Here is a 115,343-nt window from a genome sequence, read left to right as displayed (position 1 = left end):
CACCTGGGTCAATCCCGGTTTCGACGCCACCACGAACAGCGGTGACGTCGCCGTGCTCACTCTCGCCGAGGCGCTGCCCGAACAGAGCGTGATCCCCATGGCGCCGGCCGGTGACTCCGCGTACGACTCCGGGACCGCGGCGGTCGTCTACGGCTGGGGTGACACGACCGGCAACGGTGACTACGCGACGTCACTCAGGTCCGCGAAGGTGACCGTGCTGCCGGACAGCTCGTGCGAGCAGGCCTACCCGGGGGGCGGGAACGGCACGTACGAGGCCTCAGCGATGCTCTGCGCGGGCGAACCCGAGGGAGGGTACGACGCCTGCCAGGGAGACAGTGGAGGGCCCCTGGTGGCCCAGGGGAGGCTCGTCGGCCTCGTGTCCTGGGGGAGCGGGTGCGGCCGCGCGGGCAGCCCTGGCGTCTACACGCGGATCTCCGCGGCCATCGAGTGGATGAAGGACGCTGACTGACCGGACGCTTCCGCGGGTACGAGAACGGGCGGCTCCCCTTGTGGGGAGCCGCCCGTCGGCCGGTCGGGACCGGCCCCTGGCTCGTCGTGGATGCGAGGTGTCAGTGTTGTTCCTCTTCGGCGGCTTGGGCCTGCACGGCTGTCAGCCGGTCCGTCTCATCCTGTATTTCCGCGGCGATCTTCTTGAGTTCCGGCTCGAACTTGCGACCGTGGTGGGCGCAGAAGAGCAGTTCACCGCCGCTGATCAGGACGACGCGCAGGTATGCCTGGGCGCCGCAACGGTCACAGCGGTCTGCTGCGGTCAGCGGGCTCGCGGGGGTCAGAACAGTAGTCACGTCGCCTCTTCTCTAGCTCGACGAGCTGTCGTACCAGGGTCAACATCCAACCAGGCCGAAAACGTTCCCGCTCGTGGCATTTCTTCGAAACTTCTTCTCAGGATGGCTGTCTGTTGCCGGTTCGCGGCGAATGTGCCGTATTGCGTGGCGCTACGGTTTCGCGTTGCTCTCGGTCGGTCCCGCCGGCTGGCTTGCCGGTTGTTCATGAGGACGTGCCCGGAGCCTAAATGGTTCATGCCTGGAAGGGAACGTGATGTGCGCGTCACTCCAAGGAGGGATCGAACGTGTATGCGAGGCTGGACTAGTGTGAGCGTTCTCCGAGGGTGGCGTTACACCCGCTCTACCAGGCCTCGGTACCCTCTCAGCGGCGACCGAAGCCGAGCCCGTTACCCACTGGGCCCCAAATGAAATTCAGCGAGGAGCGAACCGCGTGACCGCCGATACGTCCGTGCCGTCCACTGCGCTGCTGACCGGAGCAGACCGAGACGGTTCCAACTACACCGCGCGGCACCTGCTCGTACTCGAGGGGCTCGAAGCGGTTCGCAAGCGCCCCGGCATGTACATCGGGTCCACCGACAGCCGCGGCCTCATGCACTGCCTCTGGGAGATCATCGACAACTCCGTCGACGAGGCCCTCGGCGGGTACTGCGATCACATCGAGGTCATCCTCCACGACGACAACTCCGTCGAGGTCCGTGACAACGGCCGCGGCATCCCCGTCGACGTGGAGCCCAAGACCGGCCTGTCCGGCATCGAGGTCGTGATGACCAAGCTGCACGCCGGAGGCAAGTTCGGCGGCGGCTCCTACGCCGCGTCCGGCGGCCTGCACGGCGTCGGCGCCTCCGTGGTGAACGCCCTGTCCGCCCGGCTGGACGTCGAGGTCGACCGCAACAGCGCGACCCACATGATCAGCTTCCGGCGCGGTGTTCCGGGCATGTTCACCGAGCAGGGCCCGGACAGCCCCTTCGACCCGGCCAACGGGCTGCTCAAGGGCAAGCGGGTCCCGAAGGCGCGCACCGGGACGAGGGTGCGTTACTGGGCCGACCGGCAGATCTTCCTCAAAGACGCCAAGCTCAATCTGGAGACGCTCTACCAGCGGGCCCGCCAGACCGCCTTCCTCGTCCCCGGCCTCACCATCGTCGTCCGCGACGAGCGCGGCCTGGACGGCGAGGGCAAGACGGAGGAGACGTTCCGCTTCGACGGCGGCATCAGCGAGTTCTGCGAGTACCTCGCCCAGGACAAGGCCGTCTGCGACGTCCTGCGCCTGACGGGGCAGGGTACGTTCAAGGAGACCGTGCCCGTACTCGACGACCGCGGCCACATGACGGCGACCGAGGTCACCCGGGAGCTGGTCGTCGACATCGCGATGCGCTGGGGCACCGGCTACGACACCAATCTCAAGTCCTTCGTCAACATCATCGCCACCCCCAAGGGTGGTACGCATGTGTCCGGATTCGAACGCTCCGTGACCAAGACGGTCAACGAGGTCCTCCGCTCCGCGAAGATCCTGCGCGTCGCCGAGGACGACATCGTCAAGGACGATGCGCTGGAGGGTCTCACCGCGGTGGTGACCGTACGGCTGGCGGAGCCGCAGTTCGAGGGGCAGACCAAGGAGGTGCTCGGCACCTCGGCGGCCAACCGGATCGTCGCCAACGTCGTGGCCAAGGAGCTCAAGGCGTTCCTGACCTCGACCAAGCGGGACGCCAAGGCGCAGGCCAGGGCGGTCCTGGAGAAGGCGGTGGCAGCCGCCAGGACCCGGATCGCCGCCCGCCAGCACAAGGACGCGCAGCGCCGCAAGACGGCTCTGGAGTCCTCCTCCCTGCCCGCGAAGCTCGCCGACTGCCGCAGCGACGACGTCGAGCGCAGCGAGCTGTTCATCGTGGAGGGCGACTCCGCGCTCGGCACCGCCAAGCTGGCCCGGAACAGCGAGTTCCAGGCACTGCTGCCGATCCGGGGCAAGATCCTCAACGTTCAGAAGGCATCCGTCTCCGACATGCTGAAGAACGCCGAGTGCGGTGCGATCATCCAGGTCATAGGAGCCGGGTCCGGGCGGACCTTCGACATCGACGCCGCCCGCTACGGCAAGATCGTGCTCCTGGTCGACGCCGATGTGGACGGCGCCCACATCCGCATCCTGCTGCTGACGCTGTTCCAGCGCTACATGCGGCCCATGGTCGAGGCGGGACGGGTCTTCGCCGCGGTGCCCCCGCTGCACCGGATCGAGCTGGTCCAGCCGAAGAAGGGCCAGGACAAGTACATCTACACGTACTCGGACAACGAGCTGCGCCAGCGGCTGCTGGAGCTCCAGCGGAAGAACGTCCGGTACAAGGACTCGATCCAGCGCTACAAGGGTCTGGGCGAGATGGACGCCGACCAGCTCGCGGAGACGACGATGGATCCGCGTCACCGCACGCTGCGGCGGATCAACATCGGCGACCTGGAGTCGTCCGAGAAGGTCTTCGACCTGCTGATGGGCAACGAGGTGGCCCCCCGCAAGGAGTTCATCACCAGCTCCGCGGCCACGCTGGACCGCTCGCGCATCGACGTCTGAGTCCGAGGCGCAGGGGCCGGGATCCGGACCCCGCTGTCCCACCGAGCCGTTGTCTCCACCCACGGGTGGAGACAACGGCTCCACCCGTGATCCACCCCTGAGCCGATCCCCTGACCTGGCCCTTTCCGTAGCGTCGAAGTGACAGAACTTCCCGCAACCCGGAGGCGCCCATGTCCGGTCTCGTCAACCTGCTCGTGATCGTCGCGGTCATCGGCTTCGTCGTGGTCCGTCAGTGCTCGGCGCAGCAGATCTCGGGAGACCGGCGCTGGTGGGTCCTGCCGGGTGTCCTGCTCGTGATGGCCCTGCGTGAGCCCGGACTGGTGGATCCGCGTCACGAGGCGCTGTCCGTCATCGTCCTGGGTGCGGAGCTGGCCGTGGGCCTGGTCACCGGGGCCGGCTGGGGGTGGACCGCCCGGCTCTGGCGCGCGGAGGACGGGACGCTCTGGAGCAAGGGCACCAAGGCGACCGTGTACGTCTGGACCGGAGGCCTGATCCTGCGAGCGGCTCTGTACGGGCTCGCCGCGGCGCTGGGCATACATCAGGGCGGCCCCGCCCTGATGATGGCTCTCGCGGTCACCCTGCTGGTCCGCAGCGGTGTGCTGGCCCGGCGGGCCGGGGAGATACCGCGGTCGTACCGTGGCCCGGGCGACGGTGGACCGGCCGGCCGCCGTTCCGCCGGCCGTGTGCCGTTCCGGCCGGCCGGAAAGGACCGCGTGTGACACCCGCTGCCTGGACCAGCTGGCCGTCGAGGGAGGCCCTCGCACGGGAGAGGCGCACCCGCGCACGCGCCGTGATCGGCTGGTCCGTGCGGGCCGGGCTGCTCACCGTGATGCTCTGGGGGACCTTCAGCGGCGGGCTGTTCGGCCCGTGGGAGACCGTGGTCGGTCTGGCCGGGGTGGCGGGATGCGCGGCGGCCGCCGTGGCCTTCTTCCGGACCAGCCTGGAGAACCGGCTGTGGCCCTCGCTCGGGCTGCTCGCCCTGCTGATGCTCGCGGCCTTCGGAGCGCAGCAGGCAGGAGCCGGCGTGCCCGCCGCGGTGATCTGGTGCGGCTGCGCCGTCACCGCGCTGGAGCGGCTCCCGCTCTCGGCGGGCGTTCCGGCCACGGCGGCGGCGCTCGGGGCATACGCCGCCGTGAACACCGACGGCTGGCTGAACACGGCCCTGACCACGGCCGGGCTCTGTCTCGGGGGGTACGTGCTGCGGCTGGACGCCGAGGCCCGTGGAAGCGCACAGCGGCTGCTCGCCCAGGAGCGGGCGGCCAGGGTGGCGGAGGCCGAGACGGCGGCGCTGGACGAGCGCTCCAGGATCGCCAGGGAGATCCATGACGTGCTCGCGCACAGCCTCTCCGCACAGCTGGTGCACCTGGAGGCGGCGCGGCTGCTGATCGAGAGGGAGCCCGAGGGGGAGTTCCGGGACCAGGTGCTGCAGCGGGTGGTCGCCGCCCGCTCCATGGCCCGTGAGGGCCTCGCGGAGACCCGTCAGGCGCTGTCGGCCCTGCGCGGCGAGGTGTCGCCGGTGGAGGAGTTCCTGCGGCAGCTGGTGGCGGCGGAGCCGGCCGAGGTCCGGGTGGAGGGGGAGCAGCGGACGCTGACCGCCGAGGCGTCGCAGGCGGTGCGGCGGGTGGCGCAGGAGGCGCTGACCAACGTGCGCAAGCACGCACCGGGGGCCAGGGTGCTGATCAGGCTGGAGTACCTGCCGGACGTGATCGCCCTGGAGGTCAGCGATTCGGGTGGAACCGGTGCCGGCGGCGAGCTGGCTGTCAGTGGCTCCGGCTACGGTCTGCTGGGGATGCGGGAGCGCGCCGAACTGCTGGGCGGAACGCTGGAGGCCGGTCCCGGCGAGGAGGGGTTCGTGGTGAGTCTGCGGGTGCCCGCGTGAGCGCGCGGGTGATCGTCGCCGACGATCAGTCGGTGGTGCGCGAGGGAATCGTCATGCTGCTGGGCCTGCTGCCCGGGATCGAGGTGGTCGGCGCGGCCAGGGACGGGGAGGAGGCCGTCGCCCTGGTGGCCGAACTCGCCCCGGACGTCGTCCTGATGGACCTGAGAATGCCCCGCTGCGACGGCGTGGAGGCGACGCGCCGTATCCGCAGGGACCATCCCGGCACCCAGGTCGTGGTGCTGACGACGTTCGCCGACGACGATTCGCTCTTCCCCGCGCTCCGGGCGGGGGCCCGGGGCTACCTCACCAAGGACGCCGGGGGCGACGAGATCGTGCGGGCCATCGAGGCGGTGCTCTCGGGCGAGGCGGGTCTGTCGCCCGCCATCCAGCGCCGTCTGCTGGAGCAGGTCACCACCGGGCCGCTGCCGTCCGCGGGAGGCGCCGAGGCCGAGCTCCCCGACGGGATGACGCCACGTGAGGCCGAGGTGCTGGTGCTGATCGCCGAAGGGATGTCCAACACGGAGATCGCCCGGCGTCTGCACATCTCGCAGGCCACCGTGAAGAGCCACATCAACAACCTCTTCGCCAAGGCGGGACTGCGCGACCGGGCCCAGGCGGTCCGTTACGCGTACGTTCGAGGACTCGCACAGCCGCCCGGCACATCCTTCACCTGAAGAGGTGAAGTCCGGGGAATGAAGTGCCCGGGATCTTCCCGATCTGCCCATTCTTGGGTACGCGGCCGAAGTGGTCCGTGGACAAGGGGAGTTGTTCGGTGGAGAAGGAAGCAGGGCGCGAGGCCGCGGCGACGCGACTCGAAGACCCGTGGTACGACGCGCTGGCCTCCGGATGGGGGGAACTCGACGGCACGGGCAGCTTCGCGCCCGCCGCCGCGCCCGGCCCCGCGGAGTCCCGGCGCGGCCCCAGCGCGGCCGAGATCTATCTGGAGGTGCAGCGCAGCGAGGCCTTCCAGGAGGTGCGCCGCCGCTACCGGCGGTTCGTCGTCCCCGCCTCCCTCGCCTTCCTCGTCTGGTATCTCGCCTACGTCGTCACGGCGGTCACCGCGCCCGGTCTGATGGCCCGTCCGGTGGCGGGGGCGGTCAACGTCGCCATGGTCGCGGGACTCGGGCAGTTCCTCACCACGTTCCTGCTCACCGGGGCCTACGCGCGGCACGCGCGGCTGCGCAGGGACCGGGCCGCGCTCGATCTGCGCTGGGACACGCAGGAGATGACGCGGGGGATCGTGCGTTGAGCGGGAACCACCAGACCCTGGCGCTGCTGCTGTTCAGTGCCTTCATCGCCGTGACGCTCGGCATCACCACCTGGGTGAGCCGCAACCGGCACGGTTCGGCGGAGGAGTTCTACGCCGGCGGCCGGCTGTTCTCCCCCATGGAGAACGGTTTCGCCATCGCCGGCGACTACATGTCGGCCGCCTCGTTCCTCGGCATCTCCGGACTCATCGCCCTCTTCGGCTACGACGGCATGCTCTACTCGGTCGGCTTCCTCGTCGCGTGGCTCGTCGTGCTGCTGCTGGTCGCGGAACTCGTGCGCAACTGCGGCCGGTTCACCCTCGCCGACGTGGTCGCGGCGCGGATGGCGGAGCGCCCGGTCCGGATCGCGGCGGGGACCTCGTCCGTCACCGTCTCCGTGCTCTACCTGGTGGCGCAGATGGTGGGGGCGGGCAGCCTCGTCGCCCTGCTCCTCGGCGGGACGAGCGGCGCCGCACGCTCCTGGACGGTCATCGGGGTCGGCGCCCTCATGGTGGTCTACGTGTCGCTCGGCGGCATGCGCGCCACCACCTGGATCCAGATCGTCAAGGCCGTCCTGCTGATGGTGGGCACCGTGGTGCTCACCGTGCTGGTCCTCGTCCACTTCCACGGCAACGTGAACGAGTTGCTCAACTCGGCCGCCGACCGGAGCGGTTACGGCAAGGAGTTCCTCTCACCCGGCCTCCGCTACGGCGGGAGCTGGACGGCGCGCTTCGACTTCATCAGTCTGGGACTGGCCCTGGTGCTCGGCACGGCGGGCCTTCCGCACATCCTGTCGCGCTTCTACACCGTGCCCACCGCCCGCGCCGCCCGCCGGTCGGTCGTCTGGTCCATCGGCCTCATCGGCAGCTTCTACCTGATGACGATCGTCCTCGGCTTCGGAGCGGCCGCGCTGGTCGGCTCGGCCGACGTACGGGAGTCGAACCCCGCCGGGAACACGGCGGTTCCGCTGCTCGCCCTGGTCCTGGGCGGCGGCGAGGGATCGACCGGCGGGACGATTCTGTTCGCCGTGGTCGCCGCCGTGGCCTTCGCGACCATCCTCGCGGTCGTCGCCGGCATCACCCTCGCCTCGTCCGCGTCCGTCGCCCACGATCTCTACGCCTCGCTCAGGCGACCCGGCTCCCGGGAGCACAGCGAGGTCGCCGTGGCCAGGGTCGCCGCGGCGGGCATCGGGGTGGTCGCCATCGGGCTGGGCCTGCTCGCCCAGGACCTCAACGTGGCGTTCCTGGTGGGCCTGGCGTTCGCGGTCGCCGCCTCCGCGAACCTGCCGGTGCTGCTCTTCTCGCTGTTCTGGCGGAAGTTCACCACGCGCGGCGCGGTCTGGTCGGTCTACGGCGGTCTCATCCCCGCCGTCCTGCTCGTCCTGCTCTCCCCGGTCGTCTCGGGCAGCCCCACCTCGCTCTTCCCGGGCGTGGACTTCCAGCTCTTCCCCCTGGAGAACCCCGGCCTGGTCTCCATCCCGCTGGGCTTCCTGGCCGGCTGGATCGGCACGGTCACCTCGGCCGAGCCGCCCGACGAGGCCAAGTACGCGGAGACCGAGGTACGTGCGTTCACCGGAGCCGGCGCGGTGTGACGGGTGCGGGGTGACAGGCGACGCGTGACGGCAGGGGGCCGGCCCCCTGCCCCGCCTCACCAGGCCGTGGCAAGCCAGGCGGCCGCCGCGGCGAGCACGATGAGCGCGGCGTTGAGCCCGGTCTCCCTGACCTCGCTGCGGGACAGGTGCAGGGCGGTCGCCAGCACCTGGAGCACGAGCAGGCCCAGCGCCGCCGCCACCGCGAGGGCGGGCGCGATCCCCGTGAGCGGCGGCAGCACCAGACCGGCGGCACCGAGGATCTCGACGGCGCCGATGACCCGGACCAGCCACATCGGGACCGTGTCCACCCAGCCCATCATCGGCGCCAGCCGTTCCTGGCTCTGCACGGCCTTCTTGCCACCCGCGTACAGGTAGAAGGCCGCCAGGAGCCCGGCGACGATCCAGTAGGCGATCTCCATGTTCGTGTCCTCCGTCATGGTGACGACTTGTAAGCAGGCACATAGTCGGTGACTATCGGAACGCTTACAAAAGGCACACAGGTGTGCCTTGCGAACAGAGGACGCCCATGTCGAAGTACCGCCACAGCTGCCTCATCCGCGGCGACGGAGGCCGGGCGGTCCGCGGCATCCTGGACCGCATCGGCGACAAGTGGACCCTGCTCGTCGTGGCCACGCTCGACGGCGAACGCATGCGCTTCACCGAACTCCAGCAGCGCATCCCCGGCATCTCGCAGCGCATGCTCACCCGCACCGTCCGGAACCTGGAGCGCGACGGACTGGTGTCGCGCACGGTGTTCCCCGAGGTCCCGCCGCGGGTCGAGTACGAACTCACCGCGAGGGGACGCACCCTGATCGAGCCGGCCGTGAAGCTGGCCGAGTGGGCCGTCGACCACAACGCCGGCATCGAGCTGAGCCAGTCGTCCTACGACTCGGAGCACCCCCGCCCGTAAGGCGGGAGGAGCACGGTCACGTCCCGCCGGTGACCCACGCGTAGCGGTGCTCGGGGCGGCCCGTCTCGCCGTAGCGCAGGGTCAGCCGGACGCGGCCGGAGCGTTCCAGCAGCTTCAGATAGCGCTGGGCGGTCTGGCGGCTCATCCCGGCGCTCTCCGCGACCTCCTGGGCGGAGAGCGGGCCGTCGGAGCCGCGGAGCGCCGTGCGGACGAGTTCCGCCGTCGTGGCCGAGTGCCCCTTGGGCAGATCGGGCTCGCCCGCCGTCCACAGAGCGCCGAAGAGCCGGTCCACGTCCCCCTGCTCGGCCTCGCCGCCGCCCTCCAGGGTGTGCCGCAGCGCCGCGTACGCCTCCAGCTTGGTCCGCAGCCCCGCGTACGTGAACGGCTTCACCAGGTACTGCAGGGCCCCCTGGCGCATGGCCTCCTGGACCGTGGCGACGTCGCGCGCCGCAGTCACCATGATCACGTCCGTGCGGTGGCCGAGGCCGCGCAGCTCCCGCACCACCGCCAGCCCGCTGCGGTCCGGCATGTAGTGGTCCAGCAGGATCAGGTCCACCGGCCCGTTCTCGACCGCGAGGAGCGCGTCGGCGGCGCAATGCGCCTGGGCGGCCACCCGGAATCCGGGCACCTTGGAGACGTAGGCCGCGTTGATCCGCGCGACCCGGACGTCGTCGTCCACGACCAGGACCTCGATCACCGTGCCGCTCCCGCCCTGTCGGATTCCGCCTCGGTCATGGCCTCGGGGAGCACGACGGTGAATTCGGCCCCGCCCTCGTCCGCCGTGTCCACCGCCACGCTGCCGCCCTGGCGCTCGGCCAGCCGTCGTACCAGCGCGAGCCCGAGGCCGCGCCTGCCGTGCGCCGGGAGCTCCTTGGTCGACCAGCCCTCCGTGAAGATCGATCCACGCTGTGCGGGCGGGACACCGGGACCGCTGTCGCGGACCCGCAGCACCACCGTACGGCCCTCGGTCCGCAGCCCGACCTCGACCAGGGCGCCGTCCGATCCGGCGGCCGCGTCCAGCGCGTTGTCGACCAGGTTGCCGACGACCGTCACCAGCCCGCGGGGGTCGACGAGCCGGTCGGGGAGAAGCGTGCCGGGGGCGATGCGCAGGGCGACGCCGCGCTCCGCCGCGACCGTCGCCTTGCCCACCAGCAGCGCGGCGAGCAGCGGATCGCGGACCCTCTCGGCGACCTGTTCCGCGGTGGCCCGGTGGACGCCGACGACCTCGGTGACGAACTCCCTCGCGTCCTCGTGCAGCTCCAGCTCCAGCAGCCCCAGAAGCGTGTGGAGCCGGTTGGCGTGCTCGTGGTCCTGGGCGCGCAGGGCGTCGATCAGCCCACGGGTGGAGTCGAGTTCGCGGCCGAGGTGTTCGAGCTCGGTGCGGTCGCGGAGGGTGACGACGGCACCCCCGTCGGCGGTCGGCATGCGGTTGGCCAGCAGCACCCGGCTGCCGCGTACCGTCAGCAGGTCCTCGCCCGCCACCTCGCCGGCCAGCACGTCGGCGGTCCGCCCGGTGCCGAGTGCCTCGGTCAGCGGACGCCCCGACGCCTCGGGACCGACCCCGAGGAGCCGCTGCGCCTCGTCGTTCAGGAGGCGGATCCGGCCGGTCCGGTCGAGCGCCACGACGCCCTCCCGGATGCTGTGCAGCATCGCCTCGCGCTCCGTCAGCAGCGCCGCGATGTCGGAGAAGGCCAGATCGTGGGTCTGCCGTTGCAGCCGCCGGGAGATCAGGAGGGCGGCGAGCGCGCCCACGGCCAGCGCCCCGCCCGCGTAGGCGAGCAGTCCGGGGATCGCCGCGAGGAGCCGGGCTCGGACGCTGTCGTACGCGATGCCCACGGAGACCGCGCCCGCGATGTCCCCGGACGCGTCGCGCAGCGGCACCTTGCCGCGGGCGGAGCGCCCGAGCGTGCCGTCGTCGATCTCCCTGACCTCCAGGCCCGCGAGCGCCTCACCCGGGTCGGTGGAGACCACCCGCCCGATCCGGGCCGGGTCCGGGTGCGACCAGCGCACCCCGCGGCGGTCCATCACGACGACGTACTCCGCGCCCGTGGCACGCCTGATCCGCTCCGCGGCGGACTGGACGGGGCCCCGGGGCTCCGGTTCCGTCGCCAGGAGCGACTCGGCGATCTGCGGCTGGGCGGCGGTGCTCTGCGCGATCGACAGGGCGCGGCGCATCGCCTGGTCGTCCAGTTGTGCGCTGAGGGGTGCCAGAAAGAGGCCGGTGGCGAGTACGGTGACGCCGGTGGCTACGGCCAGCTGCATCAGCAGGACCTGCGAGAAGACCCGCCGGGGCCAGCCGAGCCGACGGGGCCTCCTGACCGTGGGCGGTGGGGCGCTCATCGTGAAGACGGTAAGCGCCTTCCGGCGCTTTCCGAAAATCGTCTCGTTTCCAGGTCAACGCAATCGGCTTGCGCTTCTTGCGCTAATCTTGCGCACATGACGCGACGACTTGCTCAGGTGGCACAGAAGGTTGGAGTCAGCGAGGCCACGGTCAGCCGGGTGCTCAACGGCAAGCCAGGAGTCTCCGACGCCACGCGGCAGGCCGTCCTGTCCGCGCTGGACGTCCTCGGATACGAGCGGCCGACCCAGCTGCGCGGCGAGCGGGCCCGGCTCGTCGGCCTGGTCCTGCCCGAGCTGCAGAACCCGATCTTCCCCGCCTTCGCGGAGGTGGTCGGGAGCGCACTCGCGCAGCAGGGCCTCACCCCCGTCCTGTGCACCCAGACCAAGGGCGGCGTCTCGGAGGCGGAGTACGTCGAGCTGCTCCTGCAGCAGCAGGTCTCGGGCGTCGTCTTCGCCGGTGGCCTCTACGCCCAGACCGACGCCCCGCACGACCACTACAAGGTGCTGGCCGACCGGAAGATCCCCGTCGTCCTCATCAACGCGGCCATCGACCACCTCGACTTCCCGGGCATCTCCTGCGACGACTCGGTGGCCGTCGAGCAGGCCTGGCGCCACCTAGTGTCGCTCGGCCACGAACGCATCGGGCTGGTGCTCGGCCCCTCGGACCACGTGCCCTCGCAGCGCAAGCTCGCCGCGGCCCGGGCGCTCGCCGAGGAAGCCGGCACGACCATGCCGGACAAGTGGGTGGCCCGGGCGATGTACTCGCTGGAGGGCGGACAGGCGGCCGCCATGCGGCTGCTGGACGAGGGCATCACCGGGATCATCTGCGCCAGTGACGTGCTCGCCCTGGGGGCGGTGCGCGCCGCGCGCCGCCGGGGTCTCTCGGTCCCGGCCGACGTCTCCGTCGTCGGCTACGACGACTCGGCGTTCATGAACTGCACCGAGCCGCCGCTGACCACGGTGCGCCAGCCGATCGAGGCCATGGGGCGGGCGGCGGTCGAGCTGCTCTCCGTGCAGATCGGGGGCCGTACGGTGCCCTCCGAGGAGCTGCTCTACGAGCCCGAGCTGGTGGTACGCGGATCCACCGCCCAGCCCCCGCGCACCGTTTCCCGCTGACCGTCGCTTATTTGCGTCACGCGAACCGTCTATTGCGAAGGTTCCCCTGTGGCGACGGGCAACGGCTGAGGCGGCTGCGGTCCGGTGTACTGCCCGCTGGGGCGCATCCGCAGCGGGCGCTCCCCGTACTCCTCCAGGGCATGGGCGATCCAGCCCGCGGTGCGGGAGACCGCGAACACGGTCTCGCCCGCCTCCACGGCCATGCCCGAGGAGACGGAGAGCACGGCGAGCGCCAGATCGACGTTGGCGTGCAGGGGGGCGTGACGGGCGGTCGTGGCGACGACGTCACGGGCCGCGGCCAGGGCCGGCGCCGCCTCCGGGATCCGCGCGAGCAGGGCGAACAGGGTCGTCGCCCGGGGGTCCTCGCCGGTGTAGAGCCGGTGACCGAGGCCCGGCACCCGGCGCCCGGTTCGCAGATGGTCCGCGACCACGGGAGCCGCCCCGCCCCGCTCCAGGACCTCGGTCAGCATGCGGTGCGCCAGCCCGCTCGCGGCGCCGTGCAGAGGACCCTCCAGCACTCCGAGTCCCGCTGAGACCACCGCGTACGGATGGGCGCGCGCCGATGCGGCGACCCGCGCCGCCAGGGTGGAGGCGGCCAGGTCGTGGTCGATCAGCAGCCCCAGAGCGGTGTCCAGCACGGCGAGCGACGCCTCGTCGGCAGGGCGGCCGGTCAGTTTCGGCCACAGTTGCGGGGCCAGTCGAGATGCCTCGTCCCCGACCGCCGCGGCTTGCGTGACGGCCTCGTCGGCGACCGTCGGCAGCGCGGCGACCAGCGTCGGGATCAGGCTCCGGGCCCCGCCCAGCACCGCCTCGCGCGACAGGTCGAAGCGCAGCGGATCGGTCGCGGCGGCCGCGATGACCGCGACCCGCAGCCGGTCCGTCGACCCGGCGTGCGGCGGCAGCGCACCGACCGCCCGCCGGGCCGCGGCGAGAGCCTCGGCAGGCGCCGTGAAGCGGACACCGGGCCGCAGCTCCCCGGTCCAGAGCCACTCGGCGACCTCCTCGTACGCATGCCGCCGTGCCAGCTCCGTCGCATCGACGCCCCGGAAGTAGTACCGGTCGCTCCCGATGAGCGTGATGCCGGTGGGGAAGGCGAGGCCGCCGACCGGGGCGGCCGGCTCCCTGCGCCCGGTACGGCGCGCCAGGGCGTCGACCTCCGCCGCGTCGAACGTGCTTCCGCGACCGCCCGGGGCGCGGTTGCTGCTGAGCTGGCCCCGGCTCACGTACGCGTACACCGTTTCGGGCTTCACGCCCAGGCGCTCGGCCGTCTCCCGTGTGGTGAGCCGCTGCGCGGAGGGCTCGGCGAATCCGCCCGCACCTGCTTGATCCGTCATGGTGTCCACCGTATCCATATTGATTCAATCAACATTGACAGATCTTAAGTCAAGCATGGACAGTCGAATCAATGTCAACGGTCACCGGAATCTTCAGTCACCGCACTGTTCGGTCCCAGGAATGTCCATGGAGGAAGCAATGACGACCACCACCGCCGGCACACCGCTCGACGTCCCCCGGGGACTCGCGGGTGTCGTCGTCACCGAAACCGCCCTGGGTGACGTCCGGGGCCGCGAAGGCTTCTACCACTACCGGCAGTACTCGGCGATCGAACTGGCGCAGAACCGCAGCTTCGAGGACGTGTGGTACCTGATGACGGAGGGCGAGCTGCCGACCCGGGCAGCGCGGGCGGACTTCGCGGCCCGGACCGCCGCGCTGCGCACGCTGCCCGCCGCGGTCCGCGACGCCCTGCCCGCCATAGCCCGTGCGGGTGCCGTATCGGGTCCGCTCGCCGGGCTCCGCACCGCTCTCTCCCTGCTGGGCGCCTCGGCCGGCTTCCGCCCGGTGTACGACATCGACGCGGAGCGGCGCCGCAGCGACGCCCTGACCGTGTGCGCCGCCGTTCCCACCGTGCTGACCGCCCTGCACCGGCTCGGCCAGGGACTCGAACCGGTGGAGCCGCGCGACGACCTGCCCTACGCGGCGAACTACCTCTACATGCTCACCGGGTCCGTACCGGACGCCGCCCGGGTCAGGGCTGTCGAGCAGTACCTCATCTCCACGGTCGACCACGGCTTCAACGCCTCGACCTTCACCGGCCGCGTCGTCGCCTCCACCGGCGCCGACGTCGCCGCCTGCCTGGTGGCGGCCGTCGGCGCGCTCTCCGGACCGCTGCACGGCGGTGCGCCCAGCCGCGCCCTCGACACCCTGGACGCCATCGGCACCCCCGACCGCATCGACGGCTGGATCCGCGAGCGCGTGCTCGCCGGCGACCGGATCATGGGCTTCGGACACCCGGTCTACCGCACCGAGGACCCCCGCTCGCGCATGCTCCGCGGCATCGCCCAGAGCTTCGGCGGACCGCTCGTCGACTTCGCCGTCGAGGTGGAACGGCAGGTCGAGGCGATCCTCGCCGAACTCAAGCCGGGGCGTGAGCTGCACACCAACGTGGAGTTCTACGCCGGAGTGGTCATGGAGCTGTGCGGGCTGCCCCGCGAGATGTTCACCCCGACCTTCTGCGCGGCGCGGGTCGTCGGCTGGAGCGCCAATATCCTGGAGCAGGCGGAGGACTCGAAGATCATCCGCCCGGCGGCCCGCTACATCGGTCCGCCCCCGCCCCAGCCGGTCCCGGCCGTCTGACCCCGCAGGAAGGCCCCCGTTGAGCCCGTCGTCGCCGCCCCGCAGCCAGCAGATCCCGGTCATCGTCCTCGCGGGATTCCTGGGATCCGGCAAGACGACGCTGCTCAACCACCTCCTGCGCCACCGCGCCGGAAACCGGATCGGCGTGATCGTCAACGATTTCGGGTCCATCGAGATCGACGCCATGACCGTCTCCGGACAGGTCGGCTCGACCGTCTCGCTGGGCGGCGGCTGCCTGTGCTGCGCGGTCGACGCGAGCGAACTGGACGCCTACCTGGAGACCCTGACCCGGCCCGCCGCCCGCCTCGACGTGATCGTCATCGAGGCGAGCGGGCTCGCCGAACCGCAGGAACTCGTGCGCATGCTCCTCGCCAGCGACAACCCGCACATCCTGTACGGGGGACTGGTCGAGGTCGTCGACGCCGCCGAGTTCGGGGCCACCCGGGAGCGCCATCCGGAGATCGACCGCCACCTCGCCGTTGCCGACCTCGTGGTGCTGAACAAGACGGACCGGGCCGGGGAGGCGGAGCGGACCCGGGTCCGGGAGGCCGTCGCGGCGACCGGCAGCACGGCGGCCGTCATCCCCGCCACGTACGGACGCATCGATCCCGAGCTGCTCTTCGACCCGGCGCTGCGGCCCGACGGCGAGGAGAAGGCCCGTCAGCTCACCTTCGAGGACCTGTACCTGGAGGAGCGCGCGCGGGAGACCGGCGAGGAGCACGGGGACCATCTGCACACGGTGTACGAGAGCGTCGACTTCACCTCCGACGTGCCGATGGACCCCCGCCGGCTGATGGAGTTCCTCGACTCCCGGCCCGAGGGCCTCTACCGGATCAAGGGGTACGTCGACTTCGGCGCGGGCGACGCGGACCACGCGTACGGGGTGCACGCCGTCGGCCGGTTCCTGAGGTTCGCCCCGCGCCCCTGGACGCGCGGCGAGCCGCGGCTGACCCGGCTCGTCCTCATCGGCTCCGGCGTCGACGCCCCGGCCCTGCGCAAGGAACTCGAAAGCTGCCGGGAGCCGGGGGATGCGGGGCCGGAAACACCGCAGGACGCCGCACACGAGCGAGCCATGTGGGGCGTCCTGCGGTACGTGCAACAGCCCGGCGACGACGACGCGTAGGGCGCGCCGCCACCGGGCCGGCGGCCTACACGGGGCCGGCGATCACGGCGACCGGGTTCTCCAGCGGAGTGCCGGAACCGTCGCGCCGCGGATCGGGCTCGGGCAGTGCCGCCGGCGTGCCGTTCTTCTGCGCGGCCCGGGCCGGCGTCGCACCCGCCCAGCCGAACACCAGCACGTCCTCGCCCTTGAGGAACCGGTGGCAGCGCACCCCGCCGGTCGCCCGGCCCTTGCGCGGATACTGGTCGAACGGGGTGAGCTTGCACGTCAGCACCGAATCGTCCAGCGTGCCGTGCGAACCCGCGACCGTGAACACCATCGCGTCCACCGCCGGATCCACCGCCGAGAACGAGAGCACCTCCGCCCCCGCCGCGAGCTTCACGCCCGCCATACCGCCGGCCGGACGGCCCTGCGGACGTACCTGCGCCGCCGGATAGCGCAGCAGCTGCGCGTCCGAGGTGACGAAGACCAGGTCCTCCTCACCGGTGCGCAGTTCGGCCGCGCCGACGATGCGGTCACCGTCCTTGAGGGTGATGACCTCCAGCTCGTCCTTGTTCGCGGGGTAGTCGGGCACCACGCGCTTCACGACGCCCTGCAGGGTGCCGATCGCCAGCCCCGGTGACGCCTCGTCCAGCGTGGTGAGGCAGACGACCTCCTCGTCCGCGTCCAGCGTGAGGAACTCCGCGACCATCGCCCCGCCCGAGAGGTTGGGCGCCGCATGGGTGTCCGGCAGCTGCGGCAGATCGATCACCGGCAGCCGCATCAGCCGCCCGGTGGACGTCACCACGCCGATGTCGCCGCGCGCGGTGGCCGCGACCGCCGACACGATCACATCGTGCTTGGCCCGCTTGGCGTCCTCGGCGAACTCGATCGGCTCGTCGTTGGCGGTGCGCGCCAGCAGCCCGGTCGAGGACAGCAGCACCCGGCAGGGGTCGTCCGCGACCTCCAGCGGCACCGAGGCCACCTGCGATCCGGCCGACTCCAGCAGCACCGTGCGCCGGTCGGTGCCGAACTTCTTCGCGACAGCGGCCAGTTCCGTGGAGACGAGCTTGCGCAGCTCGGTGTCCGACTCCAGGATCGCGGTCAGCTCGTCGATCTCGGCGTTGAGCCGGTCCCGCTCGCTCTCCAGCTCGATCCGGTCGAACCGGGTCAGCCGGCGCAGCGGGGTGTCCAGGATGTACTGGGTCTGGATCTCGCTCAGCGAGAAGTGCTCGATGAGCCGCTCCTTCGCCTGCGCCGAGTTGTCGCTGGAGCGGATGAGGCGGATGACCTCGTCGATGTCGATCAGCGCGACGAGGAGACCCTCGACCAGGTGCAGCCGGTTGCGGCGCTTGGTCCGGCGGAACTCGCTGCGCCGGCGGACCACGTCGAAGCGGTGGTCGAGGTAGACCTCCAGGAGCTCCTTGAGCCCCAGCGTGAGCGGCTGGCCGTCGACCAGCGCCACGTTGTTGATGCCGAAGGACTCCTCCATCGGCGTCAGCTTGTAGAGCTGCTCCAGGACGGCCTCCGGCACGAAACCGTTCTTGATCTCGATGACCAGACGCAGTCCGTGCGAGCGGTCGGTGAGGTCCTTGACGTCCGCGATGCCCTGGAGCTTCTTCGACGAGACCAGGTCCTTGATCTTGGCGATCACCTTCTCCGGGCCGACGGTGAAGGGCAGTTCGGTGACGACCAGGCCCTTGCGGCGCGGGGTGACGTTCTCCACGGCGACCGTGGCGCGGATCTTGAACGAGCCGCGGCCGGCCGCGTAGGCGTCCTTGATGCCGCCCAGACCCACGATCCGGCCGCCGGTCGGCAGGTCCGGACCGGGGACGAACCGCATCAGGGTCTCCAGGTCCGCGCCCGGATGCTTGATCAGGTGGCGGGCGGCGGCGATGACCTCGCCCAGGTTGTGCGGCGGCATGTTGGTCGCCATGCCGACCGCGATCCCGGTCGTGCCGTTGACCAGGAGGTTCGGGTAGGCGGCCGGGAGGACGACAGGCTCCTGCTCCTGGCCGTCGTAGTTCGACTGGAAGGCGACGGTGTCCTCGTCGATCGACTCCGTCATCAACGACGTCGCGTCGGCCATCCGGCACTCGGTGTACCGCATGGCGGCCGGCGGGTCGTCGTTGCCGAGCGAGCCGAAGTTCCCGTGTCCGTCGACGAGGGGGAGCCGCATGGAGAACGGCTGTGCCATCCGCACCAGCGCGTCGTAGATCGACGCGTCGCCGTGCGGGTGCAACTTACCCATGACCTCGCCGACCACGCGGGCGCACTTCACGAAGCCGCGTTCCGGGCGCAGGCCCATCTCGTTCATCTGGTAGACGATGCGGCGGTGCACCGGCTTCAGGCCGTCACGGGCGTCCGGCAGGGCCCGTGAGTAGATCACGGAGTACGCGTACTCGAGGAAGGAGCCCTGCATTTCGTCGACGACGTCGATGTCGAGGATCTTCTCCTCGAAGTCGTCCGGCGGCGGGGTCTTCGTGCTGCGGCGGGCCATCGCTGCTGCGACTCCTTCACGGATTCGGTTCGGGCAACCTCAGGTTCTGACGCGCACCATTGTGGACCGCTCCACTGACAACCCCGACCTCGACCCGTCCCAAAGGGCGTTCTCCACCCGTCCCGGAGCGGCCGGAACGCTCGTTCTCGCGAACTTTCGCGGTACGGGAACTTCGCCAGGTGTCGGTGCGCTTGCTTACAGTGGCAGGTCTCGCATCACATCCAGTATCGCGATCGAAGGGACGTACATGCCCATGGGTCACACGGCCACAGCCCAGGCCGGCTCCGGCGGCTTGACAGCGACCGAGCACCGTCTGGCCAACGGCCTGCGCGTGGTGCTCTCCGAGGACCATCTGACCCCGGTCGCCGCGGTGTGCCTCTGGTACGACGTCGGCTCGCGCCACGAGGTCAAGGGACGCACCGGTCTGGCTCACCTCTTCGAGCACCTGATGTTCCAGGGCTCCGGCCAGGTCAAGGGGAACGGACACTTCGAGCTGGTCCAGGGCGCCGGCGGCTCCCTCAACGGGACCACCAGCTTCGAGCGGACCAACTACTTCGAGACGATGCCCACGCATCAGCTGGAGCTGGCCCTGTGGCTGGAGGCCGACCGGATGGGCTCCCTGCTCGCCGCGCTCGACGAGGAGTCCATGGAGAACCAGCGTGACGTCGTCAAGAACGAGCGCCGCCAGCGCTACGACAACGTCCCGTACGGCACCGCGTTCGAGAAGCTGACGGCGCTCGCCTACCCGGAGGGCCACCCGTACCACCACACCCCGATCGGTTCGATGGCCGACCTGGACGCCGCGACCCTCGAGGACGCGCAGACCTTCTTCCGTACGTACTACGCGCCCAACAACGCGGTGCTCTCGGTCGTCGGCGACATCGACCCCGAGCAGACCCTCGCCTGGATCGAGAAGTACTTCGGCTCCATCCCCTCGCACGACGGCAAGCAGCCGCCGCGTGACGGCGCGCTGCCCGGCACCATCGGCGGCCAGCTGCGCGAGGAGGTCCGCGAGGAGGTCCCGGCGCGTGCGCTGATGGCCGCCTACCGGCTCCCGCACGACGGCACCCGGGAGTGCGACGCCGCCGACCTCGCGCTGACCGTACTGGGCGGCGGCGAGTCGTCCCGGCTGCACAACCGCCTGGTCCGCCGCGACCGCACGGCCGTCGCGGCCGGATTCGGACTGCTGCGCCTGGCCGGTGCGCCCTCGCTCGGCTGGCTGGACGTCAAGACGTCCGGCGGCGTCGAGGTGGCGCAGATCGAGTCCGCGGTGGACGAGGAGCTCGCCCGGTTCGCCGAGGAGGGGCCCACGCCCGAGGAAATGGAGCGCGCGCAGGCCCAGTTGGAGCGCGAGTGGCTGGACCGTCTCGGTACGGTCGCGGGCCGCGCCGACGAACTGTGCCGGTACGCGGTGCTGTTCGGCGACCCCCAGCTCGCCCTGACCGCCGTGCACCGGGTCCTCGACGTCACGGCCGACGAGGTCAAGGCGGCGGCCAGGGCCCAGCTGCGCCCCGACAACCGGGCGGTGCTGGTCTACGAGCCGGTCGAGTCGGCCGAATCCGCCGAAGAGGCGGAAGACGGCGCCGCCACCGACACCGACGCGCACGAAGGAGCGGACAAGTGACCGACGCTGCCGCGACTGGAGTTTCGATGGAGTACCACCCGCAGCCCGCACCCGGCGTCGCCAGGCCCTGGGCCTTCCCCGCACCCGAGCGCGGCGCCCTGCCCAACGGCCTCACGGTGCTGCGCTGCCACCGCCCCGGCCAGCAGGTCGTGGCCGTCGAGATCTTCCTCGACGCCCCTCTGGACGCCGAGCCCGAGGGTCTGGACGGGGTGGCCACGATCATGTCGCGCGCCCTGTCCGAGGGCACCGACAAGCAGAGCGCCGAGGAGTTCGCCGCCGAGCTGGAGCGGTGCGGTGCCACGCTCGACGCGCACGCGGACCACCCCGGTGTCCGGGTCTCCCTGGAGGTGCCGGCCTCCCGGCTCGCGAAGGCGCTCGGCCTGGTCGCCGAGGCACTGCGGGCCCCCGCCTTCGCCGACAGCGAGATCGAGCGGCTGGTGAACAACCGGCTCGACGAGATCCCGCACGAGCAGGCCAATCCCGCCCGGCGCGCCGCCAAGCAGCTCTCCAAGGAGCTCTTCCCGGCCACGGCCCGCATGTCGCGCCCGCGCCTGGGCACCGAGGAGACCGTGGAGCGGATCGACTCGGCGGCCGTGCGCGCCTTCTACGACGCACACGTCCGGCCGTCCACCGCGACCGCCGTGGTCGTCGGCGACCTCACCGGGATCGACCTGGACGCGCTGCTCGCCGACACCCTCGGCGACTGGTCGGGCAACACCGCCGCGCCGCGCCCCGTCCCGCCGATCACCGCCGACGACACCGGCCGCGTGGTCATCGTGGACCGCCCGGGTGCGGTGCAGACGCAGCTGCTGATCGGCCGGATCGGCGCCGACCGGCACGACAGCGTGTGGCCGGCCCAGGTGCTCGGCACGTACTGCCTGGGCGGCACGCTCACCTCCCGGCTCGACCGGGTGCTGCGCGAGGAGAAGGGCTACACCTACGGCGTGCGGGCCTTCGCCCAGGTGCTGCGCTCCTCGGCGCCCGGCTCCGCCGCCGGTGCGACGGGGGCCGCGATGCTCGCCATCAGCGGTTCCGTGGACACGGAGTCCACCGGCCCGGCGCTGGAGGACCTGTGGAAGGTCCTGCGGACCCTGGCGGCCGAGGGCCTGACGGACGCCGAGCGCGAGACGGCCGTGCAGAACCTCGTCGGTGTCGCACCGCTGAAGTTCGAGACGGCCGCGTCCGTCGCGGGCACCCTCGCCGACCAGGTCGAGCAGCACCTCCCGGACGACTACCAGGCGCAGCTGTACGCGCGCCTGGCCGACACCGGCACGGTGGAGGCGACGGCCGCCGTGGTCAACGCCTTCCCCGGGGACCGGCTGGTCACGGTCCTGGTCGGGGACGCCTCGCAGATCGAGGAGCCCGTCCGGGCACTCGGCATCGGCGAGGTGTCGGTCGTCGCCGGCTGACCGCTTGTTTCGCCCGATACCCGGGCAAAGGGAAGCACCTGACGGAGCACGCCTCGTCAGGTGCTTCCCTTTTGTCTGTTTTGTGGGGGAGGTTGCCTGTCTGCCCTGTGGGATGCGCTACAAAACGGCCTGTCCGTTTGGTGGCGGGAAGTGCCCCCGTTTAGCGTCGGCTCCGCTGTCTGTCACTCGTATGCCGCATCCGCGACGTACCGGGCAGCCATCGCCGAGTCCCCGTCAGGCGCGAGCCTGGGGAGCCGGGGACCCACGCAGTCCCTGGGGTGAATCGGATGCCTGAGCCTCGCACGAGGCCGGGGGATCCGTAGGAGACCTTCCTGCTCCGAACCCGTCAGCTAACCCGGTAGGCGAGAAGGAAGGAAAGGACCAGCCACTTCATGGCGTTCACCCGTGCCACCGGGAAGCACCGTGCCCCGAGCCGTCTGACGCGCACCGGCGCGAAGGCCGTCGGCATCGCGACTCTCGCCACCACCGGCGTCATCGGCGGACTGGCCTCCCCGGCCCTCGCCTCGGACGCCGAGACCCCCGCCGTCAGCGAGACCGGTCTGACCCAGGTCATCGCCATCGAGGGTGACCTCGCCGACCGGATCGCCGCACAGGCGGACGCGCAGCAGCACCAGGCCGACGCCGCGAAGAAGAAGGCCCAGGCCAAGGCGGACGCCAAGAAGAAGGCGGAGGCCAAGAAGAAGGCCGAGGCCGCCGCGAAGGCCAAGGCGAAGGCTGCCGCGAAGGTGAAGGCCGCCGCCCGTGCCGAGGCGGCCCGCGAGGGCGCCTCGCGCGCCGCCCGCTCCACCGAGCGCGCCCGGCTCGGCTCCTTCCAGCTCCCCGTCGCCGGTTCGTACGTGAGTACCGGCTACAAGTCCAGCGGCTCCCTCTGGTCCTCCGGCAGCCACTCGGGCATCGACTTCCACGCCGCGTCCGGCAGCTCCGTCGTCGCCGTCGGCGCCGGCACGGTCGTCGAGGCCGGCTGGGGCGGCGCGTACGGCAACAACATCGTGCTGCGGATGACGGACGGCACGTACACCCAGTACGGCCACCTCTCCTCGATCGGTGTCTCCGTCGGCCAGAGCGTCGGCCAGGGGCAGCAGATCGGGCTCTCCGGCTCGACCGGCAACTCCACAGGGCCGCACCTCCACTTCGAGGCCCGCACCACGCCGTCGTACGGCTCCGACATGGACCCGGTCGCCTACCTGCGCGCCCACGGCGTCACCGTCTGACCGTCCGAAGACTCCCCGAAGGCCCCGCGACCACGCCGGGGCCTTCGGCGTTCCCCGCCGCCGCGTCGCCATGCGCGCCGCACCCGTCCGGACCGGTCGGTGACCAAAAGATATTCATGAATTTCCACCCGGCATCGGAAATGCGACCGCATTGCAATAGAGTCACAGGACAGGCGTCGATCGGCCGCGTTTCGCGGGGATTAAGGCGGAGGTTCGGACATGCGCATTCCGGCGCATTCGGTATGCACGGCAATCCGTGAAGACATCGTCTCGGGTGTCTTCGAGCGCGGCAGCCGACTCACCGAGGAGGTGCTCGCGCGGCGTTACGGGGTCTCCCGCGTCCCGGTACGGGAAGCGCTGCGCACCCTGGAGTCCGAGGGATTCGTGGTCACCCGCCGGCACGCCGGAGCCTGCGTCGCCGAGCCCACCGAGCAGGAGGCCGCCGACCTCCTGGAGGTGCGGATGCTGCTGGAGCCGCTCGGCGCGGCCAGGGCCGCCCAGCGGCGCACCGACGCGCACCTCAAAGTCCTCCGCGGCCTGGTCAGGCTGGGTCAGGAGCGGGCCCGCCGCGGCGAGGGCGAGGACCTGCGGTCCCTGGGCGGCTGGTTCCACGAGACGCTCGCGCAGGCCTCCGGCAGCCCCGGCCTGATCGCTCTGCTCACCCAGCTCCGGCACAAGATCGCCTGGATGTACGCGGTCGAGCAGCCCGCCCGCCCCGCCGAGTCCTGGGCCGAGCACGGAGCCATCGTGGACGCCGTGGCGCGCGGTGACGCGGAACGGGCGAGGGCCCTGGCCGCCCAGCACGCCGAGCGGGCCACCGCCGCGCACCGGCTGCGCCGCCCCGGCCGGCCGGACGCCGCGGCGGCCCACGCCGGCCGGGTGAGGACTTCGCAACATGCCGTAAACACCGCGAGCGGCCGGCATTAACAATTGCGCCGTATACAAAGAATAGGCATTCCGCAGGGCTTTCTTTAAGCTGCCCGAATTCGCCGCTGTGCGGTCATTCGGCTGCCCGTGCCTTTTGCGTAAACCAAAGAGCCGCGGCTCCCGGTCGGGGGTGCCGCGGCTCTTTCGCGGAAGGCCCGCGTGGTGACCGGTCGGGGTCAGACGGTCTCCGGGAGCTCGTCGAGCCCCTCGGCGACCAGCTTGGACAGGCGGTCCAGAGCGGCTTCGGCGTTGTCCGCGTCGGACGCGAGGACGATCTCCTCGCCGCCCTGTGCGCCGAGGCCGAGCACCGCGAGCATGGAGGCCGCGTTCACCGGGTTGCCGTCGGCCTTGGCGATGGTCACGGGGACTCCGGAAGCCGTGGCGGCACGGACGAAGATGGAAGCGGGGCGGGCGTGCAGGCCCTCGGCCCAACCGACGTTGACGCGGCGCTCAGCCATGGTTCTGCCCTTCACGAATCAATGGTTGTCTAGACCAGTCTCTCATGCAGTGCGCGATGCTCGGGCCGACTCCCGGACCGCCCGCAGCGCGCGCCCTGCCGTCGGTCGGCCACCCTCAGACTGCCCCGGCCCCGGCACCCACGCGACCGCTGACGGAGCCGTAGGCTTTGGCCATGCAGCCCTCTCCGGAGCAGAGTCCGCATCACGCCTACCCCGATCACTGGGAGGCGGACGTGGTGCTCCGCGACGGTGGCACCGCCCGTATCAGGCCGATCACCACGGACGATGCCGAACGGCTGGTCAGCTTCTACGAGCAGGTCTCCGACGAGTCGAAGTACTACCGCTTCTTCGCTCCCTACCCCCGGCTCTCCGCCAAGGACGTCCACCGCTTCACCCATCACGACTACGTCGACCGGGTGGGACTGGCCGTCACGGTGGGCGGCGAGTTCATCGCGACCGTCCGCTTCGACCGGATCAACGCCCAGGGCAGGCCCGCGTCGGCGCCGGCCGACGAGGCGGAGGTCGCCTTCCTCGTCCAGGACGCGCACCAGGGCCGCGGTGTCGCCTCGACCCTCCTCGAACACATCGCGGCCGTCGCCCGCGAACGCGGCATCCGGCGCTTCGCCGCCGAGGTGCTGCCCGCCAACAACAAGATGATCAAGGTGTTCCGGGACGCCGGGTACACCCAGCAGCGCAGCTTCGAGGACGGCGCCGTCCACCTCACCCTGGACCTCGAACCGACCGCCGAATCCCTCGCCGTCCAGCGCGCCCGCGAACAGCGCGCCGAGGCCCGGTCCGTGCAGCGGCTGCTCGCCCCCGGCTCCGTCGCCGTCATCGGCGCGGGCCGCACGCCCGGCGGCGTCGGCCGCACGGTCCTGCGGAACCTGCTGGGCGCAGGCTTCACCGGCCGCGTCTACGCCGTGAACAGCGCCCTGGCCGCGGACCAGGACACCATCGACGGCGTCCCCGCCCACCGCTCCCTCGGCGAGATCGGCGAACCCGTCGACCTCGCGGTCGTCGCCGTACCCGCCGACCGGGTGCCGGAGGCCGTCGCGGACTGCGGCGAACACGGCGTCCAGGGCCTGGTCGTCCTCTCCGCCGGATACGCCGAATGGGGCGCCGAGGGCCGTGAACGCCAGCGCGAACTGGTCCGCCAGGCCCGCTCGTACGGCATGCGGATCATCGGCCCGAACGCCTTCGGCATCATCAACAACTCCGACGCGGTCCGGCTCAACGCCTCCCTCGCCCCCGAACGGCCCGCCTCCGGGCGCATCGGCCTGTTCACCCAGTCCGGCGCCATCGGCATCGCGCTGCTCTCCGGGCTCTACCGGCGCGGCGCGGGCCTCTCCACCTTCATCTCGGCCGGCAACCGCGCCGACATCTCCGGCAACGACTTCCTGCAGTACTGGTACGAGGACCCGGACACCGACGTCGCCCTGCTGTACCTGGAGTCGCTCGGCAACCCCCGCAAGTTCACCCGCCTCGCCCGGCGGACGGCGGCCGTGAAGCCGGTGGTCGTCGTCAAGGGCGCCCGGCACAGCGGCTCCACCCCGCCCGGCCACGCCGTCCCCGTCAGCCGGATCCCGGACGCCACGGTCTCCGCGCTGATGCGGCAGGCGGGCGTGATCCGCGTCGACACGGTGACCGAGATGGTCGATGCCGGACTGCTCCTGGCCGGCCAGCCGCTCCCCGCGGGCGGCCGGGTCGCGATCCTCGGCAACTCCGAGTCCCTCGGCCTGCTCACGTACGACGCCTGCCTGGCGGAGGGGCTCCGCCCGCGCCCGCCCGTCGACCTCACCACCGCCGCCACCCCGCAGGACTTCCGGGACGCACTGGCCGAGGCGCTGGCCGACGGCGGCTGCGACGCGGTCATCGTGACGGCGATCCCGTGGGTGGGCGAGGACGGCGAGGCGGAGACGGGCGACGGGGAGGTCCTGGCCACCGCCCTGCGCGCGGCGGCCGCCACCGGCCCGGCGAAGCCGGTGGCCGTGGTCCATGTGGAGATCGGCGGCCTGGCGGAGGCGCTGGCCGCCGCCACCAGCACGGTCGCCCAGCAACGCCCGGCGGCGGCCCCCCTCGCGTCCCGCCCGGCCCCGCCCACTGCCCCCGCCGCCACTGCCCCCGCCCCCGACGACTCCGCCGCCACCGACCCCGAAGCCCCCCGCGTCCCCGGCCGGATCCCCGCCTACCCCGCCGCCGAACGTGCGGTCCGGGCGCTCGCCGAAGCCGTGAAGTACGCCCAGTGGCGCCGGCAGGCAGCCGTCCCCGGAAAGGTGCCCGAGTTCCTCGACGACACCATCGACGAACCGGCCGCCGCCGCCCTCATCGACACCCTGCTCGGCCGCGACCCCGATCCGCGCGGCAGGCCCCTGGAACACGACGAGGCCCGTGAACTCCTGGCCTGCTACGGCATCGCCGTCCGGCCGACGCTGCCCGCGCCCGGCCCGGAGGAGGCCGTGGCAGCGGCCGCCCGGCTCGGCTACCCGGTGGCGCTGAAGACCACCGCACCCCACCTGCGCCACCGCGCCGACCTCGGCGGGGTCCGACTGGACCTCGGGGGCGAGTCCGCGCTGCGCCGCGCGTACGGCGAACTGACCGGCCTCCTCGGCAAGCCCGCCGAGCTGCGGCCCGTCGTGCAGGCGATGGCCCCGCGCGGCGTCGACACCGTCGTACGGGCCACCATCGACCCGGCCGCGGGCGCCGTCCTCTCCTTCGGCCTGGCCGGCGCACCCTCCGAACTCCTCGGCGACACCGCGCACCGGCTGGTCCCCGCCACCGACCGCGACGCCGCCGAACTGATCCGCTCCATCCGGGCGGCCCCCGTCCTCTTCGGCTGGCGCGGCTCGGCCCCCGTGGACACCGCCGCGCTGGAGGAACTGCTGCTGCGGGTCTCCCGGCTGGTCGACGACCACCCCGAGGTGGTCTCCATCGCGCTGGAACCGGTCGTGGTCGCCACCCAGGGGCTGACCGTGCTCGGGGCGAGCGTCCGGCTCTCGCCGCCCCCGGCCCGTACCGACCTCGGCCCCCGGCGGCTGTCCAACTACTGACCCGCGCCACCCCGGACCCGCCCGGCAGCGGCGGCCGGACCGTCCCCGGCAGCCATCAGCCCCCCGTAGGATGGTGCGTATGGCTAAGACCGGTACGACGACCCAGGGGCTGCGCGCGGCGATCGAGCGCAGCGGCTACTACCCGGCCCTCGTGGCCGAGGCGGTGGAGGCCGCCGTCGGCGGTGAGCCGGTCGCTTCGTACCTGGTGCACCAGGAGACCACCTTCGACTCCAACGAGGTGCGCCGCCACGTCACGGTGCTGGTGCTCACCGACACCCGTTTCATCGTCAGCCACACCGACGAGCAGAACGCCGACACCAGCTCCCCGACGCCGTACGCCACCACCTCCACCGAGTCGGTCAAGCTCGACCGGATCTCCTCGGTCGTGGTCAGCCGGGTCGTGGCCAACCCGGAGAAGTACGTCCCGGGCACCCTGCCCCGCGAGGTCGTCCTGACCATCGGCTGGGGCGCGGTCTCCCGGATCGACCTGGAGCCCGCCGCCTGCGGCGACCCCAACTGCGAGGCCGACCACGGCTACACCGGCAGCTCCACCGCCGACGACCTGAGCCTGCGGGTCAGCGAGGCCGGCGACGGCCCCGACACCGTGCGCCAGACCCTCGCGTTCGCCCAGGCGCTCTCCGAGGCCACGGCCGCGACCGCGGCGGCCGGCCGCTGATGGTCCAGCCTTCCTGGCAGGACCCGGTACTGCTGCCCGTCGACACCGCTCCCGTCCCGGAGTACGGCAGCGGCTCGCTCGCCGACCTGCTGCCCACCCTCGTCGCGGGACAGGAGGTCCCCGGCTTCACGGCCGCGATCCCCGAGCTCACCCCCGCCGACCGGAACTGCGTCTTCCTGATCGACGGCCTCGGCTGGGAGCAGATCAAGGCGCATCCCGACGAGGCGCCGTTCCTGCACTCCCTCCTGCCCACCTCGCGCGGCGGCACGGGCCGCCCGATCACGGCGGGCTTCCCGGCGACGACCGCGACCTCGCTGGCCTCCGTCGGCACCGGGCTGCCGCCGGGCGAGCACGGACTGCCCGGCTACACGGCCCGCAATCCGGAGACCGGCGAGCTGATGAACCAGCTCCGCTGGAAGCCCTGGACGCCGCCGAAGGTCTGGCAGCCCTACCCCACCGTCTTCCAGCTCGCCGACGCCGCCGGAGTCCGTACCGCTCAGGTCTCCGCCCCCACCTTCGAGCAGACCCCGCTCACCAAGGTCGCGCTCAGCGGCGGCTCGTTCCTGGGCCGGCTCACCGGCGAGGAGCGGATGGACGTGGCCGCCGAGCGGCTGGCCGCCGGTGACCGGTCGCTGGTCTACACGTACTACAGCGAGGTCGACGGCAAGGGGCACCGCTTCGGTGTCGACTCCGACGCCTGGCGCGGTCAGCTGATGTACGTCGACGGGCTGGCCCGGCGCCTCGCCGAACAGCTCCCGCCGCGCACGGCGCTCTACATCACCGCCGACCACGGCATGATCGACATCCCGTTCGACGAACAGTCCAGGATCGACTTCGACGAGGACTGGGAGCTGGGCGCGGGAGTGGCCCTGCTCGGCGGCGAGGGCCGGGCCCGTCATGTCTACGCCGTGCCGGGCGCCGAGGCCGATGTGCTGACCGTCTGGCGCGAGGTGCTCGGCGAGCAGTTCTGGGTGGCGAGCCGTGAGGAGGCCGTCGAGGCGGGCTGGTTCGGCCCGCGCATCGACGAGCGGGTGCTGGGCCGGATCGGCGACGTGGTCGCGGCGGCCCACGACGACGTGGTGATCACCGCCTCGCGCAACGAGCCGCACGAGTCCGCGATGGTCGGCATGCACGGCTCGATGACCCCCGTCGAGCAGCTCGTCCCGCTCCTCGAAGTACGCTCGTAGGCCCTGCCGTTCCACTCCGCCGCCCTCCCCGCTCCGCCCGTTCCGAAAGGTGTTCGACCCCTCATGCCCGAGCTTGTGTTCTTCTCCGGAACGATGGACTGCGGAAAGAGCACGCTGGCGCTGCAGATCGCGCACAACCGGTCGGCGAGAGGCCTGCAGGGCCTGAACTTCACCCGGGACGACCGGGCGGGGTCGGGGAAGCTCTCCTCACGGCTCGGCCTGGTGACCGAGGCGGTCGAGGCGGTGCAGGGCATGGACCTGTACGGCTATGTCGTCGACCGGGTGTCGCAGGGCGGCCGGGTCGACTACCTGATCGTCGACGAGGCGCAGTTCCTGGAACCGGTGCAGATCGACCAACTGGCGCGGGTCGTCGATGACTTGGACCTGGACGTCTTCTCCTTCGGGATCACCACCGACTTCCGTACGAAGCTCTTCCCCGGCTCACGGCGGCTGATCGAGCTGGCGGACCGGGTCGAGACGCTGCAGGTGGAGGCGATGTGCTGGTGCGGCGAGCGGGCCACGCACAACGCCCGTACGGTGGGCGGCGAGATGGTGGTGGAGGGCGAGCAGGTCGTCGTCGGTGATGTGAGCAGCCCGGCCGAGGAGGTCGGCTACGAGGTGCTGTGCCGGCGCCATCACCGCCGCCGCATGACGAGCGGTTCCGTCCACGCCGGCGCGCTCTCGCCGGACGTCCTGCCGGTGGCCTCCGACTGAGGGGCGCGGGCCCGGCCGGCCGTGGTTCACGGGGCGGCGACCCCTGGAGATCTGGATCTTGGGTCGCATAGGGTTGCCGGCATGGGGCTGCAGCTGGTTCAGGTGAATTTCAAGGCGCGCGACGACGCGGCGCTCGGCGGGTTCTGGGCGAAGGCGCTCGGCTGGGGAGTCTCCAGTGAGGGCCCCGGTGTCACCAACATCGAGCCCGTGGGCTTCGACTGGCCCGACCCCACCGCCGTCTGCATCGATGTCGTGAAGGTCCCGGACCCCGGGACGGTGAGGTACCGCGCGCGCCTCGATCTCGCCACCACCTCCGAGGACCATCGCGCGGAACTGGTCGCGCACCTGACGGAACTCGGCGCGAAGCCCGCCGGTGCGAGCCCCGGCGACGTGCCGTGGACCGTGCTGACCGACCCCGAGGGCAACACGTTCCGGGTGCTGGAGCCCCGGGAGATCTACCGGGACACCGGTCCGATCGCCGCGGTGGTCGTCGAATGCGCCGAACCGCGCGCCATGGCCCGGTTCTGGGGCGAGGCGGTCGACTGGACCGTCCACGAGGAGACGGACGACCACGCGCGGCTGCGCTCCGCCGAGGGTGTCGGGCCGTACCTGGAGTTCGTCCGCACGTCCGAGGAGGATGCCGTGTGGACCCGCGTCCATCTCGACGTGCTGCCGTACCGCGGTGACGACCGGGAGGCGGAGGTGGCCCGGCTGAAGGCCCTCGGCGCGAGGACCGCCGACGTCGGCCAGGGCGACGTCTCCTGGGTGGTGCTGGCCGACCCGGCGGGCAACGAGTTCTGCGTCCTCGGCCGGGGCTGAGAGCGGACCCGCCCCGGCCTGGCCGCTCTCAGCGCCCCGCCGACCGCACAATCGTGAACGCCGCGCCCTCCGGATCGGCGACCGTGGCCACCCTGCCGCTGGACCCCTCCCGGGGCGGCTGCAGGATGTGCCCACCGAGCTCCACCACGTGCTGGGCGGCCTCGTCCGTGTCCGCGACCTCGAAGTACGTCATCCAGTGCGGCCCCCGGTCGCGCGGCAGGGCATGGCCCACGCCGTGGATCGAGGCCACCGGGCGGCCCCCCAGGTGGAGGGTCTGGTAGTCGAAGTCCGCCGAGACGACGGCCTCGGTCTCGTAGCCGAACACCGCCTGGTAGAACTTGGCGACCGTCGATGTCTCGCGGGTCACCAGCTCGTTCCAGACCGGGGTGCCCGGCTCTCCGGCGAGCGTGGTGCCCAGGTGCGCGGCCGCCTGCCAGATGCCGAAGACGGCGCCGCCGGGGTCGGAGGCGATGGCCATCCGGCCCGCCTCCCCGGCGTCGAGCGGTCCGACGCCCACCGTGCCGCCGCAGGCCCGGATCGCCTCGGCGGTGAGATCGGCGTCATCGGTGGCCAGATAGGTCGTCCAGGCGATCGGGAGATGCCGGTCGGGCGGCAGCTGTCCGATGCCGGCGACCTCCTTCCCGTCGATCAGTGCCCGGACATACGGGCCGAGCTGCTCGGGGCCGGGCCCGAACTCCCAGCCGAACAGTTCGGCGTAGAAGTTCTGGGTCGTGTGCAGGCCGTGCACGATCAGGCTCACCCAGCAAGGTGTTCCGGGTGTACGCCGAGCGGCAGCCTCGGTCATCGTCACTCTCTCCTCGGACCATCGTGGTGGCCGTACGGGGGGAACGGAGCCGGCGCGCCGTTGTGCGGTACGGGATGTGTACGCCCCGTGCAGATGCTTGCACCACCCGGCGCGTGATGCGCCCCGGCCGCGCCGCTTTTTCCGTGATCTCGACAGACGAGGTCCGGTTTATTGCGGTATATCCGTTTCGGCGTTGTTACGGGTGGGCCGGACTCTGCGCGAGGATGGCACGCATGAAGCCCATCATCTCCGCATCCGAATGCGCGAGCGAGTCGGCGGGGCCACGTCCGCCGGTGCTCCTGGACGTACGTTGGCAGCTGGGCGGCCCGCACGGCCGGCCCGACTACGAGGCCGGACACCTGCCCGGCGCGGTCTTCGTCGATCTGGACGCGGAACTCGCCCGCCCGGCCGGTGACGGCGGCCGCCACCCCCTGCCCGACCCGGAGGAATTCGGTGCGGTGATGCGCCGCGCCGGGGTCCGCGGGGACAGTTCGGTGATCGTGTACGACGAAGGCCAGGGCTGGGCCGCGGCCCGCGCCTGGTGGCTGCTGCGCTGGACGGGGCACCGGGACGTCCGGGTGCTGGACGGCGGCCTCGCGGCCTGGACCGGCGAGCTGTCGAAGGAGGCCCCGGCACCCGCCGAGGGCGACTTCGTGCCCGTCCCCGGCGCGCTGCCGCTGCTGGACGCGGACGGCGCCGCCGCCCTGGCCCGTTCGGGCCTGCTGCTCGACGCACGGGCCGCCGAGCGCTACCGCGGCGATGTGGAGCCGATCGACCGGGTGGGCGGGCACATCCCGGGGGCGGTCTCGGCCCCCACGACGGAGAACGTCGCAGCGGACGGACGTTTCCTCCCCGCCGAGCGGCTGGCCTCCCGGTTCTTCGACCTGGGCGCCGCCGAGGGAACGGGGGAGGTCGGCGTCTACTGCGGCTCGGGGGTCTCCGGGGCCCATGAGGTGCTGGCGCTGGAGGTCGCCGGGTTCACGGGCGCGCTGTATGCGGGCTCCTGGTCGCACTGGACGCGCGACGCGTCCCGGCCGGTCGCCACAGGTCCCGAACCGCAGTAGCCGGCCCGCCGGGCGGCACCGTTGCCGGAGGTTCCGCCCCGGCAGCGCACGAGGGCCCGTACGCGCCTGCGTACGGGCCCTCGTCATGCTGCGGTCACCCGGGCTCTCAGTCCTGCTTCTTGCGGCGCGTGCCGAAGACGATCTCGTCCCAGCTCGGCACCGCGGCCCGGCGTCCGGGCCGGACCCCGTCCGCCTCGGCCTGCCGGTCCGTCGTCCCGGTGAGCCGGTCGCGGTGACCGGCGACCGCACGCGGCATCAGGACGTCCGCGTAGGCGGAACCCGCGCCCGCCGAAGCCGCCGGGGCCGGCGGCTCCTCGGCCTCGGGCTCCTGCGCGGCCGGCTCGATGGCCGGCGGCTCGGGCGGAGACGGCCGTTCGGGGACGACCATGTCGCCGCGGAAGCTGGGGACCGCCTCCAGCAGGCTGGTCAGCGAATCCCGCTCGCTCGCGGTGACCCCGCCGATGCGCTCCTCCGGCTCCGGGGCCGGAGGCGGCGCGGGGCGCTCCATCTGACGGTCGAGGGCGCGGTCCAGCGGCCGGTCGCGCGGCAGCCGGGCGATCCGGGGGACGAACGGGAAGCTGGGCTCGGGCGCCGCGACGTCGTCGGTCTCGCCGATCAGCGAGCGCGCCTCGTCGTCGACGGCCTGGACCAGCCGGCGCGGCGGGTCGTACGTCCAGCTCGCCGAGTGCGGCTCGCCGGCGACCCGGTACACCAGGAGGACCTCCCAGGTGCCGTCGTCGCGGCGCCACGAGTCCCACTGGACGGTTTCCTTGTCGGCGCCGCGCAGCAGGAGGCGTTCCTGCACCGCTTCGCCGAGTTGAGGGCCGGTGTTCTCGCCGGGACGGCGCACAGGAGTCTTCCGGGCCCGCTCGGCCATGAAGGCGCGCTCCGCGAGCACGGGGCCCTCGAAGCGGCGGACACGGTCGACCGGAATTCCGGCGAACTGAGCGACCTCCTCCGCGGAGGCACCGGCTCGTATCCGGGCCTGGATGTCGCGGGGGCGGAGGTGGCTCTCCACCTCGATCTCGATCTGGCCGAGCCGCGCGCGGTCGTTGCGCACGGCGGCTCGCAGCCGCTCGTCGATCGGAAGCGTGTACTCCGTGCTGTCCGCAGCCTTGAGCACCAGTCGTGTGCCGTCGTTGGAGACGGCCACGACACGCAGTTCGGGCATGGGGACCTCCCGGGTGGTGCCTGCCGACGTCACGTGCGTCGCTGCTTCCGCTAGTCGAGTGTGGCCTGCCCGGGTGCAGCCTGCCACAACATTGCCGTGTTGCCCGGCGTGTCGGGCGTGAGCCCTTGATCGCCGGTATGACACGGTGACCTCTTGCGCAACGCAAAGTGACCGATGGTCACTCCGCGTAGCCGGCCCCCGTGCGATGCCGCGGCGCCGCCGGATCGAGTGCCTCCTTCGGCCCCCTCCCGAAGGTTCCGGACTTCCGTGCGGGAGTCCGGCCCCAGGGCTCGCCACAGTACTCCATTCGGGCCATGTGGGTGGACCGCCGCGCCGCCGAACTTCTCGTGAGGCACGGGAGTTGAGGTACCCCGCAGAACGCCGTACGCCCCTCCCGCGTGTCCTGCTTCACAGAATCACCGTAAACGGAACTATCCGCTTCGCTCAAATGTCCCTTGTTGTTGCATGGTGGGAGAGATGTCAATCAAGGGCTGGAAATGGTGCAGAAGCCGGAAAGTGACATAGAACCCAGAGAGAGGCGGATAGATCTGAGCCTGCCCCAGGTGGCGGGCAGTGCGGTGGCGGCGGTCGCGGCGGCGGTGGCGGCCTCCCAACTGGGCGTGTACGGGACGATTCTCGGCGCCGGGGTGATGAGCATCGTGGCCACCTGCGGGGGCTCGGTCTTCCAGCACTTCTTCCGCCGCACGGGCGAGCAGATCCGCGAAGTGACGGTCCAGGTGAAGCACCCGGGCCGCGAGGTGACCGTGCACACGCGCCAGACGCGTGACGGCGGGGACCCGGACGCGGAGTGGGAGACCGCCGGCACCCGGGTCGCGCTGCGCGAGGCGGCCGGATCGGCCGATGCCACCGTGATGCTGCGGCCGCCGGACGCCACGACCGTCCTGCGGCGGGTGGACCCCGCCGATCTGCCCGGCAGCGAGGCGCGGAAGGACGCCGAGGCCACGGCCCTGCTGCGGCCGGTGGACGCCACGACCGTGCTGCGCAAGGTGACCGCCGACCCGGACCGTACGCAGCTGATCGGGGCGGCCGACGGAACCCGGCGGCTCACGACGGTCCCGGCGGCCGCGTCGCCCGAGGACGACGCGTTCTCGCAGGCGACCACGCACGGCACCCGGATCCGCGGCTGGAAGCGCTCGGCGCTCGGCGCCGCGGTGGTGTTCGTCGTCTCGATGATCGGGATCACCACGTTCGAACTGGTCTCCGGCAACGATCTGAGCGGCGGTCAGGGAACGACCGTCGGCTCCGTCGTGCGCGGCGAGCGGGGTTCGGGCGGTTCCTCCGACCCGGCGCCGGCGCCGAGCACCGGCCAGGACCAGGACCAGGACCAGGACGCCACGGACCCGGGCCAGGACAAGGACAAGGGCAAGGACACGGAGCAGGGCACCGACCCGCAGGACGGGCGGAGCACGAGCCCGGATCCGGACCGCGGCGGCAGCTCCACGGAGCCGACGCCCACGCCCACCCCGTCGGAGACCTCCGGCGAGGACGCGGACCCGTCGACCGCGCCCGCCCCGCCGACCCCGGGCGACGGCGGGAGCGCCACGCCCGGTCCGACGGACACCGGCAGCGCCCCGGCGCAGGAGAACCGCGCACCGGCCGGCACCGGCACCGGTGAGTGAACGGACCGGACAGCGCATCCCACCGGAAGCCGTCGGCCTCCGCCCACGATCGGGGCGGAGGCCGACGGCTTCCGCGTGACGGGGCCGGCGTCAGTCGCCCAGGACCCGGCGCAGGTAGTCGTTGGCGAACAGCCGGTCCGGGTCCAGCCGGTCCCGTACGGCGGTGAACTCGCCGAACCGCGGGTACACCCCGGCCAGGTACGCGGCGTCACGGGTGTTGACCTTGCCCCAGTGCGGGCGGCCGGCGTGGGCGGTCATGATCCGCTCGACCGCCGTGAAGTACGCCTGGTAGGGCGTGCCCCGGTACAGGTGCACGGCGATGTACGCGCTCTCGCGGCCCGAGGCCGTGGACAGCGCGATGTCGTCGGCTGGGGCGGTGCGCACCTCCACCGGGAAGCTGATCCGCAGCGGGGAGCGGTCCACCATCGCCTTGAGCTCGCGCAGCGCCTCTACGGCCGCCTCGCGCGGCAGGGCGTACTCCATCTCCACGAACCGAACCCGGCGCGGGCTGGTGAACACCTTGTACGGGATGTCGGTGTACGTGCGCGCCGACAGGGCGCGGCTGGAGAGCTTGGCGATCGACGGGATGGTGGCGGGGACCGCACGGCCGAGCGAGCAGGCCACCTGGAAGACGCCGTTGGAGAGGAGCTCGTCGTCGATCCAGCCGCTGACCCTGCCGGGCGGCGCCGCGGGGCCCGCGCTCCGGTTGTTGCGCTTGGTGTTGCAGTTGCCCGTGTGCGGGAACCAGTAGAACTCGAAGTGCTCGTTCTCCGTCACCAGCTGATCGAAGTCGGCCGTGACCTTGTCGAAGGTCATCGGCTCCTCGCGGGCCGTCAGCAGGAAGACCGGTTCGACGGCGAGGGTGATCGCCGTGATGACACCCAGCGCGCCGAGCCCGATCCGGGCGACGGCGAAGATGTCGGGGTTCTCGTCCGCCGAACAGGTCAGCACCGTGCCGTCGGCGGTGACCAGCTCAAGGGCGCGGATCTGCGCGGATATCGACGCCGAGTCGCGGCCGGTGCCGTGGGTGCCGGTCGAGGTGGCCCCGGCGACCGTCTGCTCCATGATGTCGCCCATGTTGGTGAGCGAGAGGCCCTCGCGGGCCAGCGCGGCGTTGAGGCGCTTCAGCGGGGTGCCGGCCTCGACGGTCACCGTCATCGCCGCCCGGTCGATGTCACGGATGCCGGTGAGCAGATCGGGGCGGATCAGCAGCCCGTCGGTGGCCGCGGTCGCGGTGAACGAGTGGCCGGTGCCGACCGGCTTCACCTTGAGACCGTCATCGGACGCGCGGCGCAGCGCCTCGGCCAGTTCGTCCACGGAGGCGGGTGACACGGTCCGTGCCGGACGGGCGGTGACGTTCCCCGCCCAGTTACGCCACGCGCTCGTCGTCGTCCGTGCGTAGGTGTCGGTCATCTTCCCCGCGCCCTTCCGTAGGAACCGGCCCTCTGAGCCGGCGGTACCCCAGGAACGCCACCGCGGCCGCGAGCGCTCCCGCCACGGCGGGCACCGCGTACCCCGCCTTCGCCCCGGACGCGTCGACCACCCAGCCCGCGGCCGAGGAGCCGAGCGCCACACCCACGGCGAGCCCGGTGCTGGTCCAGGTCATGCCCTCGGTCAGTCTGGTGCGCGGTACGTGCTGTTCGACGAGAGCCATCGTGGTGACCATCGTCGGTGCGATGGCGAGGCCCGCGACAAAGAGCGCCACGGCCAGGAACGGCAGGCTCCCGGCCAGTTGGAGGGGGATCATACTCACGGCCATCGCACACACTCCCACCAGCCACCTCGTGGACGCCTTCCCCTTCAGGCGCAGCAGGCCGAACACGGCCCCGGCGAGGCAGGAACCCAGCGCGTACACCGCCAGCACCAGGCTCGCCGCGGCCTTGTGGCCCTGCTCCTCGGCGAAGGCCACCGTCACCACGTCGACCGCCCCGAAGATGGCGCCGGTCGCCACGAAGGTGATCACGAGCACCTGCAGACCGCGCGAGCCCAGCGCGGAGCCCCTGGTGTGCCGGGCGTGCGGATGCGGCACCGGTTCGGTGGCCCGCTGCGCGGTCAGCCAGAAGACCCCGACCAGCAGGAAACCGGCGGCGAGCAGCGGGCCCGCCTCGGGGAACCAGGCGGTGGAGAGCCCGATCGAGATGATCGGGCCGAAGATGAAGCACACCTCGTCGACGATCGACTCCCAGGCGTACGCGGTGTGCAGCTGCTGCGCCCTGCCGCGGTAGATCTCCGCCCAGCGGGCCCGGACCATCGACCCGACGCTGGGCACGCATCCGGCGCCCGCGGCGAAGACGAACAGGGTCCAGTCGGGCAGCCGCTGCTGCGCGCAGACCAGCAGCCCGGCCACGGCCGCCAGCGCGACGAGCGTCACCGGGCGCAGGACCCGGCGCTGGCCGTGCCGGTCGACCAGCCGCGACACCTGCGGTCCGACCACCGCGGCCGACATCGCGAGCGTCGCGGAGAGCGCGCCCGCCAGCCCGTACCGGCCGGTGAGCTGGGACACCATCGTCACCACGCCGATGCCCATCATGGACAGCGGCATCCGGCCGAAGAAACCGGCTGTTGAGAACCCCTTGGAACCGGGGGCGGCGAAGATCGCACGGTAGGGACTGGGCAAGGGGAACTCCGATACGGCGTGCTCACACGCGGTGTCAGGGGTGAACGTGGCCGATACAGCTTACGGGCGGGCCGGCGGACCCGACAGCGGGATTCCCGGCCGGACCGCCGGGCGGATGTCGGTGGGAACGGGGCCGGGGCCGGGTGGCAGGATCGGTGTCATGTCCGATCTGCGCGATCCCGCTCCCTACGACGCCCTGCTGCTGCTCTCCTTCGGAGGCCCCGAAGGACCGGACGACGTGGTTCCGTTCCTGGCGAACGTGACCCGCGGCCGGGGAATCCCCGAGGAGCGGCTGAAGGAGGTCGGCAAGCACTACTTCCTCTTCGGCGGCGTCAGCCCGATCAACGCCCAGAACCGCGCGCTGCTCGACGCCCTGCGCAAGGACTTCGCGGATCACGGGCTCGACCTGCCGGTGTACTGGGGCAACCGCAACTGGGCGCCGTACCTGACCGACACCCTGCGCGAGATGGTCCGCGACGGACACCGCCGCATCGCCGTCCTGGCGACCAGCGCCTACGCCTCGTACTCCGGCTGCCGGCAGTACCGGGAGAACCTCGCCGAGTCGCTGGCCGCCCTGGAGGCCGAGGGTCTGCCGGTCCCGCGCGTCGACAAGCTGCGGCACTACTTCAACCACCCCGGCTTCGTCGAGCCCATGGTGGAGGGGATCGTCGCCGCCCTGGCCGACCTGCCCGCGGACGTGCGCACGGGTGCGCGGCTGGCCTTCACGACGCACTCCATCCCCACCTCGGCGGCCGACTCCTCCGGACCGGTCGGGGCGCACGGCGACGGCGGTGCGTACGTGGCCGAGCACCTGGACGTCGCCCGGCTGATCGTGGCGGCGGTGGCCGAGCGGACCGGCGTCGAATACCCCTGGCAGCTCGTCTACCAGTCGCGCAGCGGCGCCCCGCACATCCCGTGGCTGGAGCCCGACATCTGCGACCACCTGGAGTCGCTGCACGGCGACGGGGCCCCCGCCGTGGTGATGGCGCCCATCGGATTCGTCTCGGACCACATGGAGGTCCTCTACGACCTCGACACCGAGGCCGCCGCGAAGGCCGCGGAGCTCGGCCTGCCGGTGCGCCGGGCCGCGACCGTCGGTGCCGACCCGCGGTTCGCCGCGGCCGTGCGCGACCTGGTGCTGGAGCGGGCCGCCACCGAACAGGGACGCGACCGGGAGCGGTGCGCGCTCGGGGCCCTCGGGGCGAGCCACGACCTCTGCCCGGTCGGCTGCTGCCCCGCCCGGGCGCTCAAGCCGGCCGCCGCCGGCGCCGACAGCCCCTACGCGTGACGCGCCACCGCCGACCCGCCCCGTACCCCCTCATCCCCTTGGGAGCGCCGTGACCGACCCCCTGCTGTCCGAACTGCTCGACCTCGCGCTGGACGTCGCCCGTCGCGCCGGTGCGCTGCTGCGCGACGGCCGCCCCGCCGACCTGGGGGTGGCCGCGACCAAGTCCAGCCCGGTGGACGTCGTCACCGAGATGGACATCGCCGCCGAGAAGCTGATCACCGGCTTCCTGGCCGAGCGCCGTCCCGATGACGGCGTCCTCGGCGAGGAGGGCGCCAGCTCCGAGGGCACCAGCGGCATCCGCTGGGTCATCGACCCGCTCGACGGCACCGTGAACTATCTCTACGGGCTGCCCACCTGGGCCGTCTCCGTCGCCGCCGAACGGGACGGGGAGCGGGTCGTGGGCGTGGTGGAGGTCCCGATGCGCCGGGAGACCTACCACGCGGTCGTCGGCGGCGGTGCGTACGCAAAGGGCGGGGCGTACGGCGAGGGTGCCCGGCTGCGCTGCCGGCCCGCGCCGCCGCTCGCGCAGGCGCTCGTGTCGACCGGATTCAACTACGTCGCCGACGTCCGCGCGCACCAGGCGGACGTGGCACGCGTGCTCATCCCGAGGCTGCGCGACATCCGGCGCGGCGGCTCCGCGGCGATCGACCTGTGCGACGTGGCGGCGGGCCGGCTCGACGGCTACTACGAGCGCGGCCTGCACCCGTGGGACCTCGCGGCCGGCGACCTCATCGCCCGGGAGGCGGGCGCGCTCACCGGCGGGCGGCCCGGTCTGCCCGCCGACGGCGGACTGGCGGTCGCCGCGTCACCGGGCGTCTTCGAACCCCTCCAGGCCCTCCTGGAGGAACTGGGCGCCTGGCACGACTGAGCCCGCCCCCGCGGCGCCCGCGCACACCGCTGTACGGGCCGTGGGCGCCACCGGAACCAGGAAGGCCCCGCAGGTGCCGATGCGGCACCGCGGGGCCTTCCTGCGACAGCTCAGACGCTCGAGGCGCCGATGTGGACACCGTGCTCCGCCGCGAGGCGGTGCAGGTCGTCCAGCTCGCCCTGCTCGACGTCCGCAAGGAAGTCGTCGCCCGTCTCGCGGGCTTTCGTGAGGTCGGACTCGGTGGTCTGGATGCGTTGCAGCAGACCTGCGGTGAAAGCGTCCATGAAGCGCCCCCTCATCGTGGGTCGGTGGCACGGGGGTGTGCCCGGGTTTCCCTCCGCCGAAGCGGTAGGGCGGGTGATCACGCAATCTCCGGGGGACGGAGGGGCCTGTGGCACGCCACATACGAGACGTGATCGCGGGTGTGAATTCGTCCTCCCCGGCCCAACCCTCAGAGAAACCTCAACTGGCCCGGGAATCCGCCGGTTTCCCGGAAGCCGCAGGTGGGGCCGCGCCGTCTTACCGCCGGTTTATACGTGTTACGGGCAGGATGGAGCCGCACGGCCCGTGCCGAGGCGTGGTCCGGATCACGGTCCGCGGGCCCGTACGGCCGTTTTGAAGACCTGTTGTGAAGTTCTAAGGAAGGAAGCGCCGTGCGCGTACTCGTCGTGGAGGACGAGCAGCTGCTCGCCGATGCGGTGGCCACCGGATTGCGCCGCGAGGCCATGGCCGTCGATGTCGTGTACGACGGTGCCGCGGCCCTGGAGCGCATCGAGGTCAACGACTACGACGTCGTGGTCCTGGACCGCGACCTCCCCCTGGTGCACGGGGACGATGTCTGCCGCCGGATCGTCGAGCTGGGCATGCCGACCAGGGTGCTCATGCTCACCGCGTCCGGGGACGTCAGCGACCGTGTGGAGGGGCTTGAGCTCGGCGCCGACGACTATCTGCCCAAGCCCTTCGCCTTCAGCGAGCTGACGGCCCGGGTCCGGGCCCTCGGCCGCCGTACGACGGTGGCCCTGCCGCCCGTCCTGGAGCGCGCGGGAATCAAGCTCGACCCCAACCGCCGCGAGGTCTTCCGGGGCGAGCAGGAGGTCCAGCTCGCCCCCAAGGAGTTCGCCGTGCTGGAGGTCCTGATGCGCAGCGAGGGCGCCGTCGTCTCGGCCGAGCAGCTCCTGGAGAAGGCGTGGGACGAGAACACCGACCCGTTCACCAACGTGGTCCGGGTGACCGTCATGACCCTGCGGCGCAAGCTCGGCGAGCCGCCCGTGATCGTCACGGTGCCCGGTTCCGGATACCGGATCTGACGCCGGTGCCCACTGTCCCGCCGCCCGTGGCGGCGCCCCCCAAACCCACCTGGGAGCCCAAGCAGCAGGAGCCCCCGTACCCCTGGCTGCGCCCGACCATCCGGATACGTCTCACGCTGCTGTACGGCGGCATGTTCCTGATCGCCGGCATCCTGCTGCTGTCGATCATCTACATGCTGGCCGCGCAGGCCCTGCACGTGGGCAGCGAACTGCCGTTCAAGATCGTCGACGGGCATGTGTCCAGCGAGATCTGCAACCTGCTGGGGGAGGGGAGCTCACCGAACGCCGTCAACTCAGCGATGAACTCCTGCGTCAACCACCAGCGCCAACAGGCGCTCGACACGCTCCTGAACCGCTCGCTGCTGGCCCTCGTCGGCCTGAGCGTCATCGCCTTCGCCTTCGGCTACGCCATGGCGGGACGGGTGCTCTCGCCGCTGGGCCGGATCACCCGCATCGCACGCCGCGTGGCCGGCACGGACCTGTCCCGCCGCATCGAGCTGGACGGGCCGGACGACGAGCTCAAGGAGCTGGCCGACACCTTCGACGACATGCTGGAGCGGCTGGAGCGGGCCTTCACCGCGCAGCAGCGGTTCGTCGGGAACGCGTCGCACGAGCTGCGCACGCCCCTGGCCATCAACCGCACGCTGCTGGAGGTCCACCTCTCCGATCCCGCGGCGCCCCCGGAGCTCCAGCAGCTCGGCAAGACGCTGCTGGCCACCAACGAGCGCAGTGAGCAGCTCGTGGAGGGCCTGCTGCTGCTCGCCCGCAGCGACAACCAGATCGTCGAGCGCAAACCCGTCGACCTGGCCGAGGTGGCCTCCCGCGCGCTGGACCAGGCGCGGGGCGAGGCCGAGGCCAAGGGCGTGGAGATGCGGGCCGAGCTGGCCCCGGCCGTCGTCCAGGGAAACGGCGTCCTGCTGGAGCGGATCGCGCTGAACCTCGTACAGAACGCGGTGCGCTACAACGTCGCCGAGGACGGCTGGGTCGAGGTCACCACGGAGCTGATGCCCGGACAGGCGCTGATGGTCGTCACGAACACCGGACCCGTGGTGCCCGCCTACGAGATCGACAACCTCTTCGAGCCCTTCAGGCGGCTGCGTACGGAGCGGACGGGCAGCGACAAGGGGGTCGGTCTCGGCCTGTCGATCGCACGCTCCGTCGCGCGCGCTCACGGAGGCCGTATCATCGCGGAGCCCCGCGAGGGCGGTGGCCTTGTGATGCGCGTCTCACTGCCGGTCTGAGAGGCCGGGCGAGGCGTGGTGCGCATGGATTATTTTTGTTCGCTTTGAGCGGAATTTTCGGGACGCGGTCCCGGAGGATCCGTGTGTGATCGATCACAGGAGCGAATTTCCGCCCATCCACACTCCGTGATCAGGCATCCCTTCGGAAATCCGGCGATAATCGGGGTTTTCGGGGCCCAATATCACGGGAAGTACACGGGGTGGCGCCTGTAATGGACGCCGCCGGGACCGTGTACGGTCCCCATCGCCACCCAAGCCGATCACTCTCGAGCGGTCCTTTTGGGTGTCGATTGAGTAACAGACCTTGATGTGAGGCAAAATCTCCGCCTCGGGTCGGGCACAAGTCCGGCCTCTCACGCGTTACGTGCGCTGAGACACCGCAGACACCCAGAGGGGGAGAGCGACAATGGCAACGGATTACGACACCCCACGCAAGACCGACGACGACGTCGATCAGGACAGCCTTGAAGAGCTCAAGGCTCGCCGGAGCGACAAGACGGCGTCCGCCGTCGACGTCGACGAATTCGACGCGGCCGAAGGACTGGAGCTGCCCGGCGCAGACCTGTCCAACGAAGAACTGGCCGTGAGGGTCCTGCCCAAGCAGGCCGACGAGTTCACCTGCATGAGCTGCTTCCTCGTGCACCACCGCAGCCAGCTGGCCCGCGAGAAGAACGGCCAGCCGATCTGCCGCGACTGCGACTGAGGTCCGGTCGGCCGTGGCAGGGGACACACCGTTCCGGAAGCGGCGCATCCGGCGCAAGAAGGGGCCGGAGGCGCAACAGGGCGGGACAGGCCCGGCAGAGGGCGTGACAGCGCCTGCCGAGCAGTCCGCCCTGCCACCCACGCCGGGCGAACAGGATGACGACGGGCGAGGCCGGCCGGCCTCGCTCGAAGCAGTCGAAGCAGCTGTCGCGGCCATCGAGGCGGCTGCGGAAGTCGACGCGGCCGACAGGGCCGGACAGGTCGACAGGACGGAGCCCGTGACCGGGGCAGGCCGTCTGAAGTCAGTGAAACGGGGCGTACGCAAGGGCGGGGAGAGCGCCAAGGCCGCGATCGGTCATATCGCCGACCTGATCATCGATATCGCTCCCCGCGTCCCCGTACGCGACCTCGCCACCCTGCGCCGGCACTTCCCGGGCCTGGGGCCCGAGGAGATCGCCGACCGGCTCATCGCCGGCGCGAGCAAGGGCACCGCCACCGTCGGCGCCGGAATCGGCGCCGCGGCCATGATGCCCGTACCGCCCGCCATGCTCGCCGAGCTGGCCGCGGAGATCACCGGTGTGGCCGCGATCGAGATGAAACTCGTCGCCGAGCTGCACGAGGTCTACGGACTGCGCCCGCCCGGCACCCTCGGCCAGCGCTCCACCGCCTACCTCACGTCCTGGACGGAGGAGCGCGGTATCGACGTCACCCACCCGACGACGGTCAACGCGGCCCTCGGCGGCCAGATGAAGCGTGAGCTGCGCCAGCAGATCATGAAGCGCACCGTGCGCGATCTGCCCAACCTCATCCCGTTCATGATCGGCGCCGCCGTCGGCGCGATGATGAACCGCCGTGACACGAGGAAGCTCGCCGAACGGATCAGGAAGGACCTGCGCGAGCGCCAGATCCCCTGGGACCGCCTTCCTGAGCTCCCGCCGCTGGAACGCCCGGCGCTTCCGTACACGCGCTTCCCCGAGGACCCCGAGGCCCCCAGGCCCCCGAAGGGCTGAGACCCGCTCCGGCGGCCGTACAGCACCCGCCGAGGCCGTGGGAGGAGACCGGCAGGGCTCCCGGGATCAGCCGGCCGGGACCGCCGCCTTCAGGGCCGCCACCAGTGCCTCCGGCTCACGCGTCGACAGGTAGACGTACGGAGTCGGGTCCTGCGGGTCCGTGATCTCCACCCGCACTGCCGTGGGGATGTAGCTGCGCAGCAGCATGAAGGCCCGGGTGTCCGCCTTGTACGAGCGCCAGGCGCGCGCCTCCTCGGCGTCCAGCACCTCGGCCTCGCCGAGCGCCGATACGGGGATCCGCGCGTCCCCCGCGACCAGGGCGCCGGCCACCACCCGGATCCGGGCGGAGCCGTACGAACTGACCGCCACCGCCGACAGGGCGGTGCCGCCCGCGAGACCGGCGAGCAGGGGCAGGGTGCCCAGTGGCAGCAGCATCAGCGCGCACGCGATGCCGACCAGGGTGGCGATGAGCCACCACGAACGGGGCGCGGTGAGACGTTCGTCGAACGGCGGGGTGGAAGGCTGCATGAACCCAAGCTTGGCACGGCGCGACCTGCGGGTACCCGCGCGGGTAAGGTCTGCGCCTGTGAGTGGAACATCTGCGGCTCTGACGCCCCCCGCCGACGCGGTGAAACCGGTCCGGCATCCCGACGCCCCGGCACCCGGCGAACTGCTCGGCGCGCACTACGAACACTGTTTCGGCTGCGGCGACGGACAGCCGCACGGGCTGCACCTCCAGGCGCGGGCCGGCGAGGGGGTCGGCGTCACCGCCGAGTTCACCGTGCAGGCCGCCCACCAGGGCGCCCCCGGCCTCGCCCACGGCGGCGTACTGGCCAGCGCGCTGGACGAGACGCTCGGCTCGCTGAACTGGCTGCTGCGGGTGATCGCGGTGACCGGACGGCTGGAGACCGACTTCGTCCGCCCCGTACCGGTCGACACCGTGCTGCACCTCGACGCGGAGATCACCGCCGTGCACGGCCGGAAGATCTACTCCCGGGCGACCGGCCGGATCGGCGGCCCGGACGGGCCCGTGGCGGTCCGGGCCGAGGCCCTGTTCATCGAGGTCAAGGTCGATCACTTCATCGACAACGGCCGCCCGGCCGAGATCCAGGCCGCGATGGCCGACCCCGACCAGGTCAAGCGGGCCCGTGCCTTCGAGGTGAACCCGTGACGCGCCACCCCGTCGACGTGCTGATCCGCCGGGTCGACCCCGAGGTGCCGGTCCCGGCGTACGGGCACCCCGGCGACGCCGGGGCCGATCTGGTCACCACCGAGGCCGCCGAACTCGCACCGGGTGAGCGGGCCGTGCTGCCGACCGGGGTTTCGATCGCCCTGCCGGACGGGTACGCCGCGTTCGTGCACCCCCGCTCCGGTCTCGCCGCACGCTGCGGAGTCGCCCTCGTGAATGCCCCGGGGACGGTGGATGCCGGGTACCGTGGAGAGATCAAGGTGATCGTCATCAATCTCGACCCGCGCGAGTCCGTGCGGTTCGAGCGGTTCGACCGGATTGCCCAACTGGTCGTGCAGCAGGTCGAGAAGGTGCGCTTCCACGAAGTGTCGGAGCTTCCCGGTTCGGCGCGGGCCGAAGGGGGCTTCGGGTCCACCGGCGGTCATGCCGCCGTTGATGTTGATGGCGTCCGGGGCGGGGTTCCCCAGGGCGGGAACAGCTACGCTTCGGTCGAATCCGACCGGGAAGGACAGTGACGTGTTCGGACGTCGCAAGAACAGTGGTTCCGCCGAGGACACGGCGGACGAAGCGCGCGAGGCCGAGCAGGTCGTCGACGAGCTCGATGACGCCGATGCCGCCGGGAGCGGATCGCGTCGGACGAACCTTCCGCCCGCGCCGCGGCCGGACGGCCCGTGGGACATCGAAGAGGTGTCCCAGCCCGGCGAGGGCCGGGTCGACCTGGGCGGCATCTTCGTGCCCGGTGTCGAGGGCATGGAGCTGCGCGTAGAGGTCGCCGGTGACGCGATCGTCGCGGCCACCGTCGTGCTGCGCGACAGCGCGATCCAGCTGCAGGCCTTCGCCGCCCCCAAGAAGGAGGGCATCTGGGGCGAGGTCCGCGAGGAGATCGCCTCCGGTATCACCCAGCAGGGCGGCATCATCGACGAGATCGAGGGTCCGCTGGGCTGGGAGCTGCGCGCGCAGGTCCCCGTACAGCTGCCCGACGGGGCGAACGGCGTGCAGCTGGTGCGCTTCGTCGGCATCGACGGCCCGCGCTGGTTCCTGCGCGGAGTGATCTCCGGTCAGGGCGCCGTGCAGCCGGAGGCCGCCGGGCTCCTGGAGACGGTCTTCCGTGACACCGTGGTGGTCCGCGGCGACGGCCCGATGGCCCCGCGCGACCCGATCGTCCTGAAGCTCCCCAACGACGCCCAGATGGTCCCCGAGGGCGTCCAGCAGGAGGAGCAGGAGGGCTCGAAGTTCTCCGGTGGCATGGCGGGCCTCCAGCGCGGCCCCGAGATCACCGAGGTGCGCTGACCGCACCCCGCACACAACGGCCGGTGGCCCGTACCCCTTCGCAGGGGTACGGGCCACCGGCCTCTCTGCGTCCCGGGGGAGTGGGGCGCGACGGCGCGTATGGGGCGCGTATCGGGCACGTACAGGCGCCGTCAAGGCGGTGCCCGTCCCCGTAAGGAAGACATCAACGCAGGTCACAGCGGCGTCGGCGAGGGGTTTGCTCAAGAGGTCCGAGAAATCCGCACCTCATCCAGGAGCATCCGATGGCCGACATGGCCTTCGTCGTCACCACGATCGCGGTCTTCGCGCTGGTGGCACTCATTGCCAAGGGGGTGGCGAAGCTGTGACTGCCGAAAACGTGACCGGCCTCGTCGTGGCCGTCGCCCTGCTGGGCTATCTCGTCCTCGCCCTTCTGTACCCGGAGAGGTTCTGAGCCCGATATGAGCCCCGTCCTCGCCGGCGTGCTCCAGGTCCTCGCGCTCGTAGCGGCGCTCGGCCTGGCGTACCGCCCGCTCGGTGACTACATGGCCGGCGTCTACTCCTCTCCCCGGCATCTGCGGGTGGAGAAGTGGATATACAAGGCCATCGGCGCCGACCCGAACACGCAGATGCGCTGGCCCGCCTATCTGCGCGGCGTCCTCGCCTTCTCGGCGGTGAGCGTCCTCTTCCTGTATCTGCTGCAGCGGCTCCAGGGCTCGCTGCCCGGCTCGCTCGGCTTCTCCTCGATCGATCCGGACCAGGCGTTCAACACGGCGGCCTCGTTCGTCGCGAACACCAACTGGCAGTCGTACTACGGCGAACAGGCCATGGGCCACGTCGTGCAGACCGGCGGCCTCGCGGTGCAGAACTTCGTGTCGGCCGCCGTCGGCATCGCCGTCGCGGTGGCACTCGTCCGCGGCTTCGCCCGGTCCCGCACCGGTGAACTGGGCAACTTCTGGTCCGACCTGGTGCGCGGCACCGTCCGGATCCTGATCCCGATCGCCGTGATCGGGGCCCTGGTGCTGGTGGCGACCGGTGCGATCCAGAACTTCTCCGGCATCCACGAGGTCGGCCAGTTCATGGGCGGCTCGCAGCAGTGGAACGGCGGCGCGGTCGCCTCGCAGGAGGTCATCAAGGAGCTGGGGACCAACGGCGGCGGGTACTTCAACGCCAACTCGGCCCACCCGTTCGAGAACCCCAACGGGCTGTCGAACCTCTTCGAGATCTTCCTGATCCTCGTCATCCCGTTCGCCCTGACCCGCACCTTCGGCCGCATGGTCGGCTCGCTCAGGCAGGGGTACGCGATCCTCGCGACGATGGGCGTCATCTGGCTCGGCTTCACCGCGCTGATGATGTGGACCGAATTCGCCCACCACGGGCCCGCGTTCGACATCGCGGGCGGGGCGATGGAGGGCAAGGAGAACCGGTTCGGCGTCGGCGGCTCGTCCATCTTCGCCGTGGCCACCACGCTCACCTCGACCGGTGCGGTGAACTCGTTCCACTCCTCGTTCACCGGTCTCGGCGGCGGCATCACGATGCTCGGCATGCAGCTGGGCGAGATCGCTCCCGGCGGTACCGGATCGGGACTCTACGGAATGCTGATCATGGCGGTCATCGCGGTGTTCATCGCCGGTCTGATGGTCGGCCGCACGCCCGAGTACCTCGGCAAGAAGATCGGCACCCGCGAGATCAAGCTCGCCGCCTGCTACATCCTGATCACCCCGGCGCTGGTGCTCTGCTTCGCGGCCGCCGCGATGGCTCTGCCGACGCCCGCCCACTCGATGACGAACACGGGCGCGCACGGCTTCTCGGAGATTCTGTACGCCTACACCTCGGGCGCCAACAACAACGGTTCGGCGTTCGCCGGGCTCAACGCGGACACGCAGTGGTTCAACACCACGATCGGACTCGCGATGCTGCTCGGCCGGTTCCTGCCCATGGTGTTCGTCCTGGCCCTGGCCGGCTCGCTCGCCGGGCAGAAGCCCGTCCCCGCGACCGCCGGCACGCTCGGCACCCACAAACCGCTCTTCAGCGGACTGCTGGTCGCCACCATCATGATCATCGCCGGTCTGACCTACTTCCCGGCCCTCGCCCTGGGGCCGCTGGCCGAGGGGCTGGCGTCATGACCATCCGTACGAAGCAAGAGGACTCGATGTCCACAGTCACCCCGGCCCGCGCACCGCACCAGGACGCTCCGGCCGGCCCCGGTCCCGAAGGGCGCGTCGGCGCCGGCCTGTTCGACCCCGGCATGCTGATCGCCTCGTTCCCCGACGCGCTGCGCAAGCTCGACCCCCGGACCATGGTCAAGTCCCCGGTGATGTTCGTCGTGCTGGTCGGTTCGGTGCTCACCACCGTGCTCGCCGTACTGGACCCGACGGACTGGTTCGGCTGGGCCATCACGGTCTGGCTGTGGCTCACGACGATCTTCGCCAACCTGGCGGAGGCGGTCGCCGAGGGCCGCGGCAAGGCGCAGGCCGACACCCTGCGCAAGGCCAAGACCGACACCATCGCCCGCCGGATCACCGGCACGCACGAGGAGCGGGTGCCGGGCGCGGAGCTGCGCATCGGTGATCTCGTGGTCTGCGAGGCCGGTGACATCATCCCGGGTGACGGAGACGTCGTCGAGGGCGTCGCCAGCGTCGACGAGTCCGCGATCACCGGCGAATCGGCGCCGGTGATCCGGGAGTCCGGCGGTGACCGCAGCGCGGTCACCGGGGGTACGAAGGTGCTCTCCGACCGGATCGTCGTCAAGATCACCACCAAGCCCGGTGAGACGTTCATCGACCGGATGATCGCCCTGGTCGAGGGCGCCGCGCGGCAGAAGACACCCAACGAGATCGCGCTGAACATCCTGCTGGCGTCGCTCACCGTCGTGTTCCTGCTCGCCGTCGTCACCCTGCAGCCGTTCGCGATCTACGCGGGCAGCGAGCAGTCCATGATCGTGCTGACCGCGCTCCTGGTCTGCCTGATCCCGACCACCATCGGTGCACTCCTCTCCGCGATCGGCATCGCGGGCATGGACCGGCTCGTGCAGCGCAACGTGCTCGCCATGTCCGGGCGGGCCGTCGAAGCCGCGGGCGACGTCTCGACGCTGCTCCTCGACAAGACCGGCACCATCACCCTCGGCAACCGCCAGGCCGCCGAGTTCCTCCCCGTCAGGGGCACGACCGAAGCGGAACTCGCGGACGCCGCGCAGCTCTCCTCGCTGGCCGACGAGACCCCCGAGGGACGGTCCGTCGTCGTCCTCGCCAAGGAGAAGTACGGGCTGCGCGAACGCCACCAGGGCGAACTGTCCGCGGCCGAGTGGGTCGCCTTCACCGCCCAGACCCGGATGTCGGGTGTGGACGTCGAGGGGCGCAGGGTCCGCAAGGGCGCGACCGGATCGGTCGTCGCCTGGGTGAAGGAGCGGGGCGGCAGCGTCTCGGCCGACGCGCAGGCACTCACCGACCGCATCGCGCAGGCCGGCGGCACCCCGCTGCTGGTGGCGCTGGAGGATGCGGACGGGGCCCGGGTCCTGGGTGTCATCCACCTCAAGGACGTGGTCAAGGAGGGCATGCGCGAGCGCTTCGACGAGCTGCGCCGGATGGGCATCCGCACCGTCATGATCACCGGCGACAACCCGCTGACCGCGAAGGCCATCGCCGAGGAGGCCGGCGTCGACGACTTCCTCGCCGAGGCCACCCCAGAGGACAAGATGGCCCTCATCAAGCGGGAGCAGGCCGGCGGCAAACTCGTCGCGATGACCGGCGACGGTACGAACGACGCCCCCGCGCTCGCCCAGGCCGATGTCGGCGTCGCCATGAACACCGGGACCTCGGCCGCCAAGGAGGCCGGGAACATGGTGGACCTGGACTCCAACCCGACCAAGCTGATCGAGATCGTCGAGATCGGCAAACAGCTCCTGATCACCCGCGGCGCCCTCACCACGTTCTCCATCGCCAACGACGTCGCGAAGTACTTCGCGATCATCCCCGCGATGTTCGCCGTGGTCTACCCGGGCCTGGACAAGCTCAACATCATGGACCTCTCCTCACCCCGGTCCGCGATCCTGTCCGCCGTCGTCTTCAACGCACTGATCATCGTCGCGCTGGTCCCGCTCGCCCTCAAGGGCGTCCGCTACCGCCCCAGCGGCGCCGACTCCATGCTCCGGCGCAACCTCGGGATCTACGGACTCGGCGGCCTGATCGCCCCGTTCGCAGGCATCAAGATCATCGACCTGATCATCTCCCTCATCCCCGGAATCGGCTGACCTGCCATGAACAACACCGTAGGAAGCTCCGCCCGCCTGCTCTGGGCAGGACTGCGCGCCCTCCTCGTCCTCACCCTGGTCTGCGGCGTCGTCTACCCGCTCGCCGTCACCGGCGTCGCCCAGGGCCTCATGCCCGGCCGCGCCAACGGCTCCGAGATCACCTCGGACGGCAAGGTCGTCGGCTCCTCGCTCATCGGCCAGCGCTACGACCTCCCCCTCAAGAAGGGCCAGGAGACCCCGGACCCCGACCTCAGGTGGTTCCAGCCCCGCCCCTCCAACGGCCTCGGCACCAGCAGCGTCAACACCCAGTACGAGCTGATCCTCTCCGGGGCCACCAACCGCTCCGGCGACAACAAGGAACTCATCGACTGGGTCACCGCCGCCAAGGCCGCCGTCGTCAAGGACAACTCCGTCCCCGGCCACCCCGTCAGCCCGTCCCAGGTCCCCGCCGACGCCGTCACCTCCTCCGGCTCCGGCCTCGACCCCGACATCTCCCCGGCCTACGCCGGCCTCCAGGTCAACCGCGTCGCCGCACGCAACCACCTCGACGCCGCACAGGTCCGCAAGCTCGTCGGCCGGCACACCGACGGCCGCATCCTCGGCTTCGTCGGCGAGCCCCGCGTCAACGTCCTCCAGCTCAACATCGCTCTCAAGGACCTGGTGAACGACGCCGGAACGCGCTGAACGCACCGAATGCCCGGGTCAGGCCGCCACGGCCGGACCCGGGCATTGCCCGGTCCTCGGCCGCATGGACATACTGGCGGCCGACAGGACGAAGGACCTACGGGGAGCGACATGACCGAGAGCACCGCCGCCACGGGCGCCGACGGGGAGAGCGGTACGACCGTGGCCGAACGGCCGATGGTCCGTATCGAGGACCTGCACCGTTCGTACGGCACCGGCGCCGGCGCCGTGCACGCGCTGCGCGGTGTGTCCCTCGAAGTGCCGCGCGGGGAGCTCGTCGCGCTGAAGGGCCGGTCCGGCTCCGGCAAGACGACCCTGCTCAACCTGGTCGGCGGACTCGACACCCCCGACAGCGGCCGGATCACCGTGGACGGCACCGACCTCGCCTCGCTCGGCGAGAAGGGGCTGCTGGAGCTGCGCCGCGACCGGATCGGCTTCATCTTCCAGTCGTTCGGCCTGATCCCGATCCTGACGGCGGCGGAGAACGTCGGCGTACCCCTGCGGCTGCGCAAGGCCGATCCGCGCGAGCGCGAGGAGCGGGTGTCGCTGCTGCTCTCCCTGGTCGGTCTCGCCGACCACGCCGCCCAGCGCCCCGGCGAGCTCTCCGGCGGCCAGCAGCAGCGCGTCGCGATCGCCCGCGCCCTCGCCAACCGGCCCGCCCTGCTGATCGCCGACGAGCCGACCGGACAGCTCGACGCGGAGACCGGCCTCGCGGTGATGGAGCTGCTGCGCGCCGTCGTGCGCAGCGAGGGCGTCACCGCCCTCGTCGCCACCCATGACGCCCAGCTGCTCGGCCTCGCGGACCGGGTGCTGGAGCTCAGCGACGGCCACATCATCGAGCACTGACGCCGCCCGCCCCCGGCCGGAGCGCCCCCGGCCGGGGGCGGACTCTTTCCTCCTCGGGGGCGGCGGACTCCTCCCTGCGGCGGGGCATCAGAATTACGTCAATACGGACCTCAGCCGCACCCCGCGCCCGATATGCGTGAAATTCACGGGGTAGTTTCGACAGTGGCTGCCGCATGGGCCGCCACCGGCGCCGGTGAGGACGGCCGGTTTCAGGAAGACAATGGGGCCATGGCGCGCGGCAAACTTCGGATCTACCTCGGTGCGGCACCCGGCGTCGGCAAGACGTACGCGATGCTCTCCGAGGCGCACCGCCGTGTGGAGCGGGGCACCGACTGCGTCGTCGGCTTCGTCGAGCACCACGACCGCCCCCGCACCGAGGTCATGCTGCACGGCCTGGAGCAGATCCGGCGCCGCGAGATCGAGTACCGGTCCGCCGTCTTCACCGAGATGGACGTCGACGCGGTCCTGGAGCGCGCCCCCGCCGTCGCCCTGGTGGACGAACTCGCGCACACCAATGTGCCGGGCTCCCGCAACGCCAAACGCTGGCAGGACGTCGAGGAGCTCCTCCAGGCCGGCATCGACGTGGTCTCCACGGTCAACATCCAGCACCTGGAGTCCCTCGGCGACGTCGTCGAGTCCATAACCGGCGTGCGCCAGCGCGAGACGGTGCCCGACGAGGTCGTCCGCCGCGCCGACCAGCTCGAACTCGTCGACATGTCGCCCCAGGCCCTGCGCCGTCGGATGGCCCACGGCAACATCTACAAGCCGGACCGGATCGACGCCTCGCTCTCCAACTACTTCCGCCCGGGCAACCTCACCGCGCTGCGCGAGCTCGCCCTCCTCTGGGTCGCCGACCGGGTCGACGAATACCTCCAGGAGTACCGCGGCGAGCACAACATCCGCACCACCTGGCAGGCCCGCGAACGCATCGTCGTCGGACTCACCGGCGGACCCGAGGGCCGCACCCTCATCCGCCGCGCCTCCCGGATGGCGGCCAAGGGCTCCGGCAGCGAGATCCTCGCCGTCTACATCGCCCGCAGCGACGGACTCACCTCGGCATCGCCCAAGGAGCTGACCGTCCAGCGCACCCTGGTCGAGGACCTCGGCGGCACCTTCCACCACGTCATCGGCGACGACATACCCTCGGCCCTGCTCGAATTCGCCCGGGGCGTCAACGCCACCCAGATCGTCCTCGGCTCCAGCCGCCGCAAGGCATGGCAGTACATCTACGGACCCGGCGTCGGCGCCACCGTCGCCCGTGAGTCCGGCACCGACCTCGACGTCCACATCGTCACCCACGACGAGGTCGCCAAGGGCCGCGGCCTGCCCATCGCCCGCGGCGCCCGGCTGGGCCGGGCCCGCATCATCTGGGGCTGGGTCGTCGGCGTCGGCGGACCGGCCCTGCTCGCCCTGCTCCTCAAGGGCATGGAGAACGGACCGGGGCTCGCCAACGACGTCCTGCTCTTCCTCTTCATGACCGTCGCCGCCGCCCTGCTCGGCGGGCTGCGGCCCGCCCTCGCGTCGGCCGCCGCGGGATCGCTGCTGCTGAACTACTGGTTCACCCCGCCCACCCACACCCTGACCGTGCAGGACCCCGAGAACTTCGTCGCCATCGTGATCTTCTTCGCGGTGGCGGTCGCGGTGGCCTCCGTGGTGGACCTCGCGGCCCGCCGCACCCATCAGGCCGCCAGGCTGCGCGCCGAGTCCGAGATCCTCTCCTTCCTAGCCGGCAGCGTGCTGCGCGGGGAGACCACCCTGGACGCCCTCCTGGACCGGGTCCGCGAGACCTTCGGCATGGAGTCCGTCGCCCTGCTGGAGCGGCAGAGCGACGTCGACCCGTGGACGTGCGCCGGCAGCGTCGGACCGGCGCCGGTCGCCCGGCCCGAGGACGCCGACGTGGACATGCCCGTCGGCGACCACATGGCCCTCGCCCTCTCCGGCCGGGTGCTGCCCGCCGAGGACCGCCGGGTGCTCGGCGCCTTCGCCGCCCAGGCCGCCGTCGTCCTCGACCGCCAGCGCCTGGTCGGCGAGGCGGAGGAGGCCCGCCGGCTCGCCGAGGGAAACCGGATCAGGACCGCGCTGCTGGCCGCCGTCAGCCACGACCTGCGCACCCCGCTGGCCGCCATCAAGGCCGCCGTCAGCTCCCTGCGCTCCGACGACGTCGCCTGGTCCGACGACGACGAGGCGGAGCTCCTCGAAGGCATCGAGAACGGTGCCGACCGCCTCGACCACCTCGTCGGGAACCTCCTCGACATGTCCCGCCTGCAGACGGGCACCGTCACCCCGCTGATCCGCGAGATCGACCTCGACGAGGTCGTGCCCATGGCCCTGGGCGGCGTCCCCGAGGGCAGCGTCGACCTGGACATCCCCGAGACGCTGCCGATGGTCGCCGTCGACCCCGGGCTGCTGGAGCGGGCCGTCGCCAACATCGTCGAGAACGCCGTCAAGTACAGCCCCGACCGCGACCGCGTCACCGTCGCCGCCAGCGCGCTCGGCGCCCGCGTCGAGCTCCGGGTCGCCGACCGCGGCCGCGGCGTCCCCGACGAGGCGAAGGAGCGCATCTTCGAGCCCTTCCAGCGCTACGGCGACGCCCCGCGCGGCGCCGGAGTCGGCCTGGGACTCGCCGTGGCCCGAGGCTTCGTCGAGTCCATGGGCGGCACGCTGGACGCCGAGGACACCCCGGGCGGCGGCCTGACCATGGTCCTGACCCTCAAGGCGGCCTCGGGATACGTTCCGGTCAGCTCCGGCCTGCCCGCCCGGGTCACCTCATGAGCCGCACGATCCACGGGGAGCGCCGCGGATCCACGTACAGCACGACAGACGTCCACCGGACACGTACAGCACAGACGTACAGCAGAGAGGCAGGACCGCGATGACCCGGGTGCTTGTGGTCGACGACGAGCCGCAGATCGTACGCGCCCTCGTGATCAACCTGAAGGCGCGCAAGTACGAGGTGGATGCGGCGCCCGACGGGGCCACCGCCCTGCAGCTCGCCGCCACCCGTCACCCCGATGTCGTCGTCCTGGACCTGGGGCTGCCCGACATGGACGGCGTCGAGGTGATCAGGGGACTGCGCGGCTGGACCAGGGTGCCGATCCTGGTGCTCTCCGCCCGGCACACCTCGGACGAGAAGGTCGAGGCGCTGGACGCCGGGGCCGACGACTACGTCACCAAGCCGTTCGGCATGGACGAGCTGCTGGCCCGGCTGCGCGCCTCGGTGCGCCGCGCCGAGCCCGTCGGCCAGGACGGCGGCGACGAGGTCGTGATCGTGGAGACCGAGGGCTTCACCGTCGACCTGGCCGCCAAGAAGGTCCACCGCGAGGGCCGCGACGTGCGGCTCACCCCCACCGAGTGGCACCTGCTGGAGGTCCTGGTCCGCAACAGCGGCCGGCTGGTCAGCCAGAAGCAGCTGCTCCAGGAGGTCTGGGGGCCCTCGTACGGCACCGAGACCAACTACCTGCGGGTCTACATGGCCCAGCTGCGGCGCAAGCTGGAGGCCGACCCCTCGCACCCCCGGCACTTCGTCACCGAACCGGGGATGGGATACCGCTTCGAGCGCGCCTGAGACCGGGGCGGGGGCCCCGGTCCCACCCTCGCCGGGGCACCTGCGTAACCCGTTCGAGTGAGATGGTGGACACCCGCCGGGACCCCCCGGGACCGGTACCCTTCGGGTATGAGTGCTGTTCCTCGTTTCGAGAAGCCCCAGAAGGCCGAGCGGCCGTCCGGGCGCTTCCGGCGGATGCTCGACCGGCTGTCCAGCTCCCAGGAGGACCTGGAGTGCGAGGAGCTGGAGGAGGACTCGCAGGCATCGGGGTGCACCCGGATCTCCGAGTGCACCGACCGCCAGATCGTGAAGGTCACTGGTACCTTGCGGACGGTCACCCTGCGACCGCGCGCCGGAGTGCCCGCCCTGGAGGCGGAGCTCTTCGACGGCACCGCGCCGCTCGACGTCGTCTGGCTCGGCCGCCGCTCCATCGTGGGCATCGAACCGGGCCGCAAGCTCATCGCCTCCGGCCGCATCGCCATGAGCCACGGGCGCCGGGTGCTGTTCAATCCCAAATACGAACTCCGACCGCTCGGCAAGGAGTAGCCGGTGACGTCTCTCGACAAGCCGACGTCCGACACGGACCGCACCACCGACCAGCAGGAGGCCGATGCCAAGGCGGTCACCGAGGCCGCGCTCTTCGAGGCCTTCGGCGGCATCAGGGGCATGGTGGAGACGGTCCTGCCCGGACTGCTCTTCGTCACGATCTTCACCATCGACAAGAACCTGACGAACTCGGCCATCGCGGCCGTCGCGGTGTCGCTGGTGCTCGTGGCCGTCCGGCTGATCCGCAGGGACACCGTCAAGCACGCCTTCAGCGGTGTCTTCGGTGTGGCCTTCGGTGTCGTCTTCGCGAAGATGACCGGCAACGCCAAGGACTTCTACCTGCCGGGCATGATCTACACGCTCGGACTGGCCCTGGCCTACCTGATCACCACGGTGGCGGGGCTGCCGCTGATCGGACTGATCCTGGGCCCGGTGTTCAAGGAGAACCTCTCCTGGCGCACCAGGAACCCCGGCCGCAAGAAGGCCTACGCCAAGGCCAGCTACGCCTGGGGCCTGATCCTGCTCGCCAAGTGCGCGATCCTCTTCCCGCTGTACTGGTGGGGTGACACCACGCAGTTCGGCTGGGTCCTGGTCGCCCTGAAGATCCCGCCGTTCCTGCTCGCGGTCTACCTCACCTGGGTGTTCCTGGCCAAGGCGCCGCCGCCCATCGACGTCTTCGCCGAGATGGAGGCCGAGGAGCAGGCCGAGAAGGACCGCAAGGCGGCCGCGGCCGCCGAAGCGGCCCGCAGCCAGGAGTTCTGAGCCACAGCACGCGTCTGAGCCACAGCACGTGAGAGGGGCCTGTCACCGCCACCGGCGGCAACAGGCCCCTCTCACGTGTCCAGGTGGTGTTCCGGTCAGCTCTCCGGGTCGCCCTGGCGCACCGACAGCAGATCCTCCAGCTGTTCCTCGCGCGCCTGCGCGGCCACGAACAGCAGCTCGTCACCGGCCTCCAGGGTCTCCTCGGTGCTCGGCGTCAGGACGCGCTGCCCGCGGATGATCGTGACCAGCGAGGTGTCCTCCGGCCAGGCGACCTCGCCGACCTGGGTACCGGCCAGCGCCGACTCGGGCGGCAGCGTCAGCTCCACCAGGTTCGCGTCGCCGTGGCTGAAGCGCAGCAGCCGGACCAGATCACCGACACTCACCGCCTCCTCGACCAGCGCCGACATCAGACGCGGCGTGGAGACCGCCACATCGACGCCCCAGGACTCGTTGAACAGCCACTCGTTCTTCGGGTTGTTCACCCGGGCGACGACGCGCGGCACGCCGTACTCCGTCTTCGCGAGCAGCGAGACGACCAGGTTCACCTTGTCGTCACCGGTCGCCGCGATCACGACGTTGCAGCGCTGCAGCGCGGCCTCGTCCAGTGAGGTGATCTCGCAGGCGTCCGCCAGCAGCCACTCGGCCATCGGCACCCGCTCCACCGAGATGGCGGTCGGCGCCTTGTCGACGAGGAGCACCTCGTGCCCGTTCTCCAGCAGCTCGCCCGCGATGGAACGGCCCACCGCACCGGCCCCGGCAATAGCGACACGCATCAGTGACCGCCCTCCTCGGGGCCTTCGGCGAAGGCCGCCTCGACCTTCGCGATCTCGTCCGTGCGCATCATCACGTGGACGAGGTCGCCCTCCTGCAGCACCGTCTGCGACGACGGCAGAATCGCTTCGCCCAACCGGGTGATGAACGCCACGCGGACGCCCGTCTCCTCCTGCAGCGTGCTGATCTTGTGGCCGATCCACGACGGCGTGGTGTGCACCTCGGCGAGCTGTACACCGCCGCTCGGATCCCGCCACAGCGGCTCCGCGCCCGAGGGCAGCAGCCGGCGCAGCATCTGGTCGGCGGTCCAGCGCACGGTGGCGACCGTGGGAATGCCCAGGCGCTGGTAGACCTCGGCACGACGGGGGTCGTAGATCCTGGCCGCGACGTTCTCGATGCCGAACATCTCGCGTGCCACCCGGGCCGCGATGATGTTCGAGTTGTCGCCGCTGCTCACGGCGGCGAACGCGCCGGCCTCCTCGATCCCCGCCTCGCGGAGGGTGTCCTGGTCGAAACCGACACCCGTGACGCGACGCCCGCCGAAGCCGGAGCCGAGGCGCCGGAACGCCGTGGGGTCCTGGTCGATGACGGCGACCGTGTGCCCCTGCTGCTCCAGGGTCTGCGCGAGAGCGGCTCCTACTCGCCCGCAGCCCATGATGACGATGTGCACCTTGCGCCTACCTCGCAGTCCTGATCGTCCGGCTGACCTGCGAAAACACCCTGCTCACACTCTTCCCTCGGCTGGCCGGGCAAACAATGGGGCAACGGTTCGTCCCGTTGCCCAGGATGAGCTTAAGCGGCGCCGGGTGCGTTGCCTCATTCGAGTGTGCGTATCACGGGGCCACTGTGGCAAAGGCGACAACGGCCCGAAGCGCCCGGCCGGGATTCCCCGCAGCGTCCGGCCGGGATTCCGCGGAGCGGCCGACGTGCCTTCGAGGAGCGTCCCACGGAATTTCGAAGAGCGTTCGGCGGGCTGCCGGGCGGCCGCGGTGCAAGGATTCCGTTAAGGATTCCGTGGCTTTTCCGGCCGAGTGCAGGAGATTGCCGGGTCCCGGGGGTGGTGCGTGGGCCGGTCCCATACGGAACCCTTACGATCCTCAGCGTGTCCAAACTGACCGACGTGCCCAAACGGATCCTGATCGGACGGGCCCTGCGCAGCGACAAGCTGGGGGAGACTCTCCTCCCCAAGCGCATCGCGCTCCCCGTCTTCGCATCCGACCCGCTGTCCTCGGTGGCGTACGCACCCGGGGAAGTCCTCCTCGTGCTGTCCATCGCGGGTGTGTCGGCGTACCACTTCAGCCCGTGGATCGCGGTCGCCGTCGTGGTCCTGATGTTCACCGTCGTCGCCTCGTACCGGCAGAACGTGCACGCGTACCCGAGCGGCGGCGGCGACTACGAGGTCGCGACCACCAACCTCGGCCCGAAGGCCGGACTGACCGTGGCCAGCGCGCTGCTGGTCGACTACGTCCTGACCGTCGCCGTGTCGATCGCCTCCGGGGTGGAGAACCTCGGCTCCGCGATCCCGTTCGTCGTCGAGCACAAGACGGCGTGCGCCGTCGCCGCCATCGTGCTGCTGACCTTGATGAACCTGCGGGGCGTCAAGGAGTCCGGCAAGCTCTTCGCCATCCCCACGTACCTCTTCGTGGCCGGCGTCTTCATCATGATCATCTGGGGTGCCTTCCGCGGGCTGGTGCTCGGCGACACCATGCACGCCCCGACCTCCGACTACACGATCAAGCCGGAACACCAGGGCCTGGCGGGCTTCGCCCTGGTCTTCCTGCTGCTGCGGGCGTTCTCCTCCGGCTGTGCGGCGCTCACCGGCGTGGAGGCGATCAGTAACGGCGTCCCCGCCTTCCGCAAGCCCAAGAGCAAGAACGCCGCCACCACCCTCGCGGCGATGGGCCTGCTGGCCGTCACCATGTTCTGCGGCATCATCGGGCTGGCCATGGCCACCGACGTCAAGATGGCCGAGAACCCGGCGAAGGACCTGATCAGCAACGGTTCCCCGGTCGGCTCGTCCTTCGTCCAGGACCCGGTGATCTCCCAGGTCGCGGCCGCGGTCTTCGGCGACGGCACGTTCTTCTTCGTGATCCTCGCCGCGGCCACCGCGCTCGTCCTGTTCCTGGCCGCGAACACCGCGTACAACGGCTTCCCGCTCCTCGGCTCGATCCTGGCCCAGGACCGCTACCTGCCCCGCCAGCTGCACACCCGCGGTGACCGGCTCGCCTTCTCCAACGGCATCGTGCTGCTGGCCGGCGCCGCGATCCTGCTGGTCGTCATCTACGGGGCCGACTCGACGCGGCTGATCCAGCTCTACATCGTCGGCGTCTTCGTCTCCTTCACGCTCAGCCAGACCGGCATGGTCCGGCACTGGAACCGGCACCTGCGCTCCGAGAAGGACCCGCTCAAGCGCCGCCACATGATCCGCTCCCGCGCGATCAACACCTTCGGCGCCTTCTTCACCGGCCTGGTGCTCGTCGTCGTCCTCGCCACCAAGTTCACCCACGGCGCCTGGGTCGCGCTGCTCGGCATGGTGATCTTCTACGGCACGATGACCGCGATCCGTAAGCACTACGACCGGGTCGCCGCGGAGATCGCCGCCGACGAGACGCCGTCCGACGAGAGCGTCCGCCCCTCCCGGGTCCACTCGATCGTCCTGGTCTCCAAGCTCCACCGCCCCACCCTGCGCGCCCTCGCCTACGCGAAACTGATCCGCACGGACCACCTGGAGGCGCTCTCCATCAGCGTCGACCCGGCCGAGACGAAGGCGCTCAAGGAGGACTGGGAGCGGCGCGGCATCAACGTCCCGCTGAAGATCCTCGACTCGCCCTACCGCGAGGTGACCCGCCCGGTCATCGAGTACGTCAAGGGCCTGCGCCGGGAGAGCCCGCGCGACGTCGTGAGCGTCTACATCCCGGAGTACGTCGTCGGCCACTGGTACGAGCACCTGCTGCACAACCAGAGCGCCCTGCGGCTCAAGGGCCGGCTGCTCTTCACGCCGGGCGTGATGGTCACCTCCGTCCCGTACCAGCTGGAGTCCTCCGAGGCGGCCAAGAAGCGGGCCCGGCGGCGCGCGGACTGGACGGCGCCCGGCTCGGTGCGACGCGGCCCGGTGGAGCGCAAGCACAAGGAGCCCACGCACAAGGGCTGACACCGCCGGGGCTGACAGGGCCCTCTCATCGGTGGTAAGCGGCCGGACGGCACCCACGTAGACTCGTAGGTTGTTGTCCGGCCGCTTTCCCCTGATCTCTGGAGCCCTCCCCTCATGCAGAACGAATCCACTTCGCCGCAGACCGGGGAGACGCAGACCGGGGAGCTGCGGACCGAGGAGTCCCAGGCCGCGGAGTCCCAGGCCGCGGAGTCACTGGTCGGCCGGGAGTACGAGGTCGAGGTCGGCCCGGTCGCCCACGGCGGCCACTGCATCGCCCGCACGTCCGAGGGCCAGGTCCTGTTCGTACGCCACACCCTCCCGGGCGAGAAGGTCATCGCCAAGGTCACCGACGGCGCCGCCGACTCCCGTTTCCTGCGCGCCGACGCGGTACGGATCATCGAGGAATCCAAGGACCGCGTGAAGGCCCCGTGCCCGTTCGCCGGCCCCGGCAAGTGCGGCGGCTGCGACTGGCAGCACGCCAAGCCGGGCGCCCAGCGCCGGCTCAAGGGCGAAGTGATCGCCGAGCAGCTCCAGCGCCTCGCGGGCCTCACCCCGGAGGAGGCGGGCTGGGACGGCACCGTCATGCCGGCCGATGGCGACAAGCTCCCGCCCGGCGAGGTGCCCGCCTGGCGCACCCGCGTCCAGTACGCCATCGACGCGGACGGCCGCGTCGGCCTGCGCAAGCACCGCTCGCACGACATCGAGATCATCGACCAGTGCATGATCGCCGCGCCCGGCGTCACCGAGCTCGGCATCGAGAAGCAGGACTGGCCCCAGATGGCCACCGTGGAGGCCATCGCCGCCACCGGCTCCCACGACCGCCAGGTCATCCTCACCCCGCGCGAGGGCGGCCGCCTCCCGCTGGTCGAGCTCGACAAGCCCGTTTCTGTCCTGCGCGTGGACGAGCGCGACGGCGGCGTGCACCGCGTCCACGGCCGCGGCTTCGTCCGCGAACGCGCCGACGACCGCACCTACCGAGTCGGCTCCGGCGGCTTCTGGCAGGTCCACCCGCAGGCCGCGGACACCCTCGTCCGCGCTGTCATGCAGGGCCTGCTGCCCCGCAAGAACGACATGGCGCTCGACCTCTACTGCGGCGTCGGCCTGTTCGCCGGCGCCATCGGCCAGCGCATCGGCGAGAAGGGCGCGGTGCTCGGCATCGAGTCCGGCAAGCGCGCGGTCGAGGACGCCCGCCACAACCTCAAGGACCTGGAGCGGGTCCGCATCGAGCACGGCAAGGTCGACCAGATCCTGCCGCGCACGGGCATCACCGAATGCGACCTGATCGTCCTGGACCCGCCGCGCGCGGGAGCGGGCAAGCAGGTCGTCAAGCGCCTCTCGGGCCTCGGGGCCCGCAAGATCGCGTACGTGGCCTGCGACCCGGCGGCGCTGGCGCGGGACCTGGCGTACTTCGCGGAGGGCGGCTACAAGGTGCGGACGCTGAGGGCGTTCGATCTGTTTCCGATGACGCATCACGTTGAATGCGTCGCGATCCTTGAGCCGGTCACTAAGGGTGCCTGACCTGTGGTTTTGAGCGTGGGCCTTATGTGCGGCGCGGGTGTCACGGGCGATATCCTGACGCTGAAATGACGCCCGTGACGCTCATTTGACGCTTGTACTGATGGGGTGTCAGGTGTGTTGCGTCGCCGGCCTGATAGGGAAGTCCGCGAGGCAGGGTGCCGAAGGCTTCTGGTCAAACAGGGTTTGACCAGTGAAAGCAGCTCTGATCGCCAAAAGGCGTGGGCGGCCATCCAGATCGTGAACCCGCGGCGATCCGGCCGGGGGCGCCGCCGAGCTTGGGAGCTCGGATTCAGGTCCAGCCTTCCACTAGGAACGCGTTGCCGTGCCGAGGCGGCGGCGATGCGCTCGTTGTCGGCAGGTCGCTCCGCAGTAGCGCGCCGGGCGCCCGGTGGACCGGGTCTTGAGCCGGACCCCGCATTCCTCGCACCGTGATGCTCCGTGAGGCGCGCGGGGAGAGTAACGAAACCCGCGCCCTTCCGTTACGAACGAGGAGGCCCGCAGGCTCTCCAGTGCCAGCCGCACCATGCGGGTGCCGCCGTTCCGGTCGCGGTGCGCGGCCCGTATCGTCGCGCACCCGACGGTGAAGGCCGCGACATCGTCCATGGTGACGTCGGTGCGGACCCCACCAGCCTGCTGTGCGGCGCGGAGCAGTTGCTCAAGTGCCTGGCGGAACCGCCGTGTCGATGCGGCCAAGAGCGGCCGTGGCCAGGTCGTTCGCGTGGTCAGGGCATCGCATGCGTGATGACGCCCGTGGGACGTTTCGACGACCTCCAGGAGGAAGCCGAAGAATGCCGCGGCAGGATCCGAGCGGGCCGCCCACTGCCGAGCGGTCTCCACCAGGTCGTCGACCTGCTGGACAAGTACGGCCTCCAGCAGAATCTCCTTACTTGGGAAGTGTCGGTACACGGCGCCGGCGCCGACCCCCGCCTGCCGCGCGATCGCGCCGAGTGAGAGGTCCGGGCCGTGCTCGTCCAACGCTTGCGAAGCGGCGGCGAGTGCCTTCCTGCGGTTACGGCGGGCATCGGCCCGACCGGCGTCCTGGGGGGCTGCGGTCATGTCACGTAATTCCTTGTCCGTGCCGCTGAAATGGGTGGAGCATTCCACATCGGCCCCGGGCCCAATCCGACTGGGCCCACCGACCATCCCGAGGCGGAGGACGATATGAGTAGTGACCGTTTGGTCGTCGTGACCGGTGCGACCGGTCGGCAGGGCGGCGCCACCGCACACCGGCTCCTGGCGGCCGGAAGGCCGGTCCGTGCGCTCGTACGGGACACGACGGCACCCGCCGCCACATCACTTGAAGCCGCAGGAGCCGAGCTCGTGCGTGGCAACTTCGATGACCGTTCGAGTCTGCCTGCTGCGCTGGAGGGAGCAGCGGCACTGTTCGCCGTACCGCCCGTGGCCTTCGGACCGGCCGGTTCCGACGTGGAGCGTGAGTTCACCCGCGGCCGGGCCCTGATCGATGCCGCGGCGTCAGTGGGAGTCGAGCACGTCGTGTTCTCGGGCATCGCGTCCACGCCGGGTCGTCCAGGTGGCTCCGAGGGGAAGAGACGCATCGAGGACTACCTGCGTGAGCGGATCCGGTCGGTGACGGTTCTGCGCCCGGTGCGGTTTATGTCGAACTTTCTCGGTTCGACGCCCATCGGTCTCGACGGCATCGCCCAGGGCGTGCACCGACACATTTTCCCGCCGTACGAACCTGTCCAGATCATCGCGGTGGAGGACATCGCCGAGTTCGCGGCGCTGGCTTTCGATCAGCCGGACCGGTTCGCTGGACGGACTCTGGAGCTGGCCGGGGATGCCCCTACCCCTGTCGAAGCGGTTGCCGCGATCAGCGAGGCCACTGGTGCCGCCATTCGCTACGAGCAGATCACTCACGCCGAGGCGGCGGCACTCAACCCCGAGATCGTTCAGGTCCGGGAGCGCTGGGCAGCCGGATCGCGCTGGCATGCAGACATCGAGACCCTGCGCATCATCCATCCCGGACTGCGGACGCTCGGGGACTGGCTTGCCGAGTCCGGCGCCACCCTGCTGCGGAAGCAACTCCTCAAAACCGCCTAGAACTTCGGCCATCGGGCTGATCGTCCTCGTTCTGAGTAGGAGCAGACGCGCATCACGGTGCGTGGCCTGGGGGCATCCCGCTGCCAGCAGCAGCACTCTGTAGAAGGCCGTGTGCGCGCGGCCCTTGTGGGAGTCGGCGAGGAAGGCGCAGTCGGCGGGCCGGCAGAGCACGCGCATGGAGATCTGGGTCACACGATGTCACAGGGGGCGTGCAGGCGGTGTCTTGAGCTCGAACCGCTCGAAACGAGGGAGACATCATGTTTGAGAACACCGACGTCGTGGTGATCGGCGGGGGGTACGCAGGTGTCATGGCGGCCAATCGCCTGACGCGGCACGACGACGTGACCGTGACGCTGATCAACTCGCGCCCGACCTTCGTCCACCGGGTCCGCCTGCACCAACTGGTCGGCGGGACCGACGCCGCTGTCGTCGGCTACCAGGAGGTCTTGGCTGCGGGCGTGCGGTTGGTCGTCGACAGCGTGACGCGGATCGATGCGGCGGGGCGCGGTGTGGAGCTGGCGAGCGGTGGTGTGGTCGGTTACGACTACCTGGTCTACGCGGTGGGTAGTGGCAGCGCCGACCCTCAGGTGCGCGGGGCGGCCGAGTTCGCCTACCCGCTCGCGAGCCTGGAGGAGGCGCAGGGGCTGCTTCCGGTCCTCGAGGCCTCGCCCGCGTCGGCCGCGGTGACGGTGGTCGGAGCCGGTCCGACGGGCATCGAGACCGCCGCCGAGCTGGCGGATCAGGGCCGCAGCGTGACCCTCGTCTGCGGTGGGGTGCTTGGGCCGTACCTGCACCGGAGGGGTCGACGGTCAGTGGCCGGGCGACTGGCGGCGCTCGGGGTGAAGATCGTGGAAGGAGCCGCCACGAGGGTGACGGCGGTGACACGGGATGCGGTACGGCTTGCCGACGGCCGGGAGCTGCCCAGCGCGGTGACCATCTGGACCGCAGGCTTCGGCGTGCCGGACCTGGCCTCCCGCAGTGCGCTGAGCACCGATGCCCTGGGCCGCCTGCTCACGGACGAGACGCTGACGAGCGTGGATGACGACCGCATCGTCGCGGCCGGGGACTCGGCGGCACCGTCGGGTCTGCCGCTGCGGATGAGCTGCCAGACGGCGATGCCACTGGGCGCGCGGGCCGCCGACACGGTGCTCAGCCGGTTGGCGGGTGAACAGCCCGAGACCCTCAACCAGTCGTTCGGAGCGCAGTGCATCAGCCTGGGCCGGGCCACCGGCATCTTCCAGTTCGGCAACAGGTCCGACGTCGCGATCTGGTTCCACGTCGGCGGTCGGCTCGGCGCGAAGATGAAGGAAGGCGTGTGCAAGGGCATCGTGAAGCACTTGGCTGACGAGGCACACAAGCCCGGTGGGTACAGCCTTCACCGCATGAAGGGAGGTTCCGGACGCCGGGAGGCATTGGAGGCCATGCGCTCCGAAGTGCCGGTTGCCGAACAGGTTTCCTAGATGCGGACGGACCGGGAGGGAGAGGATCAGGTCATGAGTGATGATCACGTCATGGACGGCGCGACCGAGACATTCGTCGCGCACCGTAATCTGCTTTTCACCGTCGCGTACGAAATGCTCGGCTCGGCGGCCGATGCCGAGGACGTCCTGCAGGAGACCTGGTTGCGGTGGGTCGAGGTCGACCTTGAGCAGGTGCGCGACCAGCGTGCGTACCTGGTCCGGATCACGACGCGGCAGGCGCTCAACCGGCTGCGCACCATGTCCCGGCGCAAGGAGTCTTACGTGGGTCCGTGGCTGCCGGAGCCGTTGCTGACCACGCCGGACGTGGCCCAGGACGTCGAACTCGCCGAGAGTGTCTCGATGGCGGTGATGCTGGTCCTGGAAACACTGTCGCCGACCGAGCGAGCCGTTTTCGTGCTGCGGGAGGTCTTCGACGTCGGCTACGACGAGATCGCGGCGGCGGTCGACAAGTCCCCGGAAGCTGTGCGTCAGATCGCGCACCGGGCACGTCGGCACGTCGATGCCCGGCGCCCGCGCACCGTCGTTTCCCAGCGCCGGACGCGGGCGGCCGTGGATTCGTTCGTGCGGGCACTGAACGGCGGGGACCTTCAGGGTCTGCTCGACATACTCGCGCCTGAAATCGTCTACATAGGTGACGGCGGCGGCGTGAAGCACGCCGCCCTGCGGCCGATCGTCGGCGCCGACAAGGTGGCCCGCCTCTTGGCCGGTGGACTCGGCAGGAACACGATCCCGATAGCCTTCAGCCACACCATGGTCAACGGCAGCCCGGCCCTGGCGGTCCACCTGGACGGTGAGCTGGACAGCATCATCGCAGCCCATGTGCAGGCCGACCGCATCACCGGCCTCTACGTCGTCCGCAACCCTGAGAAGCTCTCCCGCATCGCATCCGAGACCCCGCTCACCTTGCGCTGAACTCTCCCTGGGTCATCGATCCGAGTTCGACGTCATCTGAAACGGCCCGAGTTCGAAGGTCTCACGCGGGTCAGGGTTCGCGGCGACAGCGACCTGTCCGTGACGACCCGACAGGCGCTGCGGGTCGTGACGTCAGCGGTCGGCAGAGTGATACGGGCGTGGCCGAATTCCTGTGAAGAATCATCAACTCGGTTCTGAATCTATAGAAAGATCACTGGCATGGAGATCATTCGGTACGTGTTCCTTGTCTTCCACCTCTTCGGGTTCGCCGCGCTCATGGGTGGCTTCTTCTTCCAGTTGAGAGGAAAAGACCCGGTGGCCGGCAGCTACATGCTGACGAGTGCGGTCGTCCAACTGGTCACCGGTACGGGACTCATCTGGACCCGAATATCCCTGGACCTGACGGTGGTTGACGCGAAGATGGCGGTGAAACTGGCCTTGGACGTCCTGGTGGCGGTGACCGCCCTCGTGGGCATGCGAAACAAGCAACCGTGGGCCTTCTACGCCGTCGGGTCGTTCACGGCTGGGGCAGCGGTCGTGGCCGTCGCGTGGACGTAGATACTCGAAGCGCGTCCATCTCCGCACACACTCATGCAGAGGCGAGGCGCATGTCATCCCATGCGTGACCCGCACGAGCCCGCTGTGGGAGCCGGTGGTGCGCAAGCTTTTTGCGAGTGGCACCTGCCGGGTCTGACCGGCGAGGGGCCTGTCAATCCCCTGGGTGACGAAACATCCAGCGTCCAGGTGTCGGAATTTCGGGGAACACTCCATGGAGGGCTGACCCCACGGACATCCCCGGCTGGTGGCCGCATGGACCGGACCATCGGTGCGGGGTCGACGACTCAGGCACGGGCATCCCGCTGCCCCTCCTCAGCGGCCGCGCGAGCTGCCGCGTATGGCCCGTCCGGGGCTTCAGGCCGTGGCTTCGTGGTCCAAAGTCTCGAGTGGCTTGTATCGTCTCGCCGCATAGATACCAGCCTGGTATCATCGCTGTATGGCGATGACACTCCGACTCCCCGATGACCTTGACGCCAAGCTCACCGAGCGTGCTCGTCGTGAGCGCCGCAGCAAGCAGGAGCTTGCGATTGAGGCCATTCGTGACGCCCAGGACCGGGCAGAGCTGAAGGTCGATGACGTGCTGGCCGAGCTGATGGACAGCGATGCGGAGATCCTGGATTACCTGAAGTGACCGAGGTGCGCTACATCCAGATCGACGAGATCCTCGCCATTGCCCGTAAGGTCAACGGCACGGAGCACAGCGTGCGTGACATGGGGCTTCTGGTATCTGCGATCGAACGGCCCCGGACCGCCGTGTTCGGGGCCGAGCTTTATCCCACACTGCACGAGAAGGCTGCGGCGCTGCTGCACTCCGTTGCCCGCAATCACGCGTTGATCGACGGTAACAAGCGCACTGCCTGGCTCGCCATGCGCGTCTTCCTGCGGCTCAACGGCGTCAGTGCCGGTATCGCCCCGCCTCCCGTATCCGTTGCCGGACCGTTCGTCGAGGACGTCGCGCAGGACAACATCGACGTCCCGGTCATCGCCAAGCGTCTCTCGGCCTGGTTCCCCATTTCCTGACGCACGACGACGGATGGGCTGGGCACGCGCGTGCCCAGTTTTACGACCGGTACGGCGTTGCGGTTCAGGCTGGAAGCAGCCTGCGCGCGGTAGAGATCGCGGGCCACGTACGCGCTCGGGCCGCCGAAGCCGCGATGGTTGCTTGGCGGGATGGTTTCGCCGGCTGTGCGGCCGTTCTGGGAGTCCTGAGACGAGAGCTGTGTCGAGTCGTGACGCTCATTTGACGCTCCGGCTCCACCGAGCGGGGGAAGGAACACCTGAAAAGGCGTTCTGACCTGCGATTTCTCACCGGCATCCGATGCCGACGTCTTCCCGATGACGCACCATGTGGAGTGCGTCGCGATTCTGGAGCCTGCCACAAAGGGCATCTGACCTGCTCTCTTTCTGATTTCCCAGGCTGCGAGCGGGGCATGCCGACATGTTTCCGCAGATCTATCACGTGAAGCATGGCGCACGCTCCCGCTGCCTGTCTGACCTGTGACTTCGTATAACGGAATGCAGGTTGACTCGACATCTGCGGGCCGGGCACGGAAACGTCTTGACGCTCGTTCAACGCTGGTTCTGACGGCGCGCTATGTATCGTCCCGGGTCAGACAGCGCGGCTCAATCGGGGTGTCGGGCAGCAGCGTGCTTCCAGCGATGCACACCGGGCGGGGCGGCGGCCGCTCAAGTGCGGCGTGATCGTGCACGCCACGCTGTGCCGGCACCAGGAGCATCCGAGGGGCGGTCCTGGGAACGCGGCATCCCTGCCAAGTTCTCCATCAGGTGCAGCACAGGCGTCCCTTCGACTGCGGGCGGCGACGGCCGCCCCGGTGTCGTTTCCGCCGTCTGCCACCTGCCGTTCCGTTCCTGAGGCCACCGCCGCTCCCTGCACCCATGGCGACGGCGAAGCGCTGCGACTCCAGCTGCGGAGCACCGGAGTCCTGGTCGGGACTTTGCAGGCGGCCGCACCGGGCTGGATGCCCGCCGGCGCGGTGACAGCACATGCTCTTCGGCAGGTTCGCGGTGCCGGCGTCGGCGAAAACTTCGTAGCCCGGCCGGGGCGGCGGGGGCGTGCCCCCATCGGCGGTAGAGGTCGACTATCTCGCTGGCCGGTGCAGGAAAATCTATGATGTCCGGAGTAGACATTGGGCTGCGGCGTGGCTATGGTTTCTCTCGTAGCCGAGATCGAGCAAGGCCCGGCAGAGATGAACTGCCAGGCAGTGGTACCGCAGTTGCAGTGCGCAGGACGGTGCGGTGGTGGAGTTTCGAAGCCAGGGTTGTTGCAGGACGGCGACGGGGCTGACGGCCGGACCGGGTGGCCCGCAGTGGTCAGGGGCTGCCATGAGCTGGACCGCTGTAGCAGTTCAGAAGATGCAGTTCGCAGTACCCAGCAGTGCGGTATCGGTAGTTCCTCGGTAAAGGCGTCGACTGCGGACGCGCGTATTGGGAGGTTCGGTAGTGGGGTTCCAAGCCGGCGCAGATGCAGGACGGGCGACGGGGCTGGCTGCCGGAGCGTGGTGCTGTGACGAGGCCACGAGCAGTTCGTAGGACCAGGAGCACGCAGTTCCTGTTCGGCAAGCAGTTGATCAAGAGGGAAGAACGGAGGAGTGCGCCATCGGGATCGCCCGGGTGGAATGACTGGGCCCGGGTACCGCAGGACATCGATAGTGAGGTGGTCTCCGGTCGAGCAACCGCGATCCCCGCACCCCGACTGCATCACGTCGGGACATGCGGAAAAATGAGCCGGCGCAGCACTCAAGGCCGGCAGATGGTGTAGCAGTTCCTTCGGGGCCCTGGTGCCATATGGCACCAGGGCCCCTCCACGCGTTCCACAGAGAGGTGCAAATGACAGCAGACGACTCGTTCGGCCGTCTCGATGACGACGACTACCCCGCGTACACCATGGGCCGGGCCGCTGAAATGCTCGGCACCACACAGGGCTTCCTCCGCGCCATCGGCGAAGCTCGTCTGATCACCCCGCTCCGCTCCGCGGGCGGCCATCGCCGCTACTCCCGCTATCAACTGCGTATCGCCGCGCGCGCCCGGGAACTCGTCGACCAGGGCACCCCCATCGAGGCCGCCTGCCGCATCGTCATCCTCGAGGACCAGCTCGAAGAGGCCCAGCGCATCAACGCCGAATACCGCCGGGCCGCCGGCCCGTCCGGTCTGCCCGAGTCCTGAGGCAGTGCGACCGCTCCTGCTGAAACAAATTGTGCTCCGGGTGGATTGATAACTACGGCCGCGAAGTGAGGGTTTGGCGCATCGCGCCCGCAGTGTTTTTACGTCAATGAGCCGAATTGAATTGCGACTAACGCCGGTTACTATGGCATGGTACTGTCGGCCTCCGTTGCAGTGTTGGTTCCCGAGTTTCAGGCGCCTCCAACGACCATTTCGGGCGTTGGAAGCGCTTCTGTATTTCCGGTCATTCCGGGAGGGGCATCATCTCGGCGACCCGGCATCCGTGCATTGCGGGTCCTGCGTACTGCCCCAGAGGAGATATGACATGGCGTCCGGCACTGTGAAGTGGTTCAACGCGGCAAAGGGTTTCGGCTTCATCGAGCAGGATGGTGGCGGTGCGGACGTGTTCGCCCACTTCTCGAACATCGCTGCCGAGGGATTCCGCGAGTTGCTCGAAGGTCAGAAGGTCACCTTCGACATCGCGCCGAGTCAGAAGGGCCCGACGGCCGAGAATATCGTTCCCGTCTGACTTCGACACGCGTTCCGCGGCGCCGGGACTCCAAGTGTGTCCGGACTCGCCTTGTGGGGTGTTCCCGTAGTGGATTCACGCGTGAGGAATCAGGAATCATCGCCGACAGGCATGATCAAGCGGTGTTGGCTCTCCCGGAGTGGCGTCTGGTTCGAGCTATTTCGATTTCACCCTTTCATTCGTACCAGATTCACCGCGAGTCGGACATGCTCATGCGTTTCATTCGACTCGTTCATTCGATCCCGGCACGACTCTTGCGCGATGGAATTACTTGAACGTGCCATATCGAGGAAGGTTCTGGATGAACCCCCTGCCCATGGATGATCACTCCTCCAGCAGTCGGCCCGACGGCCCCGCTTTCGGCTCGGGCGCCGATTCGGGGCGGGGTGGCGGGTTCGGCACGCTCGCCCCGAGGAGCGGGAATCCGGCAGGCACGGATATCCGCCGCAGGAACAACGTCACCGTCACCGGCCGAGAGGACGGGCCCGTACTCCTGCTGGTGCACGGGTTCGGCTGTGACCAGAACATGTGGCGTCTGGTGGCCCCCATGCTGGCTGAGACCTTCCGGGTGGTGCTCTTCGATTACGTGGGATCCGGCCGCTCGGACCTCTCCGCCTGGAGTGAGCAGCGCTACAGCTCACTGGACGGCTACGCCTTGGACGTGCTGGAGGTCTGCGAGGAGCTCGACCTGCGGGAAGTGACCTTCGTGGGGCATTCGGTCAGTGCCGTGGTCGGGGTTCTCGCAGCGGCCCAGGCGCCCCAGCGGTTCTCCCGGTTGGTGATGGTGGCCCCGTCGCCCCGCTACATTGACGAGGACGGGTACCGGGGCGGGTTCAGCGCGGACGACATCGACGAACTGCTGGAGTCGCTGGAGTCGAACTACCTGGGCTGGTCGGCGGCGATGGCCCCGGTGATCATGGGGAACGAGGACCGGCCGGAACTCGGCCAGGAGCTGGCCGCATCCTTCTGCGCGACCGACCCCGACATGGCCCGGGTCTTCGCCCGTACGACCTTCTTGTCGGACAGTCGTGAAGACCTGAAGACGGTGGCGGTGCCGACGCTGGTGCTGGAATGCACGCAGGACGTGATCGCCCCCCGCGAGGTGGGTGCCTATGTCCACGCCGCGATTCCCGGCAGCCGGCTGGTCACGCTGGAGGCGACAGGGCACTGTCCCCAACTGAGTGCTCCGCAGGCCACAGCCGGGGCGATCGCCGACTTCATGGAACCGACCCGATGATGTGCCGCACCGACCAGGACCAGGACCCGGAACAGGAGCAGAACAAGGGCACGGAGGCCACGGGGGCGGCCTTCACCGATCTGCTGGAGGACAGCGCGGAGGAGCTGTACGAGCAGGCTCCGTGCGGCTACCTGTCGACTCTGATGGACGGCACCATCGCGAAGATCAACACCACTCTGCTGGAGTGGTTGGGCCTGACCCGGCGCGAGGTGGCAGGCCGGATGCGGTTCACCGATCTGCTCACCGTGGGCGGCAGGCTTTACCACGAGACGCACTTCGCACCGTTGTTGCAGATGAACGGCGAGGTCGGCGGCATCGCCCTGGATATCAAGACCGCCGACGGGCAACGGATGCCGGTGCTCGTCACCTCGAAGGTGAAGACCAGTCACGACGGCGAACCGATGCTCGTCCGCACCACGGTCTTCGACGCCCGCGACCGCCGCGCCTACGAGACCGAGCTGCTGCGCGCACGGCAGGCAGCCGAGGAAGCCCGCAGGCAGGCGGAGGCCGACCGAGAGCGGCTTCAGGAAGCTCTCGCGGTCCTCCAGCAGAGCCTGCTTCCCGCCGAACTGCCCACGGTCGCGGGCCTGGAGGCCGACGCCTACTACCACACCGCTTCTCCGGATCTACTCGGCGGGGACTTCTACGACCTGTTCCCCCTCGGTGCGAACCGATGGGCGTTCTTCCTCGGAGACGTGTGCGGCAAAGGGCCCCAGGCCGCCGCAGTCACTTCCCTGACTCGCTACACGCTCCGGGCAGCCGCTCTGCACGACCCGGACCCCGTGGCCGTGCTGACCACCCTGAACACCGTGCTGCACGAGCGGTACCGGAGCGGCGGCACCCGTTACTGCACCGCCGTCTTCGGCGTCCTCCACCCAGGCACCGGCCACGCCAGCGTCCATCTGGCGTCCGGCGGCCATCCCTCCGCGCTGGTCCAACGCGCCGACAACACCGCGCACTACCTGCCCACCCCCGGCGGTATGCTCATCGGCGTCCTGCCCCAGGCGGAGTTCACACGCACCCACACCCGGCTGTTCCCCGGCGACACCCTGCTGCTCTACACCGACGGCCTGACCGAAGCCCGTACCGGACCCGAGCGTGAGCTCTACGGTGACGAAGCCCTCCGCGCCTTCACCATCGCACAGCCGGCTGCGGGACCGAAGGCCCTGATCAGCGCCCTCTCCGGCCTGCTCGCCGGCTTCGGTGAGGGACTCGACGACGACACAGCGTTGCTCGCCCTCGGCGTACCCGCCCCGCGTACCACTCCCGCGAGTCAAGACCTGACATGAGCCGACTGACGATCACTGCCCGAGACTCAGCAACCGGTCCCGTGCTGGGGATCGTTGGTGACCTCGACCACGCGACGGCACCCGAACTCCGCCGAGTCGTGGACAGTCTCCCCGGGATACGGGGCCGATTGCTGGTCCTTGAGCTGGCCGGCCTGGAATTCTGCGACTCCAGCGGTATCACCGCGCTGCTGGCTGCACGCAACCTGGCTACGGAAATGAGCGGCGACATAGCGCTGGCCGCCGTCCCTGCGAACACCGCCCGGATCCTGCGCATCATCGGCCTGGACCGGGTCTTCACCCTCCACCCCGACCTGCCGACAGCCACCGCCCCGACTCCACAGGGCGCTGATCACCGGAATCGCGTCACCAGGGACTGAATCCTGCCTGGAAGGAGAGGGACCCTCTCCGCTCGGGTCGTCCAGCGCGGCGGGACCCGGCGCCTACGGATCCTTTTGCTCGGAGTCGTCCTGCGACGGGTCCACGCCGCGGTGGCCGCTCAGTGATCGGAATAGCTGAAGTCGCCCACGGTCCAGGCGCTGACGTCCTCGATCGCGACACGGTACATCCCGCCCGTCTCCGGGATCCCCACCGTGCCCTGCAGGATCCGGGCGACATGGAAGTGCAGATGTGTAGGCGCCCCGTCGTTCTTCGCGGGGGTCTTGAAGGCGGCGGAGAAATCGCTCAAGCGGTCCGAATCCTGGAGCACCTCCGACACCCTCAGTCTCCACACGGCTTCGGGAGCCAGCCGACCGGTGATGACAGCACCACCGGTGACCACGGTCAGCGACATCTGATTGCTCTGCCCGGATTCCACCAGGGCGGCGAGATCTACGAGCAACTCGTCAGGCTTCGACATGCCACAGATCATATTCACTGGTGGTCCAATCGCTTGAGCGGCCGGCACTGTCGGGGAAGACGGGCGCTCGCGGTCCCTGTCGGAAGCCCGGCGGCCCCGTGCTGGCACGGGGCGGACAGTTCCGCGCCGGTACGAAGCACAACATCATCCCCGCCGAGGCCCGGCTCTCCCCGAACCTGCGCACCCAGGACGCGCGTGTGCGGGACCGCGTCCTCGGAGCCGTCCGCCGCATCGTGGAGGGCGAGTGCCGGACTGCCGGCTGCCCGACCCTGCCGGAGGTTACGGTCCGGCCCGGCTACCCGAACACCGTCAACGACACCGTCCTTGACGGCGAGAACTCCGCCGTGCACCGCGAACTGTTCGGACCACCCACGGTGCTCGACTTCGGCCCCGCGATGGGCAGCGAGGACTTCTCCCTCCTCGCGCCCGCGGGCGTGCCCTACGACTTCTGGTACGTGACGTCGACCCCGCCCGCGGTGTGGGACGCGGCCCCCGATGCGCCATCACACGGCCGCTCCCGGGGCTGATCACGGGCGTCTGTCCCGTTCGCCACGGGCCGGGGCCGCATCACAGCAACCGGTCGACCAGCCCGTCGACGTACTCCGGGGTGGGCGGGCCGACGCCGAGCAGGAGGCGTACGTACATCGGGGCCATGATGTGGTCCAGCACGTCGAGTGCGGCAGGGGCGGGCTCGCCGCGTTCGGTCGCGCGGTCGAGCATGGACTGCAGTTGGCCGGTGCGTGCGGCGAGGAGATCGTCGCGCGCCTGCCGGCCCTGCCGGCCGCTCCTGGACAGGGCGACGGCCAGGGTCACCACCGCCAGCCCGTCGGGGCCGGTGATCTCGCGGGCCACTTGGTGCGCGTACGTGCGCAGGTCGCCGGCCAGGGTTCCCGTGTCGGGCATCGGTGACTGCGCGTCCAGGCGGGCGAGCGCCACGTCGGAGAGCAGGCTTTCCAGGTTGCCCCACCGGCGGTAGATGCTGCTGTCGGCCACGCCCGCGCGGGACGCGACCTCGCCGACGGTGAAGTTGCCGTAGCCGCGCTCGTTGATCAGGTCGGTGACGGCCTGGTGCACGTCCGCGGCGACGCGCGCGCTGCGCCCGCCGGGCCGCCGGGCTCGTTGTTGTTCGCTCATTCCCTCACCTTAACGCAGTCAGGACTTGCGTTTACGGGGCGATCCTCCGTACAGTCAACTAACGCAGTCGACGACTGCGTTAGTGCGCTCGCTGTTGGCCGCTTCGGCCACGGAGGGGCGCAATCGACGATGGAGAGGAACTCCCTTGACCGCATCGCCTGCGTCCGTAGGCAGTCGGCAGAGCCGGAGCGCGCTGCTCACGGTGACCTGCCTGGGTCAGTTCATGGTCCTGCTCGACAACACGATCGTGGGAGCGGCGCTGCCCGATATGCAGCAGCGGCTGCACACGCAGCTGACCGGTCTGCAGTGGATCGTCGACGCGTACGTGCTGCTGGTCGCCATGCTGCTGCTGTCCGGCGGTGTCTTCGCCGACCGGTTCGGCCGCAAGCGGGTGTACCTGACCGGTGTGGCGGTGTTCACCGTCGCGTCGGTGATGTGCAGTCTCGCGCCCTCGGTCGGCTGGCTGGTCGCCGGCAGGGTGCTGCAGGGTGTCGGGGCCGCGGCGGTGAGCCCCGCCTCGCTGGCCCTGCTCGTCGCCGCCTGTCCCGTGCCGCAGGAACGGATCAAGGCGATCGGGCTGTGGGCCGGGCTCAGCGGGCTCGGTCTGGCCGTCGGTCCCGTGGCCGGCGGCGTGCTGACGGATGTCTTCGGCTGGCCCGCCATCTTCCTGGTCAATGTGCCCATCGGCGTCGTTCTTCTGCTGTTCGGTCTGCGCAGCCTCGAGGAGACCCGCAATCCGAACGCCCCGGCGATCGATGTCCCGGGGACGGTGCTGTCCGTGCTGGCGGTGGGGGCGCTGACCTACGGGCTGATCGAGGGTGGTGCCCGCGGCTGGACGGCGCCCGTGATCCTGGGCAGCTTCACTGCCGGGGTGATCCTCCTCGCCGCCTTCGTCGCCGTCGAAGCGCGACGTTCCGCTCCGATGCTGCCGCTGCCGCTGTTCCGGCAGCGTCTGTTCACCGTGTCCAACACCGCCATGGTCGTGGTGGGGTTCGCGCTCATGGGTTCGTCGTTCTTCTTCTCCCAGTTCTTCGTCTACGTCCAGGGCAGTTCGATCCTGCGCGCGGGCCTGCAGACCTTGCCGATGTCCCTCGGCATGGTGATCGTCAGCCCGTACGCGGGCCGGCTCGCCGCCCGTTACGGCTTCCGCATCGTGGTGACCGTCGGCCTGGCTCTGGCCGGTCTGGGGCTGCTGGCGCTCGGCATGGTGCACGCCGACACCGGCTACGGGAACGTGTGGTGGCGGCTCGGAGTCGTCGGCATCGGCTTCGCCCTGACCCTGTCCCCGCTGACGGGAGCCGCCATCCAGGCGGTCAGCCCGCAGGAGGGCGGCCTCGCTTCAGGCATCAGCAGCACCACGCGGCAGATCGGCGCGGTGCTCGGTGTGGCGGTACTCGGAGTCGTCGTCCGCACCCGGCAATCCGGCGGTGCCTCCTTCGAGGCCGGCCTCAACAGCGCCTTCCTCGCTGCCGGTGCCGTCACTCTGGTCACCGCCGTGTTCACGGGCCTGTGGCTGAGCCGGTCCGAGCCGGCGGCGGAAGGCTCCTCGGCGCCGCGGTCCTCCGCCGGTCAGGGCGCGGTCACGACCTCGGGCGAGGCATCCGAACAGCCGGTGACGGCCGCACCGGCACCGACTCGAGAAGGCGATTCTTTCGCGGCCCCGGGTGCACGCTCTTCCGGCTGAATGCGCCCCGCGCACTACTCGCTGATCGAGTGAGTGGAATGCGCGTTTCCGCAGGTCGGCTTGGTGGTGCGAGGTGTATGGATTTACTTTTCAATTGAATGGGGAAGCTTCTTTACCGGTTCGTCTGATTTGCGGCATTGCATTTCCTCTATTTCACTCGAAACGTACGGCAACCCCCATTTCCCACAGGACGGGGCAACACCCATGTACACCACAGAATCCACTGCCACCGACATCGAGCTGGACCTCGACGCGGCGCTCAACCCGGGCGAGGCCGAAGGCTTCTACCGCGACTCCCGCGAGTGCGCGTATCTCGCCCTCCTCGGAGGCGGCTCCGCACTGCTGCTCTCGCCGCCGACCCCCCGCCCGAAGAAGGGCTAGTCGGTAGCACATGGACCAGACACATGCCTCGTCCCCCCTCGCGGGTGCCGTGCATGACCTGGCAACAGAGGTGGTCCTCGCTCTTCGGAGCGGGGACCACCTCGCCACGGTGTGCGGCGCTGCCGGAATCGACGAGGACAACCGGACAGGAATCGCCGCGGTACGCGTGATCGGCGCCGATCTGCTGCTGCCCAGCGTGCTGCACGGCCACCATCCGCATCCCGGAGACCTCGCCGTGCTCCACCGTGCCGTGCGGGAGTTCCCGCCCCGGCCCGATGCCTCCGATGCCACGGCCTGGAGTCACTGGGGCATGCGGTCGGCCCTGGACCGGACGGCACCGGCCACCGCCGCCGGACAGCTGCCGCCCACCGGGCCCGGTACCGCCGAGCCGGACGCGGCGTGGCTCGAAGGGGCTCCCTGGCAGGCGTTCACCCATCAGCTCTCCGTGCTGGCACCGCTCGCCGTGCCGGCCGCCTCGTCGGCCGTGCACCGGGCCGCCGCCCACCGGGTCGTCGATCTGTCGCGCGGCTTCGTGCGCGCGGTACGGCGGCGCAACTGGCTCCAGGCGGCGGGCGCCGGCCGCTGGCTGGCCGGTCTCGAAGGCCGGCCCGACACGCTGGGCCTGGACCGCGGACTCGACTTCGTCGAGCTCATGGGCGGCACGGACCCCCGGGTCGCGCTGCACGTGCGGGCCGCCCGGCTGATGGCCGAAGGGCGGGCGCGGTGACGGCATCGGCGGTCACCGCCCCCGGCGGCACGGCGGGTGCCGCACTGTCCGTCCTGCCCCGCGTGCTGCGGCAGGCGCTCGGCTGGGCCGACGCCCACCGCTCGGGCTTCGTGCTCCCCCCGGACGTCCTGGAGCCGCACACCCAGGTCAACAGCACCCTCAAACCCCTGGGCGAACTGGCCCAGCTCTGCACGACGATCCGCCGCAGCACCGCCCCCGACGCCCCGGAACACGCGACGGCCGGGGACCTCGTCATGTTCGCCTGGGACCAGGTGCACGGCGGCGACCTGTTGCTGGAGCTGCTGCGCGGCGAACCCTTCGCCGCGTACCCGTACGAGATCTACGCCGCCTTCGCCGGACACGGGCTGCGCAATGAGGGCTTCGAGCGCCTGGCCGGGACGCTCGCCACGACCCGGGGCTGGGCCCGCACCGAGCAGCAGGCCAACCGGGAGCTGGGGCTGCTCAATTCGGAGCGGCGGGTCGGTGACGCCCTCCACGCCGACGCCGGTTCGGTCCTCGCTCGCACCTGGCTCGGCGGGCTGTCCGAACCGTGGATGTTCGAGGGCCCCTCCGGCTACGCGCTGACCCACACCGTCTTCCACATCACGGACTGGTGCTGCGTTCCCGAGCGGATGCCCGCAGACATCGACGCGTATCTGCGGGCCTGGCTGCCGCCCTGGGTCGACGGCTGCCTGGAGAGCCGGCAGTGGGACCTGACCGGCGAACTGCTCGCGGTCGCCGCTGCCCTGCCGGGGCCGCCGCCCACGGATCTGCTGGACGCGGCCTGGCCCGCGCTCGCCGCCGCACAGGCCCCGTGCGGCGCCGTACCGGAGACGGGCCCCACGGTGCGGGCCGACCCGCGGGGCGGTGCGGGAGCGGACGCCGAGCCGGATCCGGATCCGTATCCCTTTCTCGCCTGCTACCACTCCACCCTGGTCACCGCGTTCGCCGCCGCGCTGTGCCTCAAGCGGCTCACCGGGCACCGGGCCGATGCCGCCGCGGCGGTCACCGGGGCCGCCGTATGACCCGCACGAAGGGAGCTGCCGCATGAGCGGCATCCAGCAGATCCATGACGTGGGCGCGCGGGCGCTGGGATGGCTGTACGACCACCGGGCGGGGTTCCGGCTCGACGACGACCCGCCTCCCGAGGTGGGTGTCCTGGACCGGTTCAAGCCGCTCGGTGAACTGGCGCTCATCAGCAAGGTCATCTTCCGCGAAGGCGTCGCCGGGTCACGGCAGGCCGCGCTGGCGCGCAAGCTCCTCGACCACGCCTGGCACGAACTCCTCGGCTCCGGAGCCCGGCTGGTCGACGGCCAGCGGCGCGAACCGCTCTGCCCCGTCCCGATGGAGGTCTACGTCCCGTTCCGGGAGCTGGGGTTCCGCGAGCCGTCCCTGGAGGCCGCCGTCCGGCTGAACCACCGGCTGGACAGCTGGGGCGCGCTGGAGGTCGTCCCGGTGCGCCGGCTCGGACTCAGCGCCATGGAGCGCCGCTTCGGAGTGGAGCCGAGCATGCCGCTCGACGAGGCGTACCGGCGCACCTGGCTGTCCCGGCGGCCCGAGCCGTGGACCGTCGAGGGCAACATCGGCTACGACATCACCCACACCGTCTTCCATCTGACCGACTGGGGCGCCAATCCGGCCGGGCTGCCCGCCGACGTGGCGGACTACCTCGCCCTCTGGCTGCCGGTGTGGCTGGACGACTGGCTCGACCTGGGCCGCTGGGACCTGCTCGGCGAACTGCTCGTCGTCGACGCCTGCCTGCCCGAGCCGGCCCTGGACCCGGCCGCCTGGGAGGGATTCGCCGGCGCCCAGCAGGAGGACGGGGCGATGCCCGTGATGGGTGCCATGCCGGAGGGGGACGAGGAGTCCGTCTTCGACCTCGTCTACCACCCCACGCTGGTCGCGGCGTTCGCCTCGGCGCTGGCCCTGTCCCGCGCCCTGTCGGACCTCGCCGCCCCGGCTCCCGCGTGACCGCCCCGCAGGACGTCCGCCGGGCCCCGGCCGTCCCGTCGTCCGGGGACGAGGGCGAGCGGGCCCGGCTGCTGGCCGAGGCGGCCCGCACCATCGACGCGCCCGGCCTCGTGATCGCGCTCAGCCACCGCGGCCACCGCACCTTCCGGTCAGGCGGGGGCGTGCCGCCGGGCGACCCGCTCCGCTACGAACTCGGTTCCGCCTCCAAGCCCTTCACCGGGCTCCTGCTGGCCGCCCTCGTCGCGGACGGCCGTCTGCGGTACGAGGACTCGGCGGCCGAACTGCTGGCCCCCGGCCACCCGGTGCACCCCGCCCTGCGCGCCATCACCCTGCGCCATCTGATCACCCACACCTCGGGACTCCCCGCGCTGCCGGCCGACTTCTACCCGCAGGCACTGCCCCGGTGGTCCACCGCGCCCTACAGCCGCTACCCGGCCGACCGGGTGGTCCGGGCGTTCCTCCGCGCCCGCCCGCGCCACCACCCGGGGACCCGCTGGCACTACTCGAACTTCGCCGTCTCCGTACTCGGACACACCCTGGCGGCCGCCACCGGCACACCCTGGGAGGCGCTGCTCCAGCAGGAGGTGCTGGGCCCGCTCGGGCTGGCGGGCACGCGGCTGGGTCCGGGGGATCCTTGCGGCGACGCGGTGGGGCACCGGCGTGACGGCAGTCCGCTGCCCGCGCTGGACACCGGCGGATTCACCGCCGCCGGAGCGGTCCGGGCGACACCGCAGGACCTGCTCACGTTCCTGGAGGCACACCTGCCGGGAGCAGCCGGAGGAGCGGCCGCTCCCGCCCGGCCGCCCGCCGCCGCGTTCGCGGACGTGCGGCGCCCGCTGCTGCGGCGCGGCCTCCGGCACGCCCACACCCACACCCTGACCTGGTTCCGCCACCCGTCACCGCGCGGGCCGGTCTGCTTCCACGCGGGAGCCACGCTCGGGCAGCAGATGTTCCTCGGCTTCCGTCCGGACACCGGCACCGCCCTGGCGGCCATGTGCACCCGGCGGGTGCACCGGACCGACCCGTTCGTCACGACGGTCCACGAGCTCCTGACGGAGAAGCTCTGACCGCACCCCGGTCCGGGGCGGCGGGGGCCCTGCGGCGGCGCGCCTACCAGCCCGTCCACAGCAGGTGGTTGACCGCCAGGGCCACGACCGCCTGCGCCGCCAGCCAGCCGCGCCGCCCCGGGGCCGGCAGGAGGGCGGCGGCGGGGATCAGCCAGAGCATGAACGGCTGCCAGATCCGCTCCGTCTCCGCCTTGCTCATCCCGGACAGGTCCGCCGCCAGCAGGGCGAGGAGCGCCGCCGACACGAGCAGGATCAGCCGCTGCGGCGGAGCCGTCGTACCGGCTCGCAGGGTGCGTACGGTTCCGGGCACGCCGGCCGCGGTCCGGCGAAGCCCCGCGAGCGTCGCGGGGCCGACGGCGATCGCGGTGCAGGCGAGGTTGGCCCAGACCCAGTAGGAGTAGGGGCGGATGCCGCCCGCTCCCTGGTAGTAGCGGTCGACGAGCAGGTGGTACGCCTCCCACCAGTTGAAGCCCGCCAGCGTGAAGGCGACCGGTGTGACCAGGGCTCCCAGGACGAAGAGAGGGAGCGGCCGCGCGGTGCGGGTGAGGACGAGGACGGCGGCGAGCGGGAGCGCGATGAGCGTCAGACCGTAACTGAGGTAGCAGGTCAGTCCGTAGAGCAGCCCGGCCCCCAGCGCGGCGGCCGCGGGGCTGCGGACCGTACGGGTCGCGGCCAGGGCCAGCAGGGCCACGGACCAGGCGGCCACCGCGGCGAAATAGCCGTCCGCGGAGGTGCCGGCCCAGACCGCGACCGGCGCGAGGACGACGAAGGGTGCGGCGCGGCGCGCGATGCGCTCGCCGGCCAGGGTGCGGACGGCGATCAGGACGGCCACCGCAGCGGAGGCCCCGGTGACGATGCACCAGACCCCGGCCCATGCGCCGCCGCCGAGCCCGATGCGGTCCAGCAGGACGAAGGTGAGGGTGGAGGCCGGCGGGTGTCCGGCGACATGGGCGGGCCAGTTGCCGGGCGGGCCGATCAGGATGTGTTCGTTGAAGCCGCGCAGGGCGGCGCCGATGTCGTCGAAGCGGCCGATGACCCTCAGGTACTCGTGTTTCGTGGTGAGCCGTTCGGCGATCCCGCGCTCCCAGCCGTCGATCAGGGCGAGTGAGAAGACCCAGGCGAGCGCGGTGGCGTACCCGGCGAGGAGCAGGGAGCGCCAGCGCATCCGTTCGGCGAGGACGGGACCGTAGCCGATGACGGCCGCGGCCACGGCGGGTGCGGCCCAGGTGCCGGTCCCGGTGTGCGGGTACCAGGTCGCGAGCAGCGGGGGCCAGTGGACGACGAGGGTGTGGTCGGCGCTCTCGACGGCCCGGCCGACGAGCACGGCGGCGGCGACCAGTGCGACGCCCGCACCGGCGGCGGCCAGGTCGCGGCGGTGCCCGGAGCGTTGCGCGGGGAGCGGTTCGATGGCGTGTTCGGTGCGGTCCACGGTCTTCACGCAGGCACCGTACGCACGGCGGGGCGCTGGGGGCGTGCGGTGACCGGGCGCGTCACGGAACCGTCAGATTCCGGGCCGTCAGACTCCGAACGGCCGGATTCCGGGCCGGCGGATCGCCGGGGTCCGTGACGGACGGTCCATGACGGGCGGTCCGCGACCGGCGAGGGGCCGGATGCGTGCGCTCCCAGGAGTGACGTCATCGTTTCGTCAGGAGTCGCAGCCGTCCCACCCCTCCACCCCCGGCATAGCGTCGGGGCATGGGCGACAGCCGTCGGAACATCCCGACCCCACCCGCGTCCCGCTCCCGTCTCCTCTCCGGGCGTGCGACGAAGATCCTCGAACGCTCCCCCTCCGCGCCGGGATTCTGGCGCAGCCCGGTGCGCGGAGTGCGGTTCACCGCCGTGCTCGGCCTCGTCCTGCTCGTCGGCATCACCGTGCTGTTCGTGACCGGGCTGCTGTCGTACGCCGCCTACAACCCGGACCTGAACCCCGTCAACGACAAGACTCCGGACAAGGGGCTGCTGGGCTTCTACCTCTTCGACTGGCCGACCGGGCCGCACTGGCTGTACCGGCTGACGCAGGGGGTGCACGTCACCCTCGGGATCGTGCTCGTCCCAGTGCTGCTCGCCAAGCTCTGGTCGGTCGTCCCGCGGCTCTTCGCGCTGCCGCCGGCCCGCTCCGTCGGGCACGCGCTGGAGCGGATCTCGCTGCTGCTCCTGGTGGGCGGGGCACTGTTCGAGTTCGTCACCGGACTGCTCAACATCCAGCTGGAGTACCTGTTCCCGGGTTCCTTCTACCCGCTGCACTTCTACGGGGCCTGGGTGTTCTTCGCCGCGTTCCTCGCCCATGCGGGGCTCCGGGCGCCACAGGCGGTCCGCGTACTGAGGTCGGGGGCGCTCAGCGGGAGTGTCGAGGGTGACGTGCTGCAGTCCCCGGCCCCCGGGCCGGCGACGCTGTCCCGCCGCGGGGCGCTCGCCGTGGTCGGCGCCGGTTCGCTGGTCCTGCTGGTCACCTCGGCCGGCCGGAGCTTCGACGGACCGCTGCGCCGCCTCGCCGCGCTCACCCCCCACGGCGCCGCCGAGCCGGGCTCCGGACCGAACGGATTCCAGATCAACAAGACGGCTGCCGCGGTCGGTGTCACCACCGTCGACGCGGGGGAGGGCTGGCTGCTCACCGTCAGCGGGCCGGCCGGGGACCTCCGCTTCACGCGCGCACAGCTGCTGGCCCTCGACCAGTACAGCGCGGCGCTCCCGATCGCGTGTGTGGAGGGCTGGTCCACCGCGGACCAGTGGTGGCGCGGCGTACGGCTGAGTCACCTGGCCGCGCTCGCCGGATACCCGCACCGGCCGCCGGGCGTGCTGGTGGAATCGCTCCAGCGCAGCGGACCGTTCCGCCGGGCGGCCCTGCGCGACAACCAGGTGCGCGACCCGCGCTCCCTGCTCGCGCTCCAGGTCAACGGCGAGGACCTGACGCCCGATCACGGATATCCGGCACGGATCATCGTCCCGGCCGCCCCCGGAGTGCTCAACACCAAATGGGTGTCCCGGCTGACCTTTGGAGAGCTGTGAACAGGGCGAACCCGCGGGCCGTCGTACGGCGTTGGTACGGGGAGGGGCCGCTGCACCTCCTGCTGATGGCCGCCTCCTTCGCCCTGGCGGGCTATGCGGGCGTGCGGCTGCTCGCGGGGGACACCTTCGGCGTCGTCGTGTGGTTCGTCGGCGCCGCACTCGTGCACGACCTCGTACTCGTACCGCTCTACGCGGCGGCGGACCGGCTGCTGTGCCGGACGGCCGGTCCGCGCTCCGGGCTCGTGAACTTCGTCCGGGTGCCGGTGTTCCTCTCCGGGCTGCTGCTGCTCGTGTGGTTCCCGCTGATCACCCGGCAGACCGAGCGCTACGAACCGGCCAGCGGGCTGTCCCCCGATGTGTTCCTGGGAAACTGGCTGCTGATCACGGCCGCGCTGTTCGCCGTGTCGGGCGTCTGGCTGGTGGCCCGGACGCTCCGGGCGCGGCGCAGCGAGACGAACGAGCGGCCGTCCGCCTCCCACTGATCGACGGTGCGCAGGCCGTGGGGGCGGGCGTACTCCAGCAGCGCGGAGGTGCCGAGCCGGGCCCACGGGAAGGGGTCGGCCGGTGCCGGGTCCGAGCCGCAGGAGCGTCCGTCGTCCAGTTGTACGCGGACCCGCTCGTCGATGTCCTGCGGCGCGGTCTCGGCGATGAGGAGTCCGCCGGGCGCCAGCAGCTCCGCCGTGCGCCGCAGCAGGTGGCACGGGTCGCCGCCGATGCCGACGTTGCCGTCGACGAGCAGGACGGTGCCCCAGCGCCCTTCGCCCGGGAGCGGTTCGAAGACGGAGCGCCGCAGGGCCGAACCGCCCAGCCGCAGCGTGCGCTCGACCGCGGCCTCGCTGACGTCGATGCCGAGCGCGCGGTGGCCGCGGGCCGCCAGCGCGGCGACGAGCCTGCCGGGCCCGCACCCGATGTCCAGGACGGGTCCCTCGCAGCGGCGCAGGGCCGACAGGTCCGCGGCGTCCGCGCCGGCGCACCAGCGCTCCACGTCCAGCGGCAGCAGCCAGCCGTCCGTACGGCGCAGGAAGAGCGGCCCGTGTCCGTTGCGCAGGGCGTTGGCGTACGGGTCGGTGCCCCACGGGGCGAGGTCCGGGTGCGGCGGGGCCAGTACGGCGCGGTCCGGGCCGGTGCCGGTCATCGGACCACCGCCCCGGTCAGCCGGGCGAGTTCGGCGGCGAACCGCCCGTGCGGTGCGAGCGCGGCGACATGCGTGGCATCGGCCGCCGTGTCCACGTCCCGCAGCCGGGGCAGATCGCGGACGGACAGCCCCGCGTCGACGAGCCGGCGCCGCTGCACCGCGCCGGTCTCGGGCACGGACATCGGTACGCCGCGCAGGAGCGCGGGATCGGGGGCCGCCAGGCCCAGGGCCCAGAAGCCGCCGTCATCGGCGGGGCCGAACCAGGCGTCGCAGCCGTCCCAGGCACCGGGGGCGAGCGCACCGGCCAGATCGGCGGCGGTGACCTGCGGGGTGTCCATGCCGATCAGGAGTGTCGGGCCCGTGCAGGCGCCGAACGCCGCGGCCAGCCGTTCGTCGAGGCCGCCCGGGCACTGCCGCACCACCTCGATGCCGGCCGGCAGCCACGGTCCCGGCCGCCCGTCCAGGACGACCACGCGCCGGGCGGCGGGCAGCGCGCGGACCGTGTGCAGCGTGTCGGTGAGCGACGCCTCGGCGAGTTGCGCGGCCTCGGTGGGGGAGAAGGGCGGGGTGAGCCGGGTCTTGACCCGGCCGGGCAGCGGCTCCTTGGCGATGACCAGCAGGGTCACCGCCCCGGCCGGCCCGGACGTGCGTGGGTTCATCGCGCGGCCCCGATCCGGACGGGCGCCTCCGCCAGCACGGCGCGCATGTCGCGCACCGCGTGCCAGGTGCCCCGCCACGTCCCGGTGACCTTCGACCTGCCCGTCCGCGCGAGGTAGGGGACGTCCGTCTCGGCGACCCGCAGTCCCGCGTCGGACGCGCGCACCACCATCTGCAGCGGGTATCCGCTGCGCCGGTCGGTGAGGCCGAGCGCCAGCAGATCGGCCCGGCGCGCGGCCCGCATCGGCCCCAGGTCGTGCAGGCGCAGCCCGGTGCGGCGGCGCAGCATCCGGGCCAGCGCCGCATTGCCCGCCCGCGCGTGCAGCGGCCAGGCGCCGCGCTCCTCGGGACGGCGGCGGCCCAGCAGCAGGTCGCTCTCCCCGTCGGCCACCCGGCGGACGAAGCCGGTGAGCAGCCCGGGGTCCAGTGAGCCGTCGCAGTCGCAGAAGCAGACGAACTCCGCGTCGGAGGCGAGCAGTCCCGCGTGGCAGGCCGCACCGAAGCCGCGCCGCGGCTCGTGCACCACCGTCGCGCCGAGCGAACGGGCCAGCTCCGCGGAACCGTCGGTCGAGCCGTTGTCCACGACGATCGCCCGCCAGCCACGGGGAACCGAGGCCAGCACCGCGGGCAGGGCGGCGGCCTCGTCCAGACAGGGCAGGACGACGTCGGCGCAGGGGCCGGAAGTATCGGAGTGAGGGATCACGCGGCTCACCCTACGGAGCGGAAACCGACAAATCGGGTTCCGGAATCTTACGAAAAATGGACGTCGGCAGTTGAGGGCGCAGGGGCGTCCGCACCCCGCCCCGGCAGGTGCCAAGGTGGTGGCATGCAGCCGACCCCGGACCCCTCACCGCCCTGCCCCGCCGACGGGGCGCCGCCGTCCCGCCCGGCGTCCGCGGACGGGACGGCATCCCGCGGCCACGTCCTCGTCGTCGACGACGACCCCACGGTCGCCGAGGTGGTCACCGGCTACCTGACCGGGGCCGGATACGAGGTGACCCGCGCGGCGGACGGCCCGGCCGCGCTCGGCCAGTACGCCGCCCGGCGCCCGGACCTGGCCGTCCTGGACCTGATGCTGCCCGGCATGGACGGCTTCGAGGTCTGCCGCCGGATGCGGGAGTACGGACCGGTGCCGGTCATCATGCTCACCGCGCGCGGTGACGAGGACGACCGCATCCTCGGCCTGGAGACGGGGGCCGACGACTACGTCACCAAACCGTTCAGCCCCCGCGAACTCGTCCTGCGCGTCGACTCCGTGCTGCGCCGGGCCCGGGCGGCCGCGACACCCACCGGCCGCCCGGAGCTCCTTCGGGGCGCGGGCCTCGTCCTCGACCCCGCGGCCCGGCGCGCGACGTTCGCCGGCCGGCCGCTGGCGCTCACCCTGCGGGAGTTCGACCTGCTCGCCTTCCTCCTGCGCCACCCGGGCCGGGTCTTCGGCCGGGAGGAGCTGATGCGTGAGGTCTGGGGCTGGGACTTCGGGGATCTGTCGACCGTGACCGTCCACGTCCGCCGGCTGCGCGGGAAGGTCGAGTCCGATCCGGCCCGCCCGGAGCTGATCCGTACGGTCTGGGGCGTCGGCTACCGGCTCGACCTGCCGCCGGACCGGACCGCGGATTCCCCCGCACCCGCACTTCCCACCGCTCCCGGCTCCGGGACCCCGGCATGACCGACCTCCTCCTCATCGCGCTCCTCGCCTTCCTGGGCGCCGCCGTCGCCGGGCTGCTCGGCGCACTCGTGCTGCGGATCTCCCGGCACCGTTCGCTCGTCGTCTCGCTGACAGTCGTGGCCGCCGTGGCCGTCACCGCGATGCTCGCCGGCACGCTGGCCGTCGCCTGGGCGATGTTCCTCTCGCCGCACGACCTCACCGTGGTCACCACCGTCGTCGCCATGGCCGCCGTCGTCTCGCTCGTCACCGCGATGCTGCTGGGCCGCTGGGTGGCGGCCAGGAGCCGGGACCTGACCCTCGCCGCCCGTTCCTTCGGCGACGGCGGCACCTTCGCGGCCCCCGAGGCCCAGGCCACCGCCGAACTCGCCGCACTCACCCGCGAACTGGCCGCCACCAGCGCCAAGCTCGACGGTTCGCGCGAGCGGGAACGCGCCCTGGAGACCTCGCGGCGTGAGCTCGTCGCCTGGATCTCGCACGATCTGCGGACTCCGCTCGCCGGTCTGCGGGCCATGTCGGAGGCGCTGGAGGACGGCATGGCCGTCGACTCGCGGCGCTATCTGCGGCAGATACGCACCGAGGTGGAGCGGATGAACGACATGGTCGGCGACCTCTTCGAGCTCTCCCGCATCCACGCCGGCTCGCTCACCCTCACCCCCACCCGGATCTCCGTCTACGACCTGGTGGGCGACGCGCTCGCCGGGGCCGACCCGCTGGCGCGCGAGCACGGGGTGCGGCTGGTCGGCGACCGGATCGAGGCGGTGCCCGTCGAGGTCGACGGCAAGGAGATGAGCCGGGTCCTGGGCAACCTCCTGATCAACGCCATCCGCCGCACCCCCGCCGACGGCACGGTCGCGGTGGCCGCGCAGCGCACGGGCGGCGGGGTGGTGCTCTCGGTGACCGACGGCTGCGGCGGCATCCCGGAGGAGGACCTGCCCCGGGTCTTCGACACCGGCTGGCGCGGCACCCACGCCCGGACGCCCCCGGCCGGCGCGGGCCTCGGACTCGCCATCGTGCGCGGCATCGTCGAGGCGCACGCCGGCCGGGCGGACGTCCGCAACGTCACCGGCGGCTGCTGCTTCGAAGTGACCCTGCCGGTCGCCTGAGCCTCAGGCCGGCAGACCGGCGGCCGGCTCCCGCAGCGGCTCCGCCGCGAACTGCGCCATCCCCGCGGCGAAGCCCACCTCCGGCCTCCAGCCCAGCTCGTCGCGCAGCCGCCGCGAGTCCGCGGTGACATGGCGTACGTCCCCGAGCCGGTACTCACCGGTGACCACCGGGGCCGGGCCCCCGTGGGCCGAGGCCAGGGCCGTGGCCATCTCGCCGATGGTGTGCGGCTCCCCGCTCCCGGTGTTGTACGCGGCGAAACCGCTGGGACCGCGTTCCGCGACCGCCTCCAGCGCGACGGCGTTCGCGGCGGCCACGTCCCGCACATGGACGAAGTCCCGGCGCTGGCCGCCGTCCTCGAAGACCCGGGGCGACTCGCCCCGGGCCAGCGCCGAACGGAAGAAGGAGGCGACCCCGGCGTACGGGGTGTCGCGCGGCATCCCCGGTCCGTACACGTTGTGGTAGCGCAGCGACACCGCGCTGCCGCCCGTCGCCCGCGCCCAGGAGGAGGCCAGGTGTTCCTGGGTGAGCTTGGTCGTCGCGTACACGTTGCGCGGGTCCACCGGCGCGTCCTCGCCGACGAGCCCGGGGACCAGTTCCGTGCCGCAGGAGGGGCAGCGGGGCTCGAACCGGCCCGCTGCCAGATCGGTCTCCGCGCGCGGGCCCGGCCGGACCGGGCCGTGCCGCAGACAGTCGTACCGGCCCTCCCCGTACACCACCATCGATCCGGCGAGGACCAGACTCCGCACCCCCTCCCCGGCCATCGCGGCGAGCAGCACCGCCGTCCCGAGGTCGTTGCAGCCCACGTAGTCCGGCGCGTCCGCGAAGTCCTTGCCGAGGCCGACCATCGCCGCCTGATGGCAGACCGCGTCGATGCCGCACAGCGCACGGTCCACCGCCTCACGGTCGCGCACGTCCGCCACGACGATCCCGCCGCCGTCCGGCGGGGCGGGGGCGGGGCCGTGGGCCGAGGGCAGCAGGGCGTCGAGCACCACCGCCTCGTGCCCGGCCGAAAGGAGGGTCCGCACGATCTCCGAACCGATGAACCCGGCGCCGCCGGTGACCAGTACACGCATGCCGGCCACGGTAGGCCGCCGGGAGCCCGGACGGCCGTTTCCGACGCGGCACGTCACGGGACCGTAAGCGATGGGCCCGGCGCGGTGGGTCAGACGGGGAGCCGTTCGAGCAGCCCCCCGAAGTCCGTGTCGGCCGGCAGCGTGCCGAAGGCCAGACCGCGGTCCCCGGCCAGCCGGGACGCGCAGAAGGCGTCGGCGACGGCGGCCGGTGCATGGCGGACGAGCAGCGAGCCCTGGAGGACGAGGGCCGCGCGCTCGATGACACGCCGTGCGCGCAGCGGAGCGTCCTCGGTGAGGGCGAGTTCGCCCCGCAGCTCCCGCCAGGCGGCGTCCAGCCGGTGGTCGGCCCCTGCCGCGGCCTCGATCTCCGTCCGCAGGGCCTGGAGCGACTCCGGCTCCCGGGACAGGGCGCGCAGCATGTCCAGCGCGTTGACGTTGCCCGAGCCCTCCCAGATGCCGTTGAGCGGGGCCTCGCGGTAGAGGCGGGGCATGCCGGACTCCTCGTCGTAGCCGTTGCCGCCCAGGCATTCGAGGGCCTCGGCGACGGCGGCGGGCTGGCGCTTGCACACCCAGTACTTGCCGACCGCGGTGGCGAGCCGCAGGAAGGCGCGCTCCTGCGTGTCGCCCTGCTGCGCGCGGTCCGCCGCGCCGGCCAGGCGCAGGGCCAGCGTGGTCGCCGCCTCGGACTCCAGCGCCAGATCGCCGATGACGTTGCGCATCAGCGGCTGGTCGATGAGCTTCGCCCCGAACACGGACCGGTGGCGTACGTGGTGGGCGGCCTGCGCCAGTGCCGCACGGGTGCCGGCGGCGGAACCGAGCACACAGTCGAGTCGGGTCATCGTGACCATGTCGATGATGGTGCGCACGCCCCGGCCCTCGTCCCCGACGAGCCAGGCCACGGTGTCGTCGAACTCGGGCTCGCTGCTGGCGTTGGAGCGGTTGCCGAGCTTGTCCTTGAGGCGCTGGATGCGGAACGTGTTCCGGCTGCCGTCCGGGAGGATCCGGGGGACCAGGAAGCAGGACAGACCGGCCGGGGCCTGCGCGAGCACGAGGAAGAGGTCGTTCATCGGGGCGCTCGTGAACCACTTGTGGCCGCGCAGCCGCCAGGTGCCGTCGGCCTGTTGCGCGGCCGCGGTCGTGTTGGCCCGCACATCGGTGCCGCCCTGCTTCTCCGTCATGCCCATCCCCGCGAGCAGACCCGGCTTCTCGGCGGGGGCGCGCAGACCGGACTCGTACACACGGCTCGTCAGCAGGGGTTCGTACGTCTTGGCGAGATCGGGGGCGTGCCGCAGGGCGGGGACGGCGGCGTACGTCATCGAGACCGGGCAGCCGTGGCCCGCTTCCGCGCTGCTCCAGACCATGAAGCCCGCCGCGCGCGCCACATGGGCGCCCGGCCGTTCGTCCGTCCAGGCGGCGCCGCCCAGACCTTCGCTGATCGCCACGTCCAGGAGGGCGTGGTAGGCGGGGTGGAACTCGACCTCGTCGATCCGGTTTCCGTAGCGGTCGTGGGTGCGCAGCCGCGGTTCCTGCCGGTTGGCCTCGTCCGCCCAGCGCTGCACCTCCTCGCTGCCGGCGCGGCGGCCCAGCCGGTGCAGGTCGTCCAGATACCACTCGGCGCCCTCGCGGCGCACGCCCTCGACCAGCACCGGGTCATCGGCGACGTCGTGCCCGGACAGCGGCGGCGGCTGGTTCGTCACCTCGTGGGTGGTCGCGGTGGGGTGGCTGTGCGGTGCGGCCGGCGTCGCGGACATGAGGGGCCCTCCTGAGCGGGGACGGATGACGGATCAGGTGCGGGGGGACACGGGGGCGGCGCCCGCGCAGCGCAGCGCCATGGCGGTCAGTTCGTCGAGGACGTCGTGCGTGTCGTCCGCCTCCGGAGCGCCCAGCGGCGCCACCAGGACCTCGCCGATCGCACCGGTCAGCGCAGCGGCGGTGACCTCACCGTTCTGCGGCGGCAGCAGTCCCTGGGCCATGCCCTCGCCGATCACCTCGGCGAACAGCGCGCGGTAGCGGCGACGGAAGACGAGGCGTTCCGCGCCGACCGCCGTGTCGGCCGGTGCGGCGAGCAGTGCGTAGGCGAGGCCGCGGTTCTCCAGGGCCCGGCGGGCGAACACCCGGACGCCGTCGGCGAGCCGCTCGACGGGGGTCCCGGAACCGCTCAGCACCGACCCGAGGACGTCCACCTCGTGTCCCGCCGCACGGCGGAAGACCTCGACGGCGAGCGCGGCCTTCGACGAGAAGTGCTGGTAGACCGAGCCGGCCGCCATGCCCGCGGCGTCGGCGACCACGGTCACGGACGCCCCCGACCAGCCCACCTCGGCGACGACGTCGGTCGCCCTGGCGACGAGATGCTCACGGGCGGAGGCGAGGCGCGCGACTTCGGCGGGGGTCTTCCGGTAGGCCATGGAAGAAGTGAACCATCATTCATAGTTTCCCGGCAAGGGTCACGGCCGAGGGGCAGGGCCTCCGGCGACCGCCGGAAACCCTGCCCCTCGTACGTGTCCCTGTCGCTGCCGCCCGGTACTGCGCCGGTCGGCCCCCGGGCGTGAACCCCGGGGCCGCGAGGCCGGGGCAGGTCTCAGCGGAGTCCGTAGTAGAGCGCGTTGTGTGCCGTGTCCGGCAGGTACAGCACGTCGTGGCCGTCCGAGTCGCGCCGTACCGCGAGCCGGTCCGCGCCGATCCCGGGCGCGGCGGACTGTGCGCTCCAGGTGCCGCCCGACGCCGTCGCGGCGAAGACGCGGTCGGTGCCGGACCCGGTCACGTAGTACACCCGCCCGGCGTCCGCACCGTCCCAGGTGATGCCGAGGGCCGCGGTGGTCTGGCCGGCGGAGTACACGGTCTGGCGGGACCAGGCGCCGCCGCTCGAAGAGGCGTAGTACACCCGGAAGTCGCCGCCGCTGTCGGCCGAGCGGTAGCGGTAGGCGACCTTCGGGGCCGAGCCGTCGAGGGCGAGCTTGGCGCTCTGCACCGCCGGACCCGGGTAGGTGTTGTCGATGCTCCACTCCTCGCCGGCCGTGAGGTCCTGGATCACGTCGGAGGTGGCGGGCGTCACCGGCGTGGTGACGGCCGCGCCCGTGCTGTCCGCGAACGCGCCGGTCGACGGGTCGTAGCGCAGATAGGACAGCTGGTGCCGGAAGGCGGTGGCCGGGGCCTTGGCCCACTCGTACAGCAGGTGCACCCGCCCGGCGGCGTCCACCGCCAGGTCGTCGGGGTACACGGAGCGGTTCAGCGCACCGGCGAAGGTGGCGACCACGCTCCAGCGCGCGGCGGCGTTGTCCCAGCGGTACAGCTTTCCGGGCCGCTGGTCGGAGCCGGCGCCGACGCGTGCGGCCAGGTAGAGATCGCCGTTGGGCGCGGTCGTCACGACCGGGTAGGTGATGGCCTGGCCCTGGTCGGGCAGTTCGGCCGCGTGGTCCGTGACGTCCCCGCCCGGGGCCTCGGTCCGGAAGTAGCGCCAGGCGTTGGCGTGCATGGACGAGAACACGTGCAGGCGGCCGCTGCCGTCACGCGCGACGGACGACTGGTTGTGGCCGTTGTCGTCGGGGAACTCCGCCTGCTGTCCGTTCGTGCCGAGCAGCGGCAGCCGGCTCCACACCCCGTCCGGGTCCCGCCGCGCGATGGCCGGGCGGTGCGTGGCGGCCGTCGCGCCCGGCTCGTTGAAGGCGAAGTACGTGTACTGGCCGCGGCCCTTGTACGTGGCGACCGGTGTCCACCAGGCCGCCTGGTTCGACGAGTCCATCGCGTACGGGACCTTCTCGGTCACCGTGGCCGCGGCGGCCGCCGCACGGTCCGTGCCGTCGGCCCGGGCGGCCTGGGCGGGCGTGAGCAGGGCGGCCAGGGCCGCGGCCGAGGCGGCGTACGAGCGTGCCGTGGGACGTCGCAAGGTGAGCTCCTTCGCGGGCGGTGATGGGGGAGGGGAACGGGCGGGACCGGCTCTGCGGGGGGTCCTGCTCTCCCTCGCTGCGCCGGCAATTTACAACAGATCCCACATGCTGAATAGAGATTGCACAATGAGGATTCGAGATACTTCATCGGGAAGGCGTATGCGGAACGGCGAAGGGCCCGGGGGAGGCGGTTCCGCCCTTCCCCGGGCCCTTCGTCATGCCGTGCGCCGGATCAGCGCTTGGTGAGGGCGGTTACCTCCTCGCCGGCCTTCCTCATGGCGTCCTTCGGCTTCGACTTGCCGACCAGGACGGCCTGGACCTGCTTGGCCACGGCCTCCTCGATCTGCGCGTTCTGCGCGAACTGCCAGAAGGGGCTGCCGGTCGCCGTCTTCGTGATCTTCTCGGTCCACTCCGTGGTGAAGGTGTCCTGGGCGACCTTCGGGTCGGCCAGGCCCGCGGTGGTGGACGGCGGCAGGGCGCGGGAGGCGAAGTACTCGGTGGTGGTGGCGAGGTCCGAGGTGGTGTGCAGCGCGAACTCGGTCGCCGCGTCCTGTCCCTTGCCGTTGACGATCGCGATCACGCCGCCCCACAGCAGCGCCTGGGGCGTGTCACCGGAGCGCAGCACCGGACGCTGCATCGGCTGCATGGCGTCGGCCAGCGTCTTGTCCTTGGACTGGGCCGAGGTGACGCCCTTGCCGATGATGGCGTCGTCGTAGAAGGCCGCCTTGCCCTGGCCGAACAGGGCACGCGCGTCGAAGCGGTCCACGTCGGCGGCGATCAGCTTCGCGTCGTGCAGCTTCTTGTACCAGGTGACCGCGTCGACGGAGGCGTCGTCGCCGATGGTCACCTTGCCGCCCTCCATCAGGGCGCAGCCGAAGGTCTGCATCCACGGGAAGATGTCCTTGAGCTGCGCGACCTTGGTGGCCGCCGCGTACGGCACCACACCGCCGCCGAGCCCCTTCAGCTCCCGCAGCGCGTCCTCGAACTCCTCGACCGTGGTGGGGTGCTTCTTGATGCCGGCCTTCGCCAGCAGCTTGGAGTTGGCGATCACCCCGATCGAGCCGGTGTTCCACGGCAGGCCGTACTGCTTGCCGTCGTACACCCCGCTCTTCACCGCCACGTCCGTGTAGCCGCCCTTGGGGGCCACGGAGCCGAGGTCGGCGAGCTTGCCCATCTGCGCCACCGCGGCGAGCCAGGCGATGTCCAGGTGTATCGCGCCGGTCGTCTCGCCGCCGCCGAGCTTGAGGGTGAGCTGGCTCAGATACTCGTTGTACGGGTACGAGACCGCGCGGACCTTGGACTTCTCGGCCTTCTCCCACGCCGCGATGATCTTCTCGATCGAGGGCTTGGCGGCTTCCTCGTTGAGCGACCACGAGGTGAAGTCGAAGTTCTTGGACGCCGTGTCACCTCCGTTGGAGGAGCTGCCGCTGCCGGACGGGGACGGTGCGCAGGCGCCCAGGACGCCGGCGCCTGCCACACCGAGCGCGCCGATGCCGAACATGCGCAGCGCGCCGCGCCGGCTGATGCCAGAGGTGGTCATGGTCTCTCCATGGGGAGTGGAAGGAAGGGGAGGAGTGCGTGCGGAGCGGCTACTTGACCGAGCCGGCGGTCATGCCGCCGACCAGGTAGCGCTGCAGGAACATGAAGGCGATGATCACGGGGACGGACACGACGAGCGATGCGGCCATCAGCTCCGGCCAGGCGGCCTGGAACTCGCCGATGTACGTGGAGACCAGGCCGGGGGGCAGGGTCTGCTTCTCCTTGTCGGCCAGCGTCACCGCGAAGATGAAGTCGTTCCAGCCGCGGACGAAGGCGAAGAGCCCGGCGGCGATCATCCCGGGCGCGGCCAGCGGCGCCACGATGGAGTGCAGCGTCCGCCAGCGGGACGCGCCGTCGATGGACGCGGCCTCCAGCAGGGCGTCCGGGATGGTGTCGAAGATGCCCTTCAGCATCCAGACGCACAGCGGCATCGTGAACGTGGTGAAGGACAGCACCAGTGCGGTGTACGTGTTCAGCAGGCCGAAGCTGGAGAACACCGCGTACAGCGTCACCAGCAGGAGCGCCTGGGGGAACATCTGGGAGGCCAGCACCAGGTGCATCAGCGAGCGCCGGCCGCGGTAGCGGAACTTGGAGAACGAGTACCCCATGTACGTGGCGACGACCACGCTCAGCACCGCGGTGATGGAGGCCACGATCAGCGAGTTGACCAGGTACTTGATGAGCTGGTCGTTCTCGGCGAGGGCGGTGAAGTTGCTGAAGGTGATCTCGGTGGGGATCAGCTTCGGCGGGAACTGGAAGGCCTGGTCGGGGCTGCTCAGGGCGGTGGCCAGCAGCCAGTAGACCGGCAGCATGCCGAAGGCGCCGATCACCAGGACCGCGGTCCAGGCGGCGATCCGCGAGCGCAGCAGGTCCTTGCGGATCCGGCGCCGCGAGGTGCGGCCCGCGGAGGTGGCGGACGGGCTCAGCCGGTCGGTGCCGGACAGCGGGGTGGAGGTCGTGGAGGTCATCGGGCGTCGCCCTTCCGCTCGGTGATCCTGAGGTAGACGACGACGAGGACGAGCAGGAGCAGCATCCACAGGCCACCGAGCGCGGTCGCCCGGCCGATGTCGAAGCCCTTGAACGCGGTCTGGTAGACGGCGGTGGCGAAGGTCTCGGTGGCACCCGCCGGGCCGCCGCCGGTGAGCACGTAGATGGTGTCGAAGTGCTGGAAGTTCCAGATGAACTCCAGGAGCAGCACGATCGAGGCGACCCCGCGCACCTGCGGCCAGGTGACGGCGAAGAAGCGCCGGACCGCGCCGGCTCCGTCCATCGAGGCCGCCTCGTGCAGCTCCTTCGGCACCGTCTGCAGCCCGGCGAGGAGCATCACCATCATCCAGGGGAAGCTCGCCCAGGTCTTGGTGACGATGACGGCGAGCATGGCGGTGCCCGGCTGCCCGAGCCAGGACACGGACTCCTCGATGATCCCGGTCTTCATCAGCACGCCGTTGAGCACGCCGTAGTTCGCGTTGAAGATCCACATCCACAGGAAGGAGACCACCACGCCCGGGATCACCCACGGGAACAGGAACAGGCCGCGCAGGAAGCCGCTGCCCTTCAGTCCCGAGTTCAGGGCGAGCGCGAGCGCGAAGCCGATCACGAAGGGGAGCAGTGTCGCGCCGACGGTGAAGACCAGGGTCTGCTTGAGGATCGTGAGGAATTCGCCGTCCAGCCAGTAGGCGAAGTTCTCCAGGCCGACGAACTCCCGGCCCGGCAGGCGCAGGTCCTGCTTGAAGAAGCCGGTGAACAGGGCCGACACCAGCGGGTAGATGATGATCGTCGCGAACAGGGCGAGCCCCGGTGCGGTCAGCAGCAGTGCGAACGCGCCGTTGGAGAGCCGTCCGCCGGAGCGCTCACGGTGTGGAGCGCCCTTCCGGGGAGGTGCGGCCGTACTCATGGGTCTGTCCTCTCGAACGGTGCGGGAGCGGTGATACGGGGCGTGGCGCGACGGGCCGTGCTTCGACCGGGGCCCTGGGTGAATGCCATGCATGCTCCATGGAACGCAAGTTGCAGCATGCGGGATCGTTCTCCATATCGTGCGAAGCCGTCAACCCTTTTGGTCGGTGAATCACCGGTTCTGTGCGGGGCCGGTGACGTCGGTGTACCTGCCGTGAGCTCGGCTCCCGGCCCATGGCGACGGTGTCATCGGCTGCGCCGGAAACTTACAACAGATCCCACTGGCTGAACAGTGGTTGCACAATATGGATGTGATGTACGTTCAAGGCCGCTCCGTCGCGGCGGGGCGTATCCGAGCGTCACACCGAGGAGGCCGCCCCGTGCGGGAAGAAGAGGTCCACTACGACATCGCCGTCATCGGCGGCGGCCTGGCGGGGACCTGTGCTGCCATCGCCGCCGCCCGGCTCGGCCGGCGCGTCGCCCTGGTCAACAACCGGCCCGTCCTGGGCGGCAACGCCAGCAGCGAGATCCGGGTCTGGGTCTGCGGCGCCACCGCCCACGGCGTGCACCGCTGGGCCCGCGAGACCGGCATCATGGGCGAGCTGTACACCGAGAACCAGTACCGCAACCCCGAGGGGAACCCCTACTACTGGGACCAGGTGGTGCTCGACGCCGTCCGGGCCGAGCCCGGCATCGACCTGTACCTCAACACCGACGTACGGGAGGTCGTGGCGAGCGGCCCGGAGGACGCCCGCGAGGTGCACTCCTGCACCGGCTGGATGATGGGCTCCGAGCGCCGCATCACCTTCCACGCCCGGCAGTTCCTCGACTGCACCGGCGACGGACTGCTGGGCCACCTCGCCGGCGCCCGCTACCGCATCGGCCGCGAGGCCCGCGCCGAGTTCGACGAGCCCTGGGCGCCCGAGGAGGGCGACGAGGCGCTGCTCGGCTCGACGATCCTGTTCCACACCAAGGACCTGGGCCGGCCGGTGAAGTTCGTACCGCCCGCCTACGCCCGCGACCTCACCACCACGCCCATCCTGCGCAACCGGGTGCTGAACACCGGCGACAACGGCTGCGACTACTGGTGGATCGAGTGGGGCGGCGAACTCGACACCGTCCACGACAACGAGCGCATCCGCGACGAACTCCAGGGCGTGATCGCGGGCATCTGGGACCACATCAAGAACTCCGGAGAGTTCCCGGACGCCGAGAACCTGACGATGGAGTGGGCGGGCAGCCTCCCGGGCAAGCGCGAGTACCGCCGCTTCCTCGGCGACCACATGCTGACCCAGCAGGACATCCTCGGACAGCGGCAGTTCGACGACCGCGTCGCCTTCGGCGGCTGGTCGGTCGACCTCCACCCGGTGCAGGGGATGTACGCGGACGAGCCCGGCGCCCGCCAGCGCTACGCGGACGGCATCTTCCACATACCGCTGCGCTCCCTCTACTCGGCGAACGTCACCAACCTGCTGTTCGCGGGACGCAACATCTCCGCCACCCACATCGCCTTCGGCGCCACCCGCGTGATGGCCACCTGCGCCACGCTCGGCGAGGCCGCGGGCACGGCCGCCGCGCTCTGCGTCGCCGAGGGTGTCGGCCCGCGCGAACTCGCCGCCAAGCGCCCCGAACTGGTGCGCCGCGCCCTGCTGCGGCAGGACGCCTCGGTCATCGGCCTGTCCGACGACGACCCCGACAACCTGGCGCGCACGGCCGTCGTCAGCGCTTCCTCGCACCTGAGCAGGCTGGCCGCCGAACCCACACCGGCCGCGCCCGGCGAGCCGTACCCGCTCACCCGCGACCTCGCGCTGCTGCTGCCGGTGGACCCCGCGCTCGACACGGTCGACCTGCTCGTCCACGGCGCCCCGGACGGGCCGCCGGCCGAACTCACCGTGGAGCTGTGGACCACCGGCCGCCCCGAGAACGCGGTCCCCGTCGGCCACCTGCTCACCACCACGGCCACCGTCCCGGCCGGCGGCCCCCACTGGGTCACGGCCCGGCTCGGCCACCGCCCCGACAGCCCGGAGAACGTCGTCCTGATCGTCCGGGCCTGCCCCGGCGCGTCCCTCGTCCTGGTGCCCGAGCGCACCGACGGTGTCCTCGCGCTGCGCAGCAGGGCCGAGGGCGACGCGGCCGTCGACCACGACATCCCCGAGGAGGAGGGCCAGCTCGTCCTGGAATGGCAGGCGCGCGGTCTGCGCCGCCGGACCTTCGCCTTCCGTGCGGCCCCGGAGACCTCGGCGTTCCGGCCCGAGCGGGCCGTCGGCGGCTTCCAGCGCGCCTACGGCGGACCGCAGATGTGGTCGTCCGGGCCGTCGGCGGGTCACCCGGACGGGGCGGGGCAGTGGCTGCGCCTGGACTGGCGGCAGGAGCAGCGGCTCACCGAGGCCCGTGTGGTGTTCGACGACGACGTCGACGAGTACCTCAACAACCTGCACCGGCACCGCACCCCGTTCGAGGTGATGCCGGAACTGGTCCGCGACTACCGCCTCCAGAGCCGCGAGCCCGACGGCACCTGGCGCACGCTGCTGACGGTGACGGACAACCGCCGCCGGCACCGCGTGCACGCGCTCACCGGCGAGGACGGCGGGCCCGTGCGCACCGAAGCGCTGCGGCTCGTGGTGGACGCGACGCACGGGGCGCCGCGCGCGCATGTGATCGCGTTCAAGGCGTACGGCGCGTAGGGGGAGCGGACGAAGGGGCCCGGAACAGGTCGGCCGAACCTGTTCCGGGCCCCTTCCGCTGTCGCGCCGCTCAGACGGCGCCGAGTGCCTGGCTGATGGCGTCGGCGGCCTCGATGACCTCGCGGGTGAGGGCGAGGCGCTGTCCCTCGGTCTCGGTGCGGTCGCCGAGGAGGGAGGTGGGGCCCCACAGCGAGATGGCGGCCACCACATCGCCCGAGGCGTCGCGGACGGGCGCCGCGAGGGAGGCGCGGCCCAGGGCGCGCTCCTCGGCCTCCACGGCGTAGCCGGTGCGGCGGACCGTGTCGATCTCGGTGTCCAGCAGATCGTGGCTGGTGGTCGTGTAGTCCGTGTGCGCTTCCAGCGGTTCGGGAAGCAGGGTGCGGCGCTCCTTGGGCGTGAGGCCGGTGAGCAGGCACTTGCCGATGCTGGTGGCGTGCAGCGGGGCGGTGTGTCCGGCCTGTGTGTACGACTTGGGGGCGCGGGACCCCTCGAAGTTGCACAGGAACATCAGCTCGGCGCCGCGCCGGACGGCTGCGTTGGCGCCCAGCCCGGTGCGGGTGGCGAGGTCCTGGAGGACCATGCGCGCGGCCCGGTGGACGGGGTGCCGGTTGGTCGCGGTGGCCGCGAGGGGCAGGATGCCGAGGCTGAGCCGGTAGAGATTGCTGACCGGGTCGCGCTCGACCATGTCGAGGCGTTCCAGCGTGGACAGCAGGCGCGAGGTGGTGGACGAGCCGAGACCGGTGAGTTCGGCGACGTCGGAGACGCGTAGTTCGGCGCGGCCTGAGTCGAGTGCGCGCAGCACCGAGGCCGCTCGTTCGACGCTCTGGTTCGTCCCGGCGTCGGTCGCACGCGTAGCCATGACCCTCCTCATTTTGCAAACCGCTTGCACATTCTGCATCAGCATATCGCGTCGGCCCTGGGCGTGTTCTTGGAATCCGGGTGCCCGCGGCCGGTCCGTATACGGATATCCGTGGTGATTCACGGTGTGTCCGGGGGGTCCGGGCCACCGGCTCACAGTGCCGCTCCGGCGGCTGTGTGAAGGGCGTTACCGCCCATGATCGGCCGGGGTCACATCGGCGTAACGGGCAATTCGTACGGTCGGGACACGATCCGATCCACAGAGAGGCCACCCGGTGTCCACACAGGAGTCGCGGACGGCGAGCGCCCAGGTTCGGACGGTCTGCTCGTACTGCGGTGTGGGGTGCGGGCTGGTCCTCGACATCGGGGCCGGACCCGACGGCCGCCGTACGGTCCTCAAGGCGTCCGGCGACAAGGCGCACCCGGCCAACGCGGGACGGCTCTGCACCAAGGGCGCGACCACGGCCGCCATGCTCGCCGCCCCCGGGCGGCTGACCACCGCGCTCGTGCGCACCGAACGCGGCGCCGAGCCGGTCCCCGCCGAGGTGGACGCGGCGATCGCCGACACCGCGCAGCGGCTGCGGAGCATCATCGACGAGCACGGGCCCGACGCCTTCGCGCTCTATGTGTCCGGGCAGATGAGCCTGGAGGCCCAGTACCTGGCGAACAAGCTGGCCAAGGGCTTCATCGGGACCAACCGGATCGAGTCCAACTCCCGGCTGTGCATGGCGAGCGCGGGCAGCGGCTACAAGCTCTCCCTCGGCGCCGACGGGCCGCCCGGCTCCTACGACGACTTCGAGAAGGCGGACGTCTTCCTCGTCATCGGCTCCAACATGGCCGACTGCCACCCGGTCCTCTTCCTGCGCATGATGGAGCGGGTGAAGGCCGGTGCCCGGCTGATCGTCGTCGACCCGCGCCGGACCGCCACCGCGGACAAGGCCGGTCTCTTCCTCCAGATCAAGCCCGGCACGGACCTCGCGCTGCTCAACGGCCTGCTGCACCTCCTGCACGAGAACGGCCGCACGGACACCGGTTTCATCGCCGCGCACACCGAGGGCTGGGAGGCGATGCCGGAGTTCCTCGCGGACTATCCGCCCGCGGCCGTCTCCGCGACCACCGGAATCCCGGAGGACGACATCCGCCGGGCGGCCGAGTGGATCGGCGCCGCGGGGGAGTGGATGAGCTGCTGGACCATGGGGCTCAACCAGTCCACCCACGGCACCTGGAACACCAACGCCCTGATCAACCTGCACCTGGCGACCGGCGCGATCTGCCGCCCCGGCAGCGGCCCGTTCTCGCTCACCGGGCAGCCGAACGCCATGGGCGGCCGCGAGATGGGCTACATGGGCCCCGGGCTGCCCGGTCAGCGGTCGGTCCTGGTGGACGAGGACCGCGCCTTCGCCGAGGAGCTGTGGGGGCTCGCACCCGGCACCGTACGCAAGGACGGATCCGGCGAGGGCACCGTCGACCTGTTCCGGCGGATGGCCGGGGGCGAGATCAAGGCGTGCTGGATCATCTGCACCAACCCCGTCGCCTCGGTCGCCAACCGCCGCACGGTCATCGAGGCGCTGGAGACGGCGGAACTCGTCATCACCCAGGACGTGTTCGCCGACACCGAGACCAACGCCTACGCCGACGTCGTGCTGCCGGGCGCCCTGTGGACCGAGACCGAGGGCGTCCTGGTCAACAGCGAGCGCGTGCTCACCCTGGCCCGGCCGGCCGTTGAGCCGCCGGGGCAGGCGCTCGCGGACTGGCGCATCATCGCTCGGATCGCCTGCGCGATGGGATACGCGGACGCCTTCTCCTACGCCGGCGCCGAGGAGATCTTCGAGGAGATCAAGCGCGCCGCGAACCCGCGCACCGGCTACGACCTGCGCGGGGTGACGTACGAGCGGCTGCGGGCCACCCCCGTCCAGTGGCCCGCCGCGTCCGCCGACGGCCCGGACCGCAACCCGATCCGCTACACGGCCGGGGGCGGCGGCCCGGTGTTCCCGACGGAGAGCGGCCGGGCCGTCTTCTTCGCCCGCCCGCACGTCCCGGCCGCGGAGATGCCCGACGACGACTACCCGTTCGTCCTCAACACCGGCCGGCTGCAGCATCAGTGGCACACCCTGACCAAGACCGGAAAGGTCGACCGGCTCAACCGGCTCGACCCGGCCCCGTTCGTCGAGATCCACCCCGGGGACGCCGCACGGCTGGGCATCGCGGAGGGCGACTCCGTCGAGATCGCCTCCCGGCGCGGCCGGGCCGTACTGCCCGCCGTCGTGACCGACCGGGTGCGGCCGGGCTGCTGCTTCGCGCCGTTCCACTGGAACGACCTGTTCGGCGAGTACCTCAGCGTCAACGCCGTGACCAGCGACGCCGTCGACCCGATCTCCTTCCAGCCCGGGTTCAAGATGTGCGCGGTGACGCTGGCGAGGAGCGCGGCTCCCGCGGCACCCGTCCCGTCGCTCCCCGGCGGCCCCGCAGCGGAACCGGCGGTGATCGTGCCGACGGCCGTCCGGCCCGGCGCAGCCTCGGTGTTCGGGCTGGCGGACACCCCGCCGCCCGTGCTCGCCGCGCACGAACGCCAGTACCTGGTGGGCTTCCTGGCCGGACTGGAGTCGGGTGCGCCCGGCGTCCCCGTGCTGCCCGCGGGCGCACCGTTCAGCGAGGACCACGCCCGGTGGGTGAACGGTGTGCTGGCCGGCATGCACTCGCGTACCCCGCACACCGGCGGGGCACCGGACACGGCGCACACCGCGTCCGCGGAGCGTGAGGTCCTCGTGCTGTGGGCCTCGCAGACGGGCAACGCCGAGGAGTTCGCCGCGGCCACCGCCGACCGTCTCACCGCCACCGGGCACCGCGCCGCGCTCCTCGGCATGGACGACACGGACCTCGGGTCCCTCCCGCCCGCCGCCGACCTGCTGCTGATCACGAGCACCTTCGGCGACGGGGACGCCCCCGACAACGGATCGGGCTTGTGGGACGCCCTGACGACGGCCGACACCCCGCGGATGGACGGCCGCCGCTATGCGGTCCTGGCCCTCGGGGACTCCTCGTACGACGATTTCTGCGGCCACGGACGCCGGCTCGACCAGCGGCTGGACGAACTGGGGGCGGTGCGCCTGGCGCCGCGCACCGACTGCGAACCGGACTACGAACCCTCCGCCCACGCCTGGCTCGACCACGTCCTCGGCAGCCTCACCGCACCGGCACCCTCCCCGGCGGCCGTACCCGCGCCGGCGCCGGCTCCCGCCCCGGCCCCGCCCGCGCGCCGCGCCAGGCCGGCCCCCGCCACCGCGCGGCTCACCGGGAACCGCCTCCTCAGCCTCCCCGGCGCGGCCAAGGAGGTCCGCCGCTTCACCCTCGACACCCGTGACAGCGCCGTTCCGCTGGTCTACGAGGCCGGCGACGCGCTCGGCGTGCACCCCGTCAACTGCCCGGAGCTGGTGACCGAATGGCTCGCCGTCACCGGACTCGACCCCGCGGCCCCGGTCGAGATCACCGGAGCCGGCGAACTCCCGCTCGCCGAAGCACTGCACCGGCACCTGGACATCACCCGGCTCACCCCCGCCCTGCTGGGCTTCCTCACCGAGCGCACCGGCGACCGGGAGATGAAGAAGCTGCTGCGCCCCGACAACAAGGGTGAACTCGCCCGCTGGTCGTGGGGCCGGCAGGCCGTCGACGTCGTCGCCGAACACCCCGTGCACGCCGCGCCGCAGGAGTGGGCCGGTGTCCTCAGGCGGCTGCAGCCCCGTCTGTACTCGATATCGTCCAGCCCGCTCACCGACCCGCACCAGGTGTCCCTGACGGTCTCCGTCGTCCGGTACGAGAACCTGAACGGCCGCCCCCGCAAGGGCGTGTGCTCGGCGTTCCTCGCCGACGCCGCCCCGGACGCCCCGGTTCCGGTGTTCGTCCAGCGCTCGCCGCACTTCCGGCCGCCCGCCTCGCCCGGCACCCCCATGGTGATGGTCGGGCCGGGGACCGGCGTCGCGCCCTTCATCGGTTTCCTGGAGGAGCGCCGGGCCCGCGGCCACGGGGCCCCCAACTGGCTCTTCTTCGGCGAACAGCACCGGGCCACCGACTTCACCTACGAGGACGAGCTGACCGCCTTCCTCGCCGACGGCACCCTCACCCGCCTGGACACCGCCTTCTCCCGCGACCAGCGCGCCAAGGTCTACGTCCAGGACCGGATCCGGGAACACGGCCCCCAGCTCTGGACCTGGCTCCAGGACGGCGCGCACTTCTACGTCTGCGGGGACGCCGCGCGGATGGCCAAGGACGTCGACCGGGCGCTGCGCGACATCGCCGTCACCCACGGCGGTCTCGGTCCGGACGCGGCGGCTCTGTACGTCAAACAGCTCGCCGCCGACAAGCGGTACGTCCGGGACGTCTACTGACCGCCCGGGACGCCCACGTACCGTCCGGGACATCCGACTTCCGTCCCGGGCGGGGTGCGTTCACGGCGCTGACCAGCCATCACGCGATAGTTACCCTAGCGTAACTTACTCGCGGGTTACTTGCGGTAACTACCGCTGCTAGCTTGCGCTCACCCGCATCCGGAGCAGAGCGAGGAGTGAGCTGTGAGCCGCAAGAGCACCCGTTCGCTTTCCACCTTCCCCCCGAGGTCCCCCCTGGCCTCCCCCGCCCGCCGGCCGTCCGGCGGCCTGCGCGCGGCGGCCGTCGCCGTGACCGCGGCGGCCTGCGTCGCCGCGTACGCCGCGCCCGCGTCCGCGTCCGTCGGCGACGGGTCGCAGCCCGTGGTCTCCCGGGGAGTGACCATCCCCGACTTCTACAACCCGCCGGCCGGACTCCCGGCCGCCAACGGCGAGCTGATCCGCCATGAGCCCCTGCCCCTCGGGCTGAGCCTGCCGGGACTGGACGGCCGCCCGATGCCCGGCACGGCCACCCGGCTGATGTACCGCTCCACCGACTCGGGCGGGCAGCCCGTCGCGGTGACCGGCGCCTACATCGAGCCCTCGGCCGCATGGAAGGGCTCCGGTCCGCGACCCCTGGTGGCGCTGGCCTCCGGCACCGTGGGCCAGGGCGACCAGTGCGCACCCTCCCTGAGCCTCCAGCACCCGCTGGCGCTGACCCCCGAGACGGTGTCGGTCGGCTACGAGACCCTGGCGATCTACCGGCTGCTCTCCGCCGGGGTCGCCGTCGTGGTCACCGACTACGTCGGCCTGGGTACGACCGACCGGCTCCACACCTACGTCAACCGGCTCGACCAGGGCCACGCCCTGCTGGACGCGGCCCGTGCCGCGCACCGGCTGCCCGGCACCTCGATCACGGCCGACTCGCGCACCGGCCTCTACGGCTACAGCCAGGGCGGTGGAGCCAGCGCGTCCGCCGCCGAACTCCAGCCGTCCTACGCGCCCGACGTCAAACTCGCCGGCACCTACGCCGGTGCGCCGCCCGCCGACCTGACCGCGACCATGAAGGGCATCGACGGCAGCGCGCTCGCCGGCGCCCTGGCCTGGTCGATCAACGGGTTCTCCCAGGCCGACCCCGACCTGCGGGAGGTCGTCGAGGCCAACGTCAACGACACCGGCCGGGCCGCGCTGAAGGACGCCTCGACCATGTGCGTCGGCGACGCGATCTTCGGCTACGGCTTCACCAAGAGCACCAAGTGGACCACCAGCGGAAAGTCCCTCGGTGACGTCATCGCCGCCGAGCCCAAGGCGCAGGCGGCCCTGGACCGGCAGCGCATCGGCACCCTGAAGCCCGCCGGGCCGGTGCGCCTGGCCACCGGGGTCCAGGACGACATCGTGCCCCACGCCCAGGCCCGCCAACTGGCCGTGGACTGGTGCCGCAAGGGCGCAGCCGTCACCTACGACGCGGTCGTCCTGCCCAACCTCGGCGACAAGCTCCTGACCAACCACCTGGTCCCGCTGATCACCGACCAGGGCGACGCGATCTCCTGGATGACCGACCGGCTCTCGGGCAAGGGCACCACGTCGAACTGCTGGACGATGCCGCTCCAGCCCTGACCGGATGCCGTCCGCCCCCGCCCCGCCCGGCCAGAACCGGTGTCGCGGCGGGGGCGGCGGCGCGATCATGGGAGCGGTCCTGTCCGCAACCCGTGAGGGAGCCGCCCGCCATGCCCGTACCGGCCGATCCGACCGTCCTCCACCCGATGCCCGGCCAGCCACGGGTCGTCCAGCTCAGACCGCTGGTGAAGTCCCCGCTGATCGAGGTGGGGGAGTACTCCTACTACGACGACCCGGACGACGCGACCGCGTTCGAGACCCGCAACGTGCTGTACCACTACGGTCCGGAGAAGCTGGTCATCGGCAGGTTCTGCGCGCTGGGCACCGGGGTGCGGTTCATCATGAACGGCGCCAACCACCGCATGGACGGCCCCTCCACCTTCCCCTTCCCCACCCTCGGCGGCTCCTGGTCGGACCACTTCGATCTGCTCACCGGACTGCCGAACCGGGGCGACACCGTCGTCGGCCACGACGTCTGGTTCGGGCACGGCGCCACCGTGATGCCCGGGGTACGGATCGGCAACGGCGCGATCATCGGTGCCGGCTCGGTGGTCACCAAGGACGTGCCCGACTACGGGATCGTCGGAGGCAACCCGGCCCGCCTCATCCGCACCCGGTACGACGACCGGGACATCGCCCGGCTGCTCGCCCTGGCCTGGTGGGACTGGCCCGCGGAACACGTCACCGAGCACGTACGCACCCTCATGTCCGGCAGCATCGACGAACTCGAAGCGGCCGCCCCGCCCCGGTGACGGCGCCGGTGTCCGGGACCGCCGCAAAACCACGTGCGGCGGTCCCGGACACCGATTAGGGTTTCCGGCATGCAATTCCTTCAGATCTACGGCTGACGCGGACGGGGCAGCGCCCCGGCCTCCGTCCCGGCACCTCCGTGTGCGCGCCCACGACCCGGCTCCGGCCGGGCGGGCCGGCGCACCGGCCCGCCGTGTCCCGTTCGCCGCAGACCTGAATCGAGTGATCTTCCATGTCACGTCGCCGTGCCCACATCGCCATGGTCGGCATCCCCGCCGTCAGTCATGTCCTGCCGAGCCTCGAAGTCATCCGGGAGCTGGTGGCCCGCGGCCACCGGGTGACCTATGCCAACGACCCGGCCGTGGCCGACCGGATCGAGGCCACCGGCGCCGAGTTCATCCCGTACGGCTCGGTGCTGCCGGTCGCCGACAACAACTGGCCCGACGACCCGATCGCCGCGATGAGCGTCTTCCTCGACGACGCCGTCCAGGCCCTTCCGCAACTGCGCGCCTTCTACGACGACGACCCCGCCGACCTCTACCTGTACGACATCGGGGCGTACGCCGCGCGGGCGCTCGCCGAGTCGCAGAAGCGTCCCCTGATGCAGCTGTCCCCGACCCTCGTCGCGTGGGAGGGCTACGAACAGGAGGTGTCGGCGCAGCTGTGGGCGCTGCCGGGCGCTGACGCGTACCGGGCGAGGTTCGACGGGTGGCTCGCCGGCTGCGGCGCCTCCACCACCGCCATGGAGGTGTTCTCCGGCCGCCCCGCGCACACCCTGGCGCTCATCCCCCGCGCGATGCAGCCGCACGGCGACGACGTCGACACCGGCACGGTGACGTTCGTCGGCCCGTGCTTCGGGGGACGCGCCGCCGAGCAGAGCTGGACCCGCCCCGCTGACGCGGAGCGCGTCCTGCTGGTCTCGCTGGGCTCGGCGTTCACCGACCGCCCCGAGTTCTACCGCCAGTGCCTGGCCGCGTACGGGGACCTGCCGGGCTGGCACGTCGTGCTCCAGGTCGGCAAGACCACCGACCGGGCGGCGCTCGGCACCATCCCGGACAACGTCGAAGTGCACTCCTGGGTGCCGCAGCTGGCGATCCTGGAACAGGCCGACGCCTTCGTCACCCATGCGGGCATGGGCGGCAGCTCCGAGGGCCTGTACACCGGGGTCCCGATGATCGCGGTTCCGCAGGCCGTCGACCAGTTCATGAACGCCGACCGGCTGGTGGAACTGGGCGTGGCCCGCCGTATCGACACCGCGGACGCCACCGCCGATGCGCTGCGGACGGCCCTGACCGAACTGGTCGCCGACCCGGAGACCGCCCGCCGCTCGGCGGCGCTGCGCGCCGAGGCGCGGTCCGAGGGCGGCACCCCGCGGGCGGCCTCTCTCGTCGAGGAGTTGCTGGACTGACCGCTACTGGTCGGCGAGCAGGAGCGCGGTGCCGAGCCGGGTGAGCCGGTCCGTGAGGTGGCCGCGGTCCTGTGTGGTGCCGGTGCGGGCCGCGTTGTCGATGACGGTGAGCCCATCGGCTGCGGCGTCACCACGGGCATCGGCGCCGCCCTCAACACGGCGAAGGTGAAGCCGGGTTCCTCGGTGGCCGTCATCGGCCTGGGCGGCATCGGCATCAGCATCCTCCAGGGGGCCAAGGTCGCCGGGGCCGCACGGATCATCGCGGTCGACCCCACCGAGAACCGCCGCGAGACGGCGCTGCGGTTCGGTGCGTCCGAGGCCGTCGTACCCGAGGACCTCGCCGCCACGGTCGAGCGGCTGACCGGCGGATACGGCGTCGACTACGCCTTCGAGGCGGTCGGCAGGTCCGCGACGCTGCGCGCCGCGTACGACGCGACCCGGCTCGGCGGCACCGTCTGTCTGGTCGGCGCGGGCTCACTGAAGGACCTGCCCGACATCTCCATGGCCGAACTGGTCCTCAAGGAGAAGAAGATCCTGCCCTCGTTCTACGGCGGCGACGACATCCGCCGGAGCTACGCCACCATCATCGACCTGTGGCGCGCGGGCCGCATCGACCTGGAGTCGATGATCACCCCTCACGTGCCGCTCACCGGCATCAACGAGGCGATCCGCCAGATGCACACCGGCGAGGCGCTGCGCACGATCATCGACATCGCCTGACCGGCGAAAGCCGGACGAACGACGGATCGGGAACGGCCCGGGGCCGCGCGGTGGGTTCACCGCGCGGCCCCGGGCCGTCGTGCTGTGCTGTGTGCCGTGGGGGTCAGCCCTTGCGGGTGTTGACCTCGTCGGTGAGCTGGGGGACGACGTTGAAGAGGTCGCCGACGACGCCGTAGTCGACGAGGTCGAAGATCGGGGCCTCGGCGTCCTTGTTGACCGCGACGATGGTCTTCGAGGTCTGCATGCCGGCCCGGTGCTGGATCGCGCCGGAGATGCCCGAGGCGATGTAGAGCTGCGGCGAGACGGACTTGCCGGTCTGGCCGACCTGGTTGGAGTGCGGGTACCAGCCGGCGTCCACCGCGGCGCGCGAGGCGCCGACGGCGGCACCGAGCGAGTCGGCGAGGGCCTCGATGACCGCGAAGTTCTCCGCGCCGTTGACGCCACGGCCGCCCGAGACCACGATCGCGGCCTCGGTCAGCTCCGGACGCCCGGTCGACTCACGCGGGGTGCGCGAGAGCACCTTCGTGCCGGTGGCCTGCGCCGAGAACTCCACCGCCAGCTCCTCGACCGCACCCGCGCCCGCGACCGGTTCCACCGGCGCCGAGTTCGGCTTCACCGTGATCACCGGAACACCGCGCGAGACCCGCGACTTCGTGCTGAACGACGCCGCGAACGCCGACTGCGTCGCCACCGGACCCTGCTCGCCGGCCTCCAGGTCCACCGCGTCGGTGATGATCCCCGACCCGATCCGCACCGCGAGGCGGGCCGCGATCTCCTTGGCCTCCGCCGACGACGGCAACAGCACCGCCACCGGCGACACCGCCGCGCACGCCGCCTGCAGCGCGTCGACCTTCGGTACCACCAGGTACTCGGCGTACTGCGACGCCTCCGAGGTCAGCACCCGCACCGCGCCGTGCTCACCCAGCACACCGGCCGTGCCCGCGGCACCCGCACCCAGCGCCACCGCGACCGGCTCACCGATACGACGCGCCAGCGTCAGCAGCTCCAGCGTCGGCTTGCGGACCGCACCGTCCACATGATCGACAAAAACGAGAACTTCAGCCATGGAACTTCAATCTCCTACACCGAGACGGAACAAAGACGACGGATCGGACCCGGAGGGTCAGATGAACTTCTGGCCGGCCAGGAACTCGGCCAGCTGCTTGCCGCCCTCGCCCTCGTCCTTGACGATCGTGCCCGCGGTACGGGCCGGACGCTGCGCGGCGGAGTCGACCGCGGTCCACGCGCCACCCAGGCCGACCTCGTCCGCGTCGATCCCCAGGTCGTCCAGGTCCAGCGACTCGACCGGCTTCTTCTTCGCGGCCATGATCCCCTTGAACGACGGGTAACGGGCCTCACCGGACTGGTCGGTCACCGACACCACCGCCGGCAGCGACGCCTCCAGCTGCTCGGACGCCGTGTCACCGTCCCGGCGGCCCTTCACCACACCGCCCTCGACCGACACCTCGGACAGCAGCGTCACCTGCGGCACACCCAGCCGCTCGGCCAGCAGCGCCGGGACCACACCCATCGTGCCGTCCGTCGACGCCATCCCCGAGATCACCAGGTCGTAACCCGTCTTCTCGATCGCCTTCGCCAGCACCAGCGACGTACCGATCACATCCGTGCCGTGCAGATCGTCGTCCTCGACATGAACGGCCTTGTCCGCACCCATCGACAACGCCTTGCGCAACGCGTCCTTGGCGTCCTCCGGACCCACCGTCAGCACGGTGACCTCCGCATCGTCCGCCGCGTCCGCGATCTGCAACGCCTGCTCGACCGCGTACTCGTCCAGCTCCGACAGCAGCCCGTCGACATCCTCACGATCCAACGTCAGGTCATCGGCGAAATGCCGGTCACCGGTCGCGTCGGGCACGTACTTCACACAGACAACGATCCTCAAGCTCACGCCGGCTCTCCCTGTACTTCGTGGTGTCTCTGCAACGATCCTATGGCACTCAGTACCCTGGGTAAAGGTACCCAGTATCGAAGGCTCCATTCTGATGCTACGTTTCCGGCATGAGCGATGACCGCGGGCCGGCCAAGAAGCCCCCGATGCGTGAGGTGCTCGCCGAGGCGGCCTTCGCACTCTTCCTGGAGCGCGGTTTCGAGCGGACCACGGTGGACGACATCGTCGCCAGCGCGGGGGTGGGGCGGCGTTCGTTCTTCCGCTACTTCCCCTCGAAGGAGGACGCGGTCTTCCCCGACCACGAGCGGTGTCTCGCGGACATGACCGCGTTCCTGGAGACCGCCGCGGGCGGCGACCCGGTGGAGACGGTGTGCGACGCGGCCCGGCTGGTGCTGCGGATGTACGCGGAGAAGCCGGAGTTCTCCGTGCAGCGCTACCGGCTCACCCGGGAGGTGCCGGGTCTGCGCACCTATGAACTCTCCGTCGTGCGCCGCTACGAGCGGACCATGGCCGGGTATCTGGAGCGCCGGTGGGAGGGTGCTCCGGACGCGGCCCTGCGTGCCGAGGTGGCCGCCGCGTCCGTGGTCGCCGCGCACAACAACGGGCTGCGGTCCTGGCTGCGTTCGGGCGGCAGGGGCGATGCCGGGGCCGAGGTCGACCGGGCGCTCGAACTCGTCCGGACCGTGTGGGGCTCGGCGGCCGAACGGCCGCCCCTGCCCGCCGCCGAGGACGATGTGATCGTGATGGTCGCGCCGAAGGGCGCCCCGTTGTGGCGTGTCGTGCAGCGCATCGAATCGGCTCTGGGCGACGAATGAACCACCACTGAGAGCTAGTTCACCTTCTATCGGCACTGAGTACCTTTACTTCGTGGAACTAAGTGCCCTACGGTGCCGTTGTGCCGTCGCCACAGGTGCGGCGCACCCAGTCGAGTGCGGGAGGCCGAGGCGTGTTCATCACCGGAATCGACGTGGAGCCGACGGCTCGCGAGGCGGCCGAGCAGCACCGCACGGAAGGCCTGACCTACCAGGTGTGCCGATGGTGCGGCACGACGTCCTTCCGTAAACTCCTGTGCCCCGTCTGCGCGTCGAGCGACCTGGAGTCCGAGCACAGCGACGGCCATGGTGTCGTCGTGCGGTCCAGCGTCGTGAACCGCTACTCGCGCATCATGCGCAACGAGTCCCTGGTCCGCTTCCCCGAGGGCTTCGTCTACCGGTGCCGCATCGTGGGCGCGGCGCCGCATCTGGTGAGCGTCGGTGACCGGGTCAGGCCCGTGGACGGCATGACCTCCGAGGCGGGCGAGGTGGTGCTGGAGCTGTGCGACCCGCCCGGCATGGCCGACTGGTACCGGGACTGACCGGCCGCGTTCGGCCGCACTGGGCCGTCGTTCCCCGGCCGGCGGGCGGCCGTCAGCCGATCTCGATGACGTGCTTCCCGCGGACGCCGCCCGCTTCCAGTGCCCGGTGCGCGGCCGCGATGTCGTCGAGAGGGCGGACGGTGTCCACGACCGGGCGGATGTCGCCGCTCTCCACGTGACGGGTCAACTGCGTGAGCAGGGGGGTGTGCGGGTTCCCGCTGAAGAACCGCACCCGCCGTGAGCCGTGCACGGCCGAGGCGGCGATGTACGCGAGGGAGGGGACGAGGTTGTCCACGTCGAAGGCCAGGGCGACCATGCGTCCGCCCGGGGCCAGCAGCTTCCGGAACGCGGCGTGCCGGGTGCCCACCGTGTCCAGCACGACGTCGAAGGTGCCCAGCCCGTCGGGGCCGGTCGTGCGGTAGTCGAAGGCCTCGTCGGCGCCCAGGGAGCGGACGAAGCCGAGGTTGCCCGCACCCGCGAGCGCGGTGACATGGGCGCCCAGGACCTTGCCGACCTGGACCGCCACGCTGCCGACACCGCCGCTGCCGCCCCGTACCAGAAGCCGTTCGCCGGGCCTGAGGCGCGACTTGTCGGTCAGGGCGGTCAGGCTCGTCGTGCCGCCCGCCAGCAGGGAGACCGCCTCCACCGGGGTCAGGTTCGCCGGGGCCGGCGCGATCTGGCGCGACGCGACCGCGACGTACTCCGCCGCGCTGCCGAGCCGCCGGGGCAGCCCCCCCCACACCCGCTCACCCTGCCGCACCCCGGTCACCGACCGGCCCACCGCCGCGACCTCGCCGGCGAAGTCGATCCCGGTGCGCTGGGGGAAGCGGCGCCCGGTCACCAGCCGCACCCTGCCGGCCCGGCCGTACAGCTCACCGCCGTTGACCCCGACCGCCCGGACCCGCACGAGCACCTCACCGGGCCCGGCCACGGGCACGGGCACCGTGCCCGTGTACAGCACGTCCGGGGGGCCGTAGCGGTCGTAGAGGGCTGCGCGCATCTCGTTCATGCCGTGTCCTGATCTGCCGGGGGAACCACGGGCGGAACAGCTGTTCCGCCTCTGTCCCCTCAAGCTAACAAGCTAAGTGGATGGCACCTTCCGCTTACCGTAAAGTGAGAGACATGCCTGCTCAGCCCTCTCAAATGGCCTCCGCCGCGGCGCCTGCCGCCGCATTGCGGGCCGACGCCCGGCACAACCGCGACCGCATCCTCGACGCGGCGCGCGAGGCCTATGCCGCCCACGGCATCGACGTGCCCGTCACCACGATCGCGCGCCGGGCCGGGGTCGGAGTCGCCACCCTCTACCGTCGCTTCCCCACCCGGGCCGCGCTCATCACCGAGGCCTTCGCCGAGCAGCTCGCCCTCTGTGTCGCCGCCCTCGACGACGCACTCGACGACCCCGACCCCTGGCGCGGCTTCTGCACCCTCGTCGAGAAGGTGTGCGCGATGCAGGCCACCGACCGGGGTTTCACCGCCGCGTTCCTCTCCCGCTTCCCCGACGCCGTCGACTTCGACGGCGAACGGGCCCGGGCCGAGGCGGGCATCGCCCGGCTGGTCCGGCGCGCGCAGGACGCCGGCCGGCTCCGCGCCGACTTCGCGCCCAGCGACGTCACCCTGCTCCTCCTGGCGAACTGCGGCGTCACCGAGGGCTCGCCGGAGGTCTCGGCGGCCGCGTCC

At 71.3% G+C, this 115,343-nt stretch carries 104 protein-coding genes, 1 pseudogene and 1 riboswitch (2 of these 106 cut by a window edge); of the genes and pseudogenes, 72 read left to right on the top strand and 33 right to left on the bottom strand.

Translation table 11 applies throughout. The features are described 5' to 3' along the window. Positions 1-469 carry the 3' portion of a serine protease gene (locus OG521_10010; GenBank protein WUW21105.1) on the top strand. The gene continues 362 nt to the left of window position 1, outside the view, so 469 of the gene's 831 nt are visible here — the last part of the coding sequence; its start codon lies beyond the left edge, outside the window; the stop codon is at positions 467-469. A gap of 100 nt (positions 470-569) precedes the next feature. On the opposite strand, the gene OG521_10005 is transcribed toward OG521_10010, so the two are convergent. Further along, positions 570-803, bottom strand: coding sequence for a hypothetical protein (locus OG521_10005; GenBank protein ID WUW21104.1), 234 nt, complete (start codon positions 801-803; stop codon positions 570-572). 430 nt (positions 804-1,233) lie between these two features. Here OG521_10005 and OG521_10000 point away from each other — a divergent pair, with 430 nt between their 5' ends. The 6 genes from OG521_10000 (at position 1,234) to OG521_09975 (ending at position 8,071) form a co-directional block, all read left to right on the top strand. Then, on the top strand, positions 1,234-3,354 hold the full coding sequence (locus OG521_10000; protein WUW21103.1) for a type IIA DNA topoisomerase subunit B: 2,121 nt from the start codon (positions 1,234-1,236) through the stop codon (positions 3,352-3,354). 170 nt (positions 3,355-3,524) lie between these two features. Then, positions 3,525-4,073, top strand: a complete 549-nt coding sequence (locus tag OG521_09995) for a DUF1453 domain-containing protein (protein ID WUW21102.1) — start codon at positions 3,525-3,527, stop codon at positions 4,071-4,073. Then, positions 4,070-5,233 (top strand): histidine kinase, encoded by a 1,164-nt coding sequence (locus OG521_09990; GenBank protein ID WUW21101.1) that lies wholly within the window; start codon positions 4,070-4,072, stop codon positions 5,231-5,233. Before OG521_09995 ends, OG521_09990 begins: the two co-directional genes overlap by 4 nt. Then, a complete protein-coding gene (locus OG521_09985; protein WUW21100.1) occupies positions 5,230-5,907 on the top strand; it encodes a response regulator transcription factor in 678 nt (225 codons plus the stop codon). Before OG521_09990 ends, OG521_09985 begins: the two co-directional genes overlap by 4 nt. 98 nt (positions 5,908-6,005) lie before the next feature. After that, on the top strand, positions 6,006-6,482 hold the full coding sequence (locus OG521_09980) for a DUF485 domain-containing protein (GenBank protein ID WUW21099.1): 477 nt from the start codon (positions 6,006-6,008) through the stop codon (positions 6,480-6,482). Then, positions 6,479-8,071 (top strand): cation acetate symporter, encoded by a 1,593-nt coding sequence (locus tag OG521_09975; GenBank protein WUW21098.1) that lies wholly within the window; start codon positions 6,479-6,481, stop codon positions 8,069-8,071. Before OG521_09980 ends, OG521_09975 begins: the two co-directional genes overlap by 4 nt. A gap of 56 nt (positions 8,072-8,127) precedes the next feature. On the opposite strand, the gene OG521_09970 is transcribed toward OG521_09975, so the two are convergent. Further along, the gene (locus OG521_09970) at positions 8,128-8,490 is read right to left on the bottom strand and encodes a DoxX family protein (protein ID WUW26631.1); all 363 of its coding nucleotides are present in this window, start codon (positions 8,488-8,490) and stop codon (positions 8,128-8,130) included. Between the two features lie 107 nt (positions 8,491-8,597). On the opposite strand from OG521_09970, the gene OG521_09965 reads away from it, so the two are divergent. Next, complete coding sequence (locus OG521_09965; protein WUW21097.1) at positions 8,598-8,981, top strand: helix-turn-helix transcriptional regulator; 384 nt, start codon at positions 8,598-8,600, stop codon at positions 8,979-8,981. Positions 8,982-8,997: 16 nt separating this feature from the next. Here the strand turns inward: OG521_09965 and OG521_09960 are convergent, their stop codons facing one another. Both OG521_09960 and OG521_09955 read right to left on the bottom strand, forming a co-directional pair. Next, a complete protein-coding gene (locus OG521_09960; GenBank protein ID WUW21096.1) occupies positions 8,998-9,678 on the bottom strand; it encodes a response regulator in 681 nt (226 codons plus the stop codon). Next, on the bottom strand, positions 9,675-11,321 hold the full coding sequence (locus OG521_09955) for a sensor histidine kinase (GenBank protein ID WUW21095.1): 1,647 nt from the start codon (positions 11,319-11,321) through the stop codon (positions 9,675-9,677). Before OG521_09955 ends, OG521_09960 begins: the two co-directional genes overlap by 4 nt. Before the next feature lie 96 nt (positions 11,322-11,417). On the opposite strand from OG521_09955, the gene OG521_09950 reads away from it, so the two are divergent. After that, positions 11,418-12,437, top strand: a complete 1,020-nt coding sequence (locus OG521_09950) for a LacI family DNA-binding transcriptional regulator (GenBank protein WUW21094.1) — start codon at positions 11,418-11,420, stop codon at positions 12,435-12,437. A gap of 29 nt (positions 12,438-12,466) precedes the next feature. Here the strand turns inward: OG521_09950 and OG521_09945 are convergent, their stop codons facing one another. Next, complete coding sequence (locus tag OG521_09945; protein WUW21093.1) at positions 12,467-13,771, bottom strand: citrate synthase; 1,305 nt, start codon at positions 13,769-13,771, stop codon at positions 12,467-12,469. Between the two features lie 139 nt (positions 13,772-13,910). Here OG521_09945 and OG521_09940 point away from each other — a divergent pair, with 139 nt between their 5' ends. After that, positions 13,911-15,071, top strand: a complete 1,161-nt coding sequence (locus OG521_09940; protein WUW21092.1) for a citrate synthase/methylcitrate synthase — start codon at positions 13,911-13,913, stop codon at positions 15,069-15,071. Positions 15,072-15,090: 19 nt separating this feature from the next. Continuing rightward, a complete protein-coding gene (locus OG521_09935; protein WUW21091.1) occupies positions 15,091-16,194 on the top strand; it encodes a GTP-binding protein in 1,104 nt (367 codons plus the stop codon). Between the two features lie 25 nt (positions 16,195-16,219). On the opposite strand, the gene OG521_09930 is transcribed toward OG521_09935, so the two are convergent. Then, positions 16,220-18,670, bottom strand: coding sequence for a DNA topoisomerase IV subunit A (locus tag OG521_09930; protein ID WUW21090.1), 2,451 nt, complete (start codon positions 18,668-18,670; stop codon positions 16,220-16,222). 247 nt (positions 18,671-18,917) lie between these two features. On the opposite strand from OG521_09930, the gene OG521_09925 reads away from it, so the two are divergent. From OG521_09925 to OG521_09910, 4 genes are all read left to right on the top strand, one after another. Next, positions 18,918-20,294 carry an insulinase family protein gene (locus tag OG521_09925; GenBank protein WUW21089.1) on the top strand — a complete coding sequence of 459 codons (1,377 nt, stop codon included), beginning with the start codon at positions 18,918-18,920 and terminating at the stop codon, positions 20,292-20,294. 26 nt (positions 20,295-20,320) lie between these two features. Continuing rightward, positions 20,321-21,703 (top strand): insulinase family protein, encoded by a 1,383-nt coding sequence (locus tag OG521_09920; protein WUW26630.1) that lies wholly within the window; start codon positions 20,321-20,323, stop codon positions 21,701-21,703. A 211-nt stretch (positions 21,704-21,914) separates the two neighbouring features. After that, a riboswitch (cyclic di-AMP (ydaO/yuaA leader) is annotated at positions 21,915-22,082 on the top strand. A gap of 13 nt (positions 22,083-22,095) precedes the next feature. Next, positions 22,096-22,935 carry a M23 family metallopeptidase gene (locus OG521_09915; GenBank protein WUW21088.1) on the top strand — a complete coding sequence of 280 codons (840 nt, stop codon included), beginning with the start codon at positions 22,096-22,098 and terminating at the stop codon, positions 22,933-22,935. Positions 22,936-23,154: 219 nt separating this feature from the next. Next, complete coding sequence (locus OG521_09910; GenBank protein WUW21087.1) at positions 23,155-23,862, top strand: GntR family transcriptional regulator; 708 nt, start codon at positions 23,155-23,157, stop codon at positions 23,860-23,862. Between the two features lie 176 nt (positions 23,863-24,038). On the opposite strand, the gene OG521_09905 is transcribed toward OG521_09910, so the two are convergent. Beyond that, positions 24,039-24,320 (bottom strand): HPr family phosphocarrier protein, encoded by a 282-nt coding sequence (locus OG521_09905; GenBank protein ID WUW21086.1) that lies wholly within the window; start codon positions 24,318-24,320, stop codon positions 24,039-24,041. A 173-nt stretch (positions 24,321-24,493) separates the two neighbouring features. On the opposite strand from OG521_09905, the gene OG521_09900 reads away from it, so the two are divergent. The 5 genes from OG521_09900 to OG521_09880 all read left to right on the top strand — a co-directional run bounded on the left by OG521_09900 (position 24,494) and on the right by OG521_09880 (position 30,763). After that, entirely contained in the window at positions 24,494-27,367 is a 2,874-nt protein-coding gene (locus OG521_09900) for a GNAT family N-acetyltransferase (GenBank protein ID WUW21085.1), read from the top strand. A 79-nt stretch (positions 27,368-27,446) separates the two neighbouring features. Then, the gene (locus OG521_09895; protein WUW21084.1) at positions 27,447-28,043 is read left to right on the top strand and encodes a DUF5998 family protein; all 597 of its coding nucleotides are present in this window, start codon (positions 27,447-27,449) and stop codon (positions 28,041-28,043) included. Beyond that, positions 28,043-29,230: an alkaline phosphatase family protein gene (locus OG521_09890; protein ID WUW21083.1), complete on the top strand. Its 1,188-nt coding sequence runs from the start codon at positions 28,043-28,045 to the stop codon at positions 29,228-29,230. The genes OG521_09895 and OG521_09890 overlap by 1 nt, the downstream gene beginning before the upstream one ends. A gap of 63 nt (positions 29,231-29,293) precedes the next feature. Further along, positions 29,294-29,944, top strand: coding sequence for a thymidine kinase (locus OG521_09885; protein WUW21082.1), 651 nt, complete (start codon positions 29,294-29,296; stop codon positions 29,942-29,944). Between the two features lie 81 nt (positions 29,945-30,025). Further along, positions 30,026-30,763 carry a VOC family protein gene (locus tag OG521_09880; protein ID WUW21081.1) on the top strand — a complete coding sequence of 246 codons (738 nt, stop codon included), beginning with the start codon at positions 30,026-30,028 and terminating at the stop codon, positions 30,761-30,763. Between the two features lie 28 nt (positions 30,764-30,791). Here OG521_09880 and OG521_09875 read toward each other — a convergent pair whose 3' ends face one another. Then, on the bottom strand, positions 30,792-31,568 hold the full coding sequence (locus OG521_09875) for a VOC family protein (GenBank protein WUW21080.1): 777 nt from the start codon (positions 31,566-31,568) through the stop codon (positions 30,792-30,794). 233 nt (positions 31,569-31,801) lie between these two features. Between OG521_09875 and OG521_09870 the strand changes: the two genes are divergently transcribed. Beyond that, positions 31,802-32,632, top strand: a complete 831-nt coding sequence (locus OG521_09870) for a sulfurtransferase (GenBank protein WUW21079.1) — start codon at positions 31,802-31,804, stop codon at positions 32,630-32,632. Between the two features lie 106 nt (positions 32,633-32,738). On the opposite strand, the gene sepH is transcribed toward OG521_09870, so the two are convergent. Further along, positions 32,739-33,803, bottom strand: a complete 1,065-nt coding sequence (sepH, locus tag OG521_09865) for a septation protein SepH (GenBank protein WUW21078.1) — start codon at positions 33,801-33,803, stop codon at positions 32,739-32,741. A 497-nt stretch (positions 33,804-34,300) separates the two neighbouring features. Here sepH and OG521_09860 point away from each other — a divergent pair, with 497 nt between their 5' ends. Further along, positions 34,301-35,443 carry a hypothetical protein gene (locus tag OG521_09860; protein ID WUW21077.1) on the top strand — a complete coding sequence of 381 codons (1,143 nt, stop codon included), beginning with the start codon at positions 34,301-34,303 and terminating at the stop codon, positions 35,441-35,443. Positions 35,444-35,533: 90 nt separating this feature from the next. Here the strand turns inward: OG521_09860 and OG521_09855 are convergent, their stop codons facing one another. Both OG521_09855 and OG521_09850 read right to left on the bottom strand, forming a co-directional pair. Further along, positions 35,534-36,856 carry an FAD-binding protein gene (locus OG521_09855; protein ID WUW21076.1) on the bottom strand — a complete coding sequence of 441 codons (1,323 nt, stop codon included), beginning with the start codon at positions 36,854-36,856 and terminating at the stop codon, positions 35,534-35,536. After that, complete coding sequence (locus OG521_09850; GenBank protein ID WUW21075.1) at positions 36,813-38,060, bottom strand: MFS transporter; 1,248 nt, start codon at positions 38,058-38,060, stop codon at positions 36,813-36,815. Before OG521_09850 ends, OG521_09855 begins: the two co-directional genes overlap by 44 nt. 160 nt (positions 38,061-38,220) lie before the next feature. Between OG521_09850 and OG521_09845 the strand changes: the two genes are divergently transcribed. Both OG521_09845 and OG521_09840 read left to right on the top strand, forming a co-directional pair. Then, positions 38,221-39,348 carry a ferrochelatase gene (locus tag OG521_09845; GenBank protein WUW21074.1) on the top strand — a complete coding sequence of 376 codons (1,128 nt, stop codon included), beginning with the start codon at positions 38,221-38,223 and terminating at the stop codon, positions 39,346-39,348. Between the two features lie 49 nt (positions 39,349-39,397). Continuing rightward, complete coding sequence (locus OG521_09840) at positions 39,398-40,216, top strand: inositol monophosphatase (protein WUW21073.1); 819 nt, start codon at positions 39,398-39,400, stop codon at positions 40,214-40,216. Positions 40,217-40,326: 110 nt separating this feature from the next. Here the strand turns inward: OG521_09840 and OG521_09835 are convergent, their stop codons facing one another. Further along, positions 40,327-40,500, bottom strand: coding sequence for a hypothetical protein (locus OG521_09835; GenBank protein WUW21072.1), 174 nt, complete (start codon positions 40,498-40,500; stop codon positions 40,327-40,329). 369 nt (positions 40,501-40,869) lie between these two features. Between OG521_09835 and OG521_09830 the strand changes: the two genes are divergently transcribed. The 4 genes from OG521_09830 (at position 40,870) to OG521_09815 (ending at position 44,476) form a co-directional block, all read left to right on the top strand. Next, positions 40,870-41,523: a response regulator transcription factor gene (locus OG521_09830; GenBank protein ID WUW21071.1), complete on the top strand. Its 654-nt coding sequence runs from the start codon at positions 40,870-40,872 to the stop codon at positions 41,521-41,523. A gap of 5 nt (positions 41,524-41,528) precedes the next feature. Then, positions 41,529-42,764: a HAMP domain-containing histidine kinase gene (locus OG521_09825; protein WUW21070.1), complete on the top strand. Its 1,236-nt coding sequence runs from the start codon at positions 41,529-41,531 to the stop codon at positions 42,762-42,764. A gap of 406 nt (positions 42,765-43,170) precedes the next feature. Continuing rightward, a complete protein-coding gene (locus OG521_09820; protein WUW21069.1) occupies positions 43,171-43,467 on the top strand; it encodes a DUF4193 domain-containing protein in 297 nt (98 codons plus the stop codon). A 13-nt stretch (positions 43,468-43,480) separates the two neighbouring features. Further along, positions 43,481-44,476, top strand: a complete 996-nt coding sequence (locus tag OG521_09815; protein WUW21068.1) for a hypothetical protein — start codon at positions 43,481-43,483, stop codon at positions 44,474-44,476. 66 nt (positions 44,477-44,542) lie between these two features. Here OG521_09815 and OG521_09810 read toward each other — a convergent pair whose 3' ends face one another. Beyond that, positions 44,543-45,004: a DUF3093 domain-containing protein gene (locus OG521_09810; protein WUW21067.1), complete on the bottom strand. Its 462-nt coding sequence runs from the start codon at positions 45,002-45,004 to the stop codon at positions 44,543-44,545. A 58-nt stretch (positions 45,005-45,062) separates the two neighbouring features. On the opposite strand from OG521_09810, the gene OG521_09805 reads away from it, so the two are divergent. The 12 genes from OG521_09805 (at position 45,063) to OG521_09750 (ending at position 57,544) form a co-directional block, all read left to right on the top strand. Beyond that, complete coding sequence (locus OG521_09805) at positions 45,063-45,647, top strand: PaaI family thioesterase (protein ID WUW21066.1); 585 nt, start codon at positions 45,063-45,065, stop codon at positions 45,645-45,647. Next, positions 45,644-46,180, top strand: coding sequence for a dUTP diphosphatase (dut, locus tag OG521_09800; protein WUW21065.1), 537 nt, complete (start codon positions 45,644-45,646; stop codon positions 46,178-46,180). Before OG521_09805 ends, dut begins: the two co-directional genes overlap by 4 nt. A gap of 1 nt (position 46,181) precedes the next feature. Next, positions 46,182-46,955: a DUF3710 domain-containing protein gene (locus tag OG521_09795; protein WUW21064.1), complete on the top strand. Its 774-nt coding sequence runs from the start codon at positions 46,182-46,184 to the stop codon at positions 46,953-46,955. A gap of 322 nt (positions 46,956-47,277) precedes the next feature. Next, on the top strand, positions 47,278-47,367 hold the full coding sequence (kdpF, locus tag OG521_09790; GenBank protein WUW21063.1) for a K(+)-transporting ATPase subunit F: 90 nt from the start codon (positions 47,278-47,280) through the stop codon (positions 47,365-47,367). Between the two features lie 7 nt (positions 47,368-47,374). Continuing rightward, positions 47,375-49,039 carry a potassium-transporting ATPase subunit KdpA gene (kdpA, locus tag OG521_09785; GenBank protein ID WUW21062.1) on the top strand — a complete coding sequence of 555 codons (1,665 nt, stop codon included), beginning with the start codon at positions 47,375-47,377 and terminating at the stop codon, positions 49,037-49,039. Beyond that, entirely contained in the window at positions 49,036-51,162 is a 2,127-nt protein-coding gene (kdpB, locus tag OG521_09780) for a potassium-transporting ATPase subunit KdpB (protein WUW21061.1), read from the top strand. Before kdpA ends, kdpB begins: the two co-directional genes overlap by 4 nt. Positions 51,163-51,168: 6 nt before the next feature. Beyond that, the gene (locus tag OG521_09775; protein ID WUW21060.1) at positions 51,169-51,846 is read left to right on the top strand and encodes a potassium-transporting ATPase subunit C; all 678 of its coding nucleotides are present in this window, start codon (positions 51,169-51,171) and stop codon (positions 51,844-51,846) included. Positions 51,847-51,957: 111 nt separating this feature from the next. Next, positions 51,958-52,692, top strand: coding sequence for an ABC transporter ATP-binding protein (locus tag OG521_09770; protein WUW21059.1), 735 nt, complete (start codon positions 51,958-51,960; stop codon positions 52,690-52,692). A gap of 228 nt (positions 52,693-52,920) precedes the next feature. Then, a complete protein-coding gene (locus OG521_09765; protein WUW21058.1) occupies positions 52,921-55,464 on the top strand; it encodes a sensor histidine kinase KdpD in 2,544 nt (847 codons plus the stop codon). 100 nt (positions 55,465-55,564) lie between these two features. Beyond that, on the top strand, positions 55,565-56,257 hold the full coding sequence (locus OG521_09760; GenBank protein WUW21057.1) for a response regulator: 693 nt from the start codon (positions 55,565-55,567) through the stop codon (positions 56,255-56,257). Positions 56,258-56,365: 108 nt separating this feature from the next. Then, on the top strand, positions 56,366-56,782 hold the full coding sequence (locus OG521_09755; protein WUW21056.1) for an OB-fold nucleic acid binding domain-containing protein: 417 nt from the start codon (positions 56,366-56,368) through the stop codon (positions 56,780-56,782). Positions 56,783-56,785: 3 nt separating this feature from the next. Beyond that, on the top strand, positions 56,786-57,544 hold the full coding sequence (locus OG521_09750; GenBank protein ID WUW21055.1) for a DUF3159 domain-containing protein: 759 nt from the start codon (positions 56,786-56,788) through the stop codon (positions 57,542-57,544). A gap of 95 nt (positions 57,545-57,639) precedes the next feature. Here OG521_09750 and OG521_09745 read toward each other — a convergent pair whose 3' ends face one another. Together OG521_09745 and OG521_09740 are read right to left on the bottom strand one after the other, a co-directional pair. Continuing rightward, the gene (locus OG521_09745; GenBank protein ID WUW21054.1) at positions 57,640-58,317 is read right to left on the bottom strand and encodes a TrkA family potassium uptake protein; all 678 of its coding nucleotides are present in this window, start codon (positions 58,315-58,317) and stop codon (positions 57,640-57,642) included. Beyond that, on the bottom strand, positions 58,317-58,985 hold the full coding sequence (locus OG521_09740; GenBank protein WUW21053.1) for a TrkA family potassium uptake protein: 669 nt from the start codon (positions 58,983-58,985) through the stop codon (positions 58,317-58,319). The genes OG521_09745 and OG521_09740 overlap by 1 nt, the downstream gene beginning before the upstream one ends. A gap of 432 nt (positions 58,986-59,417) precedes the next feature. Between OG521_09740 and OG521_09735 the strand changes: the two genes are divergently transcribed. Both OG521_09735 and OG521_09730 read left to right on the top strand, forming a co-directional pair. Next, complete coding sequence (locus OG521_09735; GenBank protein ID WUW21052.1) at positions 59,418-61,466, top strand: APC family permease; 2,049 nt, start codon at positions 59,418-59,420, stop codon at positions 61,464-61,466. Between the two features lie 114 nt (positions 61,467-61,580). Further along, the gene (locus OG521_09730; protein WUW21051.1) at positions 61,581-62,984 is read left to right on the top strand and encodes a TRAM domain-containing protein; all 1,404 of its coding nucleotides are present in this window, start codon (positions 61,581-61,583) and stop codon (positions 62,982-62,984) included. Positions 62,985-63,290: 306 nt separating this feature from the next. Here OG521_09730 and OG521_09725 read toward each other — a convergent pair whose 3' ends face one another. Then, the gene (locus OG521_09725) at positions 63,291-64,040 is read right to left on the bottom strand and encodes a TetR/AcrR family transcriptional regulator (GenBank protein WUW21050.1); all 750 of its coding nucleotides are present in this window, start codon (positions 64,038-64,040) and stop codon (positions 63,291-63,293) included. A gap of 105 nt (positions 64,041-64,145) precedes the next feature. Between OG521_09725 and OG521_09720 the strand changes: the two genes are divergently transcribed. The 11 genes from OG521_09720 (at position 64,146) to OG521_09670 (ending at position 74,608) form a co-directional block, all read left to right on the top strand. After that, a complete protein-coding gene (locus OG521_09720; protein ID WUW21049.1) occupies positions 64,146-65,045 on the top strand; it encodes an NmrA/HSCARG family protein in 900 nt (299 codons plus the stop codon). 257 nt (positions 65,046-65,302) lie between these two features. After that, positions 65,303-66,505 (top strand): FAD-dependent oxidoreductase, encoded by a 1,203-nt coding sequence (locus OG521_09715; GenBank protein ID WUW21048.1) that lies wholly within the window; start codon positions 65,303-65,305, stop codon positions 66,503-66,505. 33 nt (positions 66,506-66,538) lie between these two features. Then, a complete protein-coding gene (locus tag OG521_09710; protein ID WUW26629.1) occupies positions 66,539-67,438 on the top strand; it encodes an RNA polymerase sigma-70 factor in 900 nt (299 codons plus the stop codon). A gap of 219 nt (positions 67,439-67,657) precedes the next feature. Then, entirely contained in the window at positions 67,658-67,996 is a 339-nt protein-coding gene (locus tag OG521_09705; protein WUW21047.1) for a hypothetical protein, read from the top strand. A gap of 436 nt (positions 67,997-68,432) precedes the next feature. Continuing rightward, positions 68,433-68,627 carry a ribbon-helix-helix protein, CopG family gene (locus OG521_09700; GenBank protein WUW21046.1) on the top strand — a complete coding sequence of 65 codons (195 nt, stop codon included), beginning with the start codon at positions 68,433-68,435 and terminating at the stop codon, positions 68,625-68,627. Beyond that, entirely contained in the window at positions 68,624-69,016 is a 393-nt protein-coding gene (locus OG521_09695; protein WUW21045.1) for a type II toxin-antitoxin system death-on-curing family toxin, read from the top strand. Before OG521_09700 ends, OG521_09695 begins: the two co-directional genes overlap by 4 nt. A gap of 1,827 nt (positions 69,017-70,843) precedes the next feature. Further along, positions 70,844-71,179, top strand: a complete 336-nt coding sequence (locus tag OG521_09690; GenBank protein ID WUW21044.1) for a helix-turn-helix domain-containing protein — start codon at positions 70,844-70,846, stop codon at positions 71,177-71,179. Positions 71,180-71,501: 322 nt separating this feature from the next. Continuing rightward, a complete protein-coding gene (locus OG521_09685) occupies positions 71,502-71,705 on the top strand; it encodes a cold-shock protein (GenBank protein WUW21043.1) in 204 nt (67 codons plus the stop codon). 301 nt (positions 71,706-72,006) lie between these two features. Beyond that, positions 72,007-72,942 (top strand): alpha/beta hydrolase, encoded by a 936-nt coding sequence (locus tag OG521_09680; protein WUW21042.1) that lies wholly within the window; start codon positions 72,007-72,009, stop codon positions 72,940-72,942. Then, entirely contained in the window at positions 72,939-74,231 is a 1,293-nt protein-coding gene (locus OG521_09675) for a SpoIIE family protein phosphatase (GenBank protein WUW21041.1), read from the top strand. Before OG521_09680 ends, OG521_09675 begins: the two co-directional genes overlap by 4 nt. Further along, entirely contained in the window at positions 74,228-74,608 is a 381-nt protein-coding gene (locus OG521_09670) for an STAS domain-containing protein (GenBank protein ID WUW21040.1), read from the top strand. The genes OG521_09675 and OG521_09670 overlap by 4 nt, the downstream gene beginning before the upstream one ends. Before the next feature lie 119 nt (positions 74,609-74,727). Here OG521_09670 and OG521_09665 read toward each other — a convergent pair whose 3' ends face one another. Continuing rightward, a complete protein-coding gene (locus OG521_09665; GenBank protein ID WUW21039.1) occupies positions 74,728-75,087 on the bottom strand; it encodes a hypothetical protein in 360 nt (119 codons plus the stop codon). A 98-nt stretch (positions 75,088-75,185) separates the two neighbouring features. Between OG521_09665 and OG521_09660 the strand changes: the two genes are divergently transcribed. After that, on the top strand, positions 75,186-75,614 hold the full coding sequence (locus tag OG521_09660) for a hypothetical protein (protein ID WUW21038.1): 429 nt from the start codon (positions 75,186-75,188) through the stop codon (positions 75,612-75,614). Between the two features lie 40 nt (positions 75,615-75,654). Here the strand turns inward: OG521_09660 and OG521_09655 are convergent, their stop codons facing one another. Then, positions 75,655-76,221 carry a TetR/AcrR family transcriptional regulator gene (locus tag OG521_09655; GenBank protein ID WUW21037.1) on the bottom strand — a complete coding sequence of 189 codons (567 nt, stop codon included), beginning with the start codon at positions 76,219-76,221 and terminating at the stop codon, positions 75,655-75,657. A 145-nt stretch (positions 76,222-76,366) separates the two neighbouring features. Here OG521_09655 and OG521_09650 point away from each other — a divergent pair, with 145 nt between their 5' ends. From OG521_09650 to OG521_09625, 6 genes are all read left to right on the top strand, one after another. Next, entirely contained in the window at positions 76,367-77,905 is a 1,539-nt protein-coding gene (locus tag OG521_09650) for an MFS transporter (protein ID WUW21036.1), read from the top strand. 204 nt (positions 77,906-78,109) lie between these two features. Continuing rightward, positions 78,110-78,286: a hypothetical protein gene (locus OG521_09645; protein ID WUW21035.1), complete on the top strand. Its 177-nt coding sequence runs from the start codon at positions 78,110-78,112 to the stop codon at positions 78,284-78,286. A gap of 10 nt (positions 78,287-78,296) precedes the next feature. Beyond that, the gene (locus OG521_09640) at positions 78,297-79,013 is read left to right on the top strand and encodes a hypothetical protein (GenBank protein ID WUW21034.1); all 717 of its coding nucleotides are present in this window, start codon (positions 78,297-78,299) and stop codon (positions 79,011-79,013) included. Then, the gene (locus OG521_09635; GenBank protein ID WUW21033.1) at positions 79,010-80,038 is read left to right on the top strand and encodes a hypothetical protein; all 1,029 of its coding nucleotides are present in this window, start codon (positions 79,010-79,012) and stop codon (positions 80,036-80,038) included. Before OG521_09640 ends, OG521_09635 begins: the two co-directional genes overlap by 4 nt. 22 nt (positions 80,039-80,060) lie before the next feature. Further along, entirely contained in the window at positions 80,061-80,984 is a 924-nt protein-coding gene (locus tag OG521_09630; GenBank protein ID WUW21032.1) for a hypothetical protein, read from the top strand. Between the two features lie 68 nt (positions 80,985-81,052). Continuing rightward, complete coding sequence (locus OG521_09625) at positions 81,053-82,051, top strand: beta-lactamase family protein (protein ID WUW26628.1); 999 nt, start codon at positions 81,053-81,055, stop codon at positions 82,049-82,051. A gap of 43 nt (positions 82,052-82,094) precedes the next feature. Here OG521_09625 and OG521_09620 read toward each other — a convergent pair whose 3' ends face one another. Continuing rightward, positions 82,095-83,489, bottom strand: a complete 1,395-nt coding sequence (locus tag OG521_09620) for a hypothetical protein (protein WUW21031.1) — start codon at positions 83,487-83,489, stop codon at positions 82,095-82,097. Between the two features lie 257 nt (positions 83,490-83,746). On the opposite strand from OG521_09620, the gene OG521_09615 reads away from it, so the two are divergent. Continuing rightward, the gene (locus tag OG521_09615) at positions 83,747-85,057 is read left to right on the top strand and encodes a molybdopterin-dependent oxidoreductase (GenBank protein ID WUW21030.1); all 1,311 of its coding nucleotides are present in this window, start codon (positions 83,747-83,749) and stop codon (positions 85,055-85,057) included. A gap of 325 nt (positions 85,058-85,382) precedes the next feature. On the opposite strand, the gene OG521_09610 is transcribed toward OG521_09615, so the two are convergent. Genes OG521_09610 through OG521_09600 form a run of 3 tightly spaced genes read right to left on the bottom strand, consistent with a single transcriptional unit; the run spans position 85,383 to position 87,552 of the window. Next, the gene (locus tag OG521_09610; protein WUW21029.1) at positions 85,383-86,192 is read right to left on the bottom strand and encodes a class I SAM-dependent methyltransferase; all 810 of its coding nucleotides are present in this window, start codon (positions 86,190-86,192) and stop codon (positions 85,383-85,385) included. Next, entirely contained in the window at positions 86,189-86,851 is a 663-nt protein-coding gene (locus OG521_09605) for a glycosyltransferase (GenBank protein ID WUW21028.1), read from the bottom strand. Before OG521_09605 ends, OG521_09610 begins: the two co-directional genes overlap by 4 nt. Then, positions 86,848-87,552, bottom strand: a complete 705-nt coding sequence (locus OG521_09600; GenBank protein ID WUW21027.1) for a glycosyltransferase family 2 protein — start codon at positions 87,550-87,552, stop codon at positions 86,848-86,850. The genes OG521_09605 and OG521_09600 overlap by 4 nt, the downstream gene beginning before the upstream one ends. Before the next feature lie 123 nt (positions 87,553-87,675). On the opposite strand from OG521_09600, the gene OG521_09595 reads away from it, so the two are divergent. After that, the gene (locus tag OG521_09595; GenBank protein ID WUW21026.1) at positions 87,676-88,515 is read left to right on the top strand and encodes a response regulator transcription factor; all 840 of its coding nucleotides are present in this window, start codon (positions 87,676-87,678) and stop codon (positions 88,513-88,515) included. Next, positions 88,512-89,618, top strand: a complete 1,107-nt coding sequence (locus OG521_09590; GenBank protein ID WUW21025.1) for a HAMP domain-containing histidine kinase — start codon at positions 88,512-88,514, stop codon at positions 89,616-89,618. Before OG521_09595 ends, OG521_09590 begins: the two co-directional genes overlap by 4 nt. A gap of 3 nt (positions 89,619-89,621) precedes the next feature. Here the strand turns inward: OG521_09590 and OG521_09585 are convergent, their stop codons facing one another. The 7 genes from OG521_09585 to OG521_09555 form a co-directional block, all read right to left on the bottom strand. Then, positions 89,622-90,692, bottom strand: a complete 1,071-nt coding sequence (locus OG521_09585) for an NAD-dependent epimerase/dehydratase family protein (protein ID WUW21024.1) — start codon at positions 90,690-90,692, stop codon at positions 89,622-89,624. 89 nt (positions 90,693-90,781) lie between these two features. Continuing rightward, positions 90,782-92,443 (bottom strand): acyl-CoA dehydrogenase family protein, encoded by a 1,662-nt coding sequence (locus OG521_09580; protein WUW21023.1) that lies wholly within the window; start codon positions 92,441-92,443, stop codon positions 90,782-90,784. Between the two features lie 33 nt (positions 92,444-92,476). Next, positions 92,477-93,097 carry a TetR/AcrR family transcriptional regulator gene (locus OG521_09575; protein WUW21022.1) on the bottom strand — a complete coding sequence of 207 codons (621 nt, stop codon included), beginning with the start codon at positions 93,095-93,097 and terminating at the stop codon, positions 92,477-92,479. 173 nt (positions 93,098-93,270) lie between these two features. Beyond that, a complete protein-coding gene (locus OG521_09570) occupies positions 93,271-94,575 on the bottom strand; it encodes a BNR repeat-containing protein (protein ID WUW21021.1) in 1,305 nt (434 codons plus the stop codon). A 233-nt stretch (positions 94,576-94,808) separates the two neighbouring features. Continuing rightward, on the bottom strand, positions 94,809-96,116 hold the full coding sequence (locus OG521_09565; GenBank protein WUW21020.1) for an extracellular solute-binding protein: 1,308 nt from the start codon (positions 96,114-96,116) through the stop codon (positions 94,809-94,811). Between the two features lie 49 nt (positions 96,117-96,165). Continuing rightward, positions 96,166-97,083 carry a carbohydrate ABC transporter permease gene (locus tag OG521_09560; protein WUW21019.1) on the bottom strand — a complete coding sequence of 306 codons (918 nt, stop codon included), beginning with the start codon at positions 97,081-97,083 and terminating at the stop codon, positions 96,166-96,168. Further along, the gene (locus OG521_09555) at positions 97,080-98,009 is read right to left on the bottom strand and encodes a sugar ABC transporter permease (GenBank protein ID WUW21018.1); all 930 of its coding nucleotides are present in this window, start codon (positions 98,007-98,009) and stop codon (positions 97,080-97,082) included. Before OG521_09555 ends, OG521_09560 begins: the two co-directional genes overlap by 4 nt. Before the next feature lie 379 nt (positions 98,010-98,388). On the opposite strand from OG521_09555, the gene OG521_09550 reads away from it, so the two are divergent. Then, complete coding sequence (locus OG521_09550; protein WUW21017.1) at positions 98,389-100,692, top strand: FAD-dependent oxidoreductase; 2,304 nt, start codon at positions 98,389-98,391, stop codon at positions 100,690-100,692. Between the two features lie 70 nt (positions 100,693-100,762). On the opposite strand, the gene OG521_09545 is transcribed toward OG521_09550, so the two are convergent. Next, positions 100,763-101,551: an IclR family transcriptional regulator gene (locus OG521_09545; protein WUW21016.1), complete on the bottom strand. Its 789-nt coding sequence runs from the start codon at positions 101,549-101,551 to the stop codon at positions 100,763-100,765. A gap of 274 nt (positions 101,552-101,825) precedes the next feature. Between OG521_09545 and OG521_09540 the strand changes: the two genes are divergently transcribed. The 5 genes and pseudogenes from OG521_09540 (at position 101,826) to OG521_09520 (ending at position 110,403) form a co-directional block, all read left to right on the top strand. Further along, positions 101,826-105,932, top strand: coding sequence for a molybdopterin-dependent oxidoreductase (locus OG521_09540; GenBank protein WUW21015.1), 4,107 nt, complete (start codon positions 101,826-101,828; stop codon positions 105,930-105,932). A 183-nt stretch (positions 105,933-106,115) separates the two neighbouring features. Further along, positions 106,116-107,525, top strand: coding sequence for a lipase family protein (locus tag OG521_09535; GenBank protein WUW21014.1), 1,410 nt, complete (start codon positions 106,116-106,118; stop codon positions 107,523-107,525). 110 nt (positions 107,526-107,635) lie between these two features. Continuing rightward, positions 107,636-108,277, top strand: a complete 642-nt coding sequence (locus OG521_09530; GenBank protein WUW21013.1) for a CatB-related O-acetyltransferase — start codon at positions 107,636-107,638, stop codon at positions 108,275-108,277. Between the two features lie 230 nt (positions 108,278-108,507). Beyond that, positions 108,508-109,683 (top strand): glycosyl transferase, encoded by a 1,176-nt coding sequence (locus tag OG521_09525; protein WUW21012.1) that lies wholly within the window; start codon positions 108,508-108,510, stop codon positions 109,681-109,683. 114 nt (positions 109,684-109,797) lie between these two features. Then, positions 109,798-110,403: pseudogene (locus OG521_09520) on the top strand (zinc-binding dehydrogenase). Positions 110,404-110,506: 103 nt separating this feature from the next. Here the strand turns inward: OG521_09520 and OG521_09515 are convergent. Together OG521_09515 and OG521_09510 are read right to left on the bottom strand one after the other, a co-directional pair. Next, positions 110,507-111,469, bottom strand: coding sequence for an electron transfer flavoprotein subunit alpha/FixB family protein (locus OG521_09515; GenBank protein WUW21011.1), 963 nt, complete (start codon positions 111,467-111,469; stop codon positions 110,507-110,509). Between the two features lie 57 nt (positions 111,470-111,526). After that, entirely contained in the window at positions 111,527-112,312 is a 786-nt protein-coding gene (locus OG521_09510) for an electron transfer flavoprotein subunit beta/FixA family protein (GenBank protein ID WUW21010.1), read from the bottom strand. 110 nt (positions 112,313-112,422) lie between these two features. Between OG521_09510 and OG521_09505 the strand changes: the two genes are divergently transcribed. Together OG521_09505 and OG521_09500 are read left to right on the top strand one after the other, a co-directional pair. Further along, the gene (locus OG521_09505; protein ID WUW21009.1) at positions 112,423-113,127 is read left to right on the top strand and encodes a TetR/AcrR family transcriptional regulator; all 705 of its coding nucleotides are present in this window, start codon (positions 112,423-112,425) and stop codon (positions 113,125-113,127) included. 137 nt (positions 113,128-113,264) lie between these two features. Further along, positions 113,265-113,666, top strand: a complete 402-nt coding sequence (locus OG521_09500; GenBank protein ID WUW26627.1) for a zinc ribbon domain-containing protein — start codon at positions 113,265-113,267, stop codon at positions 113,664-113,666. Positions 113,667-113,718: 52 nt separating this feature from the next. Here the strand turns inward: OG521_09500 and OG521_09495 are convergent, their stop codons facing one another. Next, a complete protein-coding gene (locus OG521_09495) occupies positions 113,719-114,675 on the bottom strand; it encodes an NAD(P)-dependent alcohol dehydrogenase (GenBank protein ID WUW21008.1) in 957 nt (318 codons plus the stop codon). A 113-nt stretch (positions 114,676-114,788) separates the two neighbouring features. On the opposite strand from OG521_09495, the gene OG521_09490 reads away from it, so the two are divergent. Beyond that, positions 114,789-115,343, top strand: the 5' portion of a protein-coding gene (locus tag OG521_09490) for a TetR/AcrR family transcriptional regulator (protein ID WUW21007.1). It continues 114 nt past the right edge of the window; 555 of the gene's 669 nt are visible here — the first part of the coding sequence; the start codon lies at positions 114,789-114,791; its stop codon lies off the right edge, out of view.

Origin of the sequence: Streptomyces sp. NBC_01463, from assembly GCA_036227345.1 — a bacterium.
Lineage (GTDB): Bacteria > Actinomycetota > Actinomycetes > Streptomycetales > Streptomycetaceae > Streptomyces.
The sequence above is the reverse complement of the archived record's forward strand: the minus strand, read 5'-3'. Positions and strand labels throughout refer to the sequence as shown.

Coding starts and splice junctions, on each gene's coding strand:
- OG521_09995 (WUW21102.1), top strand. CDS start 3,525: ATGTCCGGTCTCGTCAACCTGCTCGTGATCGTCGCGGTCATCGGCTTC.
- OG521_09970 (WUW26631.1), bottom strand. CDS start 8,490: ATGGAGATCGCCTACTGGATCGTCGCCGGGCTCCTGGCGGCCTTCTAC.
- OG521_09965 (WUW21097.1), top strand. CDS start 8,598: ATGTCGAAGTACCGCCACAGCTGCCTCATCCGCGGCGACGGAGGCCGG.
- OG521_09955 (WUW21095.1), bottom strand. CDS start 11,321: ATGAGCGCCCCACCGCCCACGGTCAGGAGGCCCCGTCGGCTCGGCTGG.
- OG521_09950 (WUW21094.1), top strand. CDS start 11,418: ATGACGCGACGACTTGCTCAGGTGGCACAGAAGGTTGGAGTCAGCGAG.
- OG521_09945 (WUW21093.1), bottom strand. CDS start 13,771: ATGACGGATCAAGCAGGTGCGGGCGGATTCGCCGAGCCCTCCGCGCAG.
- OG521_09940 (WUW21092.1), top strand. CDS start 13,911: ATGACGACCACCACCGCCGGCACACCGCTCGACGTCCCCCGGGGACTC.
- OG521_09930 (WUW21090.1), bottom strand. CDS start 18,670: ATGGCCCGCCGCAGCACGAAGACCCCGCCGCCGGACGACTTCGAGGAG.
- OG521_09925 (WUW21089.1), top strand. CDS start 18,918: ATGCCCATGGGTCACACGGCCACAGCCCAGGCCGGCTCCGGCGGCTTG.
- OG521_09920 (WUW26630.1), top strand. CDS start 20,321: ATGGAGTACCACCCGCAGCCCGCACCCGGCGTCGCCAGGCCCTGGGCC.
- OG521_09915 (WUW21088.1), top strand. CDS start 22,096: ATGGCGTTCACCCGTGCCACCGGGAAGCACCGTGCCCCGAGCCGTCTG.
- OG521_09910 (WUW21087.1), top strand. CDS start 23,155: ATGCGCATTCCGGCGCATTCGGTATGCACGGCAATCCGTGAAGACATC.
- OG521_09905 (WUW21086.1), bottom strand. CDS start 24,320: ATGGCTGAGCGCCGCGTCAACGTCGGTTGGGCCGAGGGCCTGCACGCC.
- OG521_09900 (WUW21085.1), top strand. CDS start 24,494: ATGCAGCCCTCTCCGGAGCAGAGTCCGCATCACGCCTACCCCGATCAC.
- OG521_09895 (WUW21084.1), top strand. CDS start 27,447: ATGGCTAAGACCGGTACGACGACCCAGGGGCTGCGCGCGGCGATCGAG.
- OG521_09890 (WUW21083.1), top strand. CDS start 28,043: ATGGTCCAGCCTTCCTGGCAGGACCCGGTACTGCTGCCCGTCGACACC.
- OG521_09885 (WUW21082.1), top strand. CDS start 29,294: ATGCCCGAGCTTGTGTTCTTCTCCGGAACGATGGACTGCGGAAAGAGC.
- OG521_09880 (WUW21081.1), top strand. CDS start 30,026: ATGGGGCTGCAGCTGGTTCAGGTGAATTTCAAGGCGCGCGACGACGCG.
- OG521_09875 (WUW21080.1), bottom strand. CDS start 31,568: ATGACCGAGGCTGCCGCTCGGCGTACACCCGGAACACCTTGCTGGGTG.
- OG521_09870 (WUW21079.1), top strand. CDS start 31,802: ATGAAGCCCATCATCTCCGCATCCGAATGCGCGAGCGAGTCGGCGGGG.
- sepH (WUW21078.1), bottom strand. CDS start 33,803: ATGCCCGAACTGCGTGTCGTGGCCGTCTCCAACGACGGCACACGACTG.
- OG521_09860 (WUW21077.1), top strand. CDS start 34,301: ATGGTGCAGAAGCCGGAAAGTGACATAGAACCCAGAGAGAGGCGGATA.
- OG521_09855 (WUW21076.1), bottom strand. CDS start 36,856: ATGACCGACACCTACGCACGGACGACGACGAGCGCGTGGCGTAACTGG.
- OG521_09845 (WUW21074.1), top strand. CDS start 38,221: ATGTCCGATCTGCGCGATCCCGCTCCCTACGACGCCCTGCTGCTGCTC.
- OG521_09835 (WUW21072.1), bottom strand. CDS start 40,500: ATGGACGCTTTCACCGCAGGTCTGCTGCAACGCATCCAGACCACCGAG.
- OG521_09820 (WUW21069.1), top strand. CDS start 43,171: ATGGCAACGGATTACGACACCCCACGCAAGACCGACGACGACGTCGAT.
- OG521_09810 (WUW21067.1), bottom strand. CDS start 45,004: ATGCAGCCTTCCACCCCGCCGTTCGACGAACGTCTCACCGCGCCCCGT.
- kdpA (WUW21062.1), top strand. CDS start 47,375: ATGAGCCCCGTCCTCGCCGGCGTGCTCCAGGTCCTCGCGCTCGTAGCG.
- kdpB (WUW21061.1), top strand. CDS start 49,036: ATGACCATCCGTACGAAGCAAGAGGACTCGATGTCCACAGTCACCCCG.
- OG521_09775 (WUW21060.1), top strand. CDS start 51,169: ATGAACAACACCGTAGGAAGCTCCGCCCGCCTGCTCTGGGCAGGACTG.
- OG521_09770 (WUW21059.1), top strand. CDS start 51,958: ATGACCGAGAGCACCGCCGCCACGGGCGCCGACGGGGAGAGCGGTACG.
- OG521_09765 (WUW21058.1), top strand. CDS start 52,921: ATGGCGCGCGGCAAACTTCGGATCTACCTCGGTGCGGCACCCGGCGTC.
- OG521_09760 (WUW21057.1), top strand. CDS start 55,565: ATGACCCGGGTGCTTGTGGTCGACGACGAGCCGCAGATCGTACGCGCC.
- OG521_09755 (WUW21056.1), top strand. CDS start 56,366: ATGAGTGCTGTTCCTCGTTTCGAGAAGCCCCAGAAGGCCGAGCGGCCG.
- OG521_09745 (WUW21054.1), bottom strand. CDS start 58,317: ATGCGTGTCGCTATTGCCGGGGCCGGTGCGGTGGGCCGTTCCATCGCG.
- OG521_09730 (WUW21051.1), top strand. CDS start 61,581: ATGCAGAACGAATCCACTTCGCCGCAGACCGGGGAGACGCAGACCGGG.
- OG521_09725 (WUW21050.1), bottom strand. CDS start 64,040: ATGACCGCAGCCCCCCAGGACGCCGGTCGGGCCGATGCCCGCCGTAAC.
- OG521_09720 (WUW21049.1), top strand. CDS start 64,146: ATGAGTAGTGACCGTTTGGTCGTCGTGACCGGTGCGACCGGTCGGCAG.
- OG521_09715 (WUW21048.1), top strand. CDS start 65,303: ATGTTTGAGAACACCGACGTCGTGGTGATCGGCGGGGGGTACGCAGGT.
- OG521_09710 (WUW26629.1), top strand. CDS start 66,539: ATGAGTGATGATCACGTCATGGACGGCGCGACCGAGACATTCGTCGCG.
- OG521_09705 (WUW21047.1), top strand. CDS start 67,658: ATGGAGATCATTCGGTACGTGTTCCTTGTCTTCCACCTCTTCGGGTTC.
- OG521_09700 (WUW21046.1), top strand. CDS start 68,433: ATGGCGATGACACTCCGACTCCCCGATGACCTTGACGCCAAGCTCACC.
- OG521_09690 (WUW21044.1), top strand. CDS start 70,844: ATGACAGCAGACGACTCGTTCGGCCGTCTCGATGACGACGACTACCCC.
- OG521_09685 (WUW21043.1), top strand. CDS start 71,502: ATGGCGTCCGGCACTGTGAAGTGGTTCAACGCGGCAAAGGGTTTCGGC.
- OG521_09680 (WUW21042.1), top strand. CDS start 72,007: ATGAACCCCCTGCCCATGGATGATCACTCCTCCAGCAGTCGGCCCGAC.
- OG521_09675 (WUW21041.1), top strand. CDS start 72,939: ATGATGTGCCGCACCGACCAGGACCAGGACCCGGAACAGGAGCAGAAC.
- OG521_09670 (WUW21040.1), top strand. CDS start 74,228: ATGAGCCGACTGACGATCACTGCCCGAGACTCAGCAACCGGTCCCGTG.
- OG521_09665 (WUW21039.1), bottom strand. CDS start 75,087: ATGTCGAAGCCTGACGAGTTGCTCGTAGATCTCGCCGCCCTGGTGGAA.
- OG521_09655 (WUW21037.1), bottom strand. CDS start 76,221: ATGAGCGAACAACAACGAGCCCGGCGGCCCGGCGGGCGCAGCGCGCGC.
- OG521_09645 (WUW21035.1), top strand. CDS start 78,110: ATGTACACCACAGAATCCACTGCCACCGACATCGAGCTGGACCTCGAC.
- OG521_09640 (WUW21034.1), top strand. CDS start 78,297: ATGGACCAGACACATGCCTCGTCCCCCCTCGCGGGTGCCGTGCATGAC.
- OG521_09630 (WUW21032.1), top strand. CDS start 80,061: ATGAGCGGCATCCAGCAGATCCATGACGTGGGCGCGCGGGCGCTGGGA.
- OG521_09615 (WUW21030.1), top strand. CDS start 83,747: ATGGGCGACAGCCGTCGGAACATCCCGACCCCACCCGCGTCCCGCTCC.
- OG521_09610 (WUW21029.1), bottom strand. CDS start 86,192: ATGACCGGCACCGGCCCGGACCGCGCCGTACTGGCCCCGCCGCACCCG.
- OG521_09605 (WUW21028.1), bottom strand. CDS start 86,851: ATGAACCCACGCACGTCCGGGCCGGCCGGGGCGGTGACCCTGCTGGTC.
- OG521_09595 (WUW21026.1), top strand. CDS start 87,676: ATGCAGCCGACCCCGGACCCCTCACCGCCCTGCCCCGCCGACGGGGCG.
- OG521_09590 (WUW21025.1), top strand. CDS start 88,512: ATGACCGACCTCCTCCTCATCGCGCTCCTCGCCTTCCTGGGCGCCGCC.
- OG521_09585 (WUW21024.1), bottom strand. CDS start 90,692: ATGCGTGTACTGGTCACCGGCGGCGCCGGGTTCATCGGTTCGGAGATC.
- OG521_09580 (WUW21023.1), bottom strand. CDS start 92,443: ATGTCCGCGACGCCGGCCGCACCGCACAGCCACCCCACCGCGACCACC.
- OG521_09575 (WUW21022.1), bottom strand. CDS start 93,097: ATGGCCTACCGGAAGACCCCCGCCGAAGTCGCGCGCCTCGCCTCCGCC.
- OG521_09565 (WUW21020.1), bottom strand. CDS start 96,116: ATGACCACCTCTGGCATCAGCCGGCGCGGCGCGCTGCGCATGTTCGGC.
- OG521_09560 (WUW21019.1), bottom strand. CDS start 97,083: ATGACCTCCACGACCTCCACCCCGCTGTCCGGCACCGACCGGCTGAGC.
- OG521_09555 (WUW21018.1), bottom strand. CDS start 98,009: ATGAGTACGGCCGCACCTCCCCGGAAGGGCGCTCCACACCGTGAGCGC.
- OG521_09545 (WUW21016.1), bottom strand. CDS start 101,551: ATGGCTACGCGTGCGACCGACGCCGGGACGAACCAGAGCGTCGAACGA.
- OG521_09530 (WUW21013.1), top strand. CDS start 107,636: ATGCCCGTACCGGCCGATCCGACCGTCCTCCACCCGATGCCCGGCCAG.
- OG521_09525 (WUW21012.1), top strand. CDS start 108,508: ATGTCACGTCGCCGTGCCCACATCGCCATGGTCGGCATCCCCGCCGTC.
- OG521_09515 (WUW21011.1), bottom strand. CDS start 111,469: ATGGCTGAAGTTCTCGTTTTTGTCGATCATGTGGACGGTGCGGTCCGC.
- OG521_09505 (WUW21009.1), top strand. CDS start 112,423: ATGAGCGATGACCGCGGGCCGGCCAAGAAGCCCCCGATGCGTGAGGTG.
- OG521_09495 (WUW21008.1), bottom strand. CDS start 114,675: ATGAACGAGATGCGCGCAGCCCTCTACGACCGCTACGGCCCCCCGGAC.